39 protein-coding genes and 2 pseudogenes (1 of these 41 running past the window's edge) are annotated in these 87,241 nt (G+C 63.8%); 18 read left to right on the top strand and 23 right to left on the bottom strand.

The annotated features are described in order from the left end of the window. The 4 genes from AU187_RS06120 to AU187_RS06105 form a co-directional block, all read right to left on the bottom strand. Positions 1-3,616, bottom strand: a 3,616-nt coding sequence (locus AU187_RS06120) for a non-ribosomal peptide synthetase (RefSeq protein WP_156442327.1), incomplete at its 3' end; no start/stop codon positions are given. A 460-nt stretch (positions 3,617-4,076) separates the two neighbouring features. Further along, positions 4,077-5,345, bottom strand: coding sequence for a glycosyltransferase (locus tag AU187_RS06115; RefSeq protein ID WP_059098203.1), 1,269 nt, complete (start codon positions 5,343-5,345; stop codon positions 4,077-4,079). Between the two features lie 68 nt (positions 5,346-5,413). After that, a complete protein-coding gene (locus AU187_RS06110) occupies positions 5,414-6,682 on the bottom strand; it encodes a glycosyltransferase (RefSeq protein ID WP_059098204.1) in 1,269 nt (422 codons plus the stop codon). Between the two features lie 94 nt (positions 6,683-6,776). Beyond that, positions 6,777-8,114, bottom strand: a complete 1,338-nt coding sequence (locus AU187_RS06105; protein ID WP_059098205.1) for a wax ester/triacylglycerol synthase domain-containing protein — start codon at positions 8,112-8,114, stop codon at positions 6,777-6,779. Positions 8,115-8,320: 206 nt separating this feature from the next. Here AU187_RS06105 and AU187_RS06100 point away from each other — a divergent pair, with 206 nt between their 5' ends. The 6 genes from AU187_RS06100 to AU187_RS06075 all read left to right on the top strand — a co-directional run bounded on the left by AU187_RS06100 (position 8,321) and on the right by AU187_RS06075 (position 13,900). After that, complete coding sequence (locus tag AU187_RS06100; protein ID WP_156425629.1) at positions 8,321-9,043, top strand: O-methyltransferase; 723 nt, start codon at positions 8,321-8,323, stop codon at positions 9,041-9,043. Positions 9,044-9,422: 379 nt separating this feature from the next. Further along, the gene (locus tag AU187_RS06095) at positions 9,423-10,286 is read left to right on the top strand and encodes a hypothetical protein (RefSeq protein ID WP_156442326.1); all 864 of its coding nucleotides are present in this window, start codon (positions 9,423-9,425) and stop codon (positions 10,284-10,286) included. Continuing rightward, positions 10,283-11,056, top strand: coding sequence for a glucose-1-phosphate cytidylyltransferase (rfbF, locus tag AU187_RS06090; RefSeq protein WP_059098208.1), 774 nt, complete (start codon positions 10,283-10,285; stop codon positions 11,054-11,056). Before AU187_RS06095 ends, rfbF begins: the two co-directional genes overlap by 4 nt. Further along, positions 11,044-12,132, top strand: coding sequence for a CDP-glucose 4,6-dehydratase (rfbG, locus tag AU187_RS06085; protein ID WP_231740235.1), 1,089 nt, complete (start codon positions 11,044-11,046; stop codon positions 12,130-12,132). Before rfbF ends, rfbG begins: the two co-directional genes overlap by 13 nt. After that, positions 12,129-12,680: a dTDP-4-dehydrorhamnose 3,5-epimerase family protein gene (locus tag AU187_RS06080; RefSeq protein ID WP_059098209.1), complete on the top strand. Its 552-nt coding sequence runs from the start codon at positions 12,129-12,131 to the stop codon at positions 12,678-12,680. The genes rfbG and AU187_RS06080 overlap by 4 nt, the downstream gene beginning before the upstream one ends. Beyond that, complete coding sequence (locus tag AU187_RS06075; RefSeq protein ID WP_172800173.1) at positions 12,677-13,900, top strand: class I SAM-dependent methyltransferase; 1,224 nt, start codon at positions 12,677-12,679, stop codon at positions 13,898-13,900. The genes AU187_RS06080 and AU187_RS06075 overlap by 4 nt, the downstream gene beginning before the upstream one ends. A 6-nt stretch (positions 13,901-13,906) precedes the next feature. On the opposite strand, the gene AU187_RS06070 is transcribed toward AU187_RS06075, so the two are convergent. Both AU187_RS06070 and AU187_RS06065 read right to left on the bottom strand, forming a co-directional pair. Beyond that, positions 13,907-14,677: a cephalosporin hydroxylase family protein gene (locus tag AU187_RS06070; RefSeq protein WP_059166375.1), complete on the bottom strand. Its 771-nt coding sequence runs from the start codon at positions 14,675-14,677 to the stop codon at positions 13,907-13,909. A gap of 33 nt (positions 14,678-14,710) precedes the next feature. After that, positions 14,711-15,571 (bottom strand): NAD-dependent epimerase/dehydratase family protein, encoded by an 861-nt coding sequence (locus AU187_RS06065; RefSeq protein WP_059098449.1) that lies wholly within the window; start codon positions 15,569-15,571, stop codon positions 14,711-14,713. A gap of 948 nt (positions 15,572-16,519) precedes the next feature. Between AU187_RS06065 and AU187_RS26200 the strand changes: the two are divergent. The 4 genes and pseudogenes from AU187_RS26200 to AU187_RS06050 form a co-directional block, all read left to right on the top strand. Continuing rightward, positions 16,520-16,840 (top strand): annotated as a pseudogene (locus AU187_RS26200) (ATP-binding cassette domain-containing protein); the annotation flags it as partial. A 60-nt stretch (positions 16,841-16,900) separates the two neighbouring features. Then, the gene (locus tag AU187_RS26195) at positions 16,901-17,788 is read left to right on the top strand and encodes an ABC transporter ATP-binding protein (protein ID WP_502687741.1); all 888 of its coding nucleotides are present in this window, start codon (positions 16,901-16,903) and stop codon (positions 17,786-17,788) included. After that, positions 17,785-18,645 carry a CbiQ family ECF transporter T component gene (locus AU187_RS06055; RefSeq protein ID WP_059098212.1) on the top strand — a complete coding sequence of 287 codons (861 nt, stop codon included), beginning with the start codon at positions 17,785-17,787 and terminating at the stop codon, positions 18,643-18,645. Before AU187_RS26195 ends, AU187_RS06055 begins: the two co-directional genes overlap by 4 nt. Before the next feature lie 82 nt (positions 18,646-18,727). After that, positions 18,728-19,498: a GAP family protein gene (locus AU187_RS06050; protein ID WP_059098213.1), complete on the top strand. Its 771-nt coding sequence runs from the start codon at positions 18,728-18,730 to the stop codon at positions 19,496-19,498. 35 nt (positions 19,499-19,533) lie between these two features. Here the strand turns inward: AU187_RS06050 and AU187_RS06045 are convergent, their stop codons facing one another. Together AU187_RS06045 and AU187_RS06040 are read right to left on the bottom strand one after the other, a co-directional pair. After that, complete coding sequence (locus AU187_RS06045) at positions 19,534-20,442, bottom strand: sulfotransferase family protein (RefSeq protein WP_059098214.1); 909 nt, start codon at positions 20,440-20,442, stop codon at positions 19,534-19,536. 331 nt (positions 20,443-20,773) lie between these two features. Beyond that, a complete protein-coding gene (locus AU187_RS06040) occupies positions 20,774-21,679 on the bottom strand; it encodes a class I SAM-dependent methyltransferase (protein WP_059098215.1) in 906 nt (301 codons plus the stop codon). A gap of 492 nt (positions 21,680-22,171) precedes the next feature. Here AU187_RS06040 and AU187_RS06035 point away from each other — a divergent pair, with 492 nt between their 5' ends. Next, positions 22,172-23,530, top strand: coding sequence for a hypothetical protein (locus tag AU187_RS06035; RefSeq protein WP_156425626.1), 1,359 nt, complete (start codon positions 22,172-22,174; stop codon positions 23,528-23,530). 33 nt (positions 23,531-23,563) lie between these two features. Here AU187_RS06035 and AU187_RS06030 read toward each other — a convergent pair whose 3' ends face one another. From AU187_RS06030 to AU187_RS06015, 4 genes are all read right to left on the bottom strand, one after another. Continuing rightward, the gene (locus tag AU187_RS06030) at positions 23,564-40,582 is read right to left on the bottom strand and encodes a non-ribosomal peptide synthetase (RefSeq protein WP_059166374.1); all 17,019 of its coding nucleotides are present in this window, start codon (positions 40,580-40,582) and stop codon (positions 23,564-23,566) included. Between the two features lie 33 nt (positions 40,583-40,615). Next, on the bottom strand, positions 40,616-40,831 hold the full coding sequence (locus tag AU187_RS06025; RefSeq protein ID WP_059098218.1) for an MbtH family protein: 216 nt from the start codon (positions 40,829-40,831) through the stop codon (positions 40,616-40,618). A gap of 630 nt (positions 40,832-41,461) precedes the next feature. Then, the gene (locus AU187_RS06020) at positions 41,462-42,571 is read right to left on the bottom strand and encodes a class I SAM-dependent methyltransferase (RefSeq protein WP_059166373.1); all 1,110 of its coding nucleotides are present in this window, start codon (positions 42,569-42,571) and stop codon (positions 41,462-41,464) included. Between the two features lie 224 nt (positions 42,572-42,795). Further along, positions 42,796-43,929, bottom strand: a complete 1,134-nt coding sequence (locus AU187_RS06015) for an acyltransferase family protein (protein WP_059166387.1) — start codon at positions 43,927-43,929, stop codon at positions 42,796-42,798. Positions 43,930-44,080: 151 nt separating this feature from the next. Between AU187_RS06015 and AU187_RS06010 the strand changes: the two genes are divergently transcribed. Together AU187_RS06010 and AU187_RS06005 are read left to right on the top strand one after the other, a co-directional pair. Then, the gene (locus AU187_RS06010) at positions 44,081-45,142 is read left to right on the top strand and encodes an NAD-dependent epimerase/dehydratase family protein (protein ID WP_059166386.1); all 1,062 of its coding nucleotides are present in this window, start codon (positions 44,081-44,083) and stop codon (positions 45,140-45,142) included. A 352-nt stretch (positions 45,143-45,494) separates the two neighbouring features. Next, the gene (locus tag AU187_RS06005; RefSeq protein ID WP_156442325.1) at positions 45,495-47,675 is read left to right on the top strand and encodes an acyltransferase family protein; all 2,181 of its coding nucleotides are present in this window, start codon (positions 45,495-45,497) and stop codon (positions 47,673-47,675) included. 247 nt (positions 47,676-47,922) lie between these two features. Here AU187_RS06005 and AU187_RS06000 read toward each other — a convergent pair whose 3' ends face one another. Continuing rightward, complete coding sequence (locus AU187_RS06000; protein ID WP_156442324.1) at positions 47,923-48,672, bottom strand: O-methyltransferase; 750 nt, start codon at positions 48,670-48,672, stop codon at positions 47,923-47,925. Between the two features lie 640 nt (positions 48,673-49,312). Here AU187_RS06000 and AU187_RS05995 point away from each other — a divergent pair. Together AU187_RS05995 and AU187_RS05990 are read left to right on the top strand one after the other, a co-directional pair. Beyond that, positions 49,313-50,002 (top strand): annotated as a pseudogene (locus AU187_RS05995) (FkbM family methyltransferase); the annotation flags it as partial. An 82-nt stretch (positions 50,003-50,084) separates the two neighbouring features. Then, positions 50,085-51,722, top strand: coding sequence for a GMC oxidoreductase (locus AU187_RS05990; RefSeq protein WP_059166370.1), 1,638 nt, complete (start codon positions 50,085-50,087; stop codon positions 51,720-51,722). Between the two features lie 82 nt (positions 51,723-51,804). Here the strand turns inward: AU187_RS05990 and AU187_RS05985 are convergent, their stop codons facing one another. From AU187_RS05985 to AU187_RS05960, 6 genes are all read right to left on the bottom strand, one after another. Next, positions 51,805-52,833: a Gfo/Idh/MocA family protein gene (locus AU187_RS05985; protein WP_082691759.1), complete on the bottom strand. Its 1,029-nt coding sequence runs from the start codon at positions 52,831-52,833 to the stop codon at positions 51,805-51,807. Positions 52,834-53,007: 174 nt separating this feature from the next. Then, the gene (locus tag AU187_RS05980) at positions 53,008-53,754 is read right to left on the bottom strand and encodes a class I SAM-dependent methyltransferase (RefSeq protein WP_502687738.1); all 747 of its coding nucleotides are present in this window, start codon (positions 53,752-53,754) and stop codon (positions 53,008-53,010) included. Between the two features lie 338 nt (positions 53,755-54,092). Then, complete coding sequence (locus AU187_RS05975; protein WP_059166369.1) at positions 54,093-55,361, bottom strand: glycosyltransferase; 1,269 nt, start codon at positions 55,359-55,361, stop codon at positions 54,093-54,095. 190 nt (positions 55,362-55,551) lie between these two features. After that, a complete protein-coding gene (locus tag AU187_RS05970; protein WP_059166368.1) occupies positions 55,552-56,826 on the bottom strand; it encodes a glycosyltransferase in 1,275 nt (424 codons plus the stop codon). A gap of 202 nt (positions 56,827-57,028) precedes the next feature. Further along, positions 57,029-57,859: a phthiotriol/phenolphthiotriol dimycocerosates methyltransferase gene (locus tag AU187_RS05965; protein ID WP_082691758.1), complete on the bottom strand. Its 831-nt coding sequence runs from the start codon at positions 57,857-57,859 to the stop codon at positions 57,029-57,031. A gap of 78 nt (positions 57,860-57,937) precedes the next feature. Beyond that, the gene (locus AU187_RS05960) at positions 57,938-59,206 is read right to left on the bottom strand and encodes a glycosyltransferase (RefSeq protein WP_059166367.1); all 1,269 of its coding nucleotides are present in this window, start codon (positions 59,204-59,206) and stop codon (positions 57,938-57,940) included. 187 nt (positions 59,207-59,393) lie between these two features. Between AU187_RS05960 and AU187_RS05955 the strand changes: the two genes are divergently transcribed. Next, the gene (locus AU187_RS05955) at positions 59,394-60,173 is read left to right on the top strand and encodes a GAP family protein (RefSeq protein ID WP_059166366.1); all 780 of its coding nucleotides are present in this window, start codon (positions 59,394-59,396) and stop codon (positions 60,171-60,173) included. 52 nt (positions 60,174-60,225) lie between these two features. On the opposite strand, the gene AU187_RS05950 is transcribed toward AU187_RS05955, so the two are convergent. After that, entirely contained in the window at positions 60,226-61,494 is a 1,269-nt protein-coding gene (locus tag AU187_RS05950) for a glycosyltransferase (protein WP_059166382.1), read from the bottom strand. Positions 61,495-61,874: 380 nt separating this feature from the next. On the opposite strand from AU187_RS05950, the gene AU187_RS05945 reads away from it, so the two are divergent. Both AU187_RS05945 and AU187_RS05940 read left to right on the top strand, forming a co-directional pair. Beyond that, a complete protein-coding gene (locus AU187_RS05945; RefSeq protein WP_156442323.1) occupies positions 61,875-63,185 on the top strand; it encodes a condensation domain-containing protein in 1,311 nt (436 codons plus the stop codon). Positions 63,186-63,243: 58 nt separating this feature from the next. Further along, a complete protein-coding gene (locus AU187_RS05940; RefSeq protein WP_216636048.1) occupies positions 63,244-64,158 on the top strand; it encodes a GAP family protein in 915 nt (304 codons plus the stop codon). A 204-nt stretch (positions 64,159-64,362) separates the two neighbouring features. Here AU187_RS05940 and AU187_RS05935 read toward each other — a convergent pair whose 3' ends face one another. The 3 genes from AU187_RS05935 to AU187_RS05925 all read right to left on the bottom strand — a co-directional run. After that, complete coding sequence (locus AU187_RS05935; protein WP_502687740.1) at positions 64,363-65,145, bottom strand: phthiotriol/phenolphthiotriol dimycocerosates methyltransferase; 783 nt, start codon at positions 65,143-65,145, stop codon at positions 64,363-64,365. Positions 65,146-65,449: 304 nt separating this feature from the next. Then, positions 65,450-86,569 (bottom strand): non-ribosomal peptide synthetase, encoded by a 21,120-nt coding sequence (locus AU187_RS05930; RefSeq protein WP_059166364.1) that lies wholly within the window; start codon positions 86,567-86,569, stop codon positions 65,450-65,452. Between the two features lie 29 nt (positions 86,570-86,598). Continuing rightward, positions 86,599-87,241, bottom strand: the final stretch of a protein-coding gene (locus AU187_RS05925) for an amino acid adenylation domain-containing protein (protein WP_502687739.1). 14,453 nt of this gene lie beyond the right edge of the window; 643 of the gene's 15,096 nt are visible here — the last part of the coding sequence; its start codon lies beyond the right edge, outside the window; the stop codon is at positions 86,599-86,601.

Raw genomic sequence — 87,241 nt, 5'->3', positions numbered from 1 at the left:
TCGCGGGTGACCGAGCCCCATAAGCCACCCCCACATCAGCGGCCAACACACCCAACGACCAACCATCAGCGGCGATATGGTGCACCACCACCACCAACACGAACTCATCGGCAGCCACCGCGAAAAGCCAAGCCCGCAACGGAATCTCAGCAGCCAAATCAAACCGATGACCCGCCGCCGCGGCCACCGCCTGCGTCAACCGCCCCGCCGGCCAACCCGCAGCATCAACAACCTCAAACCCCAACCCCACCCGCTCAACCGGCACCACCACCTGCTGAGGAACCCCATCAACAGCCGGGAACACCGTGCGCAAACTCTCATGACGACCCACCACATCGCCCAACGCCGCACCCAACGCCCCAACATCAAGCCGCCCACACAACCGCAACGCGGACGCCATGTTGTACACCGGCTGCTGACCCTCAGCACCACCAAACTGATCGACAAACCACAACCGACTCTGCGCAAACGACAACGGCACCACCGCAGGTCCGTCGCCGGCCACCAACGGCTCGAGGCCACCGGCATCCCGACCGATGCGCGACGCAAACTCGGCAACCGTGGGCGTCTCGAACACCGCGCGCACCGAGAAATCGGCGTCCAGGCTGGTGTTGATGGCGGCGACCACCCGCATCGCCAACAGTGAATCCCCACCGAACTCGAAGAACGAGTCATCCACACCGACACGCTCGACGCCCAGCACTCGGGCGAAGATGTCGGCCAGCATCTCCTCGACGTGGTTCGTCGGGGCGCGGTAACGGTCGACGCCGTGGTACTCCGGAGCCGGCAACGCCCGGCGATCAAGTTTGCCGTTCACCGTCAACGGCAGTGCATCCAATGCGATCACCGCGGCCGGGACCATGTAGGCCGGTAGCGCCTCGGACAGCACGCTCCGCACCCCGGACGGGTCGACGGCTCCCGTCACATAGCCCACCAACCGCTTGTCGCCGGGACGGTCCTCGCGGGCAAGCACCACCGCCTGCTCCACCCCGTCCACCGCGGCAAGCGCCGCTTGCACCTCACCCAACTCGATGCGATAGCCGCGGATCTTGACCTGCTCGTCGGCGCGCCCGAGGTACTGCAACTGCCCGTCGGCGCCCCAGCACACCAAGTCGCCGGTGCGATACATCCGGGCGCCCGCTTCCCCGAATGGGCAAGCCACGAACCGCGATGCCGTCAAGCCGCCGCGACGCACATATCCACAAGCCACGCCATGACCGGCCACGTACAACTCGCCGACCGAACCCGCCGGCACTGGCCGCAACCAGCCATCGAGCACAAACAACGCCGCCCTCGGCACCGGCGAACCGATCGGCGCCCCCGATCCGGCGCTCAGCGGCGCACTCATCGCCGCGTACACCGTCGCCTCGGTCGGGCCGTAGGCGTTGATCAACACCCGTCCGGGTGACGCCCAGCGATCGACCACCTCGGCCGGGCATGCCTCACCGGCCACCACCAAAGCCGTCGACTCCAAGCCCTGCGGCGAGAGCATGCCCACCGCCGAAGGCGTATGGCTCAAGACGCTGACGTCTTCAGCAACCAGCAACGCATGCAGGTCATCCGGCGAGCCGACCACCTCTTCGGGCACCACCACCAGCCGCCCACCGTGCAACAACGCCCCGAAGATCTCCCACACCGAGACGTCGAAAGACAAGGAATGCCACTGCGACCACACCGTCCCGGGGCCCGATGTCAGGTTGGCGTCCAACGCGTCGAACAACTGGGTCACGTTGCGGTGGGTGACCGCGACTCCCTTGGGCACCCCGGTGGTGCCGGAGGTGAAGATGAGGTAAGCGATATCGTCGGCGGTCGGCCCCGGCAATGTCACGCTGGGCTGGGTGTCAACAGCGGGGTCGTCAACTTCGATGACCAGCAGACCGGACCCGTCGAGCTGGTCGGCCAACCCGGTCGTGGTGACCGCGGCGATCGGCGCGGCATCGGCAACCATCAACCCGATCCGCACCGCTGGCAGCGCCGGGTCGATCGGCACATACGCCGCCCCGGTCTTCAGGACCGCCAACATCGCCACGATCGCCTCGGCCGAACGGGAGAACAGCAGTGCCACACACTCACCCGGGCCGGCGCCGTGAGCGGCCAGCACGTGCGCCAGTCGATTGGCGGACTCGTCGAGTTCGCGGTAGGTCCACGAGCGATCACCGAAACTGACCGCCACCGCCTCCGGCGTGCGGGCTACCTGAGCGGCGAACGCCTCGGGAATTGAAACCGGTGCAGTCTGATCGGCGGTCAACACCGCCCGGTTGCCCCACCCGTCCAGTTGGGCGTGTTCGCCGGGATCCAGCACGTCGAGCGACGACAACGACCGCGTCGGATCGGCGGCCATCGCCACCAACACACGCTCCAGCCGGCGTGCCAATTCGTTGACATCACCATTCGCAGAGAGTGGCCCAGCGCCCGCCGTGCTGAGAAACAGCTGATCGTCGATCCTTGTGAAGAGCAGCCCGAACTGATCGACGAGCCCGGAGTTGGTCAGGGTCGCCGATGCCGGAGAACCCGCGAGATCCGCCACATAGGCAGGCGGAATGAAGTTGACGACCACCCGGTTCGGTGTCCGGTATCGCGCCGTGTTCTCGATAGCCTGCACGGGAAACCGCTGATGCTGCAGCGCTGCCCGTAATTGCGCGTCGGCATGTTCACAAAAGCCGGCAACTGAAGTTTCCGGCGAAGTCTTGAACACCAGCGGGACGACCCCGGAAATCATTCCGGGCACCAGTTGCACCTCCGGACGCACACGCCTGCTTACCGGAAAGTCGAGCACGACATCCGTACCCTCGACGTCGCACTCACGGACCAGCAATGCACACGCCGCGGTAATCACCGACGAGCGACGCACCCCCAAAGCCCGAGACAATTCCTGAATCTTGGTCACCACGAGCGGGTCCAATTGAACTGGCTCAGAACACTCATCTGAATCACGCCCACCCGAGGCGGCGGGCGTCAACCGATCACGCAGTTCACTTTCCGGCGGCAGGTTATCGACCCAATAGGCATGATCATTCTCGAAATCGGCGGATGCCTCATATGCCGACTCGCACTCAATCAGGTCACGCAACGACCCGAAGAAGGCAGGGGAAATCGGCGCGCCGGAGGCAAGCGCATTGTAGATTTCGGCGATTCGATGGCAGAAAAGACCAAGGCCTATTCCATCAACCACAATATGGTGGCAGCACGCGAAAAAATACCATTCGTCGGCCCGCGTCCGCAGCAACGCAAATTTGAACAGCGGGCCACTGAATTGCATCGGCGCGCGTTGGATCGATGATGCCAGCCGATTCGCTTCCCCGACGGGATCCGGCGAGTCCACGAGATCGTATTGGGCGAGCTCGACGTCGGGATAGTCAACGACCTTCTGAAAAACCCGGCCATCAGCCGGGAAGATGGAAACTCGCAGCGGTTCGGCCTCGCGCACCGCTTGGCTGAGCGCCGACTTCCACAAGCCAAGATCGATTGGGCCCGCGATCCGCACAAGTGCGCCTAGCTGCCACTTCGCGCCGAACCGACCCGTTTCCTCCGCAAGCCATATATGCAGCTGGGCGCGCGTCAGCGGAAGTGCCCGGTCATCCCCCTCTGTCCAATTGCCCCCGAGCGCACGGTTCACTCGTCAGTCAGGCCCAGTGCCAGCCTCTCGCGCGAACTCCTCAGCGGCGTCTTGGTCGAGGTCTTTTCGTAGCTCAAATGCTTGGTGCTGTGTGCATTAGCGAAGGTCGGTCTCAAGCTGTACTGCTCCTCATCGTTAGCCACGACTACATGGTGGCTACTGCCTCGGGCTCGGTTCCCGCCAGCAGTTCGCCACCGCAATTAGTCGACGTAGGTAGGGGACGCTACTAAAGTCCTGCCAAGCCTATGCGCGCTTTCGCGGAAGTCAATTTTGATTAATTCTGACAGGATCTGCCATTTTTATGTGGCAGTATCTGCCATTTAATATGGCAGGCTCTGTCACGATGTGCGGCGGCAAAGGTTCGCTGGTAGGCCTGCGGTCCTGCGACCTGCAACGAAGGATTGCTGTTTGCGGAGATTCGCTGAGCGGACAGGCGTGGCCTCGAAGACGAGGACCGGCATCACTCATCGAGCCCGGGGCCGGCGAGCTTCTCGATGAGATCGGCGGCGGCCGCGACGCTTTCGGCGGTGTTGGTCATCTGGGTGGCGACTTCGCGGGCCCGGGTGACGGACTCCGCGGTGAGGACAGTGCGCAGATCCGCCACCAGCGATTCGCGCGTGGTACGCGACAAGCGACGGGCGGTGCCCACCTTCAGCCGCTTCACCCGAGATCCCCAGAGTGTCTGGTCGATGTCCGTTGAAAGGATCAGCGTCGGGACGCCAGCGCGCAGACCGATCGACGTGGTGCCGGTGCCACCGTGGTGCACCAACGCGCGGCAAGCCGGAAAAGCGGCCGCGTAATTCATCGTGTCCACCACCTTGACGTGCTCAGGAGGGGAGACGTCGGTGAAGTCGGATCCAGCGGAGCACACCAACGCCCGCTCGCCCAATTGCGCACAGACCGAGCTGATCATCTCGAGAGTGTCGGCCGGAGACTCCACCCCCACGCTGCCGAAGCCGAAGAAAATAGGTGGTGGTCCCGCCGAAATCCACGACGCCACATCCTCGTCGGCATCGCTCGGCAAGTCCAACACCAGCGCGCCGACAAATGGCCGTTGACCACCAAATTCGGCCCATTCGGCGGCCAGCCCGGGAAAGCACGCCTCGTCGTAGGCTTGGATTTCCAGCCATCCGTGTTCGGTGATCCGCTGCGGCAAGGGGCCGGTGGCCTTCGGTAGACGTAGTTCGCGGCGCTGTGTGTCGTCGAGCTTCTTGGCCGCGCGCCATCCCAGCCACTCGTACATTTTCATCGTTGAGCGGCCCAACGCCGCCGGCAGGAACGACAGGAAGTGGCTGTTGGCCCGCATCGGAAAGAGATGCACCGTGGCCAGCGGAATGCCGTAGCGCTCCGCGACATTGGCGGCGGGTTGCTCGAAGTTCACGCCGGTGACCAACGCGTCGGCCCAGTCCGCCAGTGAGGTCAGCGTGGCGCCGATCTCGTCCCAACGCTGGATCACGGGGTTCGCGATTTCGCGTCGCATCTGAATCAGCTGTCGCACTTTCCAGAAGTTGCGGAAGAAGTACGTCCAGAATTCGCGGTGCGCTCCCAGGATGGCCTGCACATCCGGTCCGTACGGGACCGCCGCCAGCCCAACCGATTCGACGAAGCGCACCAGATCAGGCGGCGCGGCTATGCGGACGTCGTGGCCCCGACGCTGCAACTCTCGGCCGATGGCGACGCAAGGCTCGACATCGCCACGACTTCCATAGGATGCCAACGCGAACTTCATCGCGGATCCTTGCCTCTCAGCTTCGGCCCCCGTTCAGCGGCCGAAGTTTAACCGATGGCCGCTGCCGATCAGCCGATACGGCGGGTGCGCGCAAAGTTCTCCATCAGATCAGCCGCCGCCGTGACGCTTTCGGCGGGTTTGCTCATTCGAGTCGCGAGTTCGCGGGCCCGGGCGAGGCATTCCGGGGCGAGGATGGTGCGCAGGTCTTCGACGAGTGACTCCCGGGTGGTTGCCGAAAAGCGCCGTGCGGTACCCACTTTGAGTTGTTTGATCCTCGTCCCCCAGATCGTTTGATCGCCCCACGTCGAAAGGACCAACGTGGGGACTCCACTGCGTAGTCCGACGGCCGTGGTCCCCGCGCCACCGTGGTGTACCACAGCGCGGCAGGCGGAAAAGGTGGCGGCGTACGAGACTGCGCCGACGACCTTGACATGGTCCGAATGTGCCACCTGGCTGAAGTCGGTGGCGCCGGAGCAAATCAATGCCCGCTCGCCCAACTCCGCGCAGGCCGCGCTGATCATGGCGACCGTATCGGCGGGAGACTTGACCAGCGTGCTGCCGAAGCCAAACAGAATCGGCGGTGTTCCCGCGGCAATCCACGAGGCGACCTCCTCGTCTGCATCCGTCGCCAACTCTGTCGCCAGCGCGCCGACGAAGGGGCGCTGGCCGCCGAATTTCGCCCATTCGGCAGCCAGCCCGGGGAAACACACCTCGTCATAGGCCTGGATTTCCAGCGATCCGCGCTCGGCAATCCGTCGCGACGCGGGACCCATCACCTTGGGTAATCCCAGTTCGCGCCGCTGTGCGTCCTCGAGCCTTTTCACGGCAGGCCAACCCAGCCACTCGGACACCGTCATTGCGGACCAGGCCAGCGGCGCCGGCAGGACCGGAATGAGCTGACCGTTGGCCCGCATCGGGACGGTGTGCAGCGTGGCCAGCGGAATGTCGTAGTACTCAGCGATGTTCGCGGCGACCTGCTCGGCGATCACCACGGTGAGCAGCAGATCGGCGCCGTCCGCCAGCGACATCAGCGTCGTGCGGGTGTCGTCCCAGCACTGGTCGAAGAGTTCTCGATCTTGGCGCACCAACCTGACCAGCTCCGGGACCTTCCAGAACTTGCGGGACATATGCGTCAACACGTCGCGGTGCAGGTCTTGCCACTTCCGCGCGTCCGGTCCATAAGTAACCGCCGGGAGCCCAGCCGATTCGGCGAAGCCAAGCAGGTCAGGCGCTACGGCCGTGCGCACGTCGTGCCCTCTGCGCAGCAGCTCACGGCCGACGGCGGCGCAGGGCTCGACATCGCCGCGAGTTCCATAACATGCCAGCACGAACTTCATCGCAGGTCTTGGCCTTTCACTACTCCGCGCGGTTTCTCGCCCGGGTCTTCGAACATACGGCAATATATTGACGACCTCGCTGGTTCGTCCCCTGTTACGCGGTTGGGGGCACGCCGATATACGTGCCAGTGAGCGAGAAGTCGTTCAGGGCGCTCGAAAGATCTTGTCGCAGAGATTCATTCGAGTTGGTACAGCCAGGCTCATAAGCGGTGACCGTGACGGAGACCTGCCGCTGCGTAGTTGCCGACAACACGTACAGCACTCCGCCCATGCTGTCCATCAACGCTTTGCTGACGGTCGGATAGGAAACCCTCGCGCCGAAGAGGTCGGCATCCGTGCCGTCTGGCCGGATGACGGCCGGTTCGACCGCCCCCATGCTGGATACGACGACGGTCTTGTCGAAGAGCCTGACAAGCCGCTTGGGCAACAGGCCCAACAAGGGAACGAAGGACATCACCGCCCGCTCGTCGCCGCGCAACTCCTGGTGGCTGGTCAGCGCTTTCTTGACTGCGGCCCGGGTCTCGCGCAGGTCTGTCGTCGCAGAAGCGGGGTCGACGGTGACCGTGAGACTGCTGATCGCGTTGGCGCGCGTATCACCGGCGACGCGCTCGTTGACCAGCAGCTTCATGAGAACTGAGCCGTCTGCGGTGACCCGACCCTTTCGCTGGGCCAGGTTGGCCGCCAATCCCGCAAGCAACGCGTTGCTGGTCCCGCCGAGCGCGTCGGCACGAGCATCCCACTTGTCGACGTTGACGAAAGCCGTTGCCACGGAGGGCGTGACGGGTTCGTCGGCGCCAGTGGGCAGCTTAAGCGGTCTGGTCGACGACGCGGCTCCGGCAGCCTCGCGGCTGGCACGCCGGGCCAGCCGCACCGCGGCAACGGCGCCGCGGCCGAGAGCGGGAATGTCGCGCACGGCCTGACCGGCGTCCTCGCGCAGAGCCTGCCACCGCCGGCGCGACCCAGCAGCAGGCCAGCTGATCGGGGCATCGCGGCCTTCCGCCGCATCCGCAATCGCCGTGAAAAGCCCGATTCCGTCGGTGATGCAGTGCGAGATGACCATACTCACCGCCGCGCCGCCGTCGGTGAAGGGCAGCACCGCAAGATGCCATCCCGGTCCATGCTCGGGATCGATTCGAGTGGTGGCCTGCTCCTCGAACCAGGCGTCGAGCTCTTCACGCGGGCGAGGCGTCGCGACAATCTCAATGTCAGATGGACCCTCAGCTGATACCCAGCGGTGGCGGCCGAACGGCAGTGGTGACGGTTGGATGCGGCGCGCTAGCAATCCCTTCCGAAGGTGATGCTGAAACTTCCGCAGACCGTCGATGTCGACCGGGCGGTTGTACACCCAGAAAGGGTGGGGGATCGACGCGACTCCCGTCGCTCGCTCAGCGTCAAACGTGAACTGGTCAAGCGGATCGAGTACGTTCTCCATTGTCGTACAGTACTTCCGACGACTTCTTCGAAGCGGTACACCGCTGCGAAACATGTGCCGATGAGCTACGGCACACATGGCGATGTAGAGCTGTTCGTTCTGAGCTTGCCAGATCTACCGTTACCATCAGGAACCCCCGCCCTACACTCCATCGCAGCGAGCCATACCACCGGCATCTGAACACTGCGAATGACAGGCTGCCTATTGTGAAGGTCATTCTGAAGTATTCGCCCATCGCGCGGCGCAGCCGCTACGGAGGCGTACGCAGAATGTTGAGAGCGCTGGGGCGAGATCTCGCTTCAGTGACCACTTGGTCGACTGTGGACACCGAGCTGCACAGTGAGATGGCCGAGGTAATCGACCGCGCTCCGAGAGTCCATAAGTTGTCGCACTACTTGCCGATCTACGAAGGTAGCGACATCCGAACCAGCCCGATCAGGATGTTGGAGATCGGCAGCTTCTACGGAGACTCGCTACAGATGTGGCAGGAATACCTTCACCCCGATTCGCTTATCGTTGGAATTGACATTGACTCAAAGTTGTTGAGAATCGCCGATTCAGGAAGCGTTCACGTCCGCATCGGCGGTGAGCATTATCTGTCTTTCCTGAGAGAAGTGGCCGCAGAATTCGGCCCGTTCGATGTCATCATCGATGCCGGAAGCCAAACGAGTTCACGTATGGTGGATTCTTTCCACTGCCTGTTCGAAAATGCGTTGAGCAGCAGTGGCGTTTACGTTTTGGGAGACGTTTATTGTGACTATTGGTCGTTGTACAACGGCTTATCGCTCACCGATTGCGTCAGCGCGTTGATCGATGCCGTGCGTGGCCACTACCAGGTCGCCACCAACATAGCCAACTTCCGAGGTGGTCACCTCGTCGTTGCGCGCCGCGCCGCTGGAGACTTGGCGCGAGGCACCGACCGGTCCTGAGTGGTCATCATCGTAATCTCTCCATTTCCAATATCTCCGATCCTCCGAGTCGATCGACGTGGTCAGTAACGTCAAGAGTGGAGGTCACAGCGACTTGATCTAAACAGATAGTTCATGAGTACAAATTGCGGAAAGCATTCGCTGAGCAATTGTGATCTCAACTGGTTCGGAGGGAAATGGGTCAGGCTAGTTCTCGGAGAATTGTCCTTGGTATACTGTGGTGCTCAAGTACCTAGAACGCGGAAAGATATCGCCCAGTGGCAGCCGTAGACTCTCGTAGTATCGCTGACCGAGAACTGCTGGGTTTCCGCGCGCGCATCGCAGGGAGCAGCGGGTGGGAAATCTCCGGAAGCCTATCCGCAGGGCCTGACTCACACCCATGATCGACAGATACTGCATTAGCCATAAGAGGCCTTTACTGCCTGAAGACTGGTATGACCATTGCATCGCACTTGGGGATTTCCGATCCGAATCTGTGGTTCATGTAAGCCAACTTGATCGGTTCTGGCACGAGGCAAGACCGATAGCGTATGGCGCCGCAGGAACATACGTCTTGCCGATCGCGATCCAGCGGTTCTCCAGCGACGCTGACTTCATTGAAATTTCCAATTACAGGAAGAGAATCCTGCCTTCTGCGGAAGGGCTGGAGTCTTATAAATTCCCAACTCTCAGGGAGCTGAACCTCGAGAACTTTGGAAGGGCAGCCGAGCTATCAGTATTCATCCCGAGAGCTGAGCATGAATTTCTGATCGCGCAGCCTCTGCACGTCAAGAATTCGATACTCGGTCATTACGCAGCGGTTCATCGCCGGCAAGATATTCTCGATTACACATCCCTCGCGGTTGAGATGGGCATACTTGATTCACAGTCCGCGTCGGAATTCTTGGCGGCAAAGCACTTCATTCCTGGCGGCATTGAACTCGGCATCTATCCCAAGGGGTGGTTAGTGCAAACGTTGTCGAGTATCGAACTTCTGGGCAGGGAGTTTCTCAATCGATATGGCAGTCGTGTGAAGAAATACAACGCTTTCCAGATAAGGGCGGTCGGATTTCTCTCGGAGAGACTGGGATCGTTCATTCTGATTCGGCACCTTGTCGAAAAATACTCGAACAACATTCCGGCAGATATTTTTGGGTATATGACGGTGATAGTCGAAGGGGACTCGAGGTACTCCGCCGGATTAACAGATCGGCCGAAGAACCGCTTGGATTCGTATAACCGCAAACATAGGCAAGTCCGGTGAAGGCAGTATTGCTGGCCGGCGGTATGGGGACTCGCCTCAGCGAAGAAACCGCCATCCGCCCCAAACCGATGGTGGAGATCGGCGGGCGGCCGATCCTATGGCATATCATGAAACTCTACTCGCACCACGGTATTCATGATTTCATCGTTTGCTGTGGTTATAAGGGCTACGTCATCAAGGAATATTTCGCGAACTATTTCCTGCACATGTCGGACGTGACTTTTGATATGTCCCTCAACAAGATGGAAGTGCATCGGCACGACGCGGAGCCCTGGCGGGTGACGCTGGTGGATACCGGTGACGACACGCTGACCGGGGGACGCCTCAAGCGCGTGGCCTCCTACATCCAGGACGACGAGGCTTTCTGCTTCACCTACGGTGACGGGCTCAGCGACGTGAACATCGGCGCGAGCATCGAATTCCATCGTCAGCACGGCCGCCACGCCACGGTCACGGCGGTGCTTCCGCCGGGGCGTTACGGGGCGGTCGAGTGCGAGGGCGACCGGGTCGCGCGCTTTGTCGAGAAGCCACGTGGCGATGGCGGCCTCATCAACGGAGGATTTTTCGTCCTGTCGCCCGCGGTACTCGATTACATTGAGGGCGACCAGACCTCTTGGGAGGGGCCGCCTTTGGCACGTCTCGCCGCCGATGGCGAAATGATGGCCTTCGTGCATTCGGGCTTCTGGCAACCGATGGACACGCTTCGAGACAAGAACATGCTCGAAGATCTGTGGAATCGCAGCGAAGCACCCTGGAAATGCTGGCGTTGAACGCTTTCGGAACTGCTTATCGCGGGCGCCGGGTCCTGGTCACTGGCCATACGGGCTTCAAGGGCAGTTGGTTGTGTCTGTGGCTGCACGCGCTCGGCGCTCGCGTCTCCGGGCTGGCTATGGACCCATCGTCCGAGCCCAGCCATTGGGAGCTGTTGAAGCTGGCCATCGACGATCATCGCATCGACATTCGCGACGAAGCAGCCGTCCGTAGGGTTTTCGCCGCGGAGCGGCCGGAGATTGTTTTCCACTTGGCTGCCCAGCCGCTGGTCCGTCGTTCCTACCGCGAGCCAGTCACCACTTGGGCCACCAATGTGATGGGCACGGTACATGTGCTCGAGGCCGCCCAGCACACGCCAGACGTGCGTGCCGTGGTAGTCGTCACGACCGACAAGTGCTACGAGAATCGCGAATGGCCTTGGGCCTACCGAGAACAAGACCGGCTCGGAGGTCAGGACCCCTACAGTGCGTCGAAGGCCGGCGCCGAGCTGGTGGCCGCGAGCTACCGAACCGCGCTGTCGCAACGCCCGTCGGCTCCGCTGGTCGCAACCGCTCGGGGCGGCAACGTGATTGGCGGCGGCGACTGGTCTGAGGACCGACTGATTCCCGACCTAGTACGTTCGGTACTCGCCAACGAACCACTGGTCATACGCTCGCCGCATGCCACGCGCCCCTGGCAACATGTGCTGGATTGCCTCAGCGGCTATCTACTACTTGGCCAGCGGCTCCTGGCCGGCGACAACACTTGTGCCGATGCTTGGAACTTCGGCCCCGACGGGGACGGAAATCGTACGGTCGAGCAGCTGCTCCGAGACCTTGCTCGCACGTGGCCACAGCTTCGGTGGCAAGTCTCATCCGATCCCCAACCACACGAGGCGGGCTTGCTACAACTCGACAGCGCCAAGGCGAAGAGGCATCTGGGATGGCGTCCCGTCTGGAATATCGAGACAGCGGTCCACCGCACGGCCAACTGGTATCACCGATTGCTGGAAGGCGGTGAAGTGTCGAGCGCTGACGAACTGGCCGCCTATGTCGCCGATGCCGCCAACGCAGGCCTGGACTGGGCGAGAGTATGAAGATCCTCGATACCCCACTGGCCGGTCTGAAGATCGTCCAGTCGTTGTGCCACCGGGACAACCGCGGCACCTTCGTCCGCCTGTTCTGCGCTGAGGAACTTCAGCCCCTGCTGGGCGACCGCCAGATCGCACAGATCAACCACTCCACAACCAGCCACGCCGGCGCCGTGCGCGGCCTGCACTTCCAAAGGCCACCACACGCGGAAATGAAGATGATCCGGTGCCTGCGCGGCCGAGTCTGGGATGTCGCGGTGGATCTGCGCGCCGGTTCGCCCACGTTCTTGCATTGGCACGCCGAGGAATTGGCGCAAGATGACGCGAAAATGCTGGTGATACCGGAGGGTTTCGCCCACGGCTTTCAGGCCTTGGAGCCCGCGAGCGAATTGCTGTACCTGCACACAGCCTTCTACCACCCACCATCCGAAGGCGGCCTTCGTCACGACGACCCAAGACTCGCCATCACCTGGCCGTTGCCGCCGCAGGATCTGTCACCTCGTGACCGGGCCCATCCAATGCTGAGCGCCGATTTCACCGCGATTGCGTTATGAAGTGCCGACATTGCGGCGTGCCCTTGGAGCACAGCCTCATCGATCTCGGCTTTGCGCCGCCCGCAAACGCCTACCTGCAAGCCGAGGACCTGTGTTCCCCGGAGATGTACTACCCGTTGCGCGTTCAGGTTTGCCACCGGTGCTGGCTGGTGCAAACCGAAGATTACGCACGCGCGGAGGAGCTGTTCAGCGCCGACTACGCCTACTTCTCCAGCACCTCGAGCAGTTGGCTCGATCACGCGGCCGGCTATGCGCGCACGATCATCGACCGGCTGCAGCTCGGTCCCGAGAGTTTTGTCGTCGAAGTTGCATCCAATGACGGCTACCTGCTGAAAAGTTTCGTGGCAGCGGAGATCCCCTGCCTGGGCATCGAGCCGACGGCAAGCACGGCGGCTGCCGCCGAGGCGCTGGGTATCCCGGTGGCGCGGGAATTCTTCGGCGAGGCGTTAGGACGTCGACTATCGAGCGAAGGACGGCGGGCGGATCTCATCGTCGGCAACAACGTGTACGCCCACGTTCCTGACATCAACGACTTCACCCGCGGGTTGGCCGCGGCGCTGAAGCCGGAAGGCGTTGTCACGCTGGAGTTTCCGCACCTGATGCCGTTGATCGAACGGACCCAGTTCGACACCATCTATCATGAGCACTTCTCCTACCTTTCGCTCACCACGGTGGCCCAGATCTTCGCCATGGCCGGGTTACGTGCGTGGGACGTGGAAGAGTTGCCGACCCACGGCGGAAGCCTGCGCGTCTATGGTTGTCACGCCGCGGCACCGATCTCGACCACAGACTCGGTCAGCTCGCTGCTGGCGCGCGAGGGCCAGTTCGGGTTGACGCGACTCGAGACCTACACGGCCTTCCAGTCGCGGGCCGACCGGGTCAAAGATGACCTCTTGGCTTTCCTCATCGATCAGAAGCGCACCGGTCGGCGCGTCGCGGCCTACGGTGCCGCGGCAAAAGGCAACACCTTGTTGAACTACGCAGGTGTGAGGGCCGACTTGCTGCCCTACGTTTGCGATGCCGCGGAGTCCAAGCAGGGAAAGTTCATGCCAGGCAGCCACATCCCCATCCGCTCCCCCGAGGCACTGCGCGAGAATCCGCCCGACGATGTGATCATCTTGCCCTGGAACATCGCCGATGAGGTGCGGACTCAAATGGCTGATCTTGCCCGCAGCGGCACACGTTTCGTGACGGCAGTCCCCCAGTTGAAGTTCCTGTGAAGAATCTCAGGCCACCCGTCTCAAATACCCGTCCGGCGCCACGGTTATCGCCAGCTTGTGCTGAATGCTCTTGTCGATCTCGAACTCCGAGTGGGTCTTGAGGTATTCCCGAACGGCGGTCTTCGGGTTGTCACCGGGACCCCATGGGCGATCGGGAAAGGTGTTGGCGGGCAAGTCATCAACGTAAGTGTCGAAGACGACGCAGTAGCTGCCCACTGAGGCCAGCGGCGCATAGGCCTCCAGCTCGGCCAGCACGTGCTCATGGGTGTGGTTGCTGTCCAGACACACCATGACGTGCTGGTGGCCGGCAGCTATCTCGCGCACCTGCGCCACCACCTCGGGCGCGATGCTCGAGCCCTCGATCATCTGGATGCGGGAGGCCATGGGGTGCGCGTCGATGGCTGCACGGTTGTGCGCCCGGATGTCGATATCGATGCCCAGCACTTTGCGATTGGACTTGGTCGGATCGAACGTGACACCGGCGTTTATGGCGTCGGTCATGTCCAGCAGCGCCAGCATGGTCGCGCTGAATATGATCGATCCGCCGTGGGCGATGCCCGTCTCGATGATCAGGTCCGGACGGACACGCCAGATCAACTCCTGCATGGCGAAAACGTCTTGGGGATACTGGATGATCGGCCGCGACATCCAGAAAAAGTTGTACGAGTACTTGGAAAGCGCCGAGGTATGGATGAATTCGGCCGCCTGCGCTTGGAGGCGGTCGTTGCGTGACATGGCGTCGATCCGGTCTACGACTTCATCTTCAAAATCAGTCACGCCCGGCTCCGGTCGAATCGGATCGGTCTCTCGTCACGTCGCACTCTCCTCCGGACCGGTCGCCACGTCGTTGCGTACGCCGATGGCCCGCGGTGGGTCGAAAATGTTTTCGGGCCGAGCCCCAAAACGTAATAGGTCGCGCCGACCGTACTCGTCGGCGATGCGTTCGGCGAGTTGTCGAACGGTCACCGCTTCACCAGAGCAGATGTTCACCGCGCCCTGCTGGCACCCCAGCGCTACATCGGCGATCATCCCGGCGGCGGCCTTCACGTCGAGGTAGTCACGTTCCTGATCGCCGCGGGTGAGGAGCACTTCTTCGCCCGCCCCCAGTTGTCTGCGAATGTATGAAACCAGCCCCCGCTCATCTTCATCCAAACCTTCTCCATGCACGTTGAAGATCCGACACCAGGCGAAGCTGACGCTCGTGGTGTCAAAAAAACACCGGAGTACGTGGAAGGCGGACGCCTTGCATGCGCCATACAAAGTGTTCGGCACCAACGGGGTATCGGTCGCCATCAGGTCTGCGGAAGGGTCGTACTCCGCGAACGTTCCGACACCAACGAATCGCTTGCCCCCGACTGTGGCGAACGCGGACGCGAGGTCGAGTGTGCCGGTAAGGCAGGCCAGGTTCAACCGCGACGTGTAATGACCGGGCTCCCCATGCCAAGCCGCATGCACCAAGGTTTCCGACCCCTCGAGCAATTCTTCCAATCGGCCCGTTACTTCTGCGAACAGATCGGGCGTCTTCACCACCTCTAGCCGTCCACGTGCCGGGACGTCAGGGAGACGAGACGGATCGCGCACCAGCACCCGCACCGAGCAGCCCCGCTCGAGAAGGTTGCGCAGGATCCGCCTTCCGACGAATCCCGTCGCTCCGGTCAACGTGACAGTCATGGCAGCCTCAGCTTCTGCATTCCGGGTCGGATTCTGCTCGACGAGCGCGCGTGTTGCCTCCGCTTTGCGGCACGAAACCAGATCCCACACCTCACCCGAAAACAGGCGCAGAAAGGGTTTCGTGAATTCGTGGATTGCTGCCCTGGCACAATCGCCCAGGTGACCGCCCGTGATCGTCTTCGGAGCGTTCCGGGTGGACCGCTTCGACCCCACGAGTTGGCGCATGCCGCGGTCATCGGTGGACTCTCTGCGGTCATCGTGATCATTGCCGTGGTGATCCCGTTTGCTAAGTCCTTGGGCGTGCTGGGGATTCTGCTGCCGGGTCTGCTGGCCTACCGCTTCCGCCTTCGGGCCGTGGTCGCGGCAACGGTCACCGGTGGCGTGATTACCTTTCTGATCACCGGCCTGGGCGGCTTTTTTGCGGTTCTGAACTGCGCCAGTGTCGGCGGGTTGGCCGGGTTCGTCAAACGCACGGGTCGAGGCACGCCGACGTTGCTGGGCCTGTCTTTGGTCGTCGGGGTGATCAACGCCGCTTTCTGGGTCGGCGTCTTTGCCGTGTCGACTCAGCTGCGGCAGTTGATGTTCGTGGTGATCACCGCGACGGTGGACGGCATCGCTGCCTTCCTGTCGTGGGTGCACCTGCAGGGGCTCGGCGCGGCGATACAGCGGTACCTCGCCGAGGGGCTCGACCACTGGCCGTTGCTGCTCTTCGGCTATCTCGTCCTCGGTTCCGCGATCGCATGTTTGATCGCGTGGTCGGTGCTGTCCAGGGTGTTGGACCGGCTCCGCGACATCATGCCCGGGGGCTACGAACTGGACGCTGCGGAGCCCAGCGCGCACGCGTCCCAGGAAGTTCCGATCGCGCCGGTGCCGGTGCGGTTGGACAAGGTGCGGTTCCGCTATCCGGGCGCGGCGAAAGACGCGCTCTGCGACGTCAGCCTGGACGTGCATCCCGGCGAACACGTCGCCATTACCGGCGCGAACGGTTCCGGCAAGACCACGTTGATGCAGATTCTGGCCGGCCGGGAACCGACCTCGGGTTCGGTGGACCGGCCCGGCGCGGTGGGTCTGGGCCAGATGGGCGGCACCGCGCTTGTCCTGCAGCACGCGAAAAGCCAAGTCCTGGGCACAAGGGTCATCGACGATGTGATCTGGGGACTACCACCGGGTACCGATGTCGACGTCGCCCGGTTGCTCAGCGAGGTCGGGCTGGCGGGTTTCGCCGAACACGAGACCGGCAGCCTATCCGGAGGGGAACTGCAGCGCCTTGCGTTGGCAGCGGCGCTCGCCCGGGAACCGGCACTCCTGATCGCCGACGAGGTCACAGCAATGGTTGACCAACCGGGTCGCGACGCGCTGCTGCGTGTGCTGTCCGGTCTCACCACACGGCACCGGACGGCTCTGGTGCACATCACCCACGACGACAACGCGGCCGCGTGCGCCGACCGGACGGTCAACCTCAGCGATTCACTGGATGACACCGGCGAAGTCGAAACAGCCGTGCCAACCGCAGTGCCCACCATCGCGGTCAAGAACTGCTCGCACGTGCCGGTACTGGAACTCGTCGGTGTCGGACACGAATACGGCAGTGGCACACCGTGGGCCAAGACCGCCCTGCGCGATATCAACTTCGTGGTGGAGCAAGGAGACGGGGTCTTGATCCACGGTGGGAACGGCTCGGGTAAGTCGACGCTGGCATGGATCATGGCCGGGTTGACGGTTCCCACCTCCGGCGTCTGCCTGATTGATGGCGAACCCGCCTACGAGCACGTCGGCGCGGTGGCGTTGTCGTTCCAAGCGGCCCGGCTCCAGTTGATGCGCAGCTTCGTCGGCTTGGAAGTTGCGTCCGCAGCAGGCTTTTCGCACCACGACGAAGACCGCGTGGCGGCAGCGCTGGCGTCCGTCGGGTTGGGGCCCGCGTTCGCCGATCGGCGCATCGACCAGCTCAGCGGGGGCCAAATGCGCCGTGTGGTGCTTGCCGGGCTGTTGGCGCGATCCCCGAGAGCGTTGATTCTCGACGAGCCGCTGGCAGGCCTGGACACGACCGGCCAACGAGGCCTGCTGCAGCTGCTGGCCAGCCTGCGCCGTGAACAGGGTCTGACGGTGGTGGCCGTTTCGCATGACCCCGTCGGGCTGGAGGACATTTGTCCGCGGATCCTGCATTTACACAATGGCGTACTGGAAACGGCCTCGTCCGCGGCGGGGAGTGGGCTGTGACGGCAACCTCCTCTGGCCACAGCCCGACCAAGGGCCCGACCAGGCGATCTCCTCGTCGGGGTCTGTTACTGGTTCCGGTGCCCGGAAGATCGCCGATCCACAATTTGTGGGCAGGCACCAAACTGCTTGTTGTCCTTTGGTTTTCGGTGCTGCTGTGGTTTTATCCCGGCTGGGTGATGATCGGGATGGTGTGGATTCTGGTGCTGACCGCGGCCCGGGTCGCCCGCATTCCGCGTGGCGCTCTGCCGTCGCGGCCTCGTCGGCTGTGGATTCTGATCGCGTTGGCTGTCGTGTTTGCGACGCTGGCCGGCGGTAGTCCGGTGATCTCGGTGGGCGGAGTCGACATCGCACTCGGTGGTGCGTTGCACGCCCTGCGGGCCGCCCTGCTGGCGTTCGGCCTGATCGGGCTGGCGGCGATGGTGTCCTGGACCACCAACGTCTCCGAAATCGTTCCTGCAATAACGACATTGGCCCGCCCGTTCACCTATTTGCGAATCCCCGTACGCGAATGGGCGGTGGCCTTGGCGCTCGGGCTGCGCGCCTTCCCAATGCTGATCGACGAGTTCCAGACCCTCTACGCGGCCCATCGGTTACGGTCCAGGCAGCCGCAGCCAAATCGTAAGGCCCGTCGTCGACAGCAGGCGCGAGACGTGATCGACCTGATCGCTGCGGCCCTGGCCATGACTATGCGACGCGCCGACGAAATGGGCGACGCAATAACCGCTCGCGGCGGAACCGGGCAGTTCTCTGCCGCTCCGGCGCGGCCGAAACTGGCGGACTGGGTGACCCTCGCGATCGCTGCGGTCGCCGGTGGTAGCGCGGTCGCGGTCGAGACCATTCTCCACATCAGCCAGTAACTGGGCCTGGCTCGCCCCAGACCGGTGTCCTCGCGTGCCCTTCGTCTGAGATGGAGCGCTCGACAAGGTAGCGTTCCCCGCCGTGTGGAGTTCGCTGCTGGGACTGGCGTTTCTGGTGGCGATCAATCCGGTGCTTCTCGCGGTCATCCTTCTGATGGTCTCCCGGCCACGGCCCGTGCGAAACCTGCTGGCCTACTGGGTCGGCGGCATGATCATGTATCTCTCCTGCCTGCTGCTTCCGCTGATGGTGCTGCACCTGATACCGGCATTCGCGTCGTTTTCGCAAGAGATGACCGTGCCCGCCACGTCGGCAAGCGCCGCCGCCCGGCACATTCAGCTCGGCATGGGAACGCTCATGCTCCTGATCGCAGCGGTGATAACCGTGCGGTCCTTCGCGCGTCAGCGGGCGTCCGTGCCGGCCCCGGGCGGCAACACACCAACCGCAACGTCACCCCTGGGGCCGCTGGGTGCTGCCGCCGCTGAGGGCGGATCGGCGATCCGCCGGCTGCTCGGCCGCCTCCAAAATGCGTGGGACGACGGATCCTTGTGGGTCGCCTTCGTGTTCGGGCTCCTCGGGTTGCCGCCTCCGTTGCTGGTGCTATTCGTAGGTGCCACCATCGTTGGCTCAGGAGCCGGGATCGGCACGCAGGTCTTCGCGGTCATCGTGTTCGTCATCGCGGTGTTTTCAGTCGTCGAGATCGCTCTGCTCAGCTATCTGGTCGCGCCGACGAAAACCCAAGCGATACTGCAACCGCTGCATGACTGGGCGCTGGCTCACCGTCGGCATGTGCTGGTAGCCATCTTTACCCTGGTCGGGCTCTTCACGGTGGGCAAGGGCATCGGCATCTTCTGAGCTGTTGAATATGAGCGGCCTTCAGCTGGGGCAGCTCACGCCCAAGGCCCGCGGCGCCGGTGAGCTATAGCGAGGGCCTCGTAGGCGAGGCTCACGATGGACGGCCGGACAAGCCAGTTGAACTTGTGGAGGCGGTGGAAATTTTCCAACGCCATCCGGAATCCGTATTCGTTCTCCCGGTACTGCTCGAAAACGCGATCCAGCGCGGACTGATTCAAAGACTCGTCCCGCGCCGCCGCGCGCAGTGTGTCGTAGACCGTGGAAATCCAACCTGTGCCGAAGGGCGCAGTCACCGGGCCACTCTGTCGCTGGCGGTGGAGGTCAGGTTTGAGGAACTCGTCGATGGCGCGCTCGTTGTCGGTGTTGAGATCGATCGGCAGCGCCGCGGAAATCCGCTTTACTTCCCTGCGCCAATCGTCAAGGAGGTTGGGGTACTCGACGAATACCCTTGGCAGGTTTCGTGTGTTTCGCTCTGCCAGCAGATTGGCTTTCAGCCACAGGGCGGCCGCGAGCTCCGGTGAGGCCCCATTGAACCTCGCAAGCGACTTGGCAACCTCCTGCGGATGGCGCACCGTGATCACGGCCGCGACGTCGAATCCGGCATGACGCGCCGCCTCGAACCACATGTCCGACAGTGCCGTTATATGTAGGTCCTTGATGACAACCAGCGGCGCGGCCGGCAATGTGGTGAGGAACGCGCTGATCTTGGCGACGCTTGCGGCCTTCTCGTCGGTGTCGAACGCGCCTTCCTCCTGCAAGCGCAATGTCGGGTCGAACCATTCGCTTCCATGGCGGCGCAAGATACCGATGTTGATCCGGTGCGACGCGCGCGGCTCCCAATAGCCGAGTGGATTGGAAGCGTTGGCTCCCGCCAGGCCGGGCGGGAGCGCAGCGCCGCACAGTGAGAGCATCCGCGTGAGCGCCGACGTGCCCGAGCGGGTCACGCCCAGGACGAACAGAGCAACCGGGCGAGCCGCAGCACCCGCGGGCTGCTGCGCCGGGCTCACCGGCAAAACTCTGTGCTCGGAACCACGTGCGCCGCACCGGTCGTGGCAGTGTAGGGGCCGCTTGTCACGGCACCAGGATAACGGTGGATCGGGTCAAACTGGCCTCTTTAGCGTGAATACCCTTCTGCTATGGGCGATTTGGTCGCCGCTCACAGCATGAGACGAGTGCGCCGCTTAGGCCCATCAAACCGGTATTCAAGACAAGTTCCGCGTCGCACTTCGACTTCGGTTCTGGTCGGCGGCTCCGCTATCAGCGACTCGCCCTGCCTTATCGGGCCCGCATGACGAACCCTGCTTGGTCACCGCGGCCTAGCCGATTGAGCCGATCTGCGCTCTTTTCCCACTCCCAAATTTGCTTCGGACTAAACAGTCGAAGAATCTTCGTGTCGGTCACGGCAACCCCTCGCCTATATGCTTCGCTCCCCATGAACTGGCCTAAATTCGAATCGTCAAATGTCTGCTCCACGACCAGCCCGGCCTTCTCCGCCGCCAATGCCATTGCCCTTCGAGAAGGCACGACGAAATGCCGAGGAGCGTCGATCTGCACCCAATCCGCTAAATAAGTTTTCCACGCTTCGGATGAGGTCGTCGGCGTGCGAGCCAGACAGATGCCGTCAGCAGCGAGCTTTTCGGATGCCGTTTTGAGCGCCGCGATCGGGTTGGGGACGTGTTCGAGCGAATGATTGAACATTATGAGATCGAATTCGCCGGTCACTTCGCTCAAATGCCCCTTTTTCAGCCGCACCCCTTGAGGCGTCTCACGGTCGGCTGTGATGAACGGATCCGTACCAAGCAAGTTGGTGAACCCCACTCTGGCCAACCGGTCGAGGAGCGCACCGCCACCACATCCCACGTCCAGAATTCGCGCGTCCGACTTGAGCTGAAGCTGAGCGAGAATTCCGGCGACGTCTCCGCCGAGAAGTGCGCGAAGGATGCCGTCGGGCAGCCGCCTCGTCAGTAGCGCACCGGCGAACCCGCCGCCTACACCCAATTTTTTGCGGTCTTGCTGTGTGATGAGCCATCGAGACAGCCGCGCACCGCCGGGCTTGTATGAGTAGTAATCCGTCGCATAATGGCGCTGGAGCTCGTCACCCTCAAGCAAATTCACAATTTGTAATGTCTCGCATGCTTCGCAGAAGTAGTATTCAAAATGCTCCCGAGTTCCGAACATCATTTCGCGAACCCAGATAGTCTTATGAGGGCCAACCGATCCGCATATTCGGCAGTCTTTACTAATCTCGTTAACGGGGTCGATCCTCGAGCCAACCGATTGCTGCGCGCCCTGTGTATCGATGGGTGAAGCGGTCCATCCGATGAAAGGTCGCTCCGCCTCGCACATCGTGACCTACCTTCGCAGAATTCCGACCGCCCCGCGACGCGGGACGCTATAACGCGCCTGAACCGTGGCGTATTCTCCGCCAAGAGGACTGATCAGAGGTAGACACTAAGCGTTGCCACAGACGATGTCCAGGCCGACTTAAGCGACTGACGCATACCGACGCAGTATCGGCGGCCCGATCCCGAATCCGGCTAATCACATCGGATTCCGAGGCCGCTAACGATAAAGTGCCCTCGCTAAGACAGCGCGCGGCGGTTTCCGCCCCGGATAGTGCGACCAAATAGGCATTCACCGCGATAGCGCCGGGTCACCGTCTATCCTGCGGCCATGGATGAGCGGCTGGACAATCGTCTTGCGTTGGTGGACCAGGCCTTGTTCGCGGGGCATCGCGCCGCTGGACTGAACCTGGTGATCCAAGTCGTGTGGCTCTATGAGCGCGCGATCGACTTCGACGGACTAGAGCGTTTTCACCACCATCTCGGACAAGGGTTGGTGGGACGGCGTATCGAGCGTTCGCCGCTGCCGTTCGCCCGGCATCGGTGGGTAACAGATCGGGGTCCATCGGACATCGATGTCGCCGAACGCGCCCGTCCGCGCACCGAACTCAGCGACTGGGCTGATGAACGCTCGCAGCTTCCTGTTGATCCGGAATGCGGCCCCGGCTGGCATCTCGGCGTCCTTCCCCTTGCCGACGGTGCGACCGCGGTCAGCCTGGTGCTCTCTCACTACGTGGTCGACGGCATCGGGCTCCATCAGGTGGTAGCTGACGCGGTTCGGGGAAACCCTGCCAATCTTGGTTATCCACCGTCGCATTCACGCCCTCGGCGCCGCGCGGTGTTTCAGGACGCCCGCGAAACGGCACGGGAGGCGCCTGAGGTCGGGCGGGCGCTTGTCGCGGCGGCAAGGCTGGCCCGCCATGCACGGCGGGATGCTGCCCGATCAACGGCCTCGCCAGCACCCGTCGCCCTGCGCGCAGTCGACGGCGATGATGCGGTCGTCGTGCCGGCTGTCTCGATCCAAATCGACCTGGCCGAGTGGGATGCCCGCGCAACGGCTCTCGGTGCAACCGGTAAAACGCTGATCGCAGCCTTGGGTGCGAAACTCGCCGAGCGCATGGGGCGCCGTCGCGCCGGCGACGGCTTCGTCACCTTGCACCTCCCCATGAACGAACGCACGGAGGGTGATACGCGTGCCAATGCAATGTCGATTGCGAGCGTGAGCGTCGACCCGACACGCGTAACGACGGAACTCGATGACCTCCGCGCTGCCATCAAGCAGGCACTGAACACCCTGCGGGAGACGCCGGATGAGACGCTTCAGTTGCGGTCACTGGTCCCGTTCACGCCGAAACTCGCGTTGAAGCGGATGGTCGATGCGGGGCTCGCCGACCCCGATGCCCCCGCGCTTTGCTCGAACCTCGACGAGTTCGACCCGATTGTGTACCGTCCCGATGGCACCGACGGTGAGATCATTCTGACGCGAGCCACAGCGCAAGGCGTAACGCGACAGTGGCTCGAGTTGACGGGGGGTCAGATGGCTCTGCAGTCGTGGCGCGTCGCAGGCGGCTCCAAGATCTACTTCACCGTGAACGCCTACCAACCGGGCGTGGTTGACACCAAGCCCGCTTTGCACGAGCTGATTGCGAAGACGTTGGCCGAGTTCGAGCTGACCGGCCATATGTACTGAACCGGAACGCCTGCGCGAAACCGACTCCCGGCGCTACCGCGGTGTTTCAGGCAACCGCTGACGCAAGCTTCTCACCGACGGCGCGTCCACCAGGGCGCTCACCGGCAGGCGAACATCGAAGGCCGTGTTGATCGCGGCGATCGCCCGCATCGCGGCAAGTGAATCCCCGCCCAGGTCGAAGAACGAATCGTCGGCCCCTACCCGGTCTGCCTCGAGCACCTGCGCGAAGATGTCTGCCAGAAGCTGCTCGGCCAGATCGACCGGCGCGCGATAACCACCGGACGACGGGGTCGTCACAGCCCGGTTCTCCCATCCGCTGCGCTGCTGGTGATCTCCGGCGTCAAGCGAATCGATCGACGACAACGGTCGGGTCGGATCGGCGGTCATGTCCGCCAATATCCGGGTGAACCGGCTCATCAGCGTTTCGATGGTGGCCGGGTCGAACCGGTCGGTGCGGAACTGGACGCGCAGATCCAGCTCGTCGCCCGGCACCGCTTGCACCGTGAGCGGGTAGTGGTAGTAGTCGCGGACGGTGAACCCAGCGACACCCAGATCGTGGCCGCCCGACAATCCGGCGGCGTCGATCGGATAGTTCTCGAAGACGAAAACGGTGTCGAACAATCTGTTCTGCCCGGTGACACGGTGAATGTCGCTGAGCGCCAGGTGCTGATGCTCAAAGGTCTGCTCCAGCGCGCCTTGAAGCTGATCGAGCAACTCGACGGTGGTGGTTTCGGTCGCGATGCGGGCGCGCACCGGCACCGTGTTGATCGACAGGCCCACCATCGCCTCCGCACCGGCGACCTCTGCCGGCCTCCCTGAAACCACGGCGCCGAACGCGACATCGTGCTGGCCGGTCAGCCACATCAGCAGCTGCGCCCAGGCTGCCTGCAGCACAGTGTTCACGGTGATGTGCCGCGAACGCGCAAGCTCGGCCATCGCCCGGGTGGTGTCTTCCGGAACCCGGAAGGATCGGATGTCCCTGGGGCCCAAGCCCAGTCGGTCGGGTGGGCTGACCAGCGTGGGGGTCTCGAAGCCGTCGAGCACCTCACGCCAGGCCGCCCGGGCGGCTTCGACGTCGCGTTCGGCCAGCCAGGAGACAAACCTGCGGTAGGGCACCGAGGCGGGCAGTCGCTGCCCGAAATAGGTGGCGAAGATCTCCCCGAGCAGGATCGGCATCGACCAGCCGTCGAGCACAATGTGGTGATTGGTCAGCACGAACCGGTGGCGCTCCTCGCCGGTGCGGGCCAGCGCCGCACGCAAGGCCGGCTGCTCTGCGAGATCGTAGACCTCGGCGCGCTCGGCGGCGCACATGCGCTGAATTCGCTCATCGACGTCGGCTTCACCACTGAGATCAAGGTATTGCCAAGAGATTTCAGGGTTGGCCGGGATGACTTGTACTGGTTCGTCGCCGAGGTGGTGGTGGAAACGAGCAGCCAGGTTCGGGTGCCGGTTGACGACGGTTTGCACCGCGTCATGTAGCCGCTCGGCGTCCAAGGGGCCGGTGACGGTGAAGTCCAGTTGCACGGCGTAGACGTCGTCCTCGTCGCCCGCCGCAGTCAAGGCGTGGAACAGCAAGCCCCGTTGCAGCGAGGTCAGCGGCAATACGTCAGCCACGTCGTAGCGTTGGGCCAGCGCTTCGATCTGGGCCTGGCTCAGCCGCGCCGGTGCGATGTCCGACGGTGTCAACCCGCCCCCGCCGTGTTGCACGTGGGCGCAGATGCCCGCCAGGGCTTCAAACCACAACCGGCTCAACCGATCGACCTGCCCATGATCAAGCGCTGAAGGCGCCCACGTCCAGGTCGCGTGCAACTGCGGACCGGTCGCGGTGTCGACCGTGGCAGCGTTCAGTTCCAAGGTGTGCATCAACGGCATCGCGATCGCCGCGGCCACACCGCTGACCGACGAACCGTCGGGCGCCAGGCGCCACAGATCCTCGGAAAGCTCGCCGGCGGCCGCACCGAGGCGCCCGAGATAGTTGAATCCGACCCGCGGATCCTCGTCGCGCAGTTGCACTTCCGGGTTCAGATACCGCAGCAGCCCATATGTGAGTCCGTCGGGCAGGGCCCGCAGCTGTTCTTTGGCGGCCTTGAGCACCGCCCCCAGGCCGGGATCACCGCCACGCACCTCGGCCCAGTCCAGTCCACCCACGTTGAGCGCGACCGGATATTTCGTGGTGAACCAGCCCACCGTGTGCGACAGGTCCACCTCGTCACCCAGCTCCTCGTGACGGCCGTGGCCTTCGACGTCGATGCCCACCGGAGCGGTATCGGCATCGACGAACTCGGCCAGCGCGAGTCCCAATGCGATCAACAAGATGTCGTTGATTCCGGCATGGAACGCCGCGGGCACCTCGCCGAGCAACAACCGGGTGGTCTCGGTGTCCAACGGCACCGTCAGGTTCCCCGCATTGGCGAAGGTATCCACCGAAGGCACGACCGCCGGCAACAACGCAGGCGCCGACGCCACCTGTCGCCACGCATCGGCGGTAGCGACGACCTGTTCGTCGCGGGCGTGTTCGGCCAGCAGCGCCGACCACCGCGCAAACGAAGTTCCGGACCCAGGCAATTCCACCGGCCGCCCAGCACGATGAGATGCCCAAGCGAAGTTGATGTCTTCCAACAGGATTCGCCAGGACACGCCATCGACCGCGAGGTGGTGCACGATCAACACCAACTGACTCGTGGAGGCGACCCACAGCGCGCTGAGCATCCTCCCCGCGGTCGGGTTCAGCCGCGACCGCGCGGCCACCAAGGCCGCGTCCGAGAACGCATCCACGGCGTGCACGCACTCATCCGCGCGCACCTCGACCGACTCGGGCACCTGCAACGACCAGCCGCCGGCCCCATCGTCGTCGACCCGCAGCCGCAGCATGGCATGGCGATCCAGCAACGCTTGCACCAGCACCACGACGTCGCCCCGGTCCGCCGTGTCGGGGGCCTGCAAGACCACCGTCTGGTTGAACTCTCCGGTCGGGCCGTCGACCTCCTGCAACCACCGCACGATCGGTGTGCCCACCACCGGCCCGACGCCCTCGTCGATCACACCGGCAGCAGCCCCGTCTGCCGTGCGCGCCACCCGGGCCAGCCTGGCCACGGTCTGCTCGACGAACACATCGCGCGGACGGCACAGCACCCCGGCGGCGCGGGCCCGCGAAACCACCTGCATCGACAGAATGCTGTCCCCGCCGAGTTCGAAGAACGACTCGTCGACCCCGACCCGCTCCAGCCCCAGCACCTGGGCGTAGATACCGGCCAAGACCTCTTCTACCGCAGTGGCGGGAGCGCGATAACGATCCGTATCGCTGTACTCCGGAGCCGGCAACGCCCTCGTGTCCAGCTTGCCGTTGACCGTCAACGGCAACGACTCGAGCACCACCACCGCCGCGGGCACCATGTAGCTGGGCAACCGCTGCGCCAACGCCGCACGCAGCTCCGCCGCATCCACCGTTCCGGTGGCATACCCCACCAGGCGCTTATCGCCGGGACGGTCCTCGCGCGCGATCACGACCGCCTGCTGCACGCCGTCCAGTCCGGCGAGAGTCGCCTGCACCTCGCCCAACTCGATGCGGTATCCGCGGATCTTGACCTGCTCGTCGATGCGGCCGACATACTGCAACTGCCCGTCGGCGCCCCAACGCACCAAATCGCCGGTGCGATACATCCGCGCTCCGGCCCCCGCGAACGGGCACGCCACAAACCGCGACGCGGTGAGCCCTGCCCGCCCGACATAGCCGTGAGCCAATCCGCCGCCGGCGACATACAACTCACCGACCACACCGGCGGGTACCGCACGTAACGAGCCGTCGAGAACGAAAAAGCCCAAATGCGTCAACGGCACACCGATCGGGCTGACCGCGCGCTCGATGTCAGCCTCGGTGATCTCCCTGAACGAGGCATGGACCGTCGTCTCGGTGATTCCGTACATATTGATCAACCGCGGTGAGCCCGCATGCGACTGCATCCACGGCCCCAGCCGCGCGGGCTCCAAGGCCTCTCCACCGAAAACCACCGTCTGCAGCTTCAACTGCTGGCCGAGCTCCGGCTGCAGACCGTTGGCAGCCTGCAGCGCATAGAAGGCCGACGGGGTCTGGCTCAACACGCGGACCTGCTCACTGACCAGCAACGCCAGCAGCTCTTCCGGGGAGCGCACCACCGTGTCGGGCACGATCACCACCCGACCGCCGCGCAGCAGCGCCCCCCAGATCTCCCACACCGAGAAGTCGAACGCCAACGAATGACACTGCGTCCACGCCTGACCCGCCAACTCCAGATCGGCATCCAGTGTGTCCAACAGCTGCACGACGTTGCGGTGGGGAACGGCAACGCCCTTGGGCACACCCGTAGTTCCCGACGTATAGATCACATACGCCAGATCTTCGGGGCTCGCCGCCGAGAAGGATTCTTCAGCAACGGAATTCGAATCCAACGGCGCATCGGCGATGTCGATGACCACTGCGCTACGGCCGTCCACCCGCGACCGCAGGTCCGCGGTCGTGACCACTGCCACCGGCGCGGCGTCACCCAGGACAAACTCGGTGCGCGCCTCAGGATGTGCCGGATCCATCGGCACATATCCCGCACCACACTTGAGTACCGCCAGCATCGCCAAGACCGCATCGACCGACCGCGGCAACAACAACCCCACCCGGTCACCGCGACCCACACCTGCGGCGGTCAACGCCCGTGCCAGGTTCGACGACGCCGCATCCAACTCGGCGTAGGTCAACGAGCGACCGTCACCCGACACCGCCACCGCCTCCGGTGACCGCGCGACTTGACCGGCGAAGAGTGCGGGAATCGACTCCGAAACCGACGGCTGCTCGGTCAACGCGGCCCGATTGCCCCACCCGAACAACTGGGCATGCTCCCCGGCATCGAGAACATCCACCGTCGACAAGCGGACGCTCTGGTCGGCCGTTATCGCTTCCAGTACCAGCCGTAGCCGCGCAACCAGCACCTCGATGCTGGCCGCGTCGAACACATCGGTGCGGAACTCCACGTCGCCGCCGATTCCGGCGGGTTCGCCCGACTCGGTCCAGCGTTCAGCCAGGCCGAATGTCAGGTCCATGCGGGCGGTGTTCGTGTCCGCCGGCAGCGAGTTGATCTGCAGATCGCCCAAGTCCAGTGAGGAGGTCGGACCGAACGACTGCCCGGCGAAGTGCCAGGACAACATCACCTGGATCAGCGGGGAGTGAGCGAGGCTTCGGACGGGGTTGAGTCGCTCCACCAGTACCTCGAAGGGCACATCCTGGTGTTCGTAGGCGGCCAGGCTTCGCGTTCGAACGTGCTCCAGCAGTTCGGCGACGGTGGGGTCGCCGGCCAGATCGACCCGCAGCACCAAGGTGTTGACGAAGAAGCCGACCAACTCATCGAGTGCGGGGTCGCGCCGCCCGGCGATTGGAAACCCGACGGCCACATCGGTGCTGGCACTGACTTTCGACAACAGCGCCGCAAGGGCGGCCTGGACCACCATGAAGCTCGTGGTGTGGTGCTCACGGGCCACCGCAGCGACCCGGTCCTGCAGTTCGGCGGGCCAATCCACGGCCACCCGGTCGCCGCGATGATCGGCGACAGCCGGGTAGGGCCGGTCGGTCGGCAACTGCAGGCGTTCGGGCAATCCCGCCAACGCGTCATCCCAGAACGCCAACTGGCCGGCGATGCGGCTGTCCGGATCGTCGAGGTCACCGAACTGGTCGCGTTGCCACAGCGTGTAGTCGACATACTGCACCGGCAACGGCGCCCAGTTGGGGTCGTGCCCCTCACTCCGGCTGGCATAGGCCACTCCGAGATCCCGCATCAGCGGCGCGATGGACCAACCGTCGGCGGCAATGTGGTGCACGACCGCCACCGCCACATGCTCGTCATCGGCGACCCGGAAAAGCTGTGCCCGCATGGGGATTTCGGAGGCCAGGTTGAAGGTGTAGGAAGCCGCGACGTTGACCGCCTCGCGCAACTCGTCCGTCGACCAGCCGGTGGCATCGATTACCTGCCAAGCCAAGTCGGCCTGCTCGGCCGGCAACACCAGCTGCTGGGGCGCCCCGTCGACCATCGCGAACAGGGTGCGCAGGCTCTCGTGACGGGCGACCACGTCGGTGAGCGCTTGGCGCAACGCCTCGACGTCAAGGCGACCGCGGAGCTGCAGTGCCACCGCCATGTTGTAAATCGCTGAGGGACCCTGCAATTGGTCGAGGAACCACAACCGCTTCTGAGCGAACGACAACGGAACTTCCGTCGGACGTTCCACTGGCTTCAAGGGTTCGAGCCGGGCGGAATCCGCACCGATGCGGGGGGCCAACTGAGCCACCGTCGGCGCCTCGAACACGGTCCGCACCGACAAGTCGCCATCGAGACTGCTGTTGACTGCGGCGATCAGGCGCATCGCCGATAGGGAATCGCCGCCGAGATCGAAGAAGGAGTCGTCGATGCCGACGCGTTCGACATCGAGGACCTGGGCGTAAATACCGGCCAGCAGTTCTTCGACCGCGGTGGTGGGGGCGCGGTACTGGTCGGTGTCGCTGTACGCCGGGGCGGGCAGCGCGCGGGTGTCGAGCTTGTTGTTGACCGTCAACGGCAACGCCTCGAGCATCACCACCGCCGCAGGCACCATATAGCCGGGCAGCCGCTCAGCAAGCGCAGCGCGCACCGTACTCGGATTGGCGGTGCCAGTTATGTAGGCCACCAGACGCTTGTCGCCGGGGCGGTCTTCCCGCGCGATCACCGCCGCCTCGGCTACCCCATCAAGCGAAGCCACCGCGGCCTGAATTTCGCCGAGTTCGATGCGGTAGCCGCGGATCTTGACCTGCTCATCGATGCGGCCCAGATACTGCAATTGCCCATCCGCGCCCCAGCGCACCAGATCCCCGGTCCGATACATCCGCTTCCCCGCACCGCCGAACGGGCAGGCCACAAACCGCGACGCCGTCAACCCGCCTCGGCGCACGTAGCCCACACCGACCCCGGCGCCGGCCACATACAACTCCCCGGCCACCCCCGCCGGCACCTGGCGCAACAACCCGTCCAGCACAAACAACGCCGCACCCGACACCGGCGACCCGATCGGCACCACGCCCGATCCGGCCGCCAGCGGAGCGCTGATCGCCACACACATCGTAGTCTCGGTCGGACCGTAGGCGTTGAGCATCAGCCGCCCCGGCGCCCACCGATCCACCACCTCTGGCGGACAGGCCTCACCGGCCATCACCAACGCCGTGCCGGCCAACCGCTGCGCGGAGAGCATCTTGACCGCCGACGGGGTCTGGGTCAGCACACTGACCCCCTCGCCGACCAACATTTCTTGGAAGTCCTGCGGCGACGCGGTCACCTCCTCAGGCACCACCACCAAACGCCCACCGCGAAGCAACGCCCCAAAGATCTCCCACACAGAGACGTCAAAAGCCAACGAATGACACAGCGGCCACACCCCAGCCGCCGGCAACCCCGCATCCAAACTCGCCAACAACTGCGTCACGTTGCGATGAGAGACCGCCACCCCTTTGGGCACACCCGTCGTCCCCGAGGTGTAAATCACGTACGCCACATCATCGGCGGCCGGCGTCGGCAAACTGATCTCGGGCGCAGAATCAACAGCGAGATCGTCGATATCGATGACCGCCACGTTGAACCCGTCGAGCTGTGAGCGCAGTCCCACGGCGGTGATCACCGCCGCCGGCGCGGCATCGCCAACCACGAACTCGATGCGCGCCGGGGGCACCCCAGCATCAATCGGCACATAGGCCGCCCCGGCCTTGACCACCCCCAGCATCGCCACCACAGCCGACGCCGACCGCGGCAACAACAGCGCCACCGAGTCGCCCGGCCCCACCCCATGGCCGACCAACAGACGAGCCAACCGATCAGAGGCCACATCCACTTCGCGGTACGTCAACTCGACGCCACCGCCACTGATCGCCACCGCCTCAGGCGCCCGCGACACCTGGTCGCCGAACAGATCCGGAATCGACATCGGCGCGCTCACCGGACGGTTCATCACCGCGCGGTTCGCCCATCCATCGAGCAGGGCGCGCTCACCGCCATCGAGAAGGTCCACCGAAGAGAGCCGCCGGGTTGGGTCGGCGGTGATCGCCACCAGCACCCGCCGTAACCGCTCGACCAGCGCCTCGATGCTGGCCGCGTCGAAAACATCGGTGCGGAATTCCACCTCGCCGCCGATCCCGGCGAGTGACCCGTCCTCTCTCCACCGCTCCGCCAGCGTGAACGCCAGATCCATTCGTACGGTGCGCACGTCGACTGGAATCGGGGTCGCTTGCAGATCGCCGAGGGCCAGCGCCGCGGGTTGGTTGTTCTGCCAAGCCAACATCACCTGAACCAACGGGTGGTGGGTCAGATTGCGGATGGGGTTGAGCCGCTCCACCAGCACCTCGAACGGCACGTCCTGGTGCTCATAGGCGGCGACGCTGCGCGTCCGCACGTGGCTCAGCACCTCGGCGACGCTGGGGTTACCGGTCAACTCCACCCGGAGCACCAAGGTGTTGACGAAAAAGCCGACCAACTGGTCGAGGGCGGGATCGCGCCGCCCAGCAACCGGGAAGCCAACGGCCACATCGGAACTGCCGCTCAGCTTCGACAACACCACCGCCAACGCGGCCTGCACCACCATGAAACTGGTCGCGTCGTGCTCGCGGGCCACCCGAGCAATCCGCTCATGGAGCTCGGCCGGCCAGTCGACTGCGATCCGCGCGCCGCGGTTATCGGCCACCGGCGGATAGGGCCGATCAGTCGGCAGCTCAAGGCGTTCGGGCATCCCGGCCAGCGTTTGCTCCCAGTAGGACGCCTGTGCGGCGATGGCACTGTCCGGATCGTCGAGATCACCCAACTCGTCGCGCTGCCACAGCGTGTAATCGACGTACTGAACCGGCAACGGCGCCCAGCCAGGGATCCGTCCGGCACATCGACTGCCGTAAGCGACACTCAGATCACGCGCCAGCGGAGTGATCGACCAGCCGTCGGCGGCGATGTGGTGCACCACGATCGCGAGCACATGCTCGTCGTCTGCGATGCGGAAAAGCGTTGCTCGCAAAGGAATCTCGGCAGCCAGATCGAACGGGTGATGCGCGACCTCGCCGATGGCGTCGTTGAGCCGCCCGGCCGGCCAGTCGCGGGCATCGATCGCTTGCCAGCCGAAATCAGCTTGCTCGGCGGGCACCACCAGTTGCTGGGGTTCGGTCGCGGGGAACCGTGTGCGCAGGCTCTCATGGCGGTCCACCACATCGGCCAGCGCCTGCCCCAAGGCGTCCGCGTCGAGTTCTCCGCTGATGCGCAGTGCCGTCGCCATGTTGTAGATCGGCGATGGGCCCTGCAACTGGCCAAGGAACCACAACCGCTGCTGGGCGAACGACAACGGAATCACCGCGGGGCGCTCCATGGGCACCAACGGCGCCCGCCGCTCTCCTTCCGCACCGATATGGGGAGCCAGCTGGGCAACGGTGGGCGCCTCGAAGATGGCGCGCACTGAAAGATCGGCGTCGAGGCCGTTGTTGATGGCGGCGACCAAGCGCATCGCCGACAGGGAATCCCCGCCCAGGTCGAAGAACGAGTCGTCCACACCGACCCGCTCCACGCCGAGTACCTGGGCGTAGATACCGGCCAGGAGCTCCTCGACCGCGGTCGCCGGAGGACGATACCGATCCACGCCGCTGAACTCCGGTGCCGGCAATGCGCGCCTGTCGAGTTTGCCGTTGACCGTCAGCGGCAACGCGTCGAGCACCACCACCGCCGCCGGCACCATGTAGCTCGGCAGCCGTTCGCCCAGTGCGGCGCGGACTGCGGACGGGTCCAACGCCGCGTCCACCGATTCGGTGACATATCCCACCAGGCGCTTGTCGCCGGGCCGGTCCTCGCGGGCGATCACCACCGCCTGCTTCACTCCGTCCTGCGCGGCCAGCGCGGCCTGAACTTCACCGAGTTCGATGCGGTAGCCGCGGATCTTGACCTGCTCATCAGAGCGGCCCAGATACTGCAGCTGCCCGTCATCGCCCCAGCAGGCCAGATCTCCGGTTCGATACATCCGTGTCCCAGGCGCCCCGGACGGAGATGCCACGAACCGCGACGCCGTCAACGGACCGCGACGCCAATACCCGGCTCCCAGCCCCGCACCGGCCACATACAACTCACCGACCACACCGACGGGCGCTGGGCGCAACCACCCATCGAGCACAAAGAACGCGAGATGGTCCAACGGCACACCGACAGGGCTGACAGCTTTGTCGGCATCGGCTTCGACGATCTCGCGGAACGAGGCGTGCACCGTCGTCTCCGTAGTGCCATACATGTTGATCAGGCGCGGCGTCCCAGGATGATTCTCCAGCCACGCCCGAAGACGTTGCGGTTCAAGTGCTTCGCCGGCGAACACCACAGCTTGGAGCTTCAACTGCTGTCCCAGCTCCGGCTGTAGCGCAATGCCGGTCTGCAGCGCATAGAACGCCGAGGGCGTCTGGCTCAAGATGCTGACCTGTTCGGTCACCAGCAGCGCGAGGAAGTCTTCGGGAGAGCGGACCACCGATTCGGGCACGACGGCCAGCCGTCCGCCACGTAGCAGCGCACCCCAGATTTCCCACACCGAGACGTCGAAGGCCAGTGAATGCCATTGCGACCACACCTGTCCCGCGAGTTCGAGGTCGGAATCCACGGCGTCCAGAAGCTGGATCACATTGCGGTGGGTGATCGCCACGCCCTTCGGCGTACCGGTGGTGCCCGAGGTGTATATCAGGTAGGCGATCTCGTCGGGACTCGGCGCCGCCAGGCCGGTGCTTGGTTGGTCGTCGACCGCGGGGTCATCGATATCGATGATCAGCAGGCCACGGCCGTCCAGCCGTGACCGCAGATCTGTTGTCGTGACGGCGGCGATCGGTGCGGCGTCCTCGAGCATGAAGCTGATCCGCGCTTCGGGGTGCGCGGGATCGATCGGGAGGTAGGCCGCGCCGGTCTTGAGTACCGCCAGGATCGTCACGATCGCCTCGGCCGACCGCGGCAACAGCAAGGCCACACGCTCACCGGGCCGTGCGCCATGGCGGGCCAGCAAGTGCGCCAATCGGTTCGCCGATTCGTCGAGCTGCCGGTAGGTCAGCGACCGGCCATCGAAAGTCAGCGCAGTGGCCTCCGGGCCGCGCGCCACCTGCGCGGCGAACAACGCCGGAATCGAGACCGACCTGGCGATCGGCTCGCTCAACACCACCCGATTTCCCCACTCACCCAGACGGGTGAGTTCGGTGTCGTCGAGCACGTCGATCGACGACAGCCGCCGCGCGGGATCAGCGGTCATCGCCGACAGCATCCGTTCGAACCGCTCGATCAGCGTTTCGACGCCTCGGGCGTCGAACACTTCGGTGTCGAATTCGATGCGAAGACCCAATTCGTTGCCCGGAATGGCTTGCACCGCAAGCGGATAGTGATTGTATTCGCGGCTGACGAATTCGGAGATGGAAAGGCCCTCGATGCTCGAGAACGCGGCGGAGTCGAGGGGGTAGTTCTCGTAGACGAAAAGGGTGTCAAACAGCTGCTCGTGTCCGGTGACGCGGTGAATGTCACTCAACGCGAGGTACTGATGCTCGAGGGTGTGGTTGTAGGCCGCGTGCAGCTCGTCCAGCAGGTCGGCGGTAGTGGTCGCCGACGTGACGCGCGTTCGGACCGGCACCGTGTTGATCATCAACCCGACCATCGATTCCGCACCGACCACCTCGGTCGGTCGCCCGGAAACCGTTGTCCCGAAAGCGACGTCGTGTTGCCCGGTCATTTGGGTGAGCAACTGGCCGAACGCCGCCTGCAGAACGGTGTTGACCGTGGTGTGGCGTGAACGTGCCAGCTCATTCACCGCTCGGGTGACGTCTTCTGCGACCCGAGCCGAAACCACGCTTCGTCGGCCCAGCCCACGGCCCTGCGGACCCACCAGTGTCGGAGTGTCGTAACCGTCGAACGCTTGACGCCAAGCAGATTCGGCGGCGTCGACATCTCTTTCCGCCAGCCAGCTGACGAACTTCCGATAAGGAACCGCCGCCGGCAGGCGCTGTCCGTGGTAGCCGGCGAAGATCTCTTGCAGGAGAATCGGAAGCGACCAGCCATCGAGCACGATGTGATGATTGGTCAGCACAAACCGATGCTGTTGATCTCCGGTACGGATCAATGCCGCCCGGAACGGCGGCTGCTCGGCCAGATCGCAGACGGCGGCGCGTTCGGCGGCGCACAAACGGTGAATCTGCTCATCGGCGTCGCCTGCGGCACGGAGATCCAGATTTTGCCAGGGCACTGCCGGATCCGCCGGAATGATCTGCACCGGCTCGCTGAACCGATCGACGAACCGCGCCACCAGGTTCGGATGCCGGGTGGCCACAGTGTGCACAGCATCGCGCAACCGCTCGGCATCCAGCGGGCCGGCCAAAGTGATGTCCAGCTGCATGCCATACACGTGGTCGTCAGTGCCTGCCGCGGTGATCGCGTGAAACAGCAAGCCCTGCTGCAGAGGTGTGAGCGGCAGGATATCGGCGACTCGGAATCGCTTCTGTAGCTCGTCGATTTGTTGTTGACGGAGTCGAGCCGGGTCGATGTCGGACGGGGTCAAGCCGCCGCCGCCGTTGCCGACATGCGTGCAGATCCCGCCCAGCGCTTCAAACCACAACCGGCTCAACCGACTTACCCGGTCGCGGTCCAGCGCTGACGGCGCCCACGTCCAGGTGGCGTGCAACTGTGGGCCCGCCTCGGTGTCGATGGTACTGGCGTTGAGCTCGACTGTGTGCATCAACGGCATCGGGATCGACGCCACCGTGCCGGACAGCGACAATCCGTCCGGGCGAATCTGCCACGCATCATCGTGAGACGCGGAATCACCCACGGAGCCAAGGCGTCCCAAGTAATTGAATCCGATCGGCGGGTCTGCCACGGCCAGATCGACGTGGTTGTTCAGGTAACGCAGAAGCCCGTAGGTCAGATCGTCGGGCAGGGCCCGCAGCTGTTCCTTGGCGTCCTTGACCAGTGCACCCACCGCCGCCTCTCCGGCGATCACCTCTGTCCAGTCGAGTGCTTCAACCCTCAGCGACACGGGATATTTGGTGGTGAACCACCCGACGGTATGCGACAGGTCGATATCGTCTGCCAGGTCCTCGTTGCGTCCGTGACCCTCGACGTCGATGCCGATCGGAGCTGAGCCGGAGGCATCCAGGAACTCCGCCACCGCTAAACCGAATGCGATCAACAGAATGTCGTGAACCCCGGCATTGAACGCCGCAGGCACCTCACTCAGAAGCATCCGGGTCGTCTCGGCATTCAGGGTCACCGACAACGATTCAGCGGTTTCATAGGTGTCCACTGCTGGTCTCACCGCGGGCAACAGCGCCGGCGCCGACGCCACCTGTTGCCACGCCGGCGCGGTGGCCACCACATCGGGGTGGTGGGCGTGTTCTGCCAGCAGCGCCGCCCAGCGGGCGAACGACGTACCCGACGTCGGCAAGGCCAGCGGCCGGCCCCCGCGCAGTTGCGCCCAGGCGGTATTCAGGTCTTCCAAGAGGATTCGCCATGACACGCCATCGACAGCGAGATGGTGGATGATCAGCACGAGCTGATTCGTGGAATTCGCCCATAGCGCGCTCAGCATTGAACCCGCCGCCGGGTTCAGCCGTGACCGCGCCTCGAGCAAAGCCTCTTCGGACAGCACGTCGACCGATTGCAGTACCCGCGAAGCGTCTACCGAGCCCGCTCCGGGCGCCAGCAACGACCAGCCCGCGGCGCCGTCGTCTTCGACGCGGAGCCGCAGCATGGCATGCCGGTCAAGCAACGCCTGCAAAAGCACGAGCACGTCGGATTGGCTGATCCCCGCCGGAGCCTGTAACAACACCGTCTGGTTGAACTGCTCCACTGGTCCGTCGACGCTGTGCAGCCACGACATGATCGGCGTCGAGTCCACCGGCCCGACACCCTCATCGATGACGCCGCTGGCAGCATCGGCCTCTTTGGCCACTGCGGCCAGCCGGGCCACAGTCTGCTCGGCGAACACATCGCGGGGCCGGAACAGCACACCGGCAGCACGTGCGCGCGCCACCACCTGCATCGACAAGATGCTGTCGCCGCCGAGTTCGAAGAACGAGTCGTCGACGCCGACCTGCTCGACACCGAGCACGTGTGCGTAGATGCCCGCCAGGATTTCCTCGACTTCGTTGGCGGGGGCGCGGTAGTGATCGACATCGATGTACTCGGGTGCCGGGAGAGCGCGCTTGTCGAGCTTGCCGTTGACCGTCAACGGCAGCGCGTCGAGGAGCACCACGGCGGCTGGCACCATATAGGCGGGCAGCCGCTCCGTCAGCTGGCCGCGTATTCCGGCTGGGTCGGCTGCACCGGTGAAGTACCCCACCAGTCGCTTGTCGCCGGGGCGGTCCTCCCGTGCGATGACCACCGCCTGCTCCACCCCGTCCAAGGCAGCCAGCGCTGCGCGCACTTCGCCGAGTTCGATGCGGTAGCCGCGGATCTTGACCTGCTCATCCGAGCGGCCCAGATACTGCAGTTGACCGTCGGCGCCCCAGCTGGCGAGGTCCCCGGTGCGATACATCCGCGTGCCGGGAGTTCCGAACGGTGACGCGACGAAACGCGACGCCGTCAACGGGCCGCGACGCCAATACCCGGCACCCAGCCCGGCGCCGGCCACGTACAACTCGCCGACCACACCGACGGGCGCCGGACGCAACCACGCGTCGAGCACGAAAAACGCAAGATTGGTCAACGGCACCCCGATAGGGCTGACATGGCGGTCGGCGTCGCTCTCGCATATCTCCCGAACCGACGCGTGCACCGTCGTCTCCGTGGTGCCGTACATGTTGATCAGCCGCGGTGACTCTGGGTGATTGTTCAGCCAGCTCCGAAGACGTTGCGGTTCAAGCGCTTCGCCGGCAAAGACCACTGCCTCGAGTTCGAGCTGCTGGCCCAGTTCGTGTGCCAGCGCATCGGCGGTTTGCAACGCGTAGAAGGCCGAGGGGGTCTGGCTCAAGACGGTGACACGTTCGCGGACCAGCAGCGCGAGGAAGTCTTCCGGTGAGCGGACCACCGATTCGGGCACGATCGCCAGCCGTCCGCCACGTAGCAGTGCGCCGAAGATCTCCCACACCGAGACGTCGAACGCCAGCGAATGCCATTGCGACCACACCTGTTTCGGCGCCAGGTCCAGGTCGGTCTCTAAGCATTCGAACAGCTGGATGACGTTGTGGTGGGTGATCGCCACCCCTTTGGGCACCCCAGTGGTGCCGGAGGTGTAGATGAAGTAGGCGATGTTGTCCGGGCTCGGCGGCGGCAGCACAAAGGTGGCTTGAGAGTCTGCTCCGGCCTCATTGATGTCGATGACGAGCAGCTCGTGCTCGTCGAGCCGCGACCGCAGATCGGCTGTCGTGACGGCGGCGATCGGTGCGGCGTCCTCGAGCATGAAGCTGATCCGCGCTTCGGGGTGTGCGGGATCGATCGGCAGATAGGCAGCGCCGGTCTTGAGCACCGCAAGGATCGCCACGATCGCTTCGATGGAGCGGGGAAACAGAATCGCTACCGATTGCCCCGGCCCCGCACCTCGAACGGCCAAAAGGTGGGCCAAGCGGTCCGTGGCTTCGTCCAACTCACGGTAGGTCAATACAGAATCCTGGCAGGTGACAGCCACTGCCTCAGGGGCTTCCGCAACCCGCGCGGCGAACATCTCCGGAATCGAGACCGGCCTCGCCGCCGAACGGACCAGTCCCGCCTCGTTGCCCCAGCCGTTCAGTTGCGCATGCTCGGCCTCGTCGACGACGTCGATCAACGAGATCGCTCCTGCGGGATCCGTCGTCATCGCCATCAAGATCTGTTGCAACCGCGCCGCCAGGTCCGCGACGCCGAGGTTCGCGAACGGCTGCCCAGAACTCACCGAATGCAGATGGATCTGGCCACCGGCGCTCAAGAAGAACAACCCGAAGTAATCGACGCGGCCAAATCGCGTAACCGAACCCGATGCAGGTGCGTCAGCAAAAGGCACCGCAGTCAGCGAAGGAATGAAGTTGATACCCACCCGCTGGGGCGACTTCCTCGGGCCGCCCGCGTTTGCCTTGCGCTCGAGGGCATGAACCGGGAAACGCTGGTGTTGCACCGCCTCGCGGATCCGGGCGTCGACATACTCACAAAATGTAGCGACCGACGAGCCGGGTGAAACGGTCAGAACCAACGGCACGATCCCGGAAACCATCGCGGGAAACGTGAAGGACTCTGGACTTGTCCGCCGATTGACCGGGAAATCAAGCACCACTTGCGAGCCCTCGGCGCGCCACCCACGCACCAACAACGCGCAGGCGGCGGTGATCACCGATGACCGGCGCATGCCCAAAGAGTCGGATAACTCATGGACCCGTTGGACAACCGACGGGTCCAATTGAACTGATTCAGAAACCGTGCATGAACCGCCTTCGTCCGCATCCGTCAGGTATTGCGGAGTTTCGGGTGGAAGATTTTTGCTCCAATACGCCAAGTCTTTGGAATATTCCTCGGACGCTTCGTATTCAGTTTCCCACGAAACCAGATCCTTTAAGGAGCCAAAAAACGGAGGCGGTACCGGCGTGCCGGAAATGAGCGAAGAATAGACGGCGGCGACCCGATTGGCGAAAAGGATGCCACCGAATCCATCGGCGACCAGGTGATGTAAGCACACGAACCAGTAGAATTGGTCGGGCCGCGTCCGGAATAACGCAAATTTGAATAGCGGCCCGGTCGCGGGCATTGGCGTCGACCGGATCAATTCGGCCAGTCGGTACGCCTCCTGCACGGGATTCTGTAAGTGCGTGAGATCGTGGACAGGAAGTTCGACATCGGGGTTGTCGACGGGCCGCTGCAGGACCCGACCATCCACCTCGTAAAACACGGCCCTGATCGGCTCGGCTTCTACCAAGGCAAGGCGAATCGCCTGTTCGAGCACGTCCGGCTCTATTGCGCCCTCGATTATGTCGAACGCGACGATGTGCCACTCCGGGTCGAATTCGCCGGTTTCCTGCGCAAGCCAGATGTCCAGCTGTCCGCGGGTTAGCGGAAGCGCCCCGTCAGCGAACTCCATCGGACTCCCTCATACTCTGGCTTTATCTGGACCTCAGCCCGCTGAGAGCCGCTCGCGAAGGCTCTTCGGTCGTATATCGGTCCAATTCTGTTCGATGTAGTCCAGACAAGCGCCGCGGTCCGCTTCGCCGTAAACCACCCGCCAGCCGGCTGGCACATCGGCAAAAGTCGGCCACAGACTGTGTTGCTCCTCGTCGTTCACCAGAACGAGGAAACTGCCCTTGTCGTCATCGAACGGATTGGTGCTCACAGTCCTCCAGACTGATAGTCGACATCAGTGAAGCCGTTCAAACCTTACTGCCGGCCCATCCGGGCCGGTACCAAGATCGGCAAAGTTTCTAGCGGGTCTTCCAACGTGGCTCCCCTAAGCAGTTCTGCAGTGGATCCGAGACTACGGAGTCGAACAATGGCGGCTCCCGATCCCCTGACCTGCGACGATGCACACGAAATTATCGCTTTTTGCTTTTGAACAGGCGCGGGCCCTCCGAGCTAGACGAACGTTTCCCCGACGCCCAGAGCGAACAATACCTTGACCGCGCTACTCATGCCAAACTGTGGCTCCACGCCGCAACTGGGTATTTGACGAGCGATGATGTCTTCATCGACCTCACAAATTCGAATGAAATCATTCATCGGCGACCGCTTGCGACGATCGCAACGTCCTCGTAACGAACCGTTCGCTGGTAGTTCAATTCAAATACAGGGACACGGACATCGGCGCGTCCGCCGTGGGACGGATTCGGCGACGCTCCGGTCGGGACCCCGCTTCCGTGAGCCGACGCCTGCGCAGATCCGCCACACATCGGGCGGACTGCCGTTTTCGATTCGGCTGAGTTATTTTTCCGCGCTTGGCGCAGGGTTGGCCCTCATCGCCAACCGGTCACACTCTTCGAGTCGGGTCGAGCTTGCCGAGACCCGTGATCTCGAGACTCACGGACTTACGTTGCCCTGCGGCGCCGAGCATGAACGCGATGTCGCCCACTGGGGCGCCCAGCCAGAATCGCCAGAACGGCCGTTCAAAGAATCGCCACACGTAACGGCCGTCACCGATGAGCCAATGCATTGCTATCCACAGGAGGTAATACATCGAGCGCTTCCACGGAGAAACAATCATCTCGAGATTCATTTCCATTATCTCGAGCCCCCACGCCCGATAACGCCATTCCAACTCGTACCGGCTCTGGAATTCGTGAAATGCGCGCATTTCTCCGCTGGTGACCAGGTATTCGTCAAAAACCAGGATGGATCCCTCGACGAAGTGATCTTTGCAGGTTTCTAAGGCGTGCAGGCAACTCTCGTAGGTATCCAAATCCATGTGAAAAAGCCGGATCGGCGCGCCTGGGTGCTCGGCCAAGAAAGGGGCCAATGTTTCATAGGTGCTGCCCTTGATGAACTGCACGTTGCGACCGAGGGTAGATGGCGTGCCGTCGTCTTGCAGCTTCACGCCGGTCAATCGCAGCGCACCCTGCGCCAATGGTTCTGAGAGCGAAAAAGTTCCACGTTTGACGACTTGATTCTCGAGTTGCCAGTCTTCGACCAACCCAGAAAAGGTGTCGAAGCCATAGACCTTGCGGCGGCAAGCTTCGGACGTCAGCCTTGTCGACCAGCCGATCCATACGCCGAGATCGAGAACCAGTTCGGCAGACTGTTCGGGACGTGTCGGCACCAACTGCGATGCTTCCCACAACAGCGTGTGGCCCCGAATTTTGCGCTGGCGAATATCCGACAGCGTGTTGCGGATGAAGCCCCGATAAGCGTCGTCGTAGACCTTGGTGTCACCGGTGTACAAGTTCGGGATGAATCGGTCGCGATCTCGATAGGCCAAGCGAGCGCATAAGAGCACCACCAGAAGGCAGCCGATCGCGATCAAGAAAATAGGAAAGAAGAAGTAGCAAGCAACGGCCACCAGAAGCCCGATGCCGACGAGGATCACCCTCCACGTGCGATGAAGGTTCGTGCGATCGACGGGCCGCTTATCGGCTGCCGTCACCGGTCCACCTCCAAGATGTCGGTCAGGCCGCGTCGGGTGCGTATCGCGCTTGCGCTCACTGGCCTTGAATCGCTGATTTGACGGCTCGCTCAATCCAGGTCTCCCCCTAGCTCCTCGGTCAACCTAGGAGCCAGACGCTTCCGGAGGCGACGACGATGGCTCATCGGCTTTGCCAAGATACCAACCCGCCCACGCTCCTAGTTGGAATGGCGGTCGATCCCCGCTTACTTGGAACCCTCTCCAACAGGCTGATGCGTATCTGCCGGGGCGGCGCTCGTTCGTTTGAACCGAGATTTCAGAGACAACGCAGGTTTCTCGACCAGAAACCAACTCAGCACGGCAAGCGGCAACGTGGCGATGGCCGCAATGATCGCAAACACGAAGGGATTCAAACTGGCCAGCCCGCCGATGACCAATAGCTGCTGGACAGGAAATGCGTAGATGTATACGCCGTATGAGAGATCCGTGCGCAACCGCAACCGCTTGTTGTGAAGGAGGGCACCGGAGACGATGATCGCGTAAGCCAACGGAATAGCGCCGATCACACGGTAATTCGGCATCAGACTCGCCGCGAGCACAAGGGCCGCGCACAACGCGACGAGCGACCATCGAGCAGGAATCACATCCCGAAGTTGGTACAGCAGGGCGCCGGCCAAGAACATGGCGGCGAAGCGTGCAGCGATGGCGCCCACCACCAGCATGGCAGTCTTGGGATCGATCTGTTGCTGCGAGTCTTGAGGTTCTTCGAGCAAGGACATTGCCCAAGCCGGTGCCAGCGCTGACGCCAACAGCGCAACAGCCATCGCCGCTGGAATGACCCAGCGGCGAGTGAGAAGCCCGAGTACGCCGAGGGCTGCGATCCCGATGTAGCAGAAGAGCTCCCACTGGAGGGTCCAAAGGGAGCCGTTCCACCCGTTCGGCCACGGGACTCCCGACGGCGTGGCGCCAACCTTGGGCTGGAGTATTGCCACTGCACTGTTTTTCAGTACGAATTCGAACGGCGCGGAGGAGACCAGCAGCCGTAAACTCGCGCCGCCCTGCATCGCCACACCGATCGGGGCGACGATGAACGCCGTGAAGACCAGGCAGACCCACAAGCCCGGCAGGAGGCGAAGACTTCGAGCGGCGAAGTAGCTGCGCAGACGCGGGTTGTTGAACCAACTCGACGTGATGAGGAATCCCGAGATTGCGAAGAACCCGTCGACCCATGCGTCCCTCAGCAACTGGTGAAGCGGCTCGTACGAGATTGTCCGGCCGGTGAGCGGGTAGGTGTGCCACAGGATCACCCCCAACGCCAGCGTCAGCCGCCAGGCATTGAGCGCGTTGTTCCGCGGATCGAACACTTGCCCGAGTTTCATGCGCCCCCGTCCGGAGCCGGCTTGACCGGCGGTCAACGCTTTCGTCGACGCCAGCAACTCTAGGGTCCGGGCCGGATAGGATCGAAATCGGCGGCACTCGGATAGCGTGCCGGTCAGTTACTTGTCGCAGACGAACCGGAGGCTTCGGCGCTTGTCAACGTCCGTACTTCTCACCGGCGGCGCAGGGTTCATTGGGTCTGCACTTGCGCGTCGTCTCGTCACAGCCGGTTACGACGTCGCGGTGATGGACGTGCTGCACCCGCAGGTGCACAGCGGCGGCGCCCAGATCGACCTACCGCCGTCGGTGAGGCTGTTCACCGGCGATGTCACCCACGGCCCGGACTGTGATGCCGTGCTTCGGTTGTTCCGTCCGTCCCAGATCGTGCACTTGGCGGCCGAGACGGGAACCGCCCAATCACTGGCAGAGGCAACACGACACGGGTCGGTCAACGTCGTGGGCACCACCCAGCTGCTCGACGCCTTGAGCCGTTCGGCACTCGTACCCGATCAATTCGTTCTGGCTTCGTCGAGGGCCGTCTACGGGGAAGGCGCTTGGCAAAGCGGCGAAGAGATGTTCTATCCGCCGCCGCGCAGCCATGCTCAACTGCTGGCCGGCAAGTGGGATCCGGAGGGGCCAGCCGGTGCATCGGCGATGCCGGTGCCAAGTTGCGCAGGCCGAACTCAGGCCCGACCTACCAACATTTATGCGGCGACGAAGCTCGCGCAGGAACACATCCTGGCGGCGTGGACGGCCGCGCACGACACCGAACTCAGTGTGCTGCGTCTGCAGAATGTCTATGGGCCGGGCCAGTCTCTGACGAATTCGTACACCGGAATCGTCGCTCTCTTCGCGCGGTTGGCCCGCGAGAAAAGTCCGATCGAAATCTATGAGGACGGTCGCATTGTGCGCGATTTCGTCTTCATCGATGATGTGGTCGACGCTTTGTTTGCAGCGGTGCAAAGACCGGGAACGCGTTGCGTGGACATCGGGTCCGGCATCCCGACCACCATCCACGAGCTTGGACGCCAGATCGCCGCGATGTGCGACGCCCCTGAGCCGACCGTCGTAGGGAAATTTCGCGACGGTGACGTCCGGGCCGCAAGTTGCACCACCGAGTCGGCGGAGAACCAGCTCGACTGGCGACCGAAATGGGTGCTTGCGGACGGCCTCCCTGCGCTGCTCGAGTGGATCGACAGGCAATCCGACGCATGATCGCTCCTGGCTCACATCGCCGCTTGTGGTAGTGAGAACGAACCCGCCGGTACCAGTACGAGATCCACAAAGCGCGGCGGTGGAGTGAGATCGTCAGCGAGCCTCAACATTTGACGAGGGGAAGCTTGCCGCTCACTTCCCGTGGGAAGCAGCCGCTAATCATTGGCGGTCCAGCATTTGTTTGGTGAGACAGTAGGCAATGAGTCACGAAGGACAAGAGGGCCAGTTGCCAAGAAGGCCATGACCCGCCACAAGCGGCGCAGTCGAAACCAGATCCGCTCGCGAACGCACCGCTTCGATATGTAACAATCCGTCTGTCCGAGAACGTGTCCCCCTTACCAAGTTGGAGACCTTGCGCCAGGCCGACAGCGCGACCCCGATCGAGGAGACGCAGGGTCGGCGCCCGCCACAAAAGGAATTTCGCCGGGATATCGAGGGTCTGCGTGCCGTCGCGGTCTTGGCCGTCGTCCTATTTCACGCTGAGGTGCCTGGTGTCAGCGGTGGGTACGTCGGCGTGGACGTCTTCTTTGTCATCTCCGGCTTCCTCATCACCGGGCTGCTCTGGCGCGACGTAAGCACCGTCGGCACTGTCCGGCTGCGCCGGTTCTATGGGGCGCGTGCTCGCAGACTGCTGCCGGCCGCCGCCACCGTAGGCGTCGTTACGGCGGTCGGCTCGGCCCTCCTGTTACCCCCCTTGCAGGCGCGGACGGTCATCGGCGACGGCATCGCCAGCGCGTTGTACGTGAGTAACTACCGGTTCGCCTTTCAGGGCAACGACTACTTCTTCAGTGAGACACCGCCGTCGCCATTCCTGCACTACTGGTCCTTGGGCGTCGAGGAGCAGTTCTATCTGGTGTGGCCGTTCTTGATTATCGGTACGGCTTGGCTGATCCGGCGTGTGCGTCGGTCCAGGCGGGCCGATGCCCCGTCCTCGCAACGTCCGTATCTGGTAGTCCTCGCGTTGGTCGGAGCGTTGTCATTTGCGCTGTCACTGGCAATCACGTACTGGGTCCCTCTCGTGGCGTTCTTTTCGCTGCCCACCCGGGCCTGGGAGTTGGCCGCAGGCGGGCTGGTGGCCCTCACGGCCGGCCAGTGGCGCCGACTACCGGCACTACCGGCCGCGATCGTTGGATGGGGAGGGCTAACGCTGATCTTGCTGGCCTGCACCCTGTTTGACACGAACACGCTCTTCCCGGGTACAGCCGCGCTGCTGCCGGTGGTGGGCACGGCGCTGGTAATCGGCGCTGGCTGTGCCTCAGCATCTCAGGGGTCTGGACGCGTCTTGTCTTTGTCGCCGATGCGGGCGATCGGCCGGGTGTCGTACTCGTGGTACCTATGGCACTGGCCTGTGTTGCTGCTCGCACCGCCATTGCTGGGCCACCCGCTGGGGCTGCCCGGGAGGTTGACGGCGGCCCTCGTCTCCCTCGTGTTGGCCGTGCTCACACTGCATCTCATCGAGAATCCATTGCGATTCGCCGCTCCCATACGCCGCTCTCCCATGCGCAGTCTCGCCCTTGGCGGCGTCGCCACCGCAGTAGCGGTCTGTGCGGGAGTGGTGTTACTGGTGTTGGTGCCCCTACCAGTCGGCCGGGGCACGCCCGCTGCGACGCTGGCAGTCACTGCAGCACCTCTTCCCATGGGCCGCAGCGTGAATGCGTACGACGCGGCGGTGCAGGACGCGTTCGCGCAAGTGCAGGCCGCGGTCGCGGCGTCTGCCGACACGAAAGCCGTACCGTCGAACCTCGACCCAACGCTTGCCGAGGCAGAAACCCAAAAACCGGCCATGTTCCTCAACAGCTGTATGCGCCAGTTTTACCAAGTCGAACAACCACCGTGTGCGACTGGAGACACCGCTTCGGCGACGACGGTGGCCCTGGTCGGCGACTCGAATGCCGCAATGTGGAGTCTGGCGTTTCAGCGGGTCGCCACCCAGCGGCACTGGCGGCTGGAGACTTTGGCTAAGGCGGGCTGCCCGCCGATTGACTTGCCCGTCACCAACCCCTTACTCCACCGGGAGTACACCGAGTGCCAACAATGGCGCGGCGAGATGATGAACCGAATACACGCTGGGCACCCGCGGCTGGTCGTGGTGAGCATGTGGCGGCAATACGGCGACGCCTACGGTTACCCGTCGGGTATCACGTCATACGACCCGGCCTGGATTGAGAGCTTGACCCGCCTGGTACGGCAGCTGCGCGGCACCGGCGCGGAGGTGCTGGTGCTTGGACCGATCCCGGATCCAAACTCAGTGGTGCCATGCCTATCCGAACACCTCGATGACGCGACGGCCTGCTCTCCGCCGAGGTCGACGGCGGTGAACGGACCCGGCATCGCGAGTGAGTCCGCCGCCACCAAAGCCGCCGGAGGCGAGTACGCCGAGCTCACCCCGCTGTTCTGCACGGCTGACCGGTGCCCGGTCATCGTAGGCAACACGCTCGTATACCTCGACCGGAATCACGTGACGTTCGAGTACTCCGAGCTGTTGGCGCCGGTAATGGGAGCGCTGGCCGACCGCGCGTTAGCCCGCGGTTGACACCGGAGATCGCCGGCGGCGTCCTGCACTAATAGGCGGCCTGCGGCCGAACCACGCCGTCGGCGAGATCGAAGCGCCTGGCTAGCGCCCGCTTCGCATGGTGTCGGCGCCTCGACGACCCACTCGCGCAACGGATTTGCACAGTCCGAGACCAGACCATCCGTCAAAATTCCTAGCGACCAAAGGTGGCCCCAAGCTTCACTTCATGACTTGCGACGTGGAGCACTCACCTGCCCACCCGTGGATGTCAGCCCGGCCGTAGCGTTTCCAGCTTACTGAGGTGGGATTGCGTTTCGGGATCGTTGCACAAGATGATGCAACCGGTTTTATAGCCAGTTTCTTGGCTCGCCGGCAGAGACGGATAGAACCGGAACATATCGGTGCGCCCCAGGGCGTCGAGATACTCACCATTCAGGTCCGCACCCTGTCCATCGTCGGTGTGGGCATAAGGCTCGCCGGGTACCGCGAAGTCGTCGATCATAATGATCGACCGCTTCCACGTTCCGAATATCACGTCGATCTCTTCCAATAGCGGCAGATCTGAATACCAATGTGAGTCGAGATAGAAGAAGATTTTCTCTTTCGGGAACGACGGATCGGCAGCCAACTGGCGCAGGAAGACCCGGCTATCGGCTAGCACTACATGGACCCGATCACTAACTGGACGGAATCGTAGGTCGGAGTAGGCGTGATAGCGCGGCTTCACTTCCGCCGTATACACCGGAACGCCAAATTCGGCGAAGAACTCCGTGGTAGTCCCCAGAAAGGTGCCGGTCTCCACGATCGCCGCAGGCGGCAACTCCGCGAAAATCTGCCGGCAAAGCTTTACGCGGCCGGCCTGCCCATTCATTGGACCGCCCCAGCTGGTACGCGCTGGCCTCAGCCGGTACTCAAGTCTGCCGATTGCAGCGGGACCGGATCCGTGAAGGAAAAGAACAATGGTCTTGATCGAGTTAAAAAGGAAGCCCTTGATCGAGTTCAATAGCTTGGCGGTCATAAGCCCCACCTTGTTGCAACGCGGCAAGCTGCTCCAAAGCCAGACAAAGTCCCCCAGACAAACTGCCCTGCGGGTGCCGTACCCAGTGCAGTCGCAACGAAGCGACGGATGGAGGAGTACGAGAAGTAAGCGGTCACGGGGTCGTAGCGTACCGGTCGCGCAGCGTCCAGCGTGCGATGCCTTGAGATTGGCAAGCGGGTTGAAGCTGCGCCGGTTCCCCGCGGTGACACCGGTTCAAGCTTCCCGCCAGCACCACCGGTCGAAGCGGTGCACATGCAATGCACGAACCCAGCACTTGGCCGCGGCCGATCTCGGCCGTCCGTCTGGCACGGTCGACGGGTTCCGATCAGAGTCTGACAGTCCTTTGCGAAACTCCGGGACGGCCCTACTGCTTTGCCTTGCCGGACATACGGACATCCTCCCCGCCGGATCAATCCGTACGACCAACCAGGTGTCCGCCGTCAGGGTCGAGCTCAAGGTATTCGGATGTTAGCGTTACGCGGTGCATTCGTCTGACCGCGCTCGGTTGATGGCGCGTAGGGCCGTAGACAAGCTGAAGAGATACGGAGTCGCGCTCGACCCTCGTTGGGTCATCGCCCGCGTCATTGGCTTCGAGGACTCCAAGATCGACGTCGCGGCCATGCTCTATACAGCGCTCAGTCTTTATTCTGAGCGGAGCTCGAGACGCCACTTCGTGAAGCAACTCGAATCGCGTCACGTAAACGTCGTATTTGACGTCGGCGCCAACGCAGGACAATACGCCGTAGGCCTCCGCAAGGCGGGCTATAAGGGGCGCATCATCTCGTTCGAACCTTTATCGAAACCATTTAAGCTTTTGGAAAGGAGAGCGGCAAAGGATCCGCTCTGGGATTGTCGACAATGTGCAATCGGCGATTTTGACGGCACAACATCAATAAACGTTGCAGGCAACGCCGGCCTAAGCAGTTCAGTCCTTCCCATGCTGAAAAGCCATCAAGACGCCTTTCCGCCAGCAAATTACATCGGCACCCAGGAAGTGCCAATATATCGGCTTGACTCCTTGACGCCAGAATTGCTGTCGCCAAGCGATGTAACTTTTCTCAAGATCGACGTTCAAGGCTTTGAAAGACAAGCGCTCGCCGGTAGCAAATCGACGGTGGGTGAGCGCTGCGTCGGCATGCAACTCGAGTTATCTTTCGTTCCGCTTTACGAAGGCAGCATGCTCATTCGTGAATCACTCGATCTCGCATATTCTTTTGGCTTCACGCTGACGGAATTATTGCCCTGCTTCATCGATGTGCGCAACGGCCGAATGCTGCAGGCCGACGGCATTTTCTTCGGCGAGGATGATTGGCCGGATATGCATATGGATCCGTCATCAAGTCAAACCGCTGACGGCGCACCAAGTTTACGTTCTGCTGAGGAAATAGATTTTGGCTGACCGCGAGCTGGATCCGCGCGAGGCGGAACGCGTCGTATGGGACGTGATTGTCGTGGGTGCCGGCATGGGGGGCGGGATGCTCGGTTACTCGCTGGCCCGGTCAGGCCGCAGGGTGCTGTTCGTCGAAAAGGGGCGCTCCACACTCCCCGGGGCTCCGGGGAGCATCCGCTCAACGTTCCCGGAAATCGCCGACCCGCTGGCAGGCGGTTCCGCAGAGCGCTACCTCGACACCCTGGCCCGGGCAGGACGCTCAACCGACGAGATCGAGGACATCAGCGGACGCTTCACGCGGCGGTTCGTGCCGGTCATCGGCAGTGGGACCGGCGGGTCGTCGGCGATCTATGCCATGGTCGCCGAGCGCTTCTTCGCCCGCGATTTCACACCCCGGCAGAACTTCCGCAACCTCGGCGATTCCACCGTGCCGGATGCCTGGCCGGTCACCTACGACGAGATGCGGCCCTGGTACGCAGCAGCCGAGAAGCTCCTGGGGGTCCGTGGCGAGCCGGACCCTTTGCGGCCGGAGGCGGCCGAGGTTGGTCTGCCTGCAGCGCCGCCATTTTCGGCAGACAACCAGCCGCTGGTCGACCACCTAAAAGGCCGCGGCTTGCACCCCTACCACCTGCCGATGGCCTGCGAGTACACCGAGGATTGCCCCACCTGCGTGGGCTATCTCTGCGACCGGCCATGCAAGAACGACGCCGCTCGCAATTGCCTGCTGCCCGCCACTACTGAGTACGGGGCCAATCTGCTGACTGAATGTCGGGTCGTGCGCTTGGACGCCGACGGCCCCCAGGTCCGGCAAGTGATCTGCGAGCATCGCTCCGGCATGCTGGCGCTGAAGGCCAAGGTGGTGGTCCTGGCCGCCGGTGCACTGGTGACACCGATGCTGTTGCTCGACTCGCGTTCGGGCGATTGGCCACGCGGACTGGCCAACGGCTCAGACTGGGTGGGACGCAACATGATGCGTCATCTCGTCGACCTGTTCGAAGTTTTTCAACCCGACCGCAAAATCACGGCCCAGAACAAGGAGATAGGACTCAACGACTTTTATTTCTGGGAGGGCGAGAAGTACGGCAACTTGCAGTCGCTCAGCTCGGTTCCGCCCATGGAGTATTTCACCAACCACCCGGGTTGGCCGCTCAAGTTGGCGCGCCTGTTGAGCCCCGCGGCACGCCCGCTTTACGAGCGTTTCATCAACGGCGGACTGGTGCTGGCAGGGATGCTGGAAGATCTTCCCTACTTGGACAACCGAGTCCTGCCCTCCGAGCGTTCAATTTCGGATGGCCGTCAACGACTGCGAATTCAATATCGCTTGCACCCCAGCGAGATCGAGCGCCGGGCAGTGTTTTTGCGACAGTTGAAGGAGGTGCTACAGCCGTTTCGCAAGATCGCTGTGTCGGCCGCTAAACCCAATTACAACCTGGGCCACGTCTGCGGCACGTGCCGCTTCGGTACGGATCCGAAAACCAGCGTGCTAGACCCACAGAATCGGGCGCACGAGGTGGAAAACCTGTACGTGGTAGACGCCTCGTTCTTCCCTTCCAGCGCCGGTTTGAGTCCGAGCCTTACGATCGCCGCCAACGCCTTGCGTGTGGCCGAGCATGTGAACCAGGTGCACTTCGCCGCCTGACCGTTCTTAGGAAGGCACGTGGTCACTCAACCGGAAGAATCGGTACGTTGACCGAAGTCTCCGTACGCGAACGGATTAGCGTTCAAGCTGGCTTGCGGAGCGGGAGGCCGGCAGCGCGATAGATCTCGTCGATGACCGTCATGTTCTCAATCGCGTCTTCCGGCGTCGTCTTCACCGGTTCGCCGCGCAGCACCGCCGCTGCGAAAGCGTCAAGCTGATAGTCGTACGAGGAGCGCCACGGGAAGCGCTCAACACGCTTGCCCTCGGCGGAGCGGACCGAGAGCCGACTGAAGGGCGCCACCGGATTGAGAACACGCAGACGTACCTCGCCGAGATCGCCAACCACCTTGGCACTCAACGCGATCAAATCCGACGACCACATCGAGCAGCGGATGCGACCGGTGTGCCCATCTGCAAACTGCAACTCGGCCGTCATGGCGCGATCCACCTGTGGATCGCGCAGTTTCGCCTGTGCCGAAACGACTTCCGGAGTCGCACCGCCGAACGTGCGAACCATGTGGACCGCATAGCACCCGACGTCCATTGTCGCGCCACCGGCAAGCGAGTAGTCGTAGCGGATGTCGCTGAACTTGGGCAGCGGATAACTGAACGCAGACTCCACCCGCTCCAGCTTTCCCAACTCGCCCGAAGCAATGATCTCCTCAATTCTCAAAGCCAACGGATGGTAGCGGTAATGGAATGCCTCCATCACAACCCGATCTGACTTCCCGGCCAGTTCGGCGATCTCGCGAGCCTCGGCCGCATTGGCAGTGAACGGCTTTTCGCACAGCACATGCTTGCCCGCGGTGAGCGCGTTACGAGTCCACTTGCCGTGCAAGCTATTCGGCAGCGGGTTGTAGACGGCATCCAGGTCTGGATCATCGAGCAGCGCATCGTAGCTGTCGTGGACCCGGGGAATCCCGTGTTTCGTTGCGACGGCTTGAGCGCGGGATACATCGCGTGCCGCCACCGCGGCCACCACTACGTCGGCATTCTTCTTGGCTGGGTTGATAAGCGCCAACGGTGCGATGCGGGCAGCGCCCAGAATGCCGATCCGCACCGGTCCCGCGCTTCCAGACACGCGCCCGATGCTACAGTTGCCCTCGGTCATTTGCGCGTGATTTTGTCTCCATTGAGGCTGCGGTCGACTGGTGCGCAAACTGGACGTTCGAGCACCGGCTGCATTCATTGCTTCAGCGGAACAGCGAACAATCGTATTGCGCTGCCGACCAAGCATTCAAGGCAACACAGACCGTTGGGAGGCAGGATCCGCGCTGGCCTCTAGCTACGACGCGAGAAACTCCTTGAGGTAAGCGGAGGGCCTCAGGTTGAGGAGGCGCTCACGGTCAGCTGCGAGATCCGCATAACCAAGTGCCTCGATGTCCTTTTCCGAGTAGGACAGTCGCGATTCCGGCAATCCCTTTCGTACCATTCCGACGCCGCGGTCGCAATCAAGTACCACGACTTGCAGATCCTCGCGGGTGCTGCGCAGATGGACTATGGCCTTCCAGACATCGCCACTCCATGGCAGATAGAAGACGCGGCCGACGAGTTTTCGCCAGCGGTTCTGCGAGATGAAGTCGGCGTACGACGTGGCGGGAGAACCGATCGAGGGGCGTGCAGGATTGCAGTCGTGCAAAACAATGACACCGTCGTCCCGTAGGAACCGTAATGTGTTCTCGACGTCTTGCAGCGCCTGGCGATAGGTATGCAATCCGTCAATCAGTGCAACGTCGACGCCGTGCCCATCGAGTAGGGCCGTGTCGTTCGCGAAAAAGGCGTCGCTGGTCTTCTCGAAATAGTGCGTGTTGCGCGCCTTCGCATCCGCTAGCCTGCGGGACCGCGCCGAAATCTTGAATACAGGATCAACAGCGATTTTTTCTTCGGCGGAGATACACCGGAAAGCCATACCCTGATTAACGCCTATCTCCAGGTAGACACTGTTCTTCCGCCCGTCGAGCGCCAGCTGCACGGCATCGATCCGGTTCACGCGATTCCCCTTAAGAGGGTTGACTTGTGAAGTGGTACCCATGTTGGCAGAACGCTCCTTGTTTCGCATCTCCTTGCTCCGCGATCCCGCTTCCGCGGACTCTGGGAGTCGAAGAACTTTCACCAGATACCGGATCCAGCAGGACAACTCAGATGTCTGGACCCGCGTCTGCGGAGGTATCTTCGAAAGATCTCGCCATACACTTGAAAGGAAGACTCTCGCGTAGCCGCGTAAAGCTCTTCGCCCACACGGATTTTCACAGTTTGTACCGTACTGTAGGCCGCACCTGCGCAACGCGCGAACGGCTCATGATCTCTCCAACGAAATACGCCAAACGCCATAACTCGACAGGGCGCCCTGATTTGGTCCACCTTCCCGGTTCAACGGTCTCCCTCGAGGCGGGCGAATTTCTCCACGAGATCCGCGGTGGCCGCGACGCTTTCGGCTGGTTTGGTCATCCGCGTCGCAATATCGCGGGCCCGGTCGACGTATTCCGAAGCGAGGATAGTGCGGAGGTCGTCGACCAGTATTTGTTGAGTGACCGTCGAAAAGTGCCGAGCTGTGCCCACCTTCAGTCGCTTTACCGCAGCTCCCCAGACGGTCTGATCGATGTCCGTCGAGAGGATCAGAGAGGGTACCCCGGCGCGCATGCCCGCTGCCGTGGTGCCCGGGGCGCCGTGGTGCACGACGGCCCGGCAGGCTGGGAATACGGCCGCGTAGTTAACCGCATCCACCACTTTGATCCGCTCGAATTCTTTGGCGTGGCTGAAGTCGCTCGAGGCTGCGCAAACCAGCGCCCTCTCGCCCAACTGCGCACACGTCGCATTGATCATGTCGAGCGTCTCGGCCGGAGAAGCGACGGGGATGCTTCCGAACCCGAAGAAAATCGGAGGTGTCCCCGAGGAGATCCAAGTTAGGACGTCCTCGTCGACATCCGTGGGCAATTCCAGCGTCAGCGTGCCGACGAAGGGCCGTTGGTCGCCCCATTTCGCCCATTCGGCTTTCAGCCCGGGGAAGCATACTTCGTCGTAAGCCTGGATTTCCAGGGATCCACGTTCAGTGATCCGCCGACCACCAGAGCATTTAGCCTCCGGCAGACCGAGCAAGCGGCGCTGCGTGTCCTCGAGTTCCTTCGTGCCTCGCCAAGACAGCCACCAGAAAGCCCTTACGGCGCCGCGACTGAACGGCGCCGGCAGGAAACGTAGCAGTTGGCGGTTGGGTCGCAGAGGGAACCAATGCTGCGTGGCCAACGGAATTCTGTAATGTTCGGCGACGTTTGCAGCAAGATCCTCGATGTTCAAACCGGTGAAAACCAGGTCAGCCCCTTCTGCCAGCGACAACAGCGTCGTGCTCATGTCCTGCCAGCACTCGGCAATGGGGTCCCAGACTTCGCCTCGCAACCTGTTCAGCTCTCCGAGCTTCCAGAAGTTGCGGAAAAGGCAAGTCCAGTAGGCGCGGTGTGCGTGAGCTATCGATTGCACGTTCGGTCCGTATCCGACCGCCGTGAGCCCAGCCGCAGCAACGAAGTCGACCATGTCGGGCGAGACGGCCATGCGGACCTCGTGTCCCCTGCTCTGAAGCTCGCGACCAACCGCGGCGAAGGGCTCAATATCGCCACGACTTCCCCAGCTCGCAAGGACAAACTTCATGGCGCTCCCCCTGAATTACGCCCCGGTGCGCTCTACCGAACGAGCGCCCACGCCGCTGCGGCCAAGTGATTCCGAGTACTCAAGTGCGGAACACGCCCATCGACCGTTTTGCAAGTACGCAGTGAATTAGCGTTGTGACGACAGTGCCAGGTTGCTTTAGAAGGCCCCCAGATCACCGAGACGGTCCCCCTTACCGATCGGCCAACCCGCCCGAGCTGGCGTAATTTTCTACAAGATACGCGGTGACCGCAATGCTTTCAGCGGGTTTGGTTATCTGGGGTGCGACCTCACGGGCCCTGGCGAGATATTCGGGCGCGAGGATCATCCGTAGGTCGTCGGTGAGCGTTTTCAGGTTGGTGGACGAAAAGCGCCGGGCGGTACCCACCTTCAGCTGTTTGATTGCACCTCCTCTGAGCGACTGATCAGGCCACGTCCAGAGGATCAGGGTAGGAATGCCGGCGCGCAGACTCACGGCAGTGGTTCCCGCGCCGCCGTGGTGCACAACCGCGCGGCAGAGCGGAAAAATGGCTTCGAAGTCCACCCCTTTTACGACCTTGACGTGCGCGAAGTGTGGAATGTCGCCGAAGTCGCTCCAGGCCGAGCAAACCAGTGCCCGCTCGCCCAATTGCGTGCAGGCCTGCCCGATCATGGCCAGCGTGTCGGCCGGCGATGCGACCGGGATGCTGCCGAAACCGAAGAGAATCGGCGGTGTTCCCGCAGCGATCCACGACGCGACCTCGTCATCCGCGTCCGTCGGCGACTCCAGGGTCAGTGCTCCGACGAAGGGCCGTTGACCGTCGAATTCTGACCATTCGGCTGCCAGACCGGGAAAGCAGATTTCATCGTAGGCCTGGATTTCCAACGATCCGCGTTCGGCGATTCGTCGCCACGAGGGCGCGGTGGTCTTCGGCAGGCCGAGTTCCCCGCGCTGGGCATCATCGAGCTTCTTTGTCATACGCCAATGCAGCCACCAGAACAGCGTCATCGCGGAGCGGCCCACCGCAGACGGTAGGAAGGGAAGAATTTGGCTGTGGGGCCTCATCGGGAACGTATGCAGCGTGGCGAATGGAATGTCGTAGTATTCCGCGATATTCGCCGCGCCTTCCTGAAAGCTTATGCCGCTGAGTAGGAGGTCGGCGCCTTCGGTCATCGTCACCAGCGTGGTACTCATCTCCTCGCCTGACTGAATGCCACGTTCCCAAACCTCGCGCCACAATCTAGAAACCTCACGAACCTTCCAGAAATTGCGGAACAAGGATGTCCAGAAGTCGCGATGTGCGTCGATTTCGGCTTGCGTGTTCAGCCCGTACCCGACGGCCGCAAGCCCAGCCGCCTCGACACCCGCGACCATGTCGGGCGCGACCGCCATCACGACCTCGTGCCCCCTGCGCTGCAGCTCACGGCCAAGGACGATGCCGGGCTCGATGTCGCCTCGGGTTCCATAGCACGCCAGCACAAACTTCATCGCAGTTCTCGGTCCTCACTTTTCGTGCGCACGTAGGCGACGTCATCACTATCGGTCATTACTTGTAGTCGTGTGATAGTCCGATACGTTCCTGGGGCAACATTTGTGGTGTACCACTTGGCAAACGCTCTTACCTGAGAGAAACGGTCTAAAGCCCAGACGGTATCTGAGCGATGGTGTTGGACCGAGACGCAGCGAGTTATCAGTTGTCGTTGGTCGCCTTGGTCAGACAGTACATCCAGTATTGGTCTCGTCCGCTCTGGATGTTTCGGTAGATTGCCGATCCGTACGCCGGGACCCCGTCGCGGGCGAAGCGCCGCAAGAAACGTGGCGCCACCTTCTCCATCGACGCATACATGCGCTCCGAATTCAGAGTCATTCCCCGCAGCACCTCGGCGTCGATGTGGCGCCACGATGTCACTGTCAGTCCAGGAACACTTTCCAACGCTGCCTTCTCTTGTGTCGCCCGGTCGGCACGGTGCACATCGGTATACAGGAACACCCCGCCGGGGCGCAGGACGCGCGCAACCTCGCCGAGGAAACGTTCGAAGTGTGGATAGCAGTGCGCAGACTCGACATTGATCACCACGTCGAAGGAGTCGGTGGGGAACGGCAGGTCTTCGGCGTCGCCGTTCACGAACTCCAATCCGGGGACCGGGTGGCGGCGGCGGCAGAACTCGATCCCGGCCGGGTTGACATCGAGCCCGACATAGGAGGCTGGGGCCAGTGCGCGTGTGAGATACGACGCGCCTCCGCCGTGCCCACAGCCGACCTCCAGCACTCGCTTGCCGGCAAGTCCGCCAGCCTGCGCAGCGGTCGCGTGATACAGCTGAATGGGGTAGCGCTCGCGTTCGTCTTCAGGGTCCAGGCGCAGGCCCATCGGCGGGTCTTCCTCGTAGCCGTAGTTGAGAAAGACAGTGTCGTCGTCGACGCGGCGGGTCAGGTAAGGGTAGAACCGGCGTTGTGCGGCGCGGACGACCGCCGTAACTCTTCGCTCGAGCACACCCCGCGCGCCTGCGGTCTTGGAGGTCATTCAGGCATGCTACTTGGCCGTGATGCCAAGGGGAGCAAATGGCGTATCGCGGTTGGCAGCGACAGCATTGTATGGATATCAGCCGATATACCGGCGGCGGGCAAACTCTTCCACGAGGTCGGCGGCGGCGGACACGCTTTCGGTGGGTTTGGTCATCCGGGCGGCAACCTCGCGGGCTCGTGTGAGGTATTGCGGATCAAGAATTGTGCGCAGGTCGGCGACCAACGTTTTCTGGGTTGTGGTCGAAAAGCGCCGAGCGGTACCTACTTTCAGTCGTTTGACGCGAACGCCCCAGAGCGACTGGTCGAGGTCGGTCGAGAGGATCAGGGTCGGCACTCCTGCGCGCAGTCCTGCCGCCGTGGTGCCCGCACCGCCGTGGTGTACGACCGCGCGACAAGTCGGGAAGACGGCTGCGTAGTTCACCGTGCCGACGACCTTGACATGCTCCACTGGGGGGAGGTCGCTGTAGTCCGTTCCGCCGGCGCAGACCAGCGCCCGCTCACCCAACTGCGCGCAGGCGTCGCTGATCATGGCGAGCGTGGCGGCCGCGGATTCGACCGGAATGCTGCCAAAGCCGAAGAGGATGGGGGGTTTTCCCGCAGCAATCCACGAGGCGGCTTCCTCATCGGCATCCGTCGGCAACTCCATCGTCAGCGCCCCGACAAAGGGGCGCTGCTCGTTGCACTTCGCCCACTCGGCGGCCAGCCCGGGAAAGCACACCTCGTCATAAGCCTGAATCTCCAGCGCTCCGCGCTGAGTGATCCGTTGCGGCGAGGGGCCCGTTGCCTTGGGGAGTCCCAACTCACGGCGCTGCGCATCTTCGACCTTCTTCGTACCGCGCCAAGACACCCACCAGAATGCCGACATCGCCGCGCGACCCAGTCTCGCTGGCAGGAATGACAGGAGCTGGCCGTTGACCCGCAGCGGAAAGTAATGAAGCGTGGCCAACGGAATGCCGTGATACTCGGCGACATTGGAGGCCGCATCCTCGAAATTGAGGCCGGTGAATATCAGGTCGACGTCGGCCGCCATCGACCTCAGCGTCGTCGCCATTTCCTCCCAAGAGTGGAATATCGCCTTTCCGACTCCGCGGCGGGCCTTGATCATCTCCCGGAACCTCCACGGGTTGCGGAATAAGCCCGTCCAGAAATTACGATGCGCGTCCAGGACGGCCTGCATATCCGTTCCGCAGGCGACTGCCTCGAGGCCAACTGACTTCGTGAGGCCAACAAGGTCAGGCGGGACGACCATTTGCACGTCGTGCCCACGACGCAGCAGCTCACGTCCCACAGCAACACAGGGCTCAACGTCACCACGACTGCCGTAGCAAGCCAGTACGAACTTCACCGCGGTGATCCTAGCCTTTCACGTTCTATGCGCGTTCTGCCGAATGACCGCGGTCTCCTGCGTCTCCAGTTCAGTCGTTTGGAAGCACAACCCGACGTTCCTGCGGTAAGTCCTGAACCAGGTGGGACAGCCAAATACCGGACCGTCCGCAAAGGGCCTACCGAACCATCCAGGTAGTGTTCCGACCATGTGGGGCCCGGTACTGGTGCTGACGATTGGGGCGGCGCTCAATCCGGTGCGGCTTGGGCTCATCCTCCTCGTGATCTCCCGGCCGCGGCCCTTCCAGAACCTGCTCGCGTACTGGGTCGGCTGCCTGTCAGGGTGCGTTTGGGCGGTCTTGTTCGCGCTAACGGTGCTGAACGCCACGCCAGTGCTCAAGTCCTTCGCGGACGATATGGCCGCGAGCTCCATCGTGCCGCACATACAACTCGGCCTAGGTGTGCTCGCTCTTGTCTTTGCCGCGGTAATGGCAGCACGCTCGCTGATGCGCCGACGTCGACAGGTGCCCGTGCCTACACCGAGCGGCAACACGTCAACGCCCGTGCCGCCCGCGCTTTCGCGGCTACTGAGCCGTGCGCAGGATCCGCCGACAGAGGACGCATCGGCAATCCGGCGGCTGCTGCACCGCGCTCACAACGCGTGGGAAAACGGATCATTGTGGATCGCGTTTGTGATCGGTTTCTTTTTGGGAGGACCGGAACCCGACGTGCTGATATTCCTACTCGCCATCATCGTGGCATCAGGAGCTGCCATCGGGACGAAGATCAGCGCCGCCATCGTGTTCATCGTCGGGCTACTAGCGGTTGCCGAGATCACCCTTGTCTGCTACTTGTTGGCGCCAGAAAAAACCCAAGCGATAGTGCAACGGCTGCACGACTGGTCGCAGGCCCACCGTCGAAAAATTCTGATAGCCGTGTTCACAGCGGGGGGGATCACGCTGGTCGCGAGCAGTATCGGCAGCATCTGAGCTGGTAACTCAGAGCCGAACGCCGATCGTTTCGGCGGCGGTCTTTCCCAGATCAGCCGACACGGCCCAAGCGGGCGTGGCTTTCCAGGAGGTCAGTGGCGGCTGCGGCGCTTTCGGCGGGCTTGGTCATCCGGGTCGCGATCTCGCGCGCCCTGGCGACATATTGCGGCGCCAGGATTCGGCGAAGGTCTGCGACCAGTGATTTTTGGGTAGTGGCCGAGAATCGTCGGGCAGTGCCCACCTCCAGCCGTTTGACGGCAGCTGCCCTTGCCGACTGATCGGGCAACGTCCACAGGATCAACGTGGGGACTCCGGCGCATAGGCCAATGGCCGTGGTGGCCGCGCCACCGTGGTGGACCACCGCGCGGCAGGCCGGAAAGATGTCCGCAAAATTCACTGCGTCCACCACCTTGAGGTCATTGGAATCGGCAACGGGGCTGAAGTCGCTCCAGGCTGAGCAAACCAACGCCCGCTCCCCAAGCTCCGCGCAGGCCGCACTGATCATCCCGAGCGTCTCGGCAGCGGATTCGACCGGGATGCTCCCAAAGCCAAAGTAGATCGGCGGCTTTCCCGCGGCGATCCACGACGCGACCTCCTCATCGGCGTCCGTCGGCATTTCCATAGTGAGCGCACCAACGAAAGGACGCTGCCCATCCCATTTCGCCCATTCGGCCGCCAGGCCGGGAAAGCAGACCTCGTCGTAACCCTGAATTTCCAGCGATCCACGTTCGGTGATCCGTTTCGATGACGCGCCTGTCGCCTTGGAAAGGCCCAAGCGGTGGCGCTGCGTGTCCTCGAATCTCTTGTTCAGGCGCCATGAAAGCCATCCCTCCGCCGTCATCGCGGAGCGGACCAGCGGCGACGGCAAGAACGGCACCAGCTGTCCGTTGGCCCGGAGTGGGAAGGTGTGCAGGGTTGCCAGCGGGATGTCGTAGTACTCCGCGACATTGGCTGCGGGCCCCTCGCCGATCACGCCGGTGAACAGCAGGTCGGCCCCGTCCGCCAGGGACATCAGGGTTGAGTTGGTCTCCTCCCAAATCTGACCGAGCATGCCCCAATCTTCACGCCCTAACCTGATCAGATCGCGGACCCGCCAGAACTTGCGCAGCAAACGCGTCAAGAAGTCGCGGTGCAAGTCCTGCCACTGCCGCGGGTCCGGGCCGTACGGGACCGCCGCAAGCCCAGCGGACTCGGCGAAGTCAACCAGATCAGGCGAGACGGCCATCCGCACTTCGTGACCCCTACGCATCAACTCCCGACCGACAACAACGCATGGCTCGACATCACCGCGAGTTCCGTAGCTTGCCAACACAAATTTCATCGCGAGGATCGTACCCTTCACCTCTCCGTCGGCGTTCTGCCGGATGAAGCGCGGGAGGCTTGCGTCCGTCATCCCAGCTACCACCGGCACATGACTCCGCGTCCTGGTAAACCGCTAAGAGCTAGCAAATTGTTGACTGTCCGCGACATCGCCGACCGTCGCGGATGCGTTCCCAGGGGACCAGCTACCCTCGTGTGGTGAATCGGACCAACCCCGCCCAGGTCAGCGGCGTCTTCCACGATGAGGTGCGTGCCCCCTGGGACGTCGCAAACGCTTCTTGCGTCGCCGGAGGCTGATCGGTGCGCCGGATACCTCGCACTCGCGTCTCTGACGGCCTCGCACCCAATGGCGACGCACACCCGGACATTCGGCTCGCGCCCATGGACCAGAGCTTGTATGCCCAGCACAAGGCCATCGGCCGGAACTTAGTCCTCCAGGTCGTGTGGGTTTATGAACACACCATCGACTTCGACGGCGTGAGGCGTTTTCACCACAATCTCGGTTGCGGTTTGTTGGGACGGCGCATCGAGCGTTCGCCACTGCCATTCGGCCGGCATCGGTGGGCCTCAGATGGAGCGCCGTCGGACATCGATATTGACCAGCGCCCACGTCCACGCGCTGAACTCAGCGACTGGGCTGATGAACGCGCACAACTGCCAATCGATCCGGAATCGGGGCCGGGCTGGCATCTCGGTGCCGTTGAACTCACGGACGGCTCAACCGCCGTCAGCCTGGTGATGTCCCACTATCTGATCGACGGCATCGGGGGTGTCGTCGCGCTCATTGATGCGATCCTCGGCAACACGCGCGATCTTGGTTACCCACCGCCGGCTTCACGCACTCGACGGCGCGCTGTTCTGCAGGACGCCCGACAGACAGCGCGCGACGCACGCGAGGTCGGCCGTGCGCTTGTTGTGGCGGCAAAAATGGCCCGCCAGGGCTGGCCTAATTCTGCGCAATCAGCGTCGCGACCGGCCGCTTCCCGTGGAGTCGAGGGCGACGACCACGTCCTCGTGCCCGGTATCACGATCACAATCGACCCGAGTGAGTGGGATGCCCGGGCAAAGGCTCTGGGCGGAACGAGTAACACGCTGACCGTCGGGCTGGCTGCGAAACTCGGGGAGCGCATGGGGCGCCGACGTGCCGGCGACGGTGCGGTCACCTTGCAACTCCCGATAAGCGACCGCACCGAGAGTGATACGCGTGCGAACGCGATGTTGTTTGCGCGCGTCAGCATCGATCCGACACGAGTCACGACGGATCTGCGTGACGCCCGCGACGCCGTCAAGCAGGCGCTCACGGCTCTGCGGGAAAAGCCAGACGAGTCAATGCAGGTCCTCTGGCTGGCCCCATTCGTACCGAAGCGCACGTTGAAACGGATGGCGGATTCGATGGTCGATCCCGACCTTCCGGTGTTCTGTTCAAATTTCGGCGACCTCGGCTCGGTAGTGAATCGCCTCGACGGCACTCCCGCCGAATACGCCACCGCGCGAGTGACCAACCAAGGCGAAACACGAGAGTGGCTTGAGAAAATGGGCGGCGAAATGACAGTGCAGTCTCTGCGCCTCCCCGAGAGCGTTGTCATCAGCGTCAACGCCTACCAACCGGGTGCCGAGAACACAAAGCCCGCTCTGCGTGAGCTGGCTTCGCGCACGCTGATGGAGTTCGACCTGACTGGCGAGATCGACTGACCGAACGTTCCGTGCGGCGGCAAAGCGCCCCGCCACCACCGCCGTCGGCTCGGGCGTCGTGGCTTCGACGGGGTTTGAGTCGCTGCCTGCCGAGACCCAGAAGCGGGAATCAGTCAGCCAGCCAGGCATCGTCAAGGTAATGTCCGCACCCATGTGGGGGCCTTTGCTGGTGCTTGCTTTGCTGACGACGGTCAATCCCGTGCGGCTGGGCATCGTACTTTTCGTACTCTTGCGTCCGCGTCCAATTTCGAGCCTTTTCGCATATTGGTTCGGCTGCGTGATCATCGGTCTCGCGACCGTGCTGATCCCGTTGCTGGTACTCCAGGCGGTGCCGACGTCCGCCGCCTTTATGAAGCGATTCGCTGATCCGGTCGCCAACCCGACCGCCCAGCGGATCGCCATCGGCGTCGGCGTGGTGCTGATCTTGGTTGCCGCGCTAGTCGTTCTGCGCTCGGCAGCCCGTCAGCGAGCGGGCGTGCCGAACGGTCGGCACGCCATACCCCCCCGGGCCGGCAGCGCCAAAACGGCGATTCGAGAGCGGGACTCGAACATCCCGCCGGCGCTCTTGCAGCTTGTGGGGTCGGCTCCGGAGACGGCATCCGAAGGTGGGTCTGCGGTTGCGCGACTGCTCGGCCGCGTTCGTAAAGCGTGGCAGAACGGTTCTCCCTGGCCCGCGTTTGTGATCGGCGTTATCTTCCTCCCGCCACTCGATGGACTTTTCTTGGTCGTCGCTTTGATCGCGACGTCGGGGGCATCGCTTGAGGTGCAGCTCATCGCTGCCATCGCCTACATTTTCGGGATGCTTGCAGTTGAGGAGATCATCCTGGTGAGCCATCTGGCTACCCCGGCGAAAACCGAAGCGGCACTGCGCCGGTTACACGACTGGACGGTTGCGCACAAACGCGCAATCCTGGTGGCGTTTCTCGCGGTGGTCGGGGTATCGATGGTGGCCAGAGGCATGGGCGGCCTCTGAATCTGCGGTTCGGTGCCGAATCGCCCTACGGCACAGCACTTCTCGCGGATCGCGATATGCTCGATGACCCTGTGTCAACCGCGCTGCTTACCGCCCGCCTGGGTTCGCACCGACTCCGGACGCCTGGCGATACTGGGCGAAGGTGTCATCAGACCGGCAGGGCGATTCAAGCGGCATACGGCTCTCGCATACCGGACGTCCGCTTCATTCCTTGACGAAACAGCACATTCGATATGGCACTCGGCCGTTGCGCATCGCATCGACTCCGCGCGCGTCGGCCCAACGGGAAGAGGTGCGAGAAAAGGGACGCAACACAGCGGGCATGAGGCTATATATGCGATCGAGTCTCTTTTGTGTATTCAGGTCCATCGCGCGAACAACCTCAGCATTGATAAGCCTGTTCGAGAGCATCTTCATAGGAGCGTTCTCAAGCGCGGCTTCCCAAGCGGCGACCGATCCGGGGGATCTGAAATCGGTGTAGAGAAGGTGCCCTCCGGGTCGCAGTACGCGCGCCACCTCGTCGAGGAAACGGGAGAACTGAGGATAGTGGACCGAGGACTCCACATTGACTACCGCGTCGAAGGATTCGTCGGCAAAAGGAAGGCTTTGGGCATCGCCTTCCATGAAATTCAAATTGTCCACCTTGTGCCGCTTTTGACAATAAGCGATACCCTCTGAATTCAAGTCCAACCCCGTGTAGGAAGCCGGATGCATAGTACGCGCCAAATAAGAGGCTCCCCCGCCGTGGCCGCAACCAACCTCCAGCACGTCTTTCCCGCTTATATCCGCCTGGGCAGCCGTGGCGTGGTACAGCTGGATGTAATACCGATCCGGCTCATCGGAAGCTTCCAACGGCAAAGCCATCGGAGGATCCTCCTCATAGCCCACATTGAGGAAGGCCGAGTCGTTAGGACGAAGCCTTCGGGTGAAGTAGCGGTACATAGAGCGGTGTAGGCGGCTCAGGCCCACCTCATCAACTGATTGAATAGCGTGGCGAACGCGATCTTTCACTTCCATTGGTGAAGCATGGCAGAACCGATCACTTGGTGCAGCGAATTGCAAGTCCTGCATCAAGATTGGTCGAAACGACACCGCAGGCCGCATGGACCGCCTGTCCGGAGCCCAGGATCGCAGGCAATGAACAGGCCTCTCGCCGCTTCCGTCGAAGCCGGTTACCCGCGCTGGACGAGCGACCGACGGCCAGTCGCCTGCCCACGTTTACCTAACGGTCCCGTAGGCCATCCACACGAGGTGGGAAAAATCTACGACACACTCCTGGGCAAACACAAACTCATCCACGGTCGTCCAATACCGACTTGAGTCGTTGGCCATACAGGCTAAGCGAATCGGCAGTCAACATAATTTCATGTGGACAGTCGACCAAGTGCTCAGCAATTTCGCCGGCAATATAAGGACGCCAGCTTTCCAGAGCAGATGTGTACCGGTCACTCTCTCCCTGCGTGGCGGAGAAAGCGACCATATTTCCCTCGAAAACGCTCGGCTCATGGGCCTCTTGCAATGCGCGGTTGAAAGTGATGTGTTGAACTAGGAGATCCAGATTCTGGACGAAAGAATCGACCAGTTGTATGTACTGAGGAAGCTCCACGGCTACTTGTTGGTGAACTCGGTCCTGAAGTTGCTCGTAGGTAAGCGACCCGTCCACGTCTGGATTGTCAATGTTGTACAGCCGCAGGACTTCTTCCAGTACGCGCTTCTTGTCCAAAGCACCATCTGGTAGGTCGGCGCTGTCGAGGCGGGGTTGGGTGTCGATGAGGATCAGACGCTCCACTGCGCAGCCGCGTCGTTGCAGCTCGACGGCGAGCTCATGTGCGACAACGCCGCCGAAGGACCAGCCGAGAAGATGGTAGGGGCCGGTCGGGGAGATCTGTTGGATGCGGTCGGCATAGTTTGCCGCCATATCCCGAATCGAGCGAGGTTCAACCTCGCCGTCCCGCAGAGTCTGTTGTATTCCAATGATGGGACAGTCCAGGTACTTTCCGAGAGTCTGGTACTGCCAACTCACCCCACCGCCGGGATGGAGGCAGAACAGGGGGGCACCGGAGCCCTCCTTGAGCACCTCGATCGGGACCACTTCCGCAGCGTCGGCAGGGCCCTCTAGCTGCTGGCTCAAACTGCGCACGGAAGGCGCGTGGAACAAGGTGCGTACCGCGAGATGCGTATCCAGGCGGCTGTTGATCGCGGCTATCACCTGCATCGCCAACAGCGAATCCCCGCCCAGGTCGAAGAACGAATCGTCGACGCCAACGCGCTCTAGTCCGAGTACCTCGGCGTAGATTGCGGCGACAATCTCTTCCGTCCGAGTGCCCGGGGCGCGGTAGTGATCGGTGTCGGTGTATTCGGGTGCGGGCAGAGCGCGCTTGTCCAGTTTTCCGTTGACCGTCAGCGGCAGCGCATCGAGCACTACCACCGCCGCGGGGACCATATACGTGGGAAGACGTTCGGACAGTGCTGCCCGCGCCTCGGCGGCATCGACTGTGCCAATTGAGGTTTCGGTGATGTAGCCAACCAGCCGCTTATCGCCGGGGCGGTCCTCGCGGGCGACGACCACGGCCTGATCCACCCCAGGCAGCCCTGCCAAGGCCGACTCGACCTCGCCCAGTTCGATGCGGTACCCACGGATCTTGACCTGCTCATCGGCACGACCCACATAACGCAGTTGCCCGTCAGCACCCCAGCGCACGAGGTCGCCGGTGCGGTACATCCGCGTCCCTAGCCCACCGAACGGACACGCTATGAAACGCGATCCCGTGAGTTCGGCGCGCCCCAGATAGCCATAGGTCAGGCCGCCGCCGGCCACATACAACTCCCCGGCCACGCCGGCGGGCACCGGATGCAACCACTGATCGAGCACATGGAAACCCAGATTGGCCAACGGCACGCCGATAGGGCTGACGTTGCCCTCGAGGTCACCGCTGACGATTTCGCGGAACGAGGCGTGCACCGTGGTCTCCGTGATGCCGTACATGTTCACCAACCGCGGCGATCCGGGATGGTTGCGCAACCACTTCTCCAGTCGTTGCGGTTCCAGCGCCTCTCCACCGAATACCACCGTCTCCAGCTTCAGCTCATCTTCGCGCTCGGATGACAGCGCATCGACGGTTTGCAATGCATAGAACGCCGACGGCGTCTGGCTCAAGATGCTGACGTTTTCGGTCACCAGAACCGAGTACAGTTCCTGCGGCGAGCGGACCACTTCTTCGGGGACCACGACGAGCCGACCGCCGCGCAGCAACGCCCCGAAAATCTCCCACACCGAGTAGTCGAAGGCGTAGGAGTGGCACTGAGTCCACACTTGCCCGGGCGAGAGCTCCAATTCCGCGTCAAGCGCCTCCAGTAAGCCCGTCACGTTGCGATGGCCGACCGCCACGCCCTTGGGTACGCCGGTAGTGCCCGATGTGTATATGACGTAGGCGATTTCATCGGGACCCGCCGCCGGCAACGCCGTACTGAGTTGGTCGGCGATTCGTGGGTCGTCGATATCGATGACGAGCAGTTCGCGGCCGTTCAGGCGCGCCGCCAGTGCCGTGGTGCTGACCGCTGCCAAAGGCGCGGCATCATCGAGCATGAATTGGACCCGCGCGGCCGGGTGCGCGGGGTCGATCGGCAGGTAAGCCGCTCCAGTCTTGAGCACCGCCAGTATTGCGACGATCGCCTCGACCGACCGGTTGAACAGCAGCGCCACCCGCTCACCCGGGCCCGCGCCGTGTCCGATGAGCAGATGCGCCAGTCGGTTTGACGCCTCGTCAAGCTCGCGATAAGTCATCGAACGGTCATGGAAGGTCAGCGCCACCGCCTGCGGTGCGCGTGCGACCTGATCGGCGAACAGTGCCGGGATCGACATCGCACTGGATGCCGGCGCGGTCAGCGCCGCCCGGTTGCCCCATACGTCAAGCCGGTTGAGTTCGGCCGCCTCCAACACGTCTATCGACGACAGTCGTCGCGTGGGCTCGGCGATCAGCGCAGCAACCACTCGCTGTAACCGCTCGCACAGCGCCTCGATCGTTGCCGCGTCGAACACGTCGGTACGGAATTCCACCGCGCCACTGATCCCGGCGGGCTCACCGGCCGCATTCCAGCGTTCGGCGAGGGAGAACGTCAAATCCATGCGGGCCGTTTGGGTTTCAGCGGTCAGAGGCGTGAATTGCAGATCACCCAAGGCGAACTCAGCGGATCCGTCCGCATGCACCGACAGGTTCTGCCACGCCAACATCACCTGCACGAGTGGATGGTGGGTCAGGCTGCGGGTCGGGTTGAGTCGGTCGACGAGCACCTCGAAGGGCACATCCTGGTGCTGGTAGGCGGCGAGGCTGCGCTGACGGACCTGGGCCAGTAGCTCCGTTAGCCGGGGGTCACCGCTCAGATCGACTCGAAGCACCAGGGTGTTGACGAAAACTCCCACCAGCTCATCCAGCGCCGGGTCGTCGCGCCCAGCGATCGGGAACCCGACGGCGACATCGGGAGTGGCGCTGAGCTTGGCGAGCAGCACCGCCAAGGCGGCCTGAACCACCATGAAGCTGGTTGTGTTGTGTTCGCCGGCTACCCGGGCGATCTGCTGCTGCAACTCGGCCGGCCACTCCACGGCGACGGTGGCGCCCCGGTAATCAGCCACCGGCGGGTAGGGCCGATCGGTGGGCAGATCCAAGCGTTCCGGCAGCCCGGCCAGCGCCTGTTCCCAGTAGGCGAGCTGCGCGGCGATCGGGCTGTCGGCATCGGCCAGGTCGCCCAATTGCTCACGCTGCCACAGCGTGTAGTCCACATACTGCACCGCCAATGGCGCCCAATCCGGTGCGCGCTCCGCACACCGGCTCGCATAGGCCACACCCAGATCGCGCATCAACGGGCCGATCGACAGACCGTCCGCGGCGATATGGTGCACCACGGCAACCAGTACGAACTCGTCGACCGCGACACGGAAAAGCTTCGCCCGCAAAGGGATCTCAGCGGTCAAGTCAAACGCGTAGCGCACGATCTCGCCGAGAGCTTCTTCTAACCGGTCCGCTGACCAGTCGCGTGCATCGACGGCCTGCCACCTGAAATCGGCCTGCTCCACAGGGATGACGACCTGCTGGGGGCGACCCTCAGGCGCCGTGAACAACGTCCGTAGGCACTCCTGGCGATCCACCACATCGGCCAGCGCCGCTCCCAACGCGTCGGTGTCCAGCGGGCCGCTGATCCGGTAAGCAGTCGGCATGTTGTACATCGCCGACGGTCCGTGCAACTGGTCGAGGAACCAAAGCCGCTGTTGGGCATACGACAACGGGATCACTGCGGGCCGCTGCTGGACCGTCAAGGCGGCCCTACTTCTTTCACCTCCGTACGCGCTGATCCATTCGGCAAGCCCGGCCACGGTCGGCATGTCGAAGAACTCCCGGATCGGCACCTCGACACCCAGTTCGGAACGCAGCCGACCCAGCAGCCGCATCGCAGACAGCGAATGTCCACCGAGATCGAAGAACGAGTCGTCGACGCCGACTTTCGTCGCTCCGAGCACCTCGCCGAACAATGCGGCAACCAGCTGTTCGCGTTGATCGCGCGGTGCCCGATAGGCCGCACCGCTGATGAACTTCGGAGCGGGCAACGCACGCCGATCAAGCTTGCCGTTGACCGTCAATGGCAGCGAGTCCAGCATCATGATCGCCGCGGGGACCATGAACTCCGGCAACCGCTCAGCAGCGAAGTTGCGCAACTCGGCCACCCGCTCGACCGCCGCCGGGTCGTTGACGTGTCCGGCAAGTGAATCGACCGATGTCGCCGGCCGGTACACATCGGACAACACCTGCGCCCGATCATCGCTTCGGGTGTAGATCACATCCACCGAACCCGCGATGGGCGACCAGGTTACGGCGGTGGCGTAGCCCAATTGTTCGCCCAGTAGACGACACTGCTGCGGCAACACCGCATTCTCCGGCACCGCCAGGCCGGCACGTACCTCGCTGACCGCCACTCGGTCCCCGGCTGCCGACAGCGCCTGCGCCAACGCCACCTCCGGCCATATCCCGGCATGCGGCACGGCGGTGACACGCAGCTGCGCCGGCTGCTGGGTGCGCAAGAATTCACCCAGCGCAGCCAGGCTGCCCAACCGTTGCCACGGTTGGGACGGCACCTCGGCCGCCGAGCGAACCAGCGCCGGAGCCTTACGCAGCACCACGTCGTAGCGGTAGCCACTGAGCTCGTTGATCGCATTCATCGCTTTGAGCTGAAGATCCACCGCAGCGATCTCGTCGAACTCTGCGGGTAACGCCACGAAGAATTCGGGGGCCAACAACAGCTCCTGTTCGGCCAGGATCTCCCGGCGCACACGTTCCCGAACTACAGCCGCGGTCTGCTCGGCACCACCGCCGTCGGCGCACACCACCCCGGTCGTGAACGCCTGCAGCAACGACAGGTTGCGCACGTCACCGATGAACACCGCACCGCCTGGCGCCAACAGCCGAACCGCCGACGCCAGCACATCGAGCAGGTACCCCGCGCTGGGGAAGTACTGGATCACCGAGTTGAGAATGACGGTGTCGAAGTGGCCCAGCGGCAGCCCGTCGGCCACGTCGGCGGGCTGCGCCCGCAACCGCACCCGGTCACCCCACGGCTGCGAGGCCACCGCCGCCTGCAGTTTCTCGATCGTGGCGGTGGAGACGTCGATGCCCCAATACTCGTCACAGTCGGGCGCCAACGGCGTCAGCAGAAGGCCCGAACCGACCCCGATCTCCAGCACACGCCGCGGTCCCAGCGCACGAATGCGATCGACCGCAGCTGCGCGCCATTCGCGCATCTGCTCGAGTGGAATCGGCTCGCCGGTGTAGCTGCTGATCCACCCGCCGAAATCTTCACCCAATGCCGGCGCGCCCGCTGTGGGCGGCTCGGCCGAGTACAGGCCGCCCCACACTCGCTGCCATTGTTCGACCAGCTGAGCTTCCCGGTCGGGCTCGCGGACCAGCATCATCTCCTGGTCGGCAACGACATAGCCCACCAGTTGCCTGTCGCTCAGCGGCTCCCCGGGATCCGCGGTGTGGGCGACGACCACTGCCTGCGACACCCGCGGGTGGGCGGCGAGCACCGCGCCGATCTCACCGAGTTCGATGCGGTAGCCGCGGATCTTGACTTGTTCGTCGGCGCGCCCCAGGTAACGCAGCTGCCCGTCGGCGCCCCAGCGCACCAGATCTCCGGTGCGATACATCCGCTGCCCGGGCTTTCCGAACGGGCACGCCATGAACCGCGACGCGGTCAAACCCGGTCTACGCCAATATCCGACCCCGACCTGAGGGCCGGCGACATACAACTCGCCGACCACCCCGGCCGGTACCGGCCGCAGCCGCTCGTCGAGCACGAACAACGCCGCAGTCGGCAACGGCGCACCGATCGGCACCGCACCGGACCCGGCCGTCAACGGTGCACTCGCGGTCACCCACATCGTGGCTTCCGTCGGGCCGTACTCGTTGATCATCGCCCGGCCCGGCGCCCACCGGTCCACCACCTCCGCCGGGCACGGCTCGCCGCCGACCAGCAAGGTCACCCCATCGAGGCCCTCGGGCGACAATCCCCCGACCGCAGAGGGGGTTTGGCTCAACACGGTCACCTGTTCGGCAACCAGCAACGCGTGGAAATCGGTCAGCGAGCGGGCCACCGTCTCGGGCACCACCACCAGCCGCCCACCGTGCAGCAGCGCGCCCCAGATCTCCCAGCCCGAGATGTCGAAGCTGTAGGAATGCCACTGCGACCACACCTGAGTCGGCGCCGCCAAAACGGGGTCCATGGAAGCCATCAGCTCGGTCACGTTGTGGTGGGTGATGGCCACCCCCTTGGGCGTGCCCGTGGTGCCCGAGGTGTAGATGATGTAGGCCATGTCATCGGCGGACGGTGCGGGCAGAGCGGTGTGCGGATAGTCCCGGATACGGGGGTCGTCGACATCGATGACCAGCAGGTCGTATCCGGTCAGCCGCTCGGCCAGCCGGCCGGTGGTGATCGCGACCATCGGCGCGGCGTCGCCGAGCATGAACCCGACTCGACTCGCCGGCAGCGCCGGGTCGATCGGCAGGTACGCCGCGCCGGCCTTGAGTACCGCCAGCATCGCCGCGATCGCCTCAGCAGACCGGTTGAACAGTAGTGCCACACAATCGCCCGCACCGACTCCTTGGCCGGACAGTAAGTGCGCCAATCGATTCGAGGCATCTTCGAGTTCGCGGTAGGTCACCGACTCCTCGCCGCAGCGCAGCGCCACTGCCTGCGGGGTGCGGGCCGCCTGTTCGGCGAAGGCCACCGGGATCGACGCCGAAGTGCGCGCCGGCCGGGTCAGCACCGCACGGTTGCCCACCTCATCGAGGACGGTCTGCTCGTCGGCGTCGAGCAGGGCCATCTCGCCCACTGCCACAGAGGCGTCGGCGACAACCGTCTCGAGCACGCGAACGAACCAGGCGACCAACCGCTCGATGGTGGACCGGTCATACAGGTCCGTCGCATAGGTGACCGTGCCGGCGGCCATCGGCGCACCCGAGTCTTGGCTGGGCACCTCGCCCAAGTCGAAATCCAAGTCCCACTTCGAAGTACCGATGGACATCTCCAGCGGCTCCACACTGATCCCGTCGAATGACGCGCCGTCCGGACGCAGATTGTTCTGGAACAGCATGCCCACTTGGAAAAGCGGATGATGCGACGTGGAGCGCACCGGGTTGAGCTGCTCGACAAGCAACTCGAACGGCACATCTTGATTGCTGTAGGCATCCAACGCCTTCTGGCGCACCCGCTCGAGCACCTCGCCGAACGAGTCCGCAGGACTCACCGAGACCCGCAGCACCCAGGTGTTGACGAAGAACCCGACCAGATCATCGAGCGCGGCATCCAACCGCCCGGCGATCGGCGAGCCCATCACCACGTCCTGGCCCACCCCCGCACGGTGCAACACCACCGCCAACACCGCCTGCATCACCATCGATGCCGTCGCATTGTGCGCCGCCGCCACCGCCTTGACCTCGGCCCACAGCGGCGCCTCGATGCGCAACTCCACCCCGTCACCCCGATAACTGGGCACCGCCGGGCGCGGGCGATCCGCCGGCAACGACACGACCTCCGGCAGGTCAGCCAACTGCGTTCGCCAATAACTCAGCTGCGCCGCGATCACACTGTCCGGATTCGACTCGACACCCAACCAATCCCGTTGCCACAGGGTGTAATCGGCATACTGCACCGGCAACGGCGACCAGCCCGGTTCCTGCCCGGCTCGACGTGCTCGGTACGCCTCGGCCACATCTCGCACCATCGGCGCCAACGACCAGCCGTCGAAAGCGATGTGGTGCACCATGATTGCGAGCACATACTGTTCGGGTTCCAACGCATAGATCTGCGCGCGAACCGGGATCTCGCTGGCCAGGTCGAACCGATACCCCGCCAAGGCCGCCAACTCGGTGGCCAGATCCTGCTCGGTCACCGACACCACGGCCGGGCCTCCACGCCGCCACATCCCCGCTGCTGCGGGCAGCACCTGCTGGAACGGCACACCGTCGACATCAGGGAAAACGGTGCGCAACGATTCGTGACGGGCGATGACATCGTCGAGAGCGGCGTCTAGCGCCGGCACATCGAGCGCACCGGTGATCCGCAACGCGGTGGGAATGTTGTACGTCCCGTAACCGTCCTCGAACCGGTTGAGGAACCACAACCGACTCTGGGCATACGACAACGGCACCGTCGACGGCCGTTCGGCTGCGACCAAAGGCGCGCGCCGAACCGAGCCCTCGCCGATGCGCGGAGCCAACTGCGCGACCGAGGGTGACTCGAAGATGGTCCGCACGGCCAAGCCGGCGTCCAGGCTGGTGTTGATCGCGGCGATGGCCCGGGTTGCCGACAGCGAGTCGCCGCCGAGGTCGAAGAAGGACTCGTCGATTCCGACGCGCTCGAGTCCCAGGACGCGAGCGTAGATGCCGGCCACGATCTCCTCGGTGGGGGTGGTCGGAGAGCGGTGCTGGCCGGCACTGTATTCGGGGGCCGGTAGCGCCCGGGTGTCGAGTTTGCCGTTGACCGTCAACGGCAGGGCGTCGAGGACGACGACGGCCGCCGGCACCATGTAGGCCGGCAGCCGCTTGGCCAGCTTCGCGCGCACTTCGGCGGGATCGATGGTGGCCGTGGAGGTTTCGGTGACATAACCAACGAGGCGTTTGTCACCGGGGCGGTCTTCGCGAGCGATGACGGCGGCGTGGTCGATTCCGTCCAGGGCGGCCAGAGCGGCGTGGACTTCGCCGAGTTCTATGCGGTAGCCGCGGATCTTGACCTGTTCATCGGCGCGGCCCAGGTACGCCAGTTGTCCGTCGGTGCCCCAACGCACCAGATCGCCGGTGCGATACATCCGCTGCCCCGGTGTGCCGAACGGGCAGGCGGTGAAGCGCGCTGCAGTCAGACCCGCGCGTCCCAGGTAGCCGTAGGCCAACCCGACGCCGGCCACGTACAGCTCACCGACCACCCCGACCGGCACCGGACGCAGCCACGCGTCGAGAACGAACAACGCAGCTCCGGGCACCGGAGTGCCGATCGGCACAACCTGCATGCCCGCCGTCAGCGGCGCGCTGACGGCGACACACATCGTGGTTTCGGTCGGGCCGTAGGCGTTGACCATCACCCGTCCCGGCGCCCAGCGGTCGACCACCTCGGTCGGGCAGGCCTCTCCGGCCATCACGACCGCTGCCGACTCCAACCCCTCATCCGGCAGCATCGCCACCGCCGACGGGGTCTGGGTCAATACGGTGACCGATTCAGCGACGAGGAGCGCGTGAAGCTCATCCGGTGCGCTCGCCACCGATTCGGGGACGACGACCAGTCGCCCACCGCGCAGCAGCGCACCGAAGATCTCCCACACCGAAACATCGAAGGCCAGCGAGTGACACAACGGCCACACGCCCGACCGGGGCAGCCCCGCATCCAACGAACCCAACAGATGGGTGACGCTGCGATGCGTGATGGCCACGCCCTTGGGAGTTCCGGTGGTGCCGGAGGTGTAGATCAGATAGGCGACGTCGTCGGGATCAGGTGCCCCGAGTCCGGTGCTGGGATAGGTGTCAACCGCGGGGTCGTCGACGTCGACGACCGTGAATTCGAAGCCGTCGAGCCGGTCGGCGAGGCCGGTGGTGCTGATCGCGGCGGTCGGCGCGGCGTCGGTGAGCATGAATTGCAGCCGCGCGTCCGGGACGATCGGATCGATCGGCAGATACGCCGCCCCCGTCTTGAGCACTGCCAGCATGGCCACGACTGCTTGAGGTGAGCGCTCGACGAGCAGCGCAACGCACTGCCCGGGACCGACGCCCCGGTCGGTGAGTAAGTGGCCCATCCGGTTCGCGGCTTCGTCGAGTTCGCGGTAGGTCATGGATCTGCCGTCACTGCTGATCGCGACAGCCTGCGGCGCGCGGGCGACCTGTGCGGCGAACAATGCCGGGATCGAGACGTGCGCATCGGACGGCGGCTGGATCAACGCGGTGCGGTTACCGAGATCTTCGATGCTGCGATGTTCGGTCGCGTCGAGCAGATCGATTGTGGACAGGCGGCGGGTCGGGTCGTCGGTGAGGGCGGTGAGCACACGCAGGAACCGCTCGACGAGCGTGTGGATGCTGGCCGCATCGAACACATCGGTGCGGTACTCCAACGACCCGGTGATTCCTACAGGTTCACCCGTGGAGTTCCATCGTTCCTCCAGGGAGAACGACAAATCCATGCGGGCGGTGTGAGTGTCCACACTCAGGGGTTGCACCTGGACATCGCCCAGAGCGGGCGTCGGGGCCTGCTGATCCGGACGGTCGAAGTTCTGCCATCCCAGCATGACCTGGATCAGCGGATGGTGAGCCAACGAGCGGGTGGGGTTGAGCCGTTCGACGAGGACTTCGAAGGGGACGTCCTGGTGTTCGTAGGCGGCCAGGCTGCGAGCGCGGACCTGCTCGAGCAACTCCGCGACGGTGGGATCCCCGTTGATTTGCACACGCAGGATCAGGGTGTTGACGAAGAAGCCGACCAGCTCGTCGAGTGCGGCGTCACGCCGCCCGGCGATAGGGAAGCCGATGGCCACGTCGCTGCTGGCGGACAGTTTGCCCAACACCACCGCCAACGCGGCTTGGACCACCATGAAACTGGTCGCCTGATGTCGAGCGGCCACCTGGGCCAGTTGTTGCTGTAGCTGCGGGGGCCAGTCGATGGCGATACTGGCCCCGCGCTGATCGGCGACCAGCGGGTAGGGCCGATCGGTGGGCAACTCGAGCCGCTCCGGCAGCCCTGCCAACACCTGCTGCCAGTAGCCCAGCTGCGCCGCGATGCGGCTGGCCGGGTCGTCGAGTTCGCCGAGAGCCTCGCGCTGCCACAGTGTGTAGTCGACATACTGCACAGCCAACGGCGCCCAATCCGGGGCCTGCCCTGCGCAGCGAGCGGCATACGCGGCCCCGACGTCACGTACCAGTGGGGCGATCGACCAGCCGTCGCCGGCGATGTGGTGCACCACTGCCACCAACGCGTGCTCGTTCGCGCCGAGGCGCAAAAGCGTTGCCCGCAACGGGATTTCAGAACCGAGATCGAAACTGTGCCCCACCACCGCGGCTACGGCCTGGTCGATCTGCTGCGCCGACCAGCCGAGGGCGTCAACCACCTGCCAGCCGAAGTCGGCCTGCTCGGGCGGGATGACGAGTTGTTGTGGGACGCCCTCGACAGCGACGAACAAGGTGCGCAGGCTTTCATGGCGGGCCACCACGTCGCCCAGCGCCGCCCCCAACGCCTCGACGTTCAGGGGGCCATTGATGGTGAACGCAGCGGGCATGTTGTAGACCGGCGACGGCCCATGCAACTGATCGAGGAACCACAGCCGCTGCTGGGCAAAGGACAACGGCACCACCTGCGGGCGGGGGCGCGCCGTCAACGATGTGCTCGTCGCATCGGCGGCGTCGGTGTGAATCCAGGCCGCGAGCCCGGCCACCGTGGGCGCGTCGAACAATGCCCGGATCGGCACGTCCACGTCCAGCTCTGCGCGGATGCGCGCCACCAGCCGCGTCGCCGACAGCGAGTGCCCGCCCAGATCGAAGAACGACTCGTCGATGCCCACCCGGCTCGCGCCCAGCACCTCGCCGAACAGCGCGGCCAACAGGTGCTCACGCTCATCCCGTGGGGCGCGGTAGGCCACCGTGCTGATGAACTCCGGGGCCGGCAACGCCCGTTTGTCGAGCTTGCCGTTGACCGTCAACGGCAACGCGTCCAACATCATGATCGCCGCGGGAATCATGAACTCCGGCAACCGCTCTGCCACGAAGCCGCGTAGCTCCGCCGCGCGCTCGATCGCGGCCGGGTCGTTGACATAGCCGGCCAACGACCCGACCGGCGCAGCCGGCACATAGACATCCGTCAACGGCTCTGCTGCGCGGGTAAGAACGATATCTACGAAACCCGCCGCGGCCGACCAGGTTACCGCCGTGGCATAACCCAGTTCCCGGCCCAGTTGATGACACTGCCGTGCCGTCACCGCACCCTCAGGCGTCGACATACCGGCACTCACCTCGTCGACCGTCACCCGATCCGCGGCCGAAGCCAGCTCCAGCGCCAATGCCGCCTCCGGCCAGATTCCGGCATGCGGAACCCCGGTCACCCGCAACTCGGGCAGGTCCGTCGTGCTCAAGAATTCACTCAACGCAGCCAAGCTGCCGAACCGTTCCCATGCTTCGGATCGGATCCGGGCCACCGAACGCGTCGACACGGGCGCCTTGTGCAGCACGACCTCGTACCGGTACCCGCTGAGTTCGTTGACCGCATCCATCGCCTTGAGCTGCACATCGACCGCGCCGATCTCCGGATACTGCGACGCCAACGCGGTGAAGAACTCCGGGGCCACGAGCAGTTCCTGCTCGGCCAGCATCTCCCGGCGCACCCGCTCGCGCACCACCGCCGCGGTCTGCTCACCTCGGACGTCTTCGGCGCACACCACCCCGGTGGTGAACTCCCGCAGCAACGCCAGGTTGCGTACGTCACCGAGAAACACCGCCCCGCCAGGGGCCAGGAGCCGTAACGCCAACCTCAATACGTCGAGCAGATAGCCCGCGCTCGGGAAGTACTGAATGACCGAGTTCAAAACGATGGTGTCGAAATAACCCTCAGGCAGCCCGTCGGCCACATCGGCCGGCTGCACCGCCAAGCGAACCCGATCCGCCCACGGCTGCGCCGCCACCGCGGCCTGCAATTTCTCGATCGTCGGCGCGGAAAAGTCGGTGCCCCAATACTCGACACATTCGGGGGCCAGCGGAGCCAGCAGCAGACCCGAGCCAACGCCGATCTCCAACACCCGGCCCGGCCCCAGCGCCCGAATTCGCTCCACCGCCGCCGTCTGCCATTGGCGCATCTGCTCCAATGGGATCGGCTCACCGGTGTAACTGGAGTTCCAGCCCCCGAAATCCTGCCCTAATCCGGTGGATACGCCTTGCTGGGTGAACGCCTGTCCGGAATACAGGTCCGCGTAGACACCCTGCCACTGGCCCACGAGCTGCGCTTCCCGGTCGGGCTCACGGACCAACTTCGTCTGCGGGTCGGGCACCACATAGCCCACCAGTTGCTTGTCGCCGACACCGTCGGCCGCATCGGGGGCGTGGGCGACGACCACCGCCTGGGCCACCCGCGGATGGGCGCGCAGCGCCGACTCGATCTCACCGAGCTCGATGCGATAGCCGCGGATCTTGACCTGCTCATCAGCGCGGCCCACATAGCGCAGCTGTCCATCAGCACCCCAGCGCACCAAATCTCCAGTGCGGTACATCCTTTGCCCTGCAGGGGCTCCCTCACCGACGAATGGGCACGCCACGAACCGCGAGCCGGTCAGCCCGGCCCGGCGCACATAGCCCACGCCCACCCCGCGGCCGGCGACGTACAACTCTCCGACCACCCCAGCCGGCACCGGACGCAACCACCCGTCCAATACAAACAACGCCGCGCCCGGCACCGGGACGCCGATCGGCACCTCCTCCGATCCCGCTGTCAGCGGAGCGCTGATGGTGGCATAGACGGTGGTCTCGGTCGGGCCGTAACCGTTGATCATCACCCGCCCCGGTGCCCACCGGTCCACCACCTCCGCCGGGCAGGGTTCGGCGGCGATCATCAGCGCCGTCTCGTCCAGCCCCTGGGGGGACAGCACACCGAGCGCCGACGGAGTCTGGCTGAGCATGCTGACTTTCTCGGCGACCAGCAACGCATGGAGATCCTGCGGGGAACGGGTCACCTCTTCGGGCACCACGACCAGCCGCCCGCCGTGCAGCAGTGCACCCCACATCTCCCATACCGAATAGTCGAACGCATACGAGTGGCACTGCGACCACACCTGCCCCGGCGCCGGCCGGTAGCGGCTGTCCATTGAGTCGAACAACCGGGTCACGTTGTGGTGGGTGACGGCCACTCCCTTGGGCAGACCGGTGGTGCCCGAGGTGTAGATGATGTGGGCGATGTCCTCAGGGGCCGCCCCCGGCAACGCGGTACTGGGTTGTCCGGCGATGCGCGGATCGTCGACATCGATCACGGCGAGATCGCACCCGCTCAGCCTGTCGGCGAGATCGCTTGTGGTGACCGCGACGATCGGCTCGGCGTCAGCCACCATGAACTCGATCCGCGTCTCCGGATAGGCCGGGTCGATCGGCAGATACGCCGCCCCGGTCTTGAGCACTGCCAGAATGGCCACGACAGCCTCGGCTGACCGATGCTGCAGCAGCGCCACAGATCGGCCCGCGCCCACGCCCAACTCGATCAGCAAGTGCGCCAACCGATTCGACGCATCGTCAAGTTCGCCATAGGTCAACGTGACCTCGCCGCAGCGGATCGCCACCGACTCCGGCGCGCGGGCCACCTGCTCGGCGAACAACTCCGGAATCGCCACCGGCCGCCTGGTCAATGGTTCGGCCAAGACCGCGCGATTGCCGACATCGTCGAGACGGGCGTATTCGCCGGAGTCGAGCAGGTCGATCGACGACAGCCGCCGCGTGGGTTCGACGACGATCGCTTCCAGAACTCGCCGGAACCGCTCGACCAGCGTCTCGATGCTGGCCGCGTCGAACACATCGGTGCGGAACTCCACCATCCCGCCGATTCCGGCGGGCTCACCGGCCTCACTCCAGCGCTCCCGCAGGAACACCACCATATCCATGCGGGCGCTTTGAGTTTCCGCGGTAAACGGCGTGATCTGCAGATCGCCCAGGGTCAGCCCGGCCGCCGAGTCATCGTCGAGACCGGGGAAATTCTGCCACGCCAACATCACCTGGATCAGCGGGTGATGGGTCAGCGACCGGGCAGGGTTGAGCCGATCGACCAGCACCTCGAATGGCACATCCTGGTGCTCGAAGGCGGCCAGTCCGCGCGCGCGCACCTGGGCCAACAACTGCGCAAAGGACGGGTCACCGTCCACCTCGACCCGCAACACCAAGGTGTTGACGAAGAATCCGACCAACTCGTCGAGCACCGGGTCACGCCGCCCGGCGATCGGGAACCCCACCGCGACATCGGAACTGGCGCTCAGCTTCGACAACAGCACCGCCAACGCGGCCTGCATCACCATGAAACCGGTCGCGTTGTGTTCGCGGGCCACCCGCGCCACCTGCTCCTGCAACTGAGCAGGCCAGTCGACTACCACGCTGGCGCCGCGGTAATCGGCCACCGGCGGATACGGCCGGTCGGTGGGCAACGCGAGCCGCTCGGGCATCCCGGCCAACGCCTGCTGCCAGTAGTCCAGCTGCGCGGCGATCGGGCTGCTCGGATCGGCGAGATCACCGAACTCGGCGCGCTGCCACAGTGTGTAGTCGACATACTGCACCGGCAACGGCGCCCAATCCGGCGCCTGTCCTGCACACCGGTTGGCATAGGCCGAGCTGAGATCACGCACGAACGGGGCGATCGACCAGCCGTCGCCGGCGATATGGTGCACCACCGCCACGAACACATGATCGTCATCGCCTAGACGGAAAAGCGTTGCCACCAACGGAATATCGACGGTCAGATCGAACTTGTGGCGCACGAGCGCGCCGACGGCGTCGGCCAGCCGCTCTGCCGGCCAGCTGCTGACATCGACTACCTGCCACGTGAATTCGGCGTCCTCGGCGGGAGCAACGACCTGCTGGGGTATGCCCTCGACCGCCGGGAACACCGTGCGCAGACTCTCGTGGCGGGCCACCACATCGCCCAGCGCCGAGCCCAGGGCGTCGGCGTCCAGCGCCCCGCTGATCCGAAACGCTGTCGGCATGTTGTAGGTCGCGACCTCGCCCTCGACCTGGTTGAGGAACCACATTCGGTTCTGGGCGAACGACAACGGGACCGCCGCCGGCCGATGCGCCACCGCTACCAACGGATTGCGCCGACCCGTCCCCTCGCCGATACGCGGCGCCAATCGCGCCACCGATGGCGCGTCGAATAAGGTGCGTACCGAGACGTCGGTGTCCAAATCGGTGTTGATCGCTGCGATCACCCGCATCGCCGACAGCGAGTCGCCACCGAGATCGAAGAACGAGTCGTCGACACCGACCCGTTCGATGCCGAGGATCCGTGCGTAGATGCCGGCCAGGATCTCCTCGACAGGGTTCGACGGAGCGCGATACCTGTCCGCATCCTGATATTCAGGTGCCGGCAGGGCGCGCTTGTTGAGTTTGCCGTTGACCGTCAGCGGCAACGCATCGATGCCCATCACCGCCGCCGGCACCATGTATGCCGGCAGCCTGTCGACCAACGCAGCGCGTACCTGCCCCGGATCGGCGGTGCCGGTGATATAGCCGACCAGACGTTTGTCGCCGGGGCGGTCCTCGCGGGCGATCACCACCGCCTGTTCCACGCCGGAAACCGCAGTGAGCGCTGCCTGGACCTCGCCGAGTTCGATGCGATAGCCGCGGATCTTGACCTGCTCGTCGGCGCGTCCCAGATAGGTCAGCTGCCCATCGGCGCCCCAGCACACCAGATCGCCGGTGCGATACATCCGTTGTCCCGGCGCCCCGGCATCCACCAACGGGCATGCAACGAACCGGGACGAGGTCAGCCTCGGGCGGCGCCAATACCCCAACCCCTGCCCCGTACCGGCCACATACAGCTCACCGACCACCCCAACCGGGGTTGGGCGCAACCACTGATCCAGTACGAGGAACCCGAGGTGGGCCAACGGCACCCCGATCGGGCTGCCATTGCTGTCGACGTCGCTTGGGGCGATCTCGCGGAACGAGGCATGCACCGTCGTCTCCGTGGTGCCGTACAGATTCAGCAGTCGCGGTGATCGCGGATGGCGGTCCAGCCATGTTCGAAGACGTTGAGGTTCAAGGGCTTCACCGGCGAATATCACGCTCTCGAGCGAGAGTTGCTGTCCCAGCTCGGGCGCCAACCCGTCAGCGGTTTGCAACGCGTAGAACGCCGATGGCGTCTGGCTCAACACGCCGACGTGTTCACGAGCCAGCAGGGCATGGAACTCCTCCGGAGAGCGAGTCACCGGCTCGGGCACCACTACCAACCGCCCGCCACCCAGTAGTGCACCCCAGATCTCACACACTGACACGTCGAAGGCATAGGAATGCCACTGCGACCAGACCCCGGCCCGGTTCACGTCAGCAGACAACGACGCAAGTAGCTCGATGACGTTGTGATGGGTGATGACCACACCTTTCGGGACACCGGTGGTGCCCGAGGTGTAGATCAGATACGCGATCTCATCGGCCGCCGGAGCGGGTAGCTCCGTGCTCGCTTGCCCCGCGAGGGCGGGATCGTTGACGTCGATGACCGCCAGCCCGCGTCCGGACAACCGCTCAGCAAGGCCGTCGGCGGTGACCGCGAGCATCGGCGCGGCGTCCTCGAGCATGAACTCGATCCGAGCCGCCGGCAGCGCCGGGTCGATCGGTAGATAGGCGGCCCCAGTTTTCAGCACCGCCAGAATCGCCACAATCGCGTCGGCCGATCGCGGAACCAGCAATGCCACAGTGTTTCCCGGGCCCACGCCGCGGCCGGCCAACAGGTGCGCCAACCGATTGGCAGCCTCATCCAGCTGCCGATACGTCATCGAGCGTCCGTCGAATGTCACCGCCGTAGCCTGTGGCGCCCGTGCGACCTGTTCGGCGAACAACGCCGGAATGGACGGCAGTCGGCCGCTCAGCGATGCAGCCCGCGACACGGCCGCCCGGTTCTCCCACCCCTCCAAGAGCACGTATTCGCCGGCATCGAGCACATCGACCGACGACAATGACCGCGTCGGGTCGGCCGTGATCGCCGTCAACACCCGCTCTAACCGCCCGATCAGCACCTCGATACTCGCCGCGTCGAAGACGTCGGTGCGGAACTCCACCGCCCCACCGATGCCGGCCGCCTCACCTGACTCACTGAAACGCTCGGCCAACGAAAACGTCAGATCCATCCGAGCCGCCTGGGTATCCACCTCCAGCGGCGTGACGTGCACATCGGATTCGGGCCCGGCGAGGCGTTCGCCGCTGTGTACGGGCAGGTTCTGCCACGCCAACAAGACCTGCACCAGCGGATGATGAGTCAGCGACCGAGCCGGGTTGAGCCGGTCCACCAACACCTCAAACGGTACATCCTGGTGCTCGAAAGCCGCCAGGCTGCGCGTACGCACCTGCGCCAAAAGCTCAGCGACACTTGGATTGCCAGACATTTCGACGCGCAAAACCAAGGTGTTGACGAACAATCCGACCAAATCATCGAGGGCCGGGTCACGCCGCCCGGCAATCGGGAACCCCACCGCCACATCGGAACTGGCGCTCAGCTTGGCCAACAACACCGACAGCGCGGCTTGGACCACCATGAAACTGGTGGCATTGTGCTCGCGCGCCACCCGGGCCAGCTGCTGCTGCAATTGCGCTGGCCACTCCACGGCCACACTGGCCCCGCGATAGTCAGCCACCGTCGGATACGGCCGGTCAGTAGGCAACTCCAGCCGCTCAGGCAATCCCGCCAGGGCCTGCTCCCAATACGCCACCTGCGCCGTGATGCGGCTTTCAGCATCGTCGAGCTCGCCCAACTGCTCGCGCTGCCACAACGTGTAATCGACATACTGCACCGGCAACGGCGCCCAGTCCGGGGCGTGGCCCGACTCTCGGCTGGCATACGCCGCGACCAGATCTCCTACCAGCGTGCTGATCGACCAGCCATCCGCGGCGATATGATGCACCACCGCCACCACCAAATACTCACCGCTGCCCAGGCCGAAAAGTGTTGCTCGAAATGGGATCTCAGATTCCAAATCGAAGCCATGCCGGACCTCGACGCCGACGGCCTCCTCCACCTGCTGCGCTGACCAACCGCCGGCATCAACAACCCGCAAGCCCGAATTCACCCGCTCGGCGGGCAGCACCACCTGCTCGGGAACCCCCTCTCGCGCCACGAACACCGTGCGCAAGCTCTCCTGACGGGCCACCACGTCGGCCAGCGCCGCGTCCAACGCATCCACATCCAGCGCACCGCTGATGCGAAACGCTGCAGGCAGGTTGTACACCGGTGAGGGCCCATGCAACTGATGCAGAAACCACAACCGTTGCTGGGCAAACGACAGCGGCAGCACCTCAGGACGTTGCCGCGTCGTCAACGGCTCGAATCCACCCGAGCGCTCATCCACGCGGGGCGCCAGTTGAGCCACAGTGGGTGACTCGAAGAGCGTGCGCACCGCCAGGTCGGCACCGAGGTCGGTGTTGATTGCGGCGATCATCCGCGTCGCCAGCAACGAGTCCCCCCCCAGGTCGAAGAACGAGTCGTCCACGCCAACCCGCTCCAGGCCCAGCACTCGGGCATAGAGGCCGACCAGAATCTCCTCCACCGCGGTCGCCGGCGCCCGGTAGCGGTCCGCGTCGGCATACTCCGGTGCCGGCAAGGCGCGCTTGTCGAGCTTGCCGTTGACCGTCAATGGCAACGCGTCGAGCACCACCACCGCCGCCGGCACCATATATACGGGCAACCGCGGACCAAGCTGCTCGCGAACCCGGGCCGGGTCCGCTCCGCCGGTGAAATAACCGACCAGCCGCTTGTCACCGGGACGGTCCTCACGCGCGATGACGGCAGCCTGCTCGACCCCGTCCAACCCGGCCAACGCCGCCTGAACCTCACCCAGCTCGATGCGGTACCCGCGGATCTTGACCTGTTCATCAGCCCGACCCATATAGACCAGCTGACCGTCAAGGCCCCACCGGACCAAATCCCCGGTGCGATACATCCGTTGTCCTGGCGCCCCCGCGCCGACGAACGGACACGCCACGAACCGCGACGCACTCAACCCACCCCGGCACCAATACCCCACGCCCACACCAGCACCGGCCACATACAACTCACCGACCACCCCGGCCGGCGCCTGCTGCAATGAGGCGTCCAACACGAAGAAGGCGAGGTGGCCCAACGGCACCCCGATCGGGCTGGCACTTCCGTTGGCGTCAGCGTCGACGATCTCCCGGAACGAGGCATGCACGGTCGTTTCGGTGATGCCGTACATGTTGATCATCCGCGGGGATCCCGGATGGTCGTCCATCCAGGTCCGGATTCGCTGTGGTTCGAGGGCTTCTCCGCCGAACACGACCGTCTCGAGCTTCAACCCCGACCTGAGTTCGGGCTCCAGCGAGTCGACGGTCGCAAGCGCATAGAACGCCGACGGCGTCTGACTCAGCACGCTGACCTGTTCGGCGACCAGCAGGGCGTGCAGATCCCGAGGGGAGCGCACTATTTCGTCGGGCGCCACGACCAGGCGGCCTCCGTGCAGCAGCGCCCCGAAGATCTCCCACACCGAGTAGTCGAAGGCCAACGAATGGCATTGCGTCCATACCTGATTCGCGAGTTGCAGATCACCGGCAAGGGTGTCGAGCATCCGCGTCACATGTCGATGGCTGATCGCCACGCCCTTGGGCACACCGGTGGTGCCCGAGGTGTAGATCAGGTAGGCGATATCGTCGGGATCTGGCGCCGCCAACGCCGTATCGGGCTGGCTGCGCACCGTGGGGGCGTCGATGTCGATGATCGGCAATCCATGCCCGGCCAACCGCTCGGCCAGATCGACGGTGCTGACCGCGGCCATCGGAGCTGCGTCGGTGAGCATGAACTGCACCCGAGCATCGGGATGCGCCGGGTCGATCGGCAGATATGCCGCGCCCGTCTTGAGCACCGCCAGAATCGCCACGATCGCTTCGGCCGACCGCGAGAGCAGCAGTGCCACGCGCTCGCCCGGACCCGCACCATGCGCGGTCAGCAGATGCGCCAACCGGTTCGACGCCTCGTCCAGATCGCGATAGGTCCATGAGCGCGTACCGAAGGTGAGCGCCGGCGCATCGGGTGTGCGCGCCACCTGCGCGCTGAACAACTCCGGAATCGACTGCGCCGGAGTGTTCGTCCGCTCGGTCAAGACCGCGCGATTGCCCCATTCGTCCAGCCGCGCGTAATCGGAGTCGTCCAGCAGATCCATCGACGACAAGCGTCGCGTGAGATCTGCAGTCATGACCGTGCCGCCACGTCGGCGGTCATCGCCATCAGGACCCGTCGCAACCGCTCGATCAGCAGCTCGATGGACGCGGTGTCGAATACGTCGGTGCGGAACTCCACTAGGCCCCCAATTCCTTCCGGTTCACCGGCGTCGCTCCAGCGTTCGGCCAAAGAAATCACCAAATCCATTCGAGCAGTTTGGGTTTGCGCCGGCAACGGTGTGACCTGAACGTCGCCGAGACTCAGTCCGGCCGCGGGCCCGCTGCTGTGCCAGGGCAGGTTGTTCCAGGCCAACATCACCTGCACCAGGGGGTGATGGGACAGGCTACGGGTGGGGTTGAGCCGCTCCACCAACACCTCGAAGGGCACGTCCTGGTGCTCGTATGCCGCCAGGCCGCGCTCGCGAACCTGGGCCAGCAGCTCGGCGATCGTGGGGTCTCCCTCCAGATCCACACGCAAGACCAACGTGTTGACGAAGAAACCCACCAGCTCATCGAGCGCGGGGTCGCCCCGCCCGGCGGTCGTGATTCCCACTGCGACATCGGAACTGCCGCTGATCTTGGACAGCAGAACCGCCAGGGCGGCCTGAATGACCATGAAGCTGGTCGCGTTGTGTTCCCGGGCGAGATCGCGCACCTGCTGCTGGAGCTGCTCC

It is taken from the genome of Mycobacterium sp. IS-1556 (assembly GCF_001499985.1).
Classification (GTDB): Bacteria; Actinomycetota; Actinomycetes; order Mycobacteriales; family Mycobacteriaceae; genus Mycobacterium.
The sequence above is the reverse complement of the archived record's forward strand: the minus strand, read 5'-3'. Positions and strand labels throughout refer to the sequence as shown.

Excerpts from the sequence above, each read along its gene's own strand:
- AU187_RS06115 (WP_059098203.1), bottom strand. The coding sequence starts at position 5,345 with ATGAAGTTCGCGTTGGCATCCTATGGAAGTCGTGGCGATGTCGAGCCT.
- AU187_RS06110 (WP_059098204.1), bottom strand. The coding sequence starts at position 6,682 with ATGAAGTTCGTGCTGGCATGTTATGGAACTCGCGGCGATGTCGAGCCC.
- AU187_RS06105 (WP_059098205.1), bottom strand. The coding sequence starts at position 8,114 with ATGGAGAACGTACTCGATCCGCTTGACCAGTTCACGTTTGACGCTGAG.
- AU187_RS06095 (WP_156442326.1), top strand. The coding sequence starts at position 9,423 with ATGATCGACAGATACTGCATTAGCCATAAGAGGCCTTTACTGCCTGAA.
- rfbG (WP_231740235.1), top strand. The coding sequence starts at position 11,044 with ATGCTGGCGTTGAACGCTTTCGGAACTGCTTATCGCGGGCGCCGGGTC.
- AU187_RS06080 (WP_059098209.1), top strand. The coding sequence starts at position 12,129 with ATGAAGATCCTCGATACCCCACTGGCCGGTCTGAAGATCGTCCAGTCG.
- AU187_RS06075 (WP_172800173.1), top strand. The coding sequence starts at position 12,677 with ATGAAGTGCCGACATTGCGGCGTGCCCTTGGAGCACAGCCTCATCGAT.
- AU187_RS06065 (WP_059098449.1), bottom strand. The coding sequence starts at position 15,571 with ATGACTGTCACGTTGACCGGAGCGACGGGATTCGTCGGAAGGCGGATC.
- AU187_RS26195 (WP_502687741.1), top strand. The coding sequence starts at position 16,901 with ATGGTTGACCAACCGGGTCGCGACGCGCTGCTGCGTGTGCTGTCCGGT.
- AU187_RS06040 (WP_059098215.1), bottom strand. The coding sequence starts at position 21,679 with ATGATGTTCGGAACTCGGGAGCATTTTGAATACTACTTCTGCGAAGCA.
- AU187_RS06035 (WP_156425626.1), top strand. The coding sequence starts at position 22,172 with ATGGATGAGCGGCTGGACAATCGTCTTGCGTTGGTGGACCAGGCCTTG.
- AU187_RS06030 (WP_059166374.1), bottom strand. The coding sequence starts at position 40,582 with ATGGAGTTCGCTGACGGGGCGCTTCCGCTAACCCGCGGACAGCTGGAC.
- AU187_RS06015 (WP_059166387.1), bottom strand. The coding sequence starts at position 43,929 with ATGAAACTCGGGCAAGTGTTCGATCCGCGGAACAACGCGCTCAATGCC.
- AU187_RS06000 (WP_156442324.1), bottom strand. The coding sequence starts at position 48,672 with ATGACCGCCAAGCTATTGAACTCGATCAAGGGCTTCCTTTTTAACTCG.
- AU187_RS05985 (WP_082691759.1), bottom strand. The coding sequence starts at position 52,833 with ATGACCGAGGGCAACTGTAGCATCGGGCGCGTGTCTGGAAGCGCGGGA.
- AU187_RS05980 (WP_502687738.1), bottom strand. The coding sequence starts at position 53,754 with ATGGGTACCACTTCACAAGTCAACCCTCTTAAGGGGAATCGCGTGAAC.
- AU187_RS05975 (WP_059166369.1), bottom strand. The coding sequence starts at position 55,361 with ATGAAGTTTGTCCTTGCGAGCTGGGGAAGTCGTGGCGATATTGAGCCC.
- AU187_RS05970 (WP_059166368.1), bottom strand. The coding sequence starts at position 56,826 with ATGAAGTTTGTGCTGGCGTGCTATGGAACCCGAGGCGACATCGAGCCC.
- AU187_RS05965 (WP_082691758.1), bottom strand. The coding sequence starts at position 57,859 with ATGACCTCCAAGACCGCAGGCGCGCGGGGTGTGCTCGAGCGAAGAGTT.
- AU187_RS05955 (WP_059166366.1), top strand. The coding sequence starts at position 59,394 with ATGTGGGGCCCGGTACTGGTGCTGACGATTGGGGCGGCGCTCAATCCG.
- AU187_RS05950 (WP_059166382.1), bottom strand. The coding sequence starts at position 61,494 with ATGAAATTTGTGTTGGCAAGCTACGGAACTCGCGGTGATGTCGAGCCA.
- AU187_RS05945 (WP_156442323.1), top strand. The coding sequence starts at position 61,875 with ATGGACCAGAGCTTGTATGCCCAGCACAAGGCCATCGGCCGGAACTTA.
- AU187_RS05930 (WP_059166364.1), bottom strand. The coding sequence starts at position 86,569 with ATGGATCTGCTGGACGACTCCGATTACGCGCGGCTGGACGAATGGGGC.